The following is a 114,095-nucleotide window of genomic DNA, read 5'->3' as shown; positions in this document are numbered from 1 at the left end:
GCCGCCCGCCTTGAGGACGGCGAGCAGGCCGACCACGAGGTCGATCCCGGCGGGGAGGCACACGGCCACGGGGACGTCGGGGCCCACGCCGTGCGCGAGCAGCAGGTTCGCGAGCCGGTCGGACCGCTCGTCGAGTTCGGCGTAGGTCATCCGCCGGCTGCCGTGCACGAGGGCGAGACGGCCGGGTTCACGGCGCGCCCACGCGCGGACGGCCCGCCGGCGGTCGAGCGGCACGTCCGTGGCGCCGCGCCCGGCGGCCCGGCGCCACTCGTCGGGCGGAGCGGTCCGTTCACCGGTGAACGCGCGCAGGGTGTCGAGCGGTGCCGACGGCTCCGCGTCGAGGCGGCCGGCGGTGCGCGCCAGCAGGGCCGCCAACAGCTCCCCCTGTACGGGGTCGACGGACGACGTCCGCCAGCTCAGCGCCGCCCCGGCCGGGCCCAGCAGCACGGTGAACGGGTCGAGCGGCCCGTCCTGCGCGGTGTCCGGGTCGGACAGCCGCTTCGCGCAGGCGGCCAGCAGATCGGCGCCGGTGGTGAGCGCGTCCAGGTCGACCGTCACCACGCCGGTGCGGTCACCGACGCTCAGCGGGACGGTGACCGTGCCGGTGCGCAGGGCCGCGGCGCGGACGATCGCCCAGGCTGCCAGGACGGTCGCGTCGTCGGCGGCGCCGCCGGGCGCCGGGGGCAGGGGCACGGGGACGGTGGTCCGCGCGGTCATCGGCGAATCCTCACTTCATCATCCTGGGCGTCGTCGGCTCGGTCGATGCGGCGCGTCCTGAACGTCAGCGCCGCTGCGGGGATCAGCAGGATCGCGCCGGTCACGACGATCGACTCGGCGATGCCGCCCCAGTTGGCGAAGGCGCCGCCGAGCAGCACACCGACGATCGTGAAATTGACCATGAGTGCGTTGAGCAGCGCGATCCCCCGCCCCCGCAGGTCCTCCGGCAGATCGCGCAGCAGGATGTTCGCGACGGGGACCTGGACCAGGCTCATGCCGAGGCCGGCCAGCGCGCACCAGGCGCAGATCACGGCGAGCCAGGACACCCCGTACCGGTCGATCGGCCACAGGACCAGCAGGGACACGGCGAAGAGGCCCACCGCCCCGGCCAGCAGTTCCGCCAGCGCGAACCGCTTGACGAGCATGGGGCCGAAGAACGCCCCGAGGATCGCGCCCGCGCCGAGCATGGCCTGGGCCAGGCCGAAGTCGAAGGCGGAGAGGTCGAAGGAGACGAGGAGCTGGGTGTTCACGTTCGTCGTGAACACACCGATCGCGATCATGACCGGCACCATCATCCACGCCACGGTCCGCAGCGTCGGGATGCTGAGGGCGCCGGTGACGCCGCTGCGCAGGGAGCTCCAGTACTGGCCGGGCGAGGTGGCCGTGACCGAGGCGTCCTTGAGGACCGCGAGGTTGCCGAGGAGCAGGGCGCTGACGACGAAGGTGATGGCGTCGATGACGAACGAGAGGCGGACCCCCGCCGTCGCGATCAGCACGCCGCCGATCAGCGGCCCGACCAGGTTCAGGGTCTGCACCGTGCTCTGGAACAGGCCGATCGCCGCGGGGAGGCTGTGCGTGCCGACGACCTTCGGGATGGCCGCCATCCGGGCCGTCTCGAAGACGGACTTCCCGAGGCCCTCCAGGAAGATCAGGGCGAGCAGCAGTCCGGCGTTGTGCACGGCGGGGATCATCGCCAGCACGGTGACGACGCGGGCCAGGTCGGCGCCGACCAGCAGGACGCGCGGTGACATGCGGTCGACGAGCGGCCCGATGAAGGTGCCCAGGACTCCGGAGGGGACCAGCTGGGCGATGACCACGGCGGCGATGAACAGGGCCGGGGCATCGGTGAGAGTGGCCGCCACGTACACCACGGTGACCTTCGCGATGCCGTCTCCCAGGAAGGAGACGACCACCGCCAGCCAGTACCGGATGTAGACCTTGTCGCGCAGCAGTTCTCTCACGTTTCTGACTCCAGGGCGGTGCTCGGGAACGGGTGGGGCCAAGCAGGGGTCATGCCGGTCGTCCCTCGGCCTGTTCGGCGAGCAGACCGACGGTCGGGGCGTCGAAGAGGGTGCGCAGCGAGAGGGTGATTCCGTGCCGTTCCTGGGCGAGTGCGATGACCCGGACGGCGAGCATCGAGTGGCCGCCGAGGTCGAAGAAGTCGTCGTCCAGGCCGACTTCGGCCACGCCGAGCACCTCGGCCCAGACCGCGGCCAGTTGCTCCTGGAGCGGGGTGCGCGGCCGCACCAGGGGTGAGGAGAGGGCGGGGCGCTGCGACCCGGGATCCGGCAGCGCGGCCCGGTCCACCTTGCCGTTGACCGTCAGCGGCAGCCTGTCCAGCGTGACGAACACGGCCGGCAGCATGTAATCGGGCAGGGTGCGGCCCAGGTGCGCGCGCAGGGTGTCCGGTGCGGTCTCGGCCGCGTCCGTGGTCACCACGTACGCGACCAGCCGGCCTTCGGAGCCGTCGGGCCGGTCGAGGACCACCACCGCCTCCCGGACGGCGGGGTGCCCGCAGAGCGCGGCGTCGATCTCGCCGGGTTCGATGCGGTAGCCCCGGAGCTTCACCTGGTGGTCGAGGCGGCCCAGGTACTGCAGTTCGCCGTCGGGGCGGACCAGGCAGCCGTCTCCGGAGCGGTAGAGCCGCCCGTCGGACGGCGAGGGGCCGGGCACGAACCGGGCCGCGGTGAGTTCGGGCCGTCCGGCGTATCCGCGGGCGACGCCCGCCCCGCCGACGTACAGCTCGCCGGGCGTGCCCGCGGGGACGGGCCGGCCCTGCTCGTCGAGGACGTGTGCCGTCCAGTTCGCGAGCGGGACGCCGATCGGGCCGGCCTCGGGTTCGGCGAGGTCGGCCGTGGTCATCCGGCGCCAGGTGGAGTGCACCGTCGTCTCGGTGATGCCGTACATGTTGACCAGCGCGGGCCGCTCGTCGCCGTGCCGCAGCAGCCAGGGCCGCAGCATGGCGGGCGTGAGCGGTTCTCCGGCGAGGACGACCCAGCGCAGGTCGGGCAGCGCGGCCGCGTCGGTGTCCTCCTCGTGGCGTGACAACTGGCGGAACACCGCGGGCGTCAGGTTCAGGACGGTGACGTTCTCGTCGCGCAGCAGTGCGTGCAGGCCCGACGGCGACCGGCGGGTGTCCTCGTCGACGACGACGAGCCGGGCGCCGTGCAGCAGCGCGCCCCACATCTCCCACACCGACACGTCGAAGGCGAGGGAGGCGAACAGCGTCCACACGTCGTCGGCGGTGAAGTCGAACCGGTCGGTGGTCGCGTCCAGCAGGGCCGCGACGTTGGTGTGCTCGACCTGGACACCCTTGGGCACTCCGGTCGAGCCGCTGGTGTAGATCACGTACGCGAGGTGGTCGGGCCGTACGCCGGTGTCGGGCACCGGTGTCTCCTGCCCGGCGGTGCCGGCCTCCAGGACGGGCAGCGCGGCGAGCGGCCGCGCGGGTTCGTCGGTGACGAGCAGGCGCGCCCCGGAGTCGGCGCAGACGAACGCGAGCCGCTCGGCGGGGTGGGCGGGGTCGAGCGGCACATAGGCACCGCCCGCCTTGAGCACGCCCAGCATGGCGACGACCGCTTCCGGTGAGCGGTGGAAGCGGACGGCGACGGGGACGTCGGGGCCGACGCCCGCCGCGCGCAGCCGATGGGCCAGGGCGTTGGCCCGCCGGTCCAGCTCCCGGTAGGTGACGTGGTGCCCGTCGTGCGTCACGGCGACGGCGTGCGGGCGGGCCTGTGCCTGCTGTGCGAACAGGTCGTGCAGACACGCCTTGGGCCCGGGGTTCCTCCGCGCGGTCACGATGCCACCCTTTCGATGCCGCCGGTGCGCTCGCGGGTGCGGCGTGCGGCTGACTCGAAGCCGCTCGTCGCCGACCGGTCCACCGGGGCGTCCGGGTCCCCGACGAGCGAGCGCAGCACGTCGACGTAGGCGCGCAGCACGGCCGCGGCGGTGTCCGGTGCGTAGACGTCGGTGTCGTACTCGACCTCCAGCCGCAGCTCGGCGCCGCGGCCGATGACGTACAGGCTGAGGTCGTACTTGGCCGTTCCGGGCGGGCTGAAGAAGGCCGGTGCGGTGTCCGCCAGGTGCTCGAACGGTACGAGCGGTGCGTTCGGCTGGTAGGAGAAGAGGACGTCGACCAGCGGTGCGGCGCGGCGGCCCAGGGCGCGGGCGAGGCGGTCGAAGGGGACGTCCTGCGCGTCCAGCGCCTGCCAGGCCGCCTCGCTGACGCGTGCGACGAGGTCGGCGCCCGACGGGGATCCGTCGAGGCGGGCGACGACCGGGACGACGTTCACGAAGCAGCCGGCGGTGTCCTGCCATTCGGCGCGGACGCGGCCCGACGCGGGGGTGCCGATGAGGAACTCCCGCTGCCGGTCGGCCCGGCCGAGCACGGTCACGAAGGCCGCCATCAGGACGGCGAACGGCGTCGCCCCGACCCGTCGGGCCAGCCGTCGCACGGCGGCGACGTCGGCCGCTTCGAGGCCGCCGTGCACGGCGGCGCCCTCGAAGCGTGGGGAGCGCGGGCGCGGCAGGTCCGTGGGCAGGGCGAGAGGTGGGATGCCGGCCAGGGCGGCGCTCCGGTCGGAGACGGCCCGGTCGACGGCCGCCGACGTCTGCGGGGAGGCCTCCCGGCGCGCCACGTCGGTGTACGCCCACTCCGGTGGGACGGGCGCTTCGGGTACGCCCCGCACGTGTGCGGTGTAGCGCTCGCCGAGGTCGCGGACGAGGAGATTGACCGTGACCCAGTCGACGGCGATGTGGTGGAACGTGCCGAGCAGCGTGAGGCGATCGGGGCCGAGGCGCGCCATCAGCAGGTGGACGGGCGGATCACGGTCGAGGAGCAAGGGGCGCGCCGCCTGGCGCGCGGCGAGGCGGTCGAGCGCGGCGGCCGGGTCGGCGGCGCGGGTCAGATCGACGACGGGGACCGGTGGTAACGCGGTCGCCGCGCCGACCCGCGCGAACGGGACGCCGGAGGCGACGGGGTAGACGGTGCGCAGGATCTCGTGCGTGGCCCACACGTCGGCGAGCGCGGCGCGCAGGGCGTTCTCGTCGAGGGGGCCGGTCAGCTCCAGCCGGGTCGGCACGTTGTAGAGCACGGAATCGCCCGCGAACTGCTGCATGAACCAGATCCGCTGTTGCGCCGACGAGAGCGGGGCGCGGCCGGTGCCGTCCGGCGGTGGCGCGCCCGCCGGGCCCGACAGGGCGGCCTGGACGAGAGCGGAGAGTTCGAGGACGGAGCGCGTGCCGCTGACGTCTCGCGAGGTGATCCGCAGGCCGAAGAGGGCGTTGATCTCGTCTGCTATCCGGGCGCAGTCGCCGGGAACGGCGTCCCCCGACCGTCCTCGGCAGATGGCCCCGACCTCCTCCAGCAGGTAGCCGGAGACAGCAGGCGTCGATCGGTCCATTGCGTATCCCCCCGTCCTGGACGGGCCGAACTTTTGCACACCCACGAGGGAAGGGTCAAGGGACAAATACCCGGAAAGGAATGACTCCCGCAAGCCCTCGCCCGGATAATTCGGGTTCGACGATGTCCGCGCGAAGGCAGTGCACGTCGGCGTTGCCGAACGGCCCAACGGGACGCCGCACCTGTGACTATGCTGAGCGCTGCTCCGAGTCAGAGATCGACCCTTACGCGAACACCCGAGCCGTTTACGGGAGCAAAGACGCAAGGGTCCGTGAAGCGAATTGGTCCGCTCGTTTCCACGTCTGTCACGCACATTCTCGGCAGCCTTTTCCGTGACGCCTTCGGCACCGATACGGGGGATTTCCTTGACGATGAACGACGACGCAGGAACGACGCGAGTACTGATCATCGGCCTCGGTGATCTGGGCCAACGCCTGCTGCACATGCTGGTCGGCGAGCACGGTTCCCCGTACGAGGTCGTCGTCGCGGCCCGTTCCGGGGAACGCGCCCTGCGGTTCGCCAACCTGGGCCGGTACACGGCCGCGAATCTGGGCCGCGTCACCTCCGTGGGCAGCGCGGAGATCGATCTCGAGGACGTGGACCGCACCGCGGAGACCCTCGCCGGGATCCGGCCGGACATCGTCGTCAACGCGGCTTCCCTCCAGGCCGCCCGCGCGATCCTGGACCTCCCGGACAAGACCTTCCGGGAACTCGACGAGGCCCAGCTCGGCCCGTGGCTGCCGATGCACCTGGCACTGAACCACCGGCTGATGCTGGCACTGCGCCGGGCCGGCTCCGCCGCGCTCGCCGTCAACACCGCCTACCCCGACGCGGTCGGTCCCGCCCTGGCCTCGATCGGTCTGGCGCCGCACATCGGCATCGGGAACGTCGGCAACATCGTCCCCGCACTCACCTTCGCGGCCGCCCTCGAACTCGACCGCGATCCGGCGAGCGTGCGGGTGCGGGTGGTGGCCCACCACTACTTCAGCCACCACGTGCACCGGTACGGCGAGGCGGACGGCGTCCCGTACGTGATCGAGGTGTCGGACGCGGTCACCGGAGAGATCCTGCGCCCACGGCCGGAGCGCATGTTCGCCCACCTGACGGGGCCGTTGAAGCGGCAGGGCGGCACGAAGGGCCAGCAGCTGACCTCGGCCTCGGCACTCCAGGTCGTCCGGGCTCTGACGTCCAACGAGGAACGCCGGCTGCACGCGCCGGCCCCGCACGGCCGCGTCGGCGGCTATCCCGTCGCCGTGTCCGCGGCCGGCATCCGGCTCGACCTGCCGGCCGGGCTGACCGAGCAGGCGGCCGTCGCCGTGAACGAGGAGTGCCAGCGCATCGACGGCATCGACGCCGTCCATCCGGGCGGGCGGATCGTCTTCGCCAAGGAGAGCATGTCCGTCATGCAGCGCCTCCTCGGCTACGACTGCCCGGAGATGCTCGTCGAGGATGCACTGCCGCTCGCACGTGAACTCTCCGACAAGTACACGGAGTTCGCCGAGCGTCAGGCGCGGGCGGACGTGGTGGCCCGATGACCCCGACCGTCGTCTTCTTCGACCTCGACGGGGTCCTCGTCGACAGCCAGGACGCCGAGAACGACGCCCTGCTCGACCTGGCCCGTCTCGTCGGCGCCCCCGTGACGGCGGCCGACGTGGAACGGCTGTTCAACGGACGCCGCGTCCAGGAGAGCATCGACATCCTGGCCCGCCTCGCGACGAAACCGATGCCGCCGGACCCGGTCGGGGTGCTGCGCGCCCGGGGCGAGGAGCTGATCGCCGGGCGCCTGACGGCCGTGCCCGGAGTCGAGGAAGCGCTGCGCGCGATCACCCTTCCCACGTACGTGGTGTCGAACTCGCCGCTCCAGATGATCCGCGACCGGCTGCGGACGACCGGGCTCGACGGCTACTTCGGGGACACGCACTTCTCCGCCTACGAGCTGAAGGTGTGGAAGCCCGACCCGGGCCTGTACGCGGCCGCCGCCGAGGCGGTGTCGGTCGATCCCGCGGACGTGCTGGTGATCGAGGACAGCCGGGTCGGCGTGGAGGCCGCCGCGGCCGCGGGCATGCCGGTCCTCTGGTACCGGCCGGGTCAGCGGCCCGACGAGGCGGGCGTCCCGGGTACCCGCCCCCTCAGCGACATGCTCGACCTCGCGAAACTGGCGGCGACCTGGACCGGCCTCGGGGACACGCGCCGTCAGGAGCCTGTCGCCGGGTTCGCGGCCGCCACGGGGCGCTGGGTCCGGCGTGAGGAGCAGGAAGGACGATAGGCACGCATCCATGAAAAGCCCCGGGACACGGGACTCCTGTCCTTTGTCCTGCCGAGCAACTCGGCAGAGACGTACACACAACGACTCTTCCGAGAGGGAACCAAGTTGGTTCCGAACCTGAATCCGGAGAAGAAGGATTTCTGCCCGGCGCGACGCGCATCCACGTCCGGTCGACCATCGAGCCGTCCGTGACGCCGCCACCGCCGACGGGCGCGGAGCAGTAGGCGGGATGCTCCGGACTCCCCCGGCGCGCGTCGCCACGAGCCCTTCCGTGGCGTCCGGCCGGGCGGCGAGCGACGCGGGTCCGGTCGTCGAGGACCCGTCGCCGCAGGTGCCATAGGAATTCCCTATGGCACCTGCTCATTTTTCGTCTTTGCCTCTCGTTCTTTCCCGCTCGTACCGTGAAACAGCTCGCTGAGGTGCCCGCCGCGATTCCTGCTCGAATTCGCACTCCGGGCGCTTCGGCTCTTCTTATGTCGAGCGGATGAATACGCGATCGAGAGGACCTGTGGCATGACCACAATCGGAAACGGAACGGGAACGCGAGAGCTCGCGGGAAAGCGGGCCCTGGTCACAGGAGGTACGCGCGGTATCGGAGCGGCCGTCGTGCGCCAGCTCCTGGACGCGGGCGCCGAAGTGCTCACGACCGCCAGGTCGGCGGCCGCCACGGTGCCGGACGGGGCAGTCTTCGTGGAGGCCGACGTACGGACACGGGCCGGCGCGGAGGCGCTCGCCGCGGCCGCGCGGGAGAAGCTCGGCGGGGTGGACATCCTGGTCCACAACGCGGGCGGGGGCCGGCCTCACGCAGGCGCTCTGGCCATCCCCGACGAGGAGTGGCAGGACGCTCTGGACCTGAACTTCCTTGCGTCGGTGCGGCTGGACTCGCTACTGGCCCCCGGGATGCGGGAGCGGCGTTCAGGGGCGATCGTGCACGTCTCCTCGGCGGCGGTCCCCACCGTCGCACCCCCGTTCCTGCACTACGTCACGGCGAAGGCGGCGCTGGAGGCCTACAGCCGGGGGCTGGCCTCCGAGCTGGCCCCGGCCGGGGTCCGGGTCAACACCGTGTCCCCCGGCAGAACCGCCACACCCGGCGGCGAGGCGACGCGGGAACAGTGGGCGCGCCTGGACGCGGCACCGGGCGTGACCAACGCCGACGACACCGCGCCGCTGGGGCGCGAGGGGCAGCCCGACGACATCGCCCACGCGGTGCTGTTCCTTGTGACGCACCGGGCGAGCTGGCTGACCGGGAGCAATGTCGTCGTGGACGGCGGTGAGTTCACCAGGGGCTGACGCCGGCGAGGGCCCACGGAGGGCCGGTGCCGACGGAGCGAGCTCCGTGGCGCCCGCCTCCTCCCCGGCCCTCAGGTCACCGGTGAGGAGGAAGCCGGCTCGGACCAGCTCTCCTTGCGCAGGAGTTCGAGCAGGGCCGTCTCGGCCGGGCCCGCGGCGGGCCGCATCACGGCGATGACGGGCTGGGACACGGCCGGCGACACCGGGCGAACGAGGTGCTCGTAACCGTGGGGCACCGCGGAGGCCGGGACGAGTGCCACCCCCAGCCCCTGGGCGGCCCAGCGCACGGCCGTCGCCGTCTGGGAGACACGCGCCGCGGTGGCCGGGGTCGGATCGTCGTCCCGCACCACGTTCAGCAGCACGGCGTCGAGCGCGCTGTCGCGGTCGAACCGCACCCACGGCTCCCCCGCCAGTTCCCGCAGCTCGACCCGGTCCGAGGCGAGTTGCCCGTGCCCGGCGCCCAGCACCACGACGAGCTCCTCGTCGCCGAGGTGGTGGGCGTCGGCGGGGCTCCGCTCGCACGCCGCCATCAGGGTGAGGTCCAGCACCCCCCGGCGGCACAGCCGGTCCAGTTCGGCGGAGCTCGGCTCCTCGAAGACGGTGACCTCCAGCCGCGGGTAGCGACGGCGCAGCGCGCCGAGGGCGCCGGGCAGTTGCCGCGTGCCGAATCCCATCTGCACCGCGACCACCAGCTCGCCCACCAGCTCGTCGGCACCCGCGCGCGCCGTCGCCCTGGCCCGCCGCGACGCGTTCACGGCGACCTCCGCCTCCCGCAGGAACGCACGGCCGACCACGGTGGGCACCAGCCCGGTCGGCGTACGGGCGAACAGTTCCACGCCGAGTTCCCGTTCCAGGCCGCGGATCTGCTGGGACACCGACGGCTGAGCCACGTGCAGCAGCTCCGCCGCCGCTGTCACCGAGCCCTCCTCGGCAACGGCCAGGGCGTACTCGTACTGACGAAGGCTCATCGGCTCCCGTCCCCTCCTGAGGGCTGTCCCGTAGTGACGCGTTCTGCAACACGGAAGGCGAGGCGTTTACTCCGGTCCCGCGTGGCCGTCCGGTCCGGCTGCCTGCCGGGACGCCCTGTCCACGGAACGAGATCCCCGCTTTCCCGTCATTGCCGGTGTGTATAGTCCCGGCCCATGGGAACCGCCGTCGTGCTTGTGAAGCGCGCGCACATCGACCTGCTGAGGGTCGCCACCGCGCTGTGTAGCTGAACCACAACTCCCTTCTCCCGGCCTTCCCTTCTTCTTCCCGGATCTGTCGGCGCCGGTGACGTCCGTATGGCTCGTGCTCCCGGCTCCGCCGACTGATTCAACGTTGAATCCACCTGTCCGGGACCCCGCCGGCGCCTCCCCGCACGTACGGGGCACCGGGGTGCCCCCGAGCCGGCCGCACCCCAGTGCCCCACCCACCCCGCACCGAACAGAAGGGCCCTGCCATGCCTTCCCTCCCCACCCCCTCCCTCGACAGGAGGTCGGTGTTCCGCCTGTTCGGCGCGGCCGGCCTCGGCCTCGCCGCCGCCGCGTGCGCGGGCCCCGGCGGAACCGCCTCGTCGGGTGCGAGCGGCTCTCCCTCGGCCCTCGCCACCTCGGGGCCCGTGAAGGGCGAAGTCTCCTTCGCCCACTGGCGGGCCGAGGACAAGGCGGTGCTCGCCGAGCTCGTCAAGGCGTTCGTGAAGAAGCACCCCGACGCCTCGGTGACACAGGACATATCACCGTCCGCCGACTACCAGTCCACCGCTCTGCGCCGTATCCGGGGTTCGAAGACCGGCGACCTGTTCACCGCCTTCCGGGGGGCGCAGTTCGAGCAGATCGTCAAGGCGGGCGTGTACGCGCCGCTGACCGGCACCGATGTCGTCGGCGCGTACCAGGCGGACCTCATAGGGCCCGGGGCGTCCGGGGGCGTCCAGTACGGGCTGCCGTACCAGCTCGTCTTCAACATGCCGCTCGCCAACACCGACGCCCTCGACAAGGCGGGGCACACGGGCGCGCCCGGGGACTGGGACGGGTTCCTGCAGCTGCTGGACGATCTGAAGGCCAAGGGGTACACGCCCCTGGCCTGGCCCGGCGGGGACACCGCGAACGCGGGCCAGCTGCTCAACGCCATGGTGATGAACAACGCGCCGAGCGACGACATGTTCACGAAGATCGAGTCAGGCGCGTACAAGGTGACGGACGACTGGTTCCTCACCACGCTGAAGCAGTACGCCGAGCTGACGCCCTATCTCCAGGCCCGTGCCACCGGCTCCACCACCGACGCCGTCACCCAGCTGTTCGCCCAGGGGAAGGCCGGGCTGCTGGCCACCGGCTCGTTCCAGATGGCCGGGGTGCGGGCGCTCGGCGCGAAGTTCCCCTTCGACCTGGTCGCGCCCGTCACCACCACCGCCGCGAAGGCGAAGTACGAGGGCGTCTTCAACACCACGTTCATCCTGGGCGTCAACAGCGCCTCGAAGGCGCAGCCGGCCGCGCTGGCCTTCCTGGAGTTCCTCAGCGACCCCGCCAACGCCGGTGCGTATGCCGACGGCACCGGCCAGCACGTCACCGTCGAGGGCGTCGACTACACCAACGCCGACCTCAAGGCGGTCTCTCCCTGGCTGAAGCGGAAGACGGTCCTGGCGCCGAGGTTCCAGTTCCTGAACCTCGACATCCGCTCCGCGGTGGAGAACGCCACGGTCGCCGTGGTCGGCGGCAAGAAGCCGGAGCAGGCGGCCGAGGAGGCCCAGCGTGTCATCGACCAGAAGCGCGCGTAGCCGTCGCGCGTGGCGGGCACTGTGGTGGTTCCCGGTGCCCGCCCTGGCCCTCTACCTGTTCTTCTTCGCCTATCCGACCGTGCAGGCGGTGCAGTACGCCCTGACGGACTGGGACGGGTACAGCGCGGGCTACAACTCGGTGGGCCTGGGCAACTTCGGTGAGATCGCCACTTCCGACGACGTCTTCGCGAACGCGGCCGGCAACAACCTGAAGCTGACGGTCACCGTCGTCCTGGCGCAGACGGCCCTCGCCCTCCTGCTCGCCCTCTATCTGGTGCGGACCACGAGGAGTTCGACGCTGCTGCGCGCACTGTTCTTCCTCCCCACGGTCCTGTCGTCGGTGTCCGTCGCGTTCGTGTGGCGGTTCGTGTACGACCCGGACGGCGGGCTGTTCAACTCCGCGCTGCGGGGGGTGGGGCTGGACTCGTTCCAGTCGGTGTACCTCGGCGACCCGGACAAGGCCGTGTTCTGGCTGGCCCTGACCCAGGTGTGGTTCCACGCCGGGCAGATGATGGTCGTCTTTATCGCCGGACTCCAGGCGATACCAAGGGAGTTGTACGAGTCCGCCGAGCTGGACGGCGCCGGGCGGTGGGCGCGGTTCCGCCACATCACCTGGCCGCTGGTCGCACCCGCCACGGGCATCGTGCTCGCGTACACGACCATCCAGTCGTTCAAGGCGTTCGACCTGGTGCTCGGACTCGGCGGCAACCCGCCCGGTCCGGCGCTCGACATCCTGTCCACCCGCGTCTACACGACCTTCTCCAACAACGAGTTCGGCTACGCGGCAGCCCAGTCCCTGGTGTTCATGGTGATGATCGCACTCCTGACCTGGGTACAACGGCGCGCGTTGCGGAGGGCGGCCTGACATGCTCCACAAGACCGTACGGGTCCTCATACTCTCGCTCGGCGCGCTGGCCGTCGTCCTGCCGCTGCTCGTGGTCCTCCTCGGAACCTTCAAGAGCCTGCCCGAGCTGTTCGACTCACCGCTGGGGCCGCCGGGTTCGCCGACGCTGGACAACTACCGCCGGGCGGTCGACGAAGGCGGCATCGGCGGGGCGTTCCGCAACAGCCTCGTCGTCACCGTCGGCGCGGTGCTGCTCACCCTCGTCCTCGCCGGTCTGGCGGCGTTCTTCTGCGCAAGGGTGCCGGGGCGCGTGAGCTGGATCGTCTTCGGGGTGCTGGTCGCCGGACTCGCCGTACCGGCGCAGGCGGCGATCGTCCCGCAGTACGTCCTGTTCGACCGGCTCGGGCTCACGGACAGCCTGCTCGGGCTGGTCATCGTGGACACGACGATGGCGCTGCCGACCGCCGTGTTCATCCTCGGCAGCTTCCTGCGCACCGTCCCCGAGGAGCTGTACGAGGCCGCCGAGCTGGACGGCGCGGGGCCGCTGCGGAGCTTCCGTTCCATCGCCGTACCGCTGACGAAGCCCGCCGTCGCCACCACGGGCATCTTCCTCTTCGTCATGGACTGGAACGACCTGCTCTACCCCCTGCTGTTCATCCGCTCCCACGAGCAGCGGACGCTGCCGCTGGCCCTGCTGGACTTCCAGGGCGAGTTCCTCACCCAGTACCCGCTGCTGTTCGCGGGGGTCGTCATCGCGTCGGCGCCGGTGGTCGTGGTGTACGTCCTGCTCCAGCGGTACTTCGTGTCGGGGCTCACGGCCGGCGCCGTACGCGGCTGATCCGGCGGGGGCCGCTCCCGGGCTGTGCCGCGCCCCGGCGCTCACGCACTGGCGCGTACGACGAGTTCGTGCCCGGCGACCAGGACCGTCGGGGCACCCGGCACGTCGTGCGGACGCGCGATCCGGTCGAGCAGCGAGGTCACGGCGAGCCGCGCCAGCTCCGCCTTGTCCGGAGCGACCGTGGTGAGCGGGGGCGCGGCGAAGCGGGCTTCCTCGACGTCGTCGAAACCGACCACCGCCATGTCGTCGGGTGCCCTCAGGCCACGCTCGCGCAGCGCGTGCAGCGCGCCCTCCGCCAGCGTGTCGGCGAAGCAGAACACTCCGGCGGGGGGCTGCGGCAGGTCGAGCAGCGTCCGCATGGCCTGTGCGCCGTCCGCCCGGTGGTACGCGGCGACCGGCGGCGCGAGCCGCTCGTCGTAGGCGATTCCGGCGTCGGCCAGGGCCTGCCGGTATCCGGCCAGACGGGTGTCGGAGGTGACCGCGTAGGGGACGGTCTGACGGCCGATCACGGCTGTGCCGCGCCCGCCGCGCGCCAGCAGGTGCCTGGTCGCCTCGCGGGCGGCGGCCGTGTTGTCGATCGTCACGTGCGGGCACGGCAGATCGTGGACGCGCTCGCCCAGCAGCACCAGCGGGACACGGGCGGCGGGAGCCGCTGCGACGTCGTCCAGAGCCAGTGGGCTGAGGATCACCCCGTCGACCAGCGGATCGGTCCTGCCGAGCACGATGTCCAGTTCGGCGTCGGGCCGTCCGCCGGTGGCCTCCACCAGCAGCGTGCAGCCCTGCGCGGCGGCCTGGTCGAGGAGGTGTCCGGCCAGTTCCGCGAAGTACGGCATCGCCAGGTCGGGAACGGCCAGCAGCAGCACTCCGCTGCGGCCGGTGCGCAGCCGGCGGGCCGCCGTGTTCGGGCGATAGCCGAGCTCTTCCACGGCCAGCATGACCCGTACGCGCGTGGCCTCGGAGAAACGCCCCGTACCGCGTACGACGTTCGACACCGTGCGCATGGACACACCCGCACGCAGCGCCACCTCTTTGAGCCCGACGGCAGCGTCCATCGTCCCACTCTAAGCGGTTCCGAGCTGCGCCCCGGCGGCCTGCGAGAAGGCGTGCACCTGTCGGTCGTGACCGGCTCGGACCGTTCCTCGACCATTTGAGTGCGCACAACTTTTGAACATGTACCTGTCCGTAACTACGTCCTACCGCATAGGATCATGCCGCGTCACAGGGCCCCCTTCTCCCCCACCCGCCCCGTCTGTCCCATACACAGCGGTGCAGACGATGTGCCGATGTTGCCCTCACCCCCCACAACCCGTTGACAGGTATCTGCGTGTTACCGATCCTCAGCGCCGCCTCCGACGACGGAGCCGCGCAGTGAAAATCAACCACCGTCTCGTCCTCCTCGTCACCGCGCCTCTCACGGTGGCCGTCACCTTCGCGGTGCTGGCCCTCGCCCCCGCCACCGACCAGGCGCTCCAGGCCGGCCGGCTGACCGCGATGGTCGAAGCCGCGGGCAGCGCGGGCGAGTTGACCCACCAGTTACAACGTGAGCGGGCGGCCGCCACCGCCTTCGTCTCCCAACAGACGGACGCGGACACGTTCCGCTCACGCTCCGACGCGACCGACCGGAGCATCGCGGACTTCCGCGACCGGATCGGGCACCTCTCCGAGGTCCCCGGCACCGCACGGAACGCTCTGGACCGCATCGAGCGCTTCATCGACGAGATGCCCGCGCTGCGCGCGCAGGTACGGTCGGGCAGCAGCACCATCTCCGCGCTCGCCTTCGGCTACCGGATCGTGATCGCCGACCTCAACGGCTACCGCGACGGGATCGCGCAGGCGGACGGTGTCGACGCCGACATCGCCGACCGGATCCGCGCCGCCGCCGCCCTGTCGGAGGCATCCGAGCACACGGCTCAGCAGCAGGTCACGGTGATGAGGGCGCAGGCCGCGGGCGGCTTCACGACCGCCTCGCAGCGGACGTTCGACGCCACCCGGCTGGGCTACACCGAGTCGATCGGCGTCATGTTCGACCTGGGCCCCGGCGAATGGCGGACCTGGCTGGAGCGCACCCTCTCCGGGGACAAGGCGCTGGAGGCCAGACAGCTCGAGGACGAGATCGGCCGTACGGGCGCCGGCAAGGACCTCGCCGTGACCCCGGAGGAGTGGCGGACCGCCTCCGACAACCGTCAGGCGCTGCTGCGTTCGGTGGGTGAACGCGTCGACGCGGCCGTCCTGGCCATGGTCTCCGACGCGCGCACCACCCTCATGTGGACCGCGGGGGCCGAGGTCGCCCTGGTGGTGCTGACGCTGGTCGGCGCCGTCGTCGTCGCGATCCGCCTGGGGCGCGTCATGATCCGGCGGCTTCGTGACCTGCGCAACGCCGCGCACACCGTCGCCCACACGGGTCTCCCCGCCGTGATGAGCGAGCTGTCCAGGCCCGGCGCGCTGCGCGGTGCGACGCCCGAGCAGGTGGCCCTGCGGACGGGCGACCCGGTCGGGACGACGGGCCAGGACGAGATCGGCGAGGTCGGTGAGGCGTTCAACGCCGTCCACCACGAGGCCGTCCGGCTCGCTGCCCAACAGGCGTACGTGCACGAGCAGTTCGCCGAGACCCTGGTCGGTGTCGCCCGCCGGGGCGCCCGGCTGACCGCGGTCATGGTCTCCGAGCTCGACGCCGTACAGCGGGACGAGGCCGACCCGGCGCGGATGAAGACCCTGTTCGCTCTGGACCATCTCGCCGTCCGCATGGAGCGCAACACCAACAACCTTCTGGTGCTGGGCGGTTACGGGAACGCCCGGGTGCGCGCGGCCGATGTCGCCTGTTCCACCGTCATCGTGGCGGCGGCCCAGCAGATCGAGCGCTTCGACCGCGTGTCCCTCGGCGTCATCGAGTCCGGGATCGGCATCACCGCCCGCGCGGTGCACGACGTGGCGCACATCCTGGCAGAACTCCTCGACAACGCGACCAGGTACTCGCCGCCCGACAAGCAGGTCGGGGTCGCGGTGTGGCGGTTGTGGGACCGGGCCGTCGTGCAGATCGTCGACGAGGGAGTGGGCATCCCCGCGGAGCGCCGCGCCGTCCAGAACGCCGCGCTGCTCGAACCTCGGACCGGCATCGGCGACGTACGGTCCATGGGCCTGCACGTGGTGGCACGGCTCGCCGCGCGCCACGGCATCGTCGTCGAGCTCCGCGACTCGTCCGGCCCCGGCACCATCGCCGAGGTCACGCTGCCCGCGAAGGTGCTGGCCCTGGCCCCGCGGGAGGACACACCGCGACCGCAGGACACGCCCGGCGAGACCCACGGCAGGGGTGCCCGCTACGAGGTGCCCGGCCCGGTGGCACGGCCGGGACAGCCCCTCCGGCGGCTGCCGGCCGAAGCGGGCGGGCGCCAGGGCCGGGCCGGTGCGGGCGGTGCCCGGGCCGGCGACTACCGGCCGGGCCTGCCCGACGTGACCGGCCCGGACCGGCGCGAAGGCGACCGCGACTCGCGGCCCGGTGAGCACGGATCCGGCCCCGACACACGTGGAGGGGAGCACGGCGCCACGCCCGCGCCGCACCCCGTGCACGACGAGCCGGCATCCCGAATCGCCGGGGTCAGCTCCGCCGGACTGCCGCTGCGGCAGCGCGGCACGCCCCAGCGGTGGCCCACGGCGGGCCGACGGGACGGCGGCGAACGCCGCCCCGGCACCACCGCGCCGAGGCCCTCGCCCCGCCGCCGGGACTCCCGGCAGGTCTCCGACGTCCTGGCCGCCTACGCCCAGGGGATCAACAGGAGCACGAACCACCGTGGCCGCTCCACCACAGACGACGACACCGAACGGACCGAGAAATGACCTCTCCCACCGACCTGAGCTGGATCCTGAGCGACTTCGCCGGGCGCGTCCCGGAAGTCACCCAGGCGATAGCCGTGTCCGTGGACGGGCTCGCGCTGGCCTTCACCGGTGTGGAGCGTGACGACGCCGAGCGGCTGGCCGCCATCGCCTCCGGCGTCGTCAATCTGCTCTCCGCAGCGGCCCAGTTGACGAACACCGATCCCGTCGAGCACAGCCTCACCGCGATGGAGGGCGGCTACATGTTCTCGATGGCCGTCTCCAGCGGTGCCTCGCTCCTGGTGACGACCACCAGGGACGCGGACATCGGCGAGGTCAGCTACATGATGTCCGAACTGATCAACCAGGTCGGTGACGCGCTGTCCCCCCAGGTCCGCGACGCCGGCCTGCCGTCCGCCTGACCGCGGGGCCGGCCCGCCACTCTCTGCCCCTGACCGACACCCGACACTCCTGATGAGAGCCCTCATGTTCTTCGACATACCCAGTCCCCGCCGCCGGTTCCGCCCGGTCGGCGCCGCCGCCCTCGCCCTCGGTCTGGCCGCCGTCACCGGCTGCAGCAGCGACAGCGGTGCCGGCGACGACACCGTGAAGATCGGCCTGGTCGCCTCCCTCTCGGGCACGTACGAGCCGGTCGGCACCGAGCTGCGCGCCGGCTTCGAGCTGTACCTGGACACCCACGGCGGCAAGCTCGGCGGGCGCAAGGCCGAGCTCGTCGTCGCGGACGAGGGCGACGGCCCGCCGACCGCTCTGCCCGCGGCTACCAAGCTGGTCAAGAAGGACAAGGTCGACGTGCTGACGGGCCTCGTCAGCGGTGGCTCGGTCAACGCGGTGCTCCCGCTGGTCGACCAGGCCAAGATCCCGTTCCTGGGGTCGAACGCCCGGCCGCCCGTGAAGGACATCGAGTACGTGTGGACGACGAGCTTCCTGTCCGACGAACCGGGCAGGGCCATCGCCCCGTACGTCAAGGAGCAGGTCGACGGGCCGGTCTACGCCATCGGCCCCGACTACCAGGGCGGTTACGACGAACTGCGCGGCTTCACCGAGGAGTTCAAGAGGGTCAAGGGCAAGCTGGCCAACCCCGGCGGCAAGACGACCTGGACGCCGTTCCCGAAGACCACCAACTTCATGCCGTACTTCGCCGAGATCGCCAAGACGGACGCCAAGGCGGTGTACTGCTTCTACGCCGGCAAGGCCGCGATCGACTTCGCCAAGCAGTACGCCCAGTCCGACATCGCCGATCTGCCGCTGTACACGGCGTTCGTCACCGAGGGCAGCGTGCTCCAGGCGCAGGGCGACGCGGCGAAGGGCATCTACTCGGTCCTGAACTACGCGGCCGACCTCGACAACGAGGCCAACCGCACGTTCGCCGCCGACTGGACCGCCGAGCACGACACCCAGCCCACCACGTACGCGATGGCGTCGTACGACGCGGCCGCCGTGCTGGACAAGGCGATCGCCGACGCGGCGAAGAAGGGCGACGTGACCCCGCAGACCATCAACAAGGCCATCGCCGGGCTGGGGCAGATCGACAGCCCGCGCGGCGCCTGGGAGTTCAGCGACAAGGCGCACGCGCCGGTGCAGACCTGGTACCTGCGCCAGGTGCGGCCGGACGGGGCTCAGCTGGCCAACGTCATGGTCCAGGACCTGGCGACGCTCGGCAGCTGACATGGATCTCCTCGACGCCCACCTCGTACCGGCGGTGGACGGGGTGGCCTTCGGGCTGCTGCTGTTCGTGGTCGCCGCCGGTCTGAGCCTCGCCTTCGGCACCGCGGGCGTGCTGAACCTGTCGCACGGCATGCTGTACGCGATCGGCGCCTACACGGGAGCCGCGCTGAGCGACGGGACCTGGGGCGGCCTCGCCCTCGGCCTGGCCGCCGGTACCGCCGCGGCGTGCGCCGCCGGGGCGGGGCTGTCCGCGGCGACGGCTCCCCTCGCGCGGCGCGGGCATCTCGCCCAGGCACTGCTGACGTTCGGGCTCGCCCTGGTCGGCGGCGATCTGCTCATCCAGCTCTTCGGCGCGGACGAGCTTCCCGTACGCGTCCCGGAGGCGCTGGACTCCTCGGTGACACTGCTGGGCCACCGCTACCCCGCGTACCGGCTGTGCTTCATCGTGATGGCCGTTCTGCTCGCCGCCTTCGGGACCTGGGTGCTGACCCGTACCCGTATGGGCGCGGCGGTACGGGCCGCCGCCGACGATCCGCAGATGCTCGCGACCACCGGCCACAGCCCCCGGGCCGTGCACACCGGCGTACTCGCGGCGGCGGGCGCGCTGGCCGGGGCGGCGGGGGTGCTGGGGGCGCCGATCATCGGGCCGGGGCCGGGCACGTCCGAGAACGTGCTGATGCTGTCCCTCGTGGTGGTCGTCCTGGGCGGGCTGCGCTCTTTGTGGGCGACGCTGGCGGCGGCGGTCGCCGTGGGCGAGGTGCAGACGCTGGGCGTCTCGGTGGTGCCGGACCTGGCGCCGTACCTGCTCTTCGCCGCGATGGCGGCGGTGCTGGTCCTGCGCTCCCGCTTCGCGGAACCGGCGGCGTCGGTTACCGCAGGCGATTCGGCAGGGACTTCGGCACTTCTCCGGGCCAGGAACAGGCGTGAGGGGGCCGGGTACCTGCCGATCTCCCTTCCGTTTTCGCTTCCCCATACGCACGGAGCCGCCCGGCGGGCCGCTCCCCTGCTCGTGCTGCTCGCGGTGCTGGCCGCGCTGCCGTGGGTGCTCGACGCGTACACGCTCTCGCTGGCCGGTTCCGCCCTGGCGCTGGGGCTGCTCGCCGTCAGCGTCACCGTCCTCACCGGCTACGCGGGGCTGCCGACCCTGGGGCAGACCGCGCCGTTCGCGGTCGGCGCGTATGCCACGGCCAATCTCGCGGAGGCCGGGTGGACCATGGGCCCGGTCCAGGTCGTCCTCTCGGCACTCGCGGCCGCCCTCTTCTCCGCCCTCACCGGGCCGGCCGTGGTCCGGGCCCGGGGCACCACCGTGCTGATGATCACGCTCGCCGTCGGGGAGCTGACCGGCGCGGTCGTCAACCGGCTGAAGTCCGTCACCGGAGGCGCCGACGGCCTCGTGGGCTTCCCGGCCACGCAGGCCCTGTGGGGCGGGGAGGGGATGTTCGAGGAGAGCGAGCTCTACACCTACGCGCTCGTCGTCGCCGCCGTCGCCGTCGCCGTCACCCTGCTCGTGCTGCGCTCCCCGGCGGGCAAGCTGCTGACCGGCACCCGGGGTGCCGAGGCGCGGATGCGTGCCTCCGGGCACCCGGTGGGGCGCTATCTGCTGGTGGCGCACATCTGCGCCGGTGCGCTGGCCGGCGTGGGCGGCTCGCTGATGGTCACCGTCCAGCAGTACCTCTCCCCCGCCGACGTCGGCTTCGAGATCGCGGCGTTCGCGCTGCTGGCGGCCGTCATCGGCGGCACCACGTCCGTGATCGGCGCCCTGATGGGTGCCGGGCTCATCGTCGTCACCCGGGACTGGGTCGCCGGATCGTGGCCCGGCCACGGGCCGCTGCTGCTCGGGGTGCTGTTCGTGGCCGCCGTGTACCTGCTGCCCCGGGGTCTGGCCGGCCTGCGCGGCGGCTCCGGCCGGAGCGGGCCGGAGCCCGGTCCGCCACGGTCCGGCGAGCAGCACCCGTCCGTGCCCGACCCGACCCCCGCCGGGAAGGTTTCCCCTTGACGCCCGCACCGACGCCCGCACCGAACGCCGCCTCGGCGCCCCCTCTGCTGAACCTCACCGGCCTCACCCGCAGGTACGGCAGTCTCACGGCCGTCGACGACGTCGGCCTGCGGCTCCCGCCCGGCGCCCGGCACGCGGTCATCGGCCCCAACGGGGCCGGCAAGACCACCCTGCTCAACCTCATCGCGGGCACCGACCGGCCCGACCACGGGACGATCGCACTGGACGGCGTGGACATCACCCGTACGGCGACGGCCAGGCGCAGCCGGCTCGGTATCGCGCGGAGCTTCCAACAGCCGTCGGCAATTACCGAGTTGACGGTCCTGGACAACGTCGTCCTGGCGGGCTGGCCGCACCATCCGAAGCGCCGTGGCGCCTGGCGCCGTCCGTCCCGCTACCGGCTGCACGCCGAGTCCGCGCAGGGCCACCTGGAGACCGTCGGCCTCGCCGACCTGGCCCACCGGGCGGCCTCCACGCTCTCCCACGGGCAGCGCCGCATGCTCGACCTCGCCGCCGCGCTGGCGGGGAACCCGCGCCTGCTGCTCCTGGACGAGCCGGCGGCCGGTCTGACCGACGGCGACATCGGCCGGCTGCTCGGAATTCTCGGCGGGCTGCCGGACAGCGTCGCGATCATCCTGGTCGAGCACCATGTCGAGGTGGTCGCCGAACTCGCCACCACCGTGACGGTGCTGGCAGCGGGACGGGTGCTCGTCACCGCCCCGACGCGGGAGGCCCTCGCCCACCCCGACGTCCGCGACGCGTACCACGACCCGGGCACGACGGCGCGGGGCGCCTCCTCGGACCGGCCCACTCCCGAGGCGACCGAAGCGTCCGAAGCGTCCGAAGCGAGAGGATGACAGGCCACCGATGCTCGAACTCACCGGCCTGACCGCGGGCTACCACGGCGGCACCGCGCTCCACGCCCTCGACCTGGAGGTGTCCGCCGGCACGGTCCACGCCGTCGTCGGCCACAACGGCGCGGGCAAGACCACCCTCGTCCACACCGTCGCCGGGCTGATGCGCCCGAGCGCCGGCACCGTACGCCTCGACGGCCGGGATGTGACGGGGCTGCCCGCGCACCGCATCGCCCGCGCCGGGATCGGCCTCGTGCCGCAGGGCCGCCGGGTCTTCGCCGGGCTCACCGTCGCCGAACACCTGCGGCTGTCCCACCGTCCGCCACGGCGCGGCGGGCCCGCGCGGCCCAGCGTGTGGACCCCCGCGCGGGTCCTGGAGCTGCTGCCCCGGCTGGGCGAGCGCCGCGACAACCGGGGTACGGACCTGTCCGGCGGCGAACAGCAGATGCTGGCCCTGGCCCGCGCGCTGCTCGGCTCACCGCGTGTGCTGCTGCTCGACGAGCCGTCCGAGGGCCTCGCGCCCGTACTCGTCCGGCAGGTCCACGAGCTGGTGACCACGCTGGCGGACGAGGGCATCGCCGTACTCCTGGTGTCCCCCAGCCCGGCCCGGGCCGTCGAGTGCGCCCGCACGCTGACGGTGCTGACCTCGGGCCGGATGACGCTCCGCATACCCGGCGAGGAGGCCCGCGCCGACGCGTCGGCCCTGCACGCCGCGCTGGAACTGGCGCCGGGCACGGCCTGAAGCGGGGCGGGCCCCGTCGCCTAGCCGACCTTGATGCTGTGGCCGCCGAAGCCGCTGCGCTTGTCCGAGCCGCTGTTCTGGTCCTGCCACCACGTGTCGAACTCCGGCCGGCCCATGGCCGACCAGTCGGGTGTGTTCTCGACCTGTGCACTGCCCATCCTGCGGGCGAGGGCGACCATGGCCGCGCCGACGGGTCCCCGGCCCGCGTCGTAACTCTCCAGGACCTCCTTCCAGCTGTCCCCGGCCCGCCACGCGGCCTCCAGGGCGTTGGCGTCCTGGAGCGCCTTCACGCTGCCTCCGCCGATGTGCGGCCGGGCGACGCTCGCGGCGTCGCCGACGAGCGCCATGCGGCCCGAGGTGTAGTGCGGCACCTCCAGGTCGTAGATGGGCTGGATGAACGTGGTCTCGGCGGGGGTACGGAGCACCCTGGCCGCCCAGTACGGCGGGAAGGTGTCGGCGACCAGGGCGCGCAGGTACGCGGTGAGCACCGAGTTGAGCCGGCCCGGCGGCAGCGAGGTCGGGCGCGTCAGGTCGGGGTGGAGGCCGTCGGTCTGCGGGGGCGCGGTGTAGAGGACCCAGTTGAGCAGCTCCCCGCCGACGCCGTCCGGGATCCGGTAGAGCATGCAGTGGCCGCCGGGGAAGACGATGTTGTGCGCGTCGCGTCCGTCCGAGGGGAGGCCGGCCACGTCCGACGACGTGCCGCGCCAGCCGATGTAGCCGGCGTACGTCGCGTCGGTGCCCGGGAACATGGCCTCGCGGACGACGGAGCGGTATCCGTCCGCCCCGATCACCACGTCGAAGTGCTCCTGGTGCCCGTCCGCGAGCCGCAGCGTCACCCCGTCGTCGTCCGGCTCCACTCCGGTGACCACGGCACCCGACCGGTAGGTGACCTCCTGGGGCACCCTGCGGCGCAGTTCGCTCCACAGCGAGCCCCAGCTGTAGGCGCGGAAGGGGAACGGCTGCTCGCCGACGGCCCGGCCGTGCTCCGCCTCGCCGTCCCGCACGCTCCATACCCGCCGGGTCAGGGGCGCCCAGGGCATCTCGGGGGCCACATACCCGGCGTCCCTCAGTTCGTCGTAGCGGTCGCTGTGCAGGGCGATTCCCACCCCCCTGTCGCGGAGCCGGGCATCGGCGCGCTCGAAGACGGTGATCCTCTCGGCTCCGCCCCGCGACGCGGCCAGAGCTGCGGCGCACCCCGCTATGCTGCCGCCGACCACGGCGATGCTGCCTCCACGCATGACTGGCACTCCACTCACTCGGTGTTACGGTCGCCTTCCGGGTCCGCTCCCCGGCGACCTGCCCTGGTGTAACTCTCCTGTTTTCGGCCGCTGTTGACCCGTTCGGCGCGTTCAGGACCCGCACGGGATCCTACCGAGGAGCAGCCGGCCGACGAGCGGCGCACGTACGGCGGCTGCACGGACCTCCACACCTGTCGACGGTATGTCAGAGCATGAACGGTGTGTCAGAGCATGATCAGCAGCCGGGTGTTCGCCTTGAGCTTCCGGTTCACCGAACGGCTCTGCACGTACACCTCCAGCTTCGGGTTGTTCCCCGCCTTCACGGAGACGGTCCCGTGGATACCCGTGCCGAACAGAAGGCTGCGCGCCGCGTCGCCCGTGTACGCGCGGTCGGTGTCCTTCTCGACCACGATGACGTCCTTGTCGGGCTGGACCTGAACCCGGGTTCCCAGCTGGTAGTAGCACGAACCGCGCTGGTACGACACACCCGGATGCGAGTCGACGAAGGCGCGGATCTCGGCCTCCTTGTCGACCTTCAGGAGCCGGTACCTGTCGGCCGCCACCGGTTCGAGGTTCGCCCGGACCTCGTCGACCGATATGTCCTGGCCGACGGCGAAGAGGTTCTTCGTGCCGCGCACTCCCTGCTCGCGTCCCCGCAGGAAGCTGGTGGCGGCGGCCCGCACCGTCCCGATCGCGTCCTCGACGCCCTTCTGGGAGTCCGCGTCCCAGATGGCGATGTTTCCCGCCGGGAAGCCGTAGTTCTGAGCGGTGCGCTTCGCCAGGGAGTTGGGGACGAGGATCGCGGACGTCCAGTGGCCGGGCAGCGCGCCCATCCTCGCCGCGATCCTGTCGAGCCAGGGGCCGAGGATGGTCATGTCGCCGTCGTGCCGCCGGTCGCCGCCGGAGGCGTTCTCCTCGCCGTCCGTCACGACGATCTGGAGGAAGCTGTGCTCGCCGTACTCCTCCCAGATGTGGCCCAGGTCGTCCAGCGACTTGAGCGAGGCCTCGATGAGGGCGGTGGCACCGTTGTTGACCTTGTACAGGCCGCGCATGGACGGCAGGTGCTTCACATCCATGTCCCAGACCAGGTTCTCCACCCTGTGGTCGAAGGAGTAGAGGCTGATCCGGGTCTCATGGCCGAGGTTGTCCGACTCGGCCTTGAGGCCGGCCACGAACTCGTCCACGACGCGGATCAGCTGACCCTGGTGCTGGTACATGGAACCCGAACAGTCCACGACCAGCGCGACGTGATTCACCTTGTGCTGGATCTTGTTGGCGGACATGGCTGTGCTCCTTCGCCGAGGCTCCCCGAGTGATGAGTTCACCCTAGGAGGAGCCACTGACAACGGATCATGACGACGGATCACCGGCGCTCACCTGCGCCGTCGGAGCACTCCCCCGTCCGCCGTCAGACCCCTGCCAGCAGCGCCTCCAGTGCCGTGGCCGTCTCCGGGTGACGGCCGACGAGTACCGCGCCCGAGGGCGTCGGCGCCTCCGTCTCCGTCTCCCAGGTGCCCTCGCAGCCCAGCAGCTCCGCCAGGCCGTCGCACGTCTCCGGGTACGCGGTCAGCAGTGCGGCACGGCCTGCCGCGCCACCACCGGGCACCGCCGGGGCGGCCGGTGTTTCCGGGGCGGTCCGCCACGGTGGGACCCAGGTGTCCAGCGCCGCGAGGCGGCCGGGGAAGACGCGTCCGGCCTCGCGGATCAGCAGCGGGGCCAGGTCGGCGCCCTCGGCACGCAGGGTGGTGATCAGCGTCGGCAGCCAGGGCAGCAGCACCGGGTCCGGCAGCCGTGCGAAGGCGTTGGAGACCGCCTCGACGACGAAGTCGGCGAGCTGCGGCACCGGCTCCAGGGCGTGCAGGAACCCGCTGAGGTAACGCGGATAAGCCTGCACCACCAGGGGGTTGTCCAGCAGCGCGTCGCAGCGCTCCCTCAGCTCCGCGCGGGTGAGCTGCCCGAGGTGGACCTGGGCCGCCCACAGCAGTGCCACCCTGGAGGGCTCCTGCGGGTGCGACTGCGCGAAGGCCAATTCCAGCTGGGTCCGGTCGCAGCCGAGCGACAGGGCCAGGCTCTCCATGCTGAAGAGGAATCCCAGCATCGCGGCGACCTGGCGGACGGTCGCGTCCTCGTCGGTGAACGCCGTCGGCAGCAGCGTGCAGTAGTGCGCGTACCCCGTCTTGGCGAAGGACTCGATCCAGGCCGGCAGCTCCGGCCGGCTGATCCGGTAGTACGCCAGGAGCCGGCGCACCCTGCGCAGGACCTCCGGCGCCCCGTCGACGCTGCGCTCGGTGGCCAGCACCTCCAGGGCGCGGGTGCCCAGCTCGTCGGCGAGCCGGCCGCTGCGCAGATGCAGTACGGCGTCCTCGACCGCGCCGAGGACCTGCGCCGTGGTGGCGTTCGGGGCGTACGCGGCGCGGCGCAGGCGCTGTTCCAGGACCTGCTCGATGCTGACGCCCTCGTAACCGAGCTCGATGAGCGCCCGCTGGTGGGTGCCGAGCGCCAGGTCCCAGGACTCCTGCACCGACTGCTTGCCGAGCTCCCGCTCACCCATGATCGGCCGTGCGGCGCCATGGGGCATGAGGTGGCGCAGCATCCACAGCACGTCGGAGCACTGCCGCAGCTCCGGCTGGGAGTTCATGTCCAGCAGGGCCCGCCGCACTCCGCGCTGCTGGAGCTTGAGGTTCAGCGGGGCGAGCCGGTCGTGCACGTCCCGGGCCAGGGGCGGCAGCGCGTCGTAGCCGACCTGGCCGATCCGGTCGCCGCCCATCAGGATCTCCACGAGGCGGCGGACGTCGCGCCTGCCCGGCACGGTCTCCTTCTCTATGCAGGTGACCGCCGCGTCCTGGAAGTCGTACGGGGTGGGCCTGGCCCGGTCCCGCATGCCGGCCAGCAGGATCGACGTCTCGAACACGGCGATGGCGTCGGCGGTGGAGGCGAGGTAGCCGTTGCGCCGGGCGGAGCGCACGATCTCCACCGACCAGCCGAGGAGTTCGGCCTCGTCGAGCCGGTCGAGGGCGGGCGGGCTCTGCAGGAAGCCGGAGAGCTTGTCGGAGGGCGTCTCCGGCGTCACGGGGGCGGCCGGCGCGAGCGCCTTCGTCTTTCCGGCGGCCTTTTTGGCGCCCGCCTGACCCGCGAGCCGGAACGGCTGCACCTTGGTCCGTCTGAGGTTCTTCGTCCACTGGGTGGCGGCTATGGAGACGGACCCGGCGGCGAGGCCGAACTGTGCCTCGATCGCCGCGTGGCTGGACGGGATCAGGCCGTGCTGCCACGTGCTCTCGCTCGGTGGGGTGATCTCGAAGGTGTCGCTGCCGTGGACGCCGAACTCCTCGACCCGACTGGACGCGTGGAAGGCGCCGCAGACGTAGAGGCAGTCCTCGGGGTCCGTACCGGTCGCGGCGAGGTGTCGGCGCATCCGCGTCCACATGTACCGCTCACGGTCCTCGTCGACCCTGACCCGGTCGGCGTCCCCGGGGGCCAGACGGCGGAAGAGGCTGCCGATGAGGAGCATGACCTGGCGGTAGGTGTCGTGGTCGCCGTCGCCGAGCGGCAGTTCGACGTACTGGTGCCACCACTCCGACCAGTGCCGCACACGACCGTGGTGCAGGAGGTGCTCCTCCAGCTCGGCGAAGCGGGGGCGCAGGTCGCCGATCTCCACCCCGACCGCGTCGCCGTGCAGCGCCGCCTCCTCCTCGGCGGGCGGAGCGTCGGGGTCCGTGGGCTCCGCCGCGCCGGCCTGCCACTGGAACACATGGTCCGAGGAGCGGTCGACGAGGACCAGCTCGACGCCCGGGGTGTCCAGTGCGTAGGCGATGGCCTGGTACTCGGCGGACGCCTCGGTGATCGGGGCGACGACCGAGAGCGGTGCCCATTCGGCGGGGAAGCCCTTGACCTCGCTCGCGAACGCCTGGACGGCCACCGGGAGCCGGCAGTTCCTCAGCTCGGACAGGAGCGGCGCCATGTCCTCGCACAGCTCCAGATACACCACCTTCGGCTGCTTCTCCCGCAGCCGCCGTGCCATCGCGACCGCCGAGGCGGGCGAGTGGTGGCAGACGGGGAAGATCTCCAGCGGCTCGCGCACGGCGCGGTCGACGTCGTCGACGATGCCCAGGAGGATGCCCTGCAGCGCGTCCGGTCCGTCGGCGAACTCCGTCGCGGCGTCCTGGAGTTGCCCGCGCAGCGCCTCGAAGGGCGTCCCCTCGCTCAGGGCGCTCATGACAGGGTGGCGATCGCGTCGCGGCCACCCTCCAGGAACTCCGGCCAGGAGCCCCCTTCCTCCTTGCTGCGCGGCTCGACGACGCCGTGGAGGTACTTGTTGAGGATGGCCAGGTCCTCGGGTTCGCGCCGCGCCAGCGATCCGACGAGCGAGGAGGCGAGGGTGCGGGCGGTCAGCGCGCGTTCGCCGAAGAAGTTGCTGTGCAGGATGGCGTCCTCCAGTACGCCGATCTGCTCGGCGCTCGACAGTGCGGACTCCAGCTTCTCGTCGTCGCTGCCGGCCGCGGCCGCGGAGGCCCGCAGGTCGGCGAAGCTCTGCAGCAGTACGTCGAGGAGGGTGGGCGGGACGTCCAGCTCGATCTGATGGCGGCGGAGCAGCTCCTCGGTGCGGAAGCGGACGATCTCCGCCTCGCTCTTCTTGTTCGTCACCACCGGGATGCGGACGAAGTTGAAGCGGCGCTTCAGCGCGGAGGACAGGTCGTTGACGCCGCGGTCGCGGCTGTTGGCGGTGGCGATGACGGAGAAGCCCGGCTTGGCGAAGACGATGTTGTCGCTGTCCATCTCCGGGACCGAGATGTACTTCTCCGACAGGATCGAGATCAGTGCGTCCTGGACGTCGCTGGTGGAGCGGGTGAGCTCCTCGAAGCGGCCGATCGCCCCGGTCTCCATGGCGGTCATGATCGGTGAGGGGATCATCGACTCCCGCGACTGGCCCTTGGAGATCACCATGGACACGTTCCAGGAGTACTTGATGTGGTCCTCGGTGGTGCCGGCCGTGCCTTGGACCACGAGGGTGGAGTTACGGGAGATGGCGGCGGACAGCAGCTCGGCCAGCCAGCTCTTGCCCGTGCCGGGGTCGCCGATGAGCAGCAGGCCCCGGTCGGAGGCCAGGGTGACGATGGAGCGCTCGACGAAGCTGCGGTCGCCGTACCACTTCTGGGAGATCTCCCGGTCGAGGCCGTCGGAGCGCTCGGATCCCAGGATGAAGAGGCGGACCATCTTGGGCGACAGACGCCAGGAGAACGGCTTGGGGCCGTCGTCGACCGACTCCAGCCAGTCCAGCTCCTCGGCGTACTTGATCTCGGCGGGGGCGCGCAACAGTTCGGACATGGGTGTGCCTTTCCAAGATTTCGGGTTCAACTGCACCGGGGGCCCGGGGGGCTCGACCGGTCTCAGGTCAGGAAGGTCTTGAGCTCGTGCACGAGCTTGCGTATGTGGCCGGAGAGGACCGGTGTCCCCTGGTCCTTGAACCGCTCGCGGAACCACGGGTTGACGCTGGCGCGGCCGGAGCTGGTCACGGAGCCGACCGGGATGAACTTGGCCCCGGAGCGGTGGATGGCGGCCATGCTCTCGAACAGCGGCTCGGTCTGCCATTCGTAGAAGTCGGAGATCCACACCACGACGGTGTTGCGGGGTTCGGCGATCTTCGGCTGGGCCAGTGCCATGGCGACCGTGCCGTCGGTGCCGCCGCCGAGGTTGGTGCGCAGCAGGGTCTCGAACGGGTCGTGCACCCACGGGGTGAGGTCGAGCGCCTGGGTGTCGTACGCGATGAGGTGGACGTCCACCTTGGGCAGGCCCGCGAAGATCGAGGCCAGGATGGTGCAGTTGACCATGGAGTCCACCATCGAGCCCGACTGGTCGACGACCACGATCAGCCGCTGGGGTGTGGTCCTGCGCGCGGTGTGGCGGTAGAAGAGGCGGTCGACGTAGAGCCGTTCCTCCTCGGGGCTCCAGTTGGTGAGGTTCTTCCAGATCGTGCGGTCCAGGTCGAGGTTGCGGAACACCCGCTTGGGCGGGACCGAGCGGTCCAGGGCGCCGACGGTCGACTTCTCGACCTGTGTACGCAGTACCTCGGCGACCTCGTCGACGAAGCGGCGGATCAGCGCCTTGGCGTTGGCGAGAGCCACTCCGGAGAGGTTGTCCTTGTCGCGCAGCAGCTGCTCGATCAGCGACATGCTGGGCGTCAGCTGCCCGGCCAGCTGGGGGTCGGCGAGGACCTCACGCAGTCGCATGCGTTTGACGAGTCCGGCCTCGATGGAGCCGAGCTCCGGGCCGATCTCCGGGATGAGACGGCTGAGGTCGGGGGTCCGGCCGCCGCCGCCCGTGCCCGTCGGGCCGGCGCCTGTTCCTCCGGCGCGTCCGCCGCGCAGTTCGCCGGGCTTGCAGCCGAGGGCGCGCTCCAGCCAGCCCGCGTCGGACTGCCAGCGGGACAGCTGTCCCGCGGTGACGGTCCCGGGCGGGGTGTGGAAGACGTTCAGCAGGACCTTGGAGACGAGGGCGGCGCGCCGCACCTCGGCGGCCCGGTCGCGGGCCCCGTCGGCCGTTCCGTCTTCCCCGGTGTCGTCCTGTGGCACCATCAGGCCGTCGAATTCGGCGGCCAGTCCGGGATGGCGCTGCACCACGGAGTCGACCGATGCGCGCGGGTCGAGCAGCTTGGCCGGCAGCCCGATGTCCTCCACCACGGCGAGGCTCGCGGATTCCAGTGACGCCTGTTCCTCGTGGTCGAAGAGCTGGGCGAGGAGTCGCCAGTACATGACCTGGCGGCGGTTGTCGTGCGAGGCGTCCCCGGTGGTCTCGGGGCTCTGCTGTCCGGTCATTTCCGCAGCAGCCTTCCCGCGCGCTCGCTCAGCACCTTCGCGGCGTCGGTGGCCGCCTTCTCCGCCCTGGCCCCGGCCTTGTCGGCCGTCCCGCCGGCCCACGCCCCCGCGTGCACCGGGGCCGCCTTCTTCCGCACCGTGGTCTCGACGGCGAGGGGCTGCAGGACAAACGCGCCGGCGTCCCAGCGGATCAGCGCGATGCACGCGCCGGACCTGGCGACGGCCTCGGGTGTCAGCGGTCCGGCGACGGGGATCCGGTCGGTGTCCACGGCCAGTCCGGTCCCGGCGACGGTGAAGGTCAGGTGTCCGTCGTCATCCGTCCGGGCGGTGTAGCCCTCCAGGAAGACGGGGACGGCGATGCGCGCCGGGTGCCGGTCCAGGGGCGCGGTCACCGGGGCGGTGGCGGTGGGCAGGGCCACGCGGGCGGTGGCGAACGCCTCGGCGGGCTCACCGGCGCGGGCGTGCTCGTCGCTCCAGAGGAGGTCTCCCTCCGCGGTGACGGGCATACCGGTGAGGTCCATCGAACGGCCCTCGCCGACGGCAGCGAGGAGCGACATGTGCGGGCGCAGCAGCTGCCAGATCCCGGCTCCCAGGACCGTGTCCGGCTTCGGCACCGACACACTGGCGCGCACGAGTCGGGGCGCGGAGCCGTCCACGGGCTCGAACACGGCGTGCACCTGTGCCTGCGCGGCGGTCGCGTGCTCCTGTACGTCGATCCCCAGGGGCAGCAGGCGTCCGTCGGCGGTCCCTACGGCGGGCGTGCCTGCGGCTCCGGGCACCGTCAGCAGCATCCCGCGCGACCAGAGGTCGGCCCAGCGGCGTACCGGAAAGCGCTCCGCCGACGCACCGGGGCAGGACGCGGCGAGTTCGGCGGCGAATCCGTCGATGAGGGTCGCGAGGCGGCGCAGGGAGGGATCGGGAAGCATCGCGGACACGACGTCGGCCGCTCCGGACACCACCTCGTGGTCGAGGCCCTGCCACCCGCAGCGCGCCAGGTCGGAGAGCCAGGCGCGGGCGGCCGTCAGCAGGTTCGTCGTCGGCTGCGCGGAGACCGCCGGTGCGGTCCCCGCGCCGCGTGCACGGCCGGCGGCCTCCTCGACGCGGGCCAGCAGTGCGTCGTGGACGGAGCCGAGCAGCGCGGTCCGGGCGGCGGCCAGGGCCAGGAAGTGGTCCTCCCCCGCTGCTCCGGCCGCCGCCTTCGCGGCCGCCTCGGCGACCCTGGCGGCCAGCGGCGTCCCCGCCACGGCGTCGGCGAGCCGCGTCGGGCCGGCGGCTTCGGCTGCCTGGGAACGGAGCAGGCCGGCGACGAGAGCCCCGTCGAAGGCGTCGACGGCCTCCAGGGCTTCGTCCAGTCCGTCGACGGGATCGGTGAGCAGTCCGGCGCGCATCAGGCCACCGCCCTGGTCGGCGGGAAGAACTGCATCTCGGGCAACGGCGCCGTGACCGGGGCGTGTTCGAGGTAGGCCAGGTGGCGCAGGAAGCGGCTGAAGACGGAGGCGGCGGCCTTCGTCACGTCCGCCGTCGGGCGGGTGCTCCTCATGGCCGAGGCCAGCACGGCCCCGTCCACATCGCCCTCCGGGACCTCGGCCTTGAGATACCGGACCACGCGCTCGGCGCCGTACTGCAGGACCGCCTCGCTGATCAGGGCGCCGATGTGGTTGCAGAACGATCCGCGCGCCCCGCCGCAGGGCCGGTTGTTGTTGGTGCTGCAGGCGAACGCGTAGCTCCCCGTGGCGACGGACGAGACGTAGACCCGCCCGATGTCCGAGCCGCTGGACACCACGCCCTGCAGGCGTCCGTCGGCCAGCTCGACGAACGGAACCTTGGCGAGCTTGCGCGGCCTCGCGGGTGGTATCACCCGTGCCGTGCTCGACCTCTCCCAATCCGACAACGCGCCATCTCCAATGCACAGCTGAGGGGTTGTTCCCGCCGGATCGGCGGAACACAACTGAACCTACCGGCGCCCACTGACAACGCGGTTCGGAGAGATCGGGGCGGGGCCGGAGCGGCCGACGTCAGGGCTGGGCGGAGGGCCGCGGGGCGAGCTGCAGGGCCGGGGTGAGGACGGGTTCGAGGAGCTGGGCGAGCTGCTGACGCTGCGCCGGATCGAGCCGGCCCGTCGCCGGGGCCAGGGTGTCCCGGATCTCCTGGTTCAGCCGTTCGGTGAGTTCGCGGCCCGCGTCGGTGATGAGGACGTCGACGACGCGCTTGTCGTCAGGGTTGGCCGCGCGCGCCAGCAGTCCCCGGCGTTCGGCGCGGTCGATGAGGCCGGAGAGGGTCGACTTGTCCAGCCCCAGGAAGGCCGCCAGGTCGCCCATGCGGGGGCGCCGGTCGCGGACGATGCCGAGCACGCGCAGCTGAGTGAGGGACAGGTCGTGCTCGGCGCCGATGCGGGTGAGCACCCCCATGATCTGGAAGGCGCTGCGGACGAGGCCGTCCAGCAGGGCGTCCGTGGAGTCGTCGGTGGTCATGAGCACCACCCTACTTGACATTGTTTGTGTTACCAACCATTCTGAATTCACTTGGTAATGCAAACAAACTCGTCGGGAGTTCCCCATGCATGCTGCGGTCATCACCTCGTTCGACGCCCCGCCGGCCTACGGCGAGCACCCCGATCCCGTCGCCACGGGCGAGCACGACATGGTGGTGGAGGTCCTCGCGGCGGGCCTGCACCACCTGACCCGGGCGAAGGCGAACGGCACGCACTACTCCAGCACCGGCGACTTCCCGCTGGTGCCCGGCGCGGACGGTGTCGTGCGCGACGCGTCGGGCCGCCTTCGCTACGCGGTCCTGGACGACACACAACTCGGCACGTTCGCCGAGCGCACGGTGATCGACGTGCGCCGCAGCGTGCTCCTGCCGGACGACGCCGACCCGGTCCGCATCGCCGCGGCGATGAACCCGGGCCTGTCCTCCTGGGTCGCGCTGCGCCGCCGCATCACCTTCCAGGAAGGTCAGCACGTCCTCATCCTCGGCGCCACCGGCAACGCCGGCCGGATGGCGATCCAGATCGCGAAGCGGTTCGGCGCCGCGCAGGTCATCGCCGCAGGCCGCGACACCACCCGCTTCGAAGCCCTGGAGACCCTCGGCGCGGACCGGACGATCACCTTCGACGAGGCCGGGGCCGCGGCCGACGTCGATGTCGTCCTCGACTTCGTGTGGGGCGAGCCCGCCGCCGGCGCCATGCTCCCGATCCTGACCGCCCGGGCCGACCGCTCCGCCCCGCTGACCTGGATCCAGATCGGGTCCATGGCCGGCGCGACCGCCCCGGTGCCCTCCGTGGCGCTGCGCGCGGCTCAGCTGCAGATCCTGGGCAGCGGCATCGGCTCGGTCTCGCCCCGTGACTTCATCGCGGAGCTGCCGGAGCTGGCCGCGGCCGTCACCGAGGGCGCCCTCGACGTCCAGGCCCGGGCCGTACCGCTGGCCGAGGTCGCACGGACGTGGACCGAGCAGACCGGCGAGCGCCTCGTCTTCGTCCCGTAGTGCTTCCGCCCCGGCCCTGTTCAGACCGCCCGGTGGTGGCCCTCCAGGTCCAGGAGCCGCCTCTTGCGGTCGAGGCCGCCCGAATAGCCGGTCAGGGCGCCGCTCGCGCCGATCACCCGGTGGCAGGGGCGCACGACCAGCAGCGGGTTGGCGCCGATCGCGGTGCCGACCGAACGGACCGCCGCGCGCGGCGCGCCGATCCGCGCGGCGATCTCGCCGTAGCTGAGCGTCGTGCCGTACGGGATGTCCTCAAGGGCGCTCCAGACGCGCCGCTGGAAGTCGGTGCCACGGCCGGCGGCGTACTCGATTCCGAAGCGGGTCCGGCTGCCCTCGAAGTACGCACGGAGTTCGGCGGCGATCACGGTGAAGGCCTCCGCGCTCTCCGTCCAGCCGTCCTGGACCACGGCCCCGCCCTTCTGGCCCGGCACGGAGAGCGAGGCGAGGGCGGTGCCGCCCCGCGCGGTGGCCGACTTCTCGCCCACCAGCAGCAGCTCGCCGAGCGGGCTGTCGATCGTGGTGTAGAGCGTCATGGTCGTGGTCCTTCCGGGTTCTGCGTCGTATACGTCAACTGTGCGGCGGCCGCAGGGACTCGGCTCGCGGGATTCGGACGTCACGCCGCCACCGGGCGGTGCCGCTCGGCGGTGGCGTTCCAGAGGTGGTGCATGGCGTACGTGCGCCAGGGGCGCCAGGCCCCGGCGTCCACGGCGTCGGCACCCGTGTGCCGCATGCCCGCCCGGGCCACCGCGTCGCCGGTCAGCAGCACGTCGGGGTCGCCGAGCGCCCGCATGCGGATGTAGCCGGCCGTCCAGGGGCCGACACCCCGCAGGCTCAGGAGCTCCGCCTCGGCCCGGTCGCGGTCGGCGCCCGGGTCGAGCCCGATCCGCCCGCCGGCCAGCGCGGCGGCGACGGCGCGCAGGATGACCCGCCGGGACGCGGGCGTTCCCAGCTCCTCCAGGCCGGCTTCCGCCAGGTCGCCGGGGTCGGGGAACGTACGGGTGAGGGCGCCGCTGGGGACCTGGAGGGGCGCGCCGTACGCCGTCACCAGCGCGCTGCCGAGCCGGCGCCCCGCGGCCACGGAGACCTGCTGGCCGAGGACCGCGCGGACGGCCAGTTCATGGACGTCGGCGGTCCCGGGGGCCCGCAGTCCGGGCGTACGGGCGACGAGCGGGGCCAGCGCGGGATCCGCGCCGAGGCGTTCGGCGACCGCGTGGGGGTCGGCGTCCAGGTCGAAGAGCCGGCGCATCCGCTGGGTGGCGGTCGTCAGGTCACGCAGGTCGCCCAGGTGCAGCCGGCACTCCAGCCAGCCGTCGCCGGTCCGCTCGCGGACCTCGGCGATGCCGGTGCCGTGCGGCAGGCGCAGGGTGCGCCGGTAGGTGCGGTCGCCCCGCTCGCCGGCCATCTCCTCGATGCCGGTGAGGGCGCGGGCCGCGAGGTGGTCGAAGATCTCGGCCGCCGCGTACGGTCCCCGGTGGGCGAGCCGCAGCGGTACTCCCCCGGCACCGTCGGCGGCGCCGACGGAACCGAAGCGCGAGGAGCGGCCGGGCCGGGCGGTGCGCAGCTCTCCGGGGGTGAGCGCGTAGATCTCCCGGACCGTGTCGTTGAACTGCCGCACGCTGGCGAAACCGGAGGCGAACGCGATCTCGGCGGCCTGCAGGGCCGTGGTCTGCAGCAGGACCCGCGCGGTGTGGGCCCGCTGGGCGCGGGCGAGCGCGATGGGCCCGGCGCCGACCTCGGCGTTCAGCTGGCGCTGCACCTGGCGGGCGCTGTAGCCGAGGCGCGCGGCCAGCCCGGCCACGCCCTCGCGGTCGACGACTCCGTCGCCGATCAGCCGCATCGCCCGGCCCACCAGGTCGGCGCGCGCGTTCCAGTCCGCCGAGCCGGGCACCGCGTCCGGGCGGCAGCGCCGGCAGGCACGGAACCCACCGTTCTGGGCGGCGGCCGCGGTGGGGAAGAACGACACGTTCCGGCGCTTGGGCGTCGTGGCCGGACAGCTCGGGCGGCAGTAGATCCCCGTCGTGGACACGGCGAAGAAGAACTCGCCGTCGAACCGGGCGTCGCGGCTCGTCACCGCCTCGTACCTGCTGTCGTCGCTGGTCATGCCTCAAGGGTGCGGCATCGCGCAGACCGGTGCTGGCGGGAATCGGACATGGCACTCGCCCCCCGACGGATACGCGGTTCAGTTCTCTTGCGTGTCCATGATTGGAATCATTCCAGAAAAGTGGTTCACTGCGTAGGTGATCGAAACCGAGGCCAGGACTCTCCTGCGCGGAGCGTCATTGCGGGTGACCCGCCCCAGGGTCGCCGTACTCTCGGCGGTCCACGAGGCCCCGCACTCCGATGTCAGTACCCTCCTCACCCTGGTACGCACACGCATCGGCGCGGTCTCGACCCAAGCCGTCTACGACGTACTCAAGACGCTCGTCGATGCCGGACTGGCGCGGCGGATCGACCTGCCGAACTCTCCGGCACGGTACGAGGGACAGTCCTGGGACAACCATCAGCACGTCGTCTGCCGCTCGTGCGGCACGATCGCCGACGTCGATGCCCCCCAGGGCTCTCCGCGCCTCGAGGCGCCCCAGGACCACGGGTTCGCCATCGACCACGTGGAGGTCACGTACTGGGGCCTGTGCCCCGGCTGTCGGACCGCGCGTGGCCGGCAGGACCCGGAGTCGGTGCATTGAAGTCTTCACACGGAGGAGCAGGAAAATTTCTGACAACACGAAGCCGCTGACCACTGCCGCCGGCGCACCGGTCGCGAACAACGAGAACGCCGTCACCGCCGGTCCGCGTGGCCCGATGCTGCTCCAGGACGTCTGGTTCCTGGAGAAACTCGCCCACTTCAGCCGTGAGGTCATCCCGGAGCGTCGTATGCACGCCAAGGGATCCGGCGCCTTCGGCACCTTCAAGGTGACGCAGGACATCACCCGTTACTCCAGGGCCGCCCTCTTCTCCGAGGTCGGCAAGGAGACGGAGCTCTTCGCCCGCTTCTCGACCGTCGCCGGTGAGCGCGGCGCGGCCGACGCGGAGCGGGACATCCGTGGTTTCGCCCTTCGCTTCTACACGGAGGAGGGCAACTGGGACGTCGTCGGCAACAACACGCCGGTCTTCTTCCACCGCGACCCCCACCACTTCCCCGACCTGAACCGCGCCGTGAAGCGCGACCCGCGCACCAACCTGCGCTCGGCGGAGAACAACTGGGACTTCTGGACCAACCTTCCCGAGGCCCTGCACCAGGTCACCATCGTGATGTCGGACCGTGGCATCCCCGACGGTTACCGCCACATGCACGGCTTCGGATCCCACACGTACTCGTTCATCAACGAGAGCAACGAGCGCTTCTGGGTGAAGTTCCACTTCCGCACGCAGCAGGGCATCAAGAACCTGACCGACGAGGAGGCCGCCGCGGTCGTCGCCGACGACCGCGAGTCCTCGCAGGCGGACCTCTTCGACGCCATCGAGCGCGGTGACCACCCGAAGTGGACCTTCTACATCCAGGTCATGCCGGAGGCGGACGCCGCGACGTACCGCTACCACCCGTTCGACCTGACCAAGGTCTGGTCCAAGAAGGACTACCCGCTCATCGAGGTCGGCGAGTTCGAGCTCAACCGCAACCCGGAGAACTACTTCGCCGACGTGGAGCAGGCCGCCTTCACCCCGGCCAACCTCGTTCCCGGCGTGGGTGCGTCGCCCGACCGTATGCTGCAGGGCCGGCTGTTCTCGTACGGTGACGCGGCCCGCTACCGCGTCGGGGTCAACCACCACCAGATCCCGGTGAACCAGCCCCGCGGCGCGAAGAACGTCAACACCTACCACCGCGACGGCCAGCTGCGCGTGGACGGCAACCAGGGCGCGGTCCCCGGTTACACCCCGAACAGCTACGGCCGCTGGGCGGAACAGCCGCAGTTCGCCGAGCCGGGTCTGGCGCTCGACGGCGCCGCGGCCGACCGGTTCGACTACCGCGAGGACGACGACAACTACTTCGAGCAGCCGGGCAATCTCTTCCGGGCGATGACCCCGGAGGAGCAGGACGCCCTCTTCGGCAACACCGCGCGGGCCATCGACGGTGCCTCCCAGGCCACCGTCGAGCGTCACATCAGCCACTGCACGCAGGCCGACCCGGCCTACGGCGAGGGTGTGCGCAAGGCCATCGAGGCCCTGAAGGCCTCCAAGCAGGCCTGAACCACCGGCTGTACGTGGGGCCCGGGGCAGCGGTTCGCCGCCCCGGGCCCTCCCCCGTGCGGTGGCTACTTCAGCAGTGCCGTCCGCCCGAACATCTCCGCCGCGGCCCGCGCGCTGGGGGTCCCGGCGTCCAGGTCGGCGCCCGCCGCGACCAGTGCGGCGACGATCGCGTCCTCGCCCTTGAACAGGGCGCCCGCCACCGGTGACTGGTCCCTGGCGTTACGCAGATCGACGTCGGCGCCGCGCCCGACGAGCGCCTCGACCGTCTCCGTGTGCCCGTGGTACGCGGCGAGCATGAGCGCCGTGTTGCCCTCCTGGTCCTGTACGTCCACGGGCAGCCCGTGGTCGAAGAACTCCAGGAGCTCCTCCGTACGGCCCTGCCTGGCCTGATCCATCACGATCGCGACGAGCCGGCCGGTCTGTTCCTCGGAAAGCGGTTCCATGTCCCCATTTTAGGTGCTCCCCGTGGGAGCACGGCGGAAACCACCGGCCGACGCGACATGCGTCACAGTGTCCGCCCTGTCTGAACTTCACGAGAACTCCAGCGAAATGGCACGTGTGTGGATATCGTGCACCGAGCGAGGGCGCATCCGTCAGTCCATGGGATCGGCGGATGCGCCCCGTTTGTGGGGATGCAACTGTGGCTGGGGGGTTCATGGGGCATGTCGAAATACCTGAATCGGATATATCCGGGCCTGTCGGGCTCGCGGGGGCACCACGACCGCGTACCGCCGCTGCCCGGAATCGCACGGTGGCTCCCGAGCAGTTATGGAGAGCCCCGACGACCGTCGAGCGCGATCACGCGGAGAGACCGCGGGCGAAGAAGCCGCCCGGTCCGCGTGTGCCCTTCCTCGTCCTGACCGACCTGCTGGGCCTGGGAGTTCCCGCCTGGCTCGTGCTGCGGGCCGGCGATCAGCCGGGGCCGCTGGCCGCCGCGACGTCGGCCGCGCTCGTGTGGACCGGGGTGCGCGCGGCGCGCGGCCGGTACGAGCGGCGGCCGGAAGCGCCGGGGGCGGCCCGCGCCTCCTCGGGCGACTGGCTGGTGCTCGTCGGGTTGCTGGCGGTGCTGCTGGCCGTGACGGGCGGCGGCCTCGACCCGGCGACCGCCGTCGCGGCGCTGGTGCCCGGTCTGGCCGTGGCCGTCCTCGCCGGGGCCACGGGCGGGTTACGCAGGTCCGCGGGGCGGCGGGGAGCGCGCCGGGTCCTGGTGGTCGGTGAGGCGGCGGGCCTGGACCGGGCGGTGCGTCTGCTCAACTCCCGTGAGGATCACCCGTACACGGCGGTGGCCGTGGTCCCGGTGGGCCCGGCCGCGCCGGACTGCGGGGCGCCGGTGACGGGGCGGCTGACGCCCCGGCCGGCCGACGACGACGTGTCCACGGTGCTGGGGGGCGCCTTCGCCCACGACGCGGATCTGGTGCTCGTCGCGCCCGGTCCCCGGCTCGACGACGACCGGCTGCGCCGGCTGGCGTGGGGGCTGCACGACGGCGGGCTCGCCCTCTGCGTGCTCTCGGACCTGTCGGGGGTCGCCGCGGCCAGGGTGCGGCCCGCCTCCGCCGCCGGACTGACCCTGCTGCATGTCGCGCCACCGCTGCGGCGCGGCCCGCAGGCCGTGCTCAAGACCGTCGTGGACCGGGCGGGCGCCGCGCTCGGACTGCTGGTGCTCGCTCCCCTGTTCCTCGCGGTGGCTCTGGCCGTGCGGCTCTCGTCGCCCGGTCCGGTCTTCCACCGTCAGACGCGTCACGGCCGGCACAACAGGCCGTTCACCATGTGGAAGTTCCGCACGATGGTGGCGGACGCGGAGTCCCGCAGGGAGCAGCTCTCGGCGGCGAACGAGAGCGAGGGCCCGATGTTCAAGATGCGCCGTGACCCCCGGGTGACCCGCATCGGCCACGCCCTGCGCCGTACGTCCGTGGACGAGCTGCCTCAGCTCCTCAACGTGCTGCGGGGTGACATGTCCCTGGTAGGCCCGCGTCCGCCGCTGCCGGAGGAGGTGTCGCGCTACGACGAGCGGGAGCTGCGGCGGCTGGCGGTACGGCCGGGCCTGACCGGTCTGTGGCAGGTCAGCGGGCGGTCGGACCTCTCCTGGCAGGAGACGGTCTCGCTGGACCTCTGGTACGTCGACAACTGGTCGGTGGCCACGGACATGGGGCTCCTGGCCCGTACGGTGCGCGCCGTCACCGACGGCCGCGGGGCGTACTGAGACGTGGTGGGGGGACACGGGGGTACCGGCGTGCACGGGTTCAGGACGTACCGCGGCCGTCCGGCCGAGGCGTCAGCCCCGGGGGGCGTGCCGGCCGAGCCACCACGCGTAGGTGCGGGCGATGCCGTCCCGCAGCGGGATCTGCGGTTTGAAGCCGAGGGAGGAGAGCCGGGAGACGTCGAGGAGCTTGCGCGGGGTGCCGTCGGGCTTCGAGGTGTCCCAGACGATGCTTCCCTGGTACTCCGTCACATCCCGTACGGTCTCGGCGAGTTCGCGGATGGTGAGGTCCTCGCCGCAGCCGACGTTGACCGGCTCGGCACCGTCGTACACCTCCAGCAGCCGCACGCAGGCGGCGGCGAGGTCGTCGACGTGGAGGAACTCGCGGCGGGGGCTGCCGGATCCCCACAGGGTGACCTCGTCCGCGCCGTCCCGCTTCGCCTCGTGGAAGCGGCGGATCAGGGCGGGCAGCACGTGCGAGGTCTCCAGGTCGAAGTTGTCCCCGGGACCGTAGAGATTGGTGGGCATGGCGCTGATGTACGAGGCGCCGTACTGCCGGCGGTAGGACTGGACCTGCACGATGCCGGCGATCTTGGCCAGTGCGTAGGCCTCGTTGGTCGGCTCCAGCGGGCCCGTGAGCAGCGCGTCCTCGGGGATCGGCTGGGGGGCGTGCTTGGGATAGATGCACGACGAGCCGAGGAAGAGCAGCCGCTGGATCCCTGCGGCGTGCGCGCCCGCGATCACGGCGAGCTGGATCCGGAGGTTGTCCTCCAGGAACTGCACCGGACGCGTGCTGTTGGCCATGATCCCGCCCACCTTGGCGGCGGCCAGCACCACGGCGTCCGGGCGGGTGTCACGCAGGAACGCCTCGGTCGGCGCGGCCTCGCGCAGATCGAGTTCGTCCCGGCCGCGGGTGATCACGTCGTGGCCGTCGGCGGTGAGGCGGCGCACCAGCGCCGAACCGACGAGGCCGCGGTGTCCCGCGACGAATATGCGGGCGCCGGGGCGCAGCAGGGGGCGGACGGATTCCCGGGAAGGTCCGGGGAGGTCGGTCGTCATGGCTCGGATTCTGCCAGCAGCCCGGCATCCGGGTGACCCTTTGCCGCATTCCGCTCAGATACAGATATTTCGGTGATCCGAACCGCCCGAAGGGCGGCCACAGAAGGGGGGAGTCATGGCAAAAACCGCACTCATCACCGGCGTGACCGGGCAGGACGGTTCGTACCTGGCGGAGCTGCTGCTCGAGAAGGGGTACACGGTCCACGGCCTGATACGCCGCTCGTCGACCTTCAACACGGAGCGGATCGACCACATCTATCAGGGCCCCGAGGAAGCGAATCGTTCCTTCGTGCTCCATCACGCCGATCTCTCCGACGGGGTCGCGCTGGTGAACCTGCTGCGGGACGTCCGGCCCGACGAGGTCTACAACCTCGGCGCGCAGTCCCACGTCCGGGTCTCCTTCGACGCGCCGCTGTACACCGGTGACGTCACGGGGCTCGGGACGGTCCGGCTGCTGGAGGCGATCCGGGCCAGCCGCATCGAGACCCGGGTCTACCAGGCGTCCTCCTCCGAGATGTTCGGCGCGAGCCCGCCCCCGCAGAACGAGGGGACGCCGTTCCACCCGCGCAGCCCGTACAGCGTGGCCAAGGTGTACTCGTACTGGGCGACGGTCAACTACCGCGAGGCGTACGGGATGTTCGCCACCAACGGGATCCTGTTCAACCACGAGTCCCCGCGCCGCGGCGAGACCTTCGTGACCCGCAAGATCACCCGCGGGGTGGCCAGGATCAAGGCGGGGCTGCAGGACCGGCTGCATCTGGGCAACCTCGACGCCGTACGCGACTGGGGGTACGCCCCCGAGTACGTGGAGGCGATGTGGCGGATGCTCCAGTGCGACACCCCCGACGACTACGTGGTGGCCGGCGAGGGGGTCAGCGTCCGGCAGTTCCTGGAGTACGCCTTCGAGCACGCGGGCCTCGACTGGGCCGAGCATGTGCGCTACGACCCGAAGTACGAGCGTCCCAGCGAGGTCGACGCGCTGATCGGTGACGCGTCCAAGGCGGAGGAACTCCTCGGCTGGAAGCCGGAGGTGAAGTCGCGCGAGCTGGCCAGGATCATGGTGGACGCCGACATCCGGCTGCTGAGGGACCAGCTCACGGGGTCCGCGGTGCGGGTGGACCGATGAGCGGACCGAGAGGCGCCGGACGCCTCGGACTCACCCTCGGGCGCACCCGGGGCGGGGTGTTCGCCGCCGTGCTGGGCCTCGCCGCGGGCACGCTCACGGCGCTCTCCGCCGCCCCGGCCGCCGCGCTCACCCCGCCGGTCGGCTTCACCGCCGACGCCCTGTCCACGTACCAGACCAACGGAATCGTCTGGTCGCTGGCCGAGGCGGACGGGGTGGTCTACGCGGGCGGCACCTTCTCCGGTGTCCGGCCGGCCGGTTCCCCGGCCGGGAGCAACACGACGCCCGCCGTGAACTTCGCCGCGTTCGACGCGGCGACGGGCGCTCCCACCGGCTGCTCGCTCTCCTTCACCCGCACGAGCGGCACGGCCACGGTCCGGGCGCTGGCCGTCTCACCCGACAGGTCCACGCTGTACGCGGGCGGATACTTCAACGCGGTGAACGGCGCGGCCGCCAACGGGCTGGCCGCGATCGACACCGCCACCTGCCGGCCGCGCACGGGCTTCGCGCCGCAGTTCGGGGCGACGGTGCGCGCCCTCGACGTCGCGGCGGACGGCACGGTCTACGCGGGCGGCGACTTCCAGACCGTCGACGGGACGGCCCGGCGCTTCTTCGCCGCCGTCACCGCGGCGGGGGCGCTGACCGGATGGAACCCGAACGCGGACGAGCCCGGCCGCACCCTGCGGGTGACCCCGGACGGGGGCAGCGTCCTCATCGGCGGTGACTTCTTCACCGTCGGTTCCACCGCCTCGCACGCGCTCGCGGTGACCAGCGCCGCCACGGGCGCCGTCACCCGCGCCTACGGCTCCGGCTTCATCCCGTCGTCCGCCGTCATCAAGGACATCGTCACGGACGAGGCGTCCGACGGCTGGTACGCGGCGGGCGAGGGCGCGGGCGGCTCGTCCTTCGACGGCCGGCTCGCCATGGGCCTGGACGACTTCGACCAGCGCTGGCGGGACACCTGCCAGGGTGCGACGCAGGCCCTCCGGGTGTACCAGGGGGTGCTGTACGCGGGCAGCCATGTGCACGACTGCTCGACCATGGGCGGCTTCCCCAACCAGGTCCGCAAGCATCTGACCGCCCAGTCCGTCGACCGTCCGGATCTGCTGGGCTGGCTCCCGGACACCAACGACGGCATCGGTGAGCCGGTCGGTCCGCGGGCACTGACCGTGTCCTCGAAGGGCGGCCGGGACTTCCTCTGGGTGGGCGGTGAGTTCACCACGGTCAACGGGACCGGCCAGCAGGCGCTGACCCGGTTCGCGAACACCCCGGACACCGGGGCGCCCCCCGTGCCGGCGGTGAGCGTGTCCGCGCCGCGGGCCGGTGAGGTCAGGGTCAGCTGGCGCAGCAGCCTGGACCTGGACGACAGTCTGCTGACGTACCGGGTGTACCGCGACGGCGGCTCGACGCCGGTGTACACGACGACGGGTTCCTCGCTGTTCTTCAGCAGGCCGCAGCTGACCTTCACCGACCGGAACGTGGTGGCGGGCCGGTCGTACAGCTACCGGGTCACGGCGAGCGACGGCACGAACACCGGCGCGCTGTCCGCCGCCGTGTCGGTGACCGCCGCGTCGTCGGCGTCCCCGTACCAGGAGAAGGTCCTCGCGGACGGGGCCGGCCTGTACTGGCGCTACGACGAGGCCGGGGGCGCCTTCGCCGCGGACGCGTCGGCGGGCGAGGACGGCGGGGTGTACGTGAACGCGCCGTCCTACCGGTCCACGCCGTCCGCGGTGGCCGGTTCCGCCGCGCTCTCCCTCAACGGCACGGACGAGTACGTCTACAGCGACCGGCTGCACCACCACACCTCGCCCTCGCCGTACTCGGTCGAGACCTGGTTCCGCACCACGTCGACGCGGGGCGGGCGGATCGTCGGCTACGGCAACAACATCGGTACGGCGGCCGGCCACACGAGCAGCATCTCCGACAAGCTGGTCTATCTGACGGACGACGGCCGGCTGGCGTTCGGCGTCCAGAGCGGCAACACCCGGCCCACCATCACCTCGGCCGGCTCCTACAACGACGGCGCCTGGCACCACGCGGTCGCCACACAGGGGCCGGCGGGCATGGTGCTGTACATCGACGGGGCGGCGGTCGGCACGAACGCGGCGACCGGCAACCGCTCGTACGACGGCTACTGGCGGGTGGGCGGCGACGCCATGAACAACGCCTGGCCGAACCGCCCCACGAGCAGCTACTTCGCCGGGCAGGTCGACGAGACCGCGGTCTACCCGTCGGCGCTGACCGCCGCCCAGGTCGCCGCCCACCACGAGCTGGCCGGCACCCCGCCGGGTCCGGACGACAGCACCGTCGCCCTCACCCCGGACGAGGACGCGTACGTCAACGGCGTCGCGGCGAACACGAACTACAACGACAGCCAGCTGGCCTCTCGGGGCACCACGCCCTATCTGAGCTATCTGCGGTTCACCCTGCCGTCCGCCCCGGCGGGCCAGGTGCTCAAGAGCGCGCGGCTCACCTTCCGTACCTCGTCGGACTCGACGGCGGGGACGGCCGAGAGCCACAGCATCGTGCCGGTCACCGGTGCGTGGACCGAATCGGCGGTCACCTACAACACCCGGCCGGCGCTCTCCACGTCCGTGCTGGGGACCATCAGCGGCGCGGCCTCGGTCTCCACCGACTACTCGGCGGAACTGGACGCGTCCGCACTGGGCGGGGCCCTGGGCTCCGTCACCTCACTCGCCCTGACCGGCAGCGGGACGGACAGTCTCCGCATCTGGTCGAGCGAGGCAACCGCGGCCTACCGGCCGCAGCTCGTTCTCACCTTCGGAGTTGAATGATGAACGGAAGCTCGGGGCGGAGACCCGGGGGAAGCGGCCGTGTGCGGGCCGCATCCGCCGCGCTCTGCCTGTTCGCCGGAGCCCTGACCGCGACAGCGGCCGGGGCCTCCCCGGCGGCGGCGCTGACACCGCCGGTGTCCCTCACCGCGGACGACCTGACCACCTGGCAGACCAACGGCATCGTCTGGTCGATGGCCGCGACGGACGGGGTCGTCTACGCCGGCGGCACGTTCTCCACCGTCCGGCCGCCCGGCGCGGCGGCGGGCACCTCGGAGGAGCCCGCGGTCAACTTCGCGGCGTTCGACGCGGCGACGGGAGCGCCGACAGGCTGCGCCCTGTCGTTCACCCTGTCCTCGGGGACCGCCACGGTGCGGGCGCTCGCGCTCTCGCCCGACGGTGGAACCCTGTATGCGGGCGGCCAGTTCGGCGCGGTGAACGGGGTGGGCGTCAGCAACATCGCGGCGATCGACACCGCGACCTGCACGCCCCGGCAGAACTTCAAGATCTCGGTCTCGGCGACCATACGGGCCCTGGACGTCACCGCGGACACGGTCTATCTGGCCGGTGACTTCAACAGTGTGGGCGGGCAGACGAGGAACAAGTTCGCCGCGGTCACCACGGGCGCGGGTCTGCTGCCGTGGACGGCCAACGCCGACGAGGTGGCGCGGGCCGTGCAGGTGACCCCCGACGGGCAGCACGTGGCGCTCGGCGGTGACTTCTTCACCGTCAACGGCACCACCTCGCACGCGCTGGCCGTGGTCGACGCCACCACGGGCGCGCTCACCAAGAGCTACCCGGGCTTCATCCCCAACACCTCGACGGTGCAGGACCTCACCACGGACGCGACCGGGCTGTACACCGCCAACGAGGGTACGGGCGGCGGGGTGTTCGACGGCCGGATCGCCATCGACCTCGACGACTACCAGCAGCGCTGGCGGGACACCTGCCTGGGCGCCACCCAGGCCGTCCTGGTCCATTCGGGCGTGCTGTACAGCGGGAGCCACGCCCACGACTGCGCCAGCATGGGCGAGTTCCCCGACCAGCCGCGCAAGCACCTGCTGGCCCAGTCCGTCGACGACCCGACGCTGCTGCCCTGGTTCCCGGACACCAACGACGGCATCGGTGAGCCGGTCGGGCCCCGGGTGATGGCGCAGACCGACAAGGGCGGCCGCCACTACCTGTGGGTCGGCGGGGAGTTCACCACCGTCAACGGCGCCGGCCAGCAGGGGCTGACGCGCTTCGCGGACGGCCCGGACACCGGGGCTCCCTGGGTGCCCAACGTCAGCCTGTCCACGGTCACGCCGGGGCGGATCGACGTCCAGTGGCAGACCAGCTTCGACACCGACGACGGGGAGCTGACCTACCGGATCTACAAGGACGGCGCGAGCACACCCGTGCACACCGTCACGGGCTACTCGCTCTTCTGGGACCGTCCGCAGCTGAAGTGGACCGACACCGACGTGGCGGTGGGCGAGACCCACTCGTACCGCGTCACGGCGAGCGACGGCACGAACACCAGCGCCAAGTCCCCCGCGCAGTCGGCGACCGTCGCCGCCTCCACCCAGCCCTATCCGGCGCGGGTGCTGTCCGACGGCGCCTCGCTCTACTGGCGCTACGACGAGGGCACCTCGACGTTCGCGGCGGACACCACGGGCGGCCTGAACAACGGCTTCCTGCGCAACGCGCCCGCCTACCGGCAGACCCCGGCGGCGATCGCGGGCAGCTCGACCGCCATCGGCTTCGACGGCTCCAGTGAGTACGCGTACAGCAACAAGCTCCACGCACAGCCGGCCCGCTTCTCCGTGGAGACCTGGATCAGGACCACCACCGTCAAGGGCGGCAAGATCATCGGGTTCGGCAATCTGACCATGCAGAACAGCACCCGGTACGACAAGCAGGTCTACATGGCCAACAACGGGCGGCTGGTCTTCGGGGTCTACAGCGGCGGCTACCGCACCGTCACCACGACCGGGGCCTTCAACGACGGCAACTGGCACCATGTCGTCGCCACCCAGGGCACCGGTGGCATGGCGCTCTACGTCGACGGGCAGCTGCGCGCCTCCAACCTCCTCTACACCGGCAACGAGAACTACCCCGGGTACTGGAGGGTCGGCGGCGACAACCTGGCCAACTGGCCGAACCGGCCCACCAGCAACTTCTTCGCCGGCCAGATCGACGAGACCGCCGTCTACCCGACCGCGCTGAGCGCATCCCAGGTCAGCGCGCACTACGCACTGAGGAACGCTGAATGAGACACCCGTTCCTGGCCGGTGCCGCCGTCGCCCTCGCGACGGCGGTACTGGCCGCCTGCGGTTCGTCCGGCTCGTCCGGCGGGTCCGGTGACGGGGGCAGGGCGGCCGCGGCGGGCAGTACGCCGTCCGCGGCGGCCTCCCCCACGCCGTCCGCGGTCCCGACGACGGCGGCGGGACCGCAAAAGCCCAGCAGCACGCCGAAGGCTCCCGCCGGGGAACTCACCCCGGCCACGGGCACCTTCACGAAGAAGCAGAAGGAGTACCTGACCGACCGCGTGCCGAAGGGGATGGACCCGGCCGCGGTGCTCCAGACCGGCCAGGAGACCTGCGACCGGCTCCGCTACCTGGTCAAGGCCGACCGGGACATCGCCGTCGCCTCGATCGTCTCCGGCGAGGTCACGGACGCGGAGCCGGCCGTGACCCACCTCTGCCCCCAGCACCAGGACCTCGTCGACGAGGCCGCCCTCGGTTACGCCGACGGCACGCACACCGGCAAGGAGCTCAGGGCCGGCCGCTACCGCGCCCCCTCCCCCACCGAGGCCTGCAGCTGGCAGCTGACCGGGGCGAAGGGCAAGGAGCTGGCATCGGGCTCGTCCGGCACCGGTGAGCAGGTTGCCGTCACCGTCCCCGGGTCCGCCCGCACCTTCACCTCCACAGGCTGCTACGCCTGGCTGCCGCAAGGAGACAACGCATGAGCAAGCTGCCGATCGCCGTGGCGATCCCCACGAAGAACGAGGGCCTGAACATCGCCGAGGCGGTGAAGTCGGTCCTGGGCCACTTCGAGGCGGTCGTCGTGGTGGACTCCCACAGCACCGACGGGACGGCGAAGATCGCCGAGGAGTGCGGCGCCGAAGTGGTCACGTACACCTGGGACGGAGGCCATCCCCGTAAGAAGCAGTGGTGCCTGGAGAACGTCCGCACCGATCTGGACTGGATCCTGCTGCTCGACGGTGACGAGCGGCTGAGCCCCGGCCTGCTGGCGGAGCTCCGGAGGATCTTCGCCGACCCGGACAGCCCGAAGCCGGCGGCGTACGACATACCGCTGGGGTACTGGTTCTCGGGGAAGCGGCTGCGGCACGGCTACACGATCCGCAAGCGGTCCCTGACCGACCGGACCAGGTGCCACTACCCGGAGGTCGGCGACCTCGCGGCACCCGGCATCGGGGAGGTCGAGGGCCACTACCAGCCGGTCGCCGCGACGGCCGAGGCGCTGGGCAGCCCCATCGAGCACCAGGACCTGGACCCCGTGACCGCCTGGTTCGAGCGGCACAACCGCTACTCGGACTGGGAGGCGTGGCTGGAGCACCACCCCGACGTCAAGGAGCAGGTGCGGAAGGTGAAGTCCCGTCAGGGGCAGCTCTTCCACAAGGCGCCGTTCAAGCCGCTGGTGTCCTTCGCCTACATGTACGTCTACCGGCGGGGCTTCCTCGACGGGCGCGCCGGCCTGGACTTCGCGCTGGCGATGAGCTTCTACCGCTGGCAGATCGCACTCAAGTCCCGTGAGGGGAAGACGGGTTGAGGTAGGGACGGCTCACACCCTCCGGCTGACCACGTCCTCGTAGGTCTCCCGGAGGGTCCGTGTCACGGCCTCGATGGTGAAGTGCTCGTTGACGAGGTTCCACGCGGCCTTGCCCGCACGGTCGTTGGCCTCGGGCTCCAGCAGTTCCAGGACCGCCTCGGCGACCTTGCGGGCGTTCTCCGCGTCCTCGCCGACACGGCTGTCGATCACCCGTCCCGCCCCTGACTCCGCCACGTCGGGGCCGAGTCCGCAGGTCCGGGTGATGACGGCGGGCGTGCCGACGGACATGGCCTCCAGGACGGAGACGCCGAGCGGCTCCTCGATGGACGGCAGGACGTACACATCGGCCTGCCGCCCGGCGGCGAGCACCTCCTCGTGGCCGAGGGGGCCCACATGGTCCAGGGAGTCCAGGACGCCGAGCCCGCGGGCGAGTGCCAGGGTGCCGGGCAGGGCGCCGGTGTCGGGTCCCGCGAGGACGAAGCGTGCGTCGGGGTGGCGGGCCAGGACGGCCGGCATCGCCGCGACGAAGTCCTCGGGCCGCTTGCGCTCCTGGACGCGCGCCAGGAAGAGCACGGTCGGCGGACGGCCCTCGTCCCGGGCGGGCTTGCGCTCCTGCGGGCGTACGCCGTTGACGAGCCTGACGGTGTTGGTGAGGGCGACCGGTGCGGCGACCGCGTTCACGTCGAGGCGCTCGGCCTCGGTGAGGTGGAGCACGGCGTCGGCGCGGCGCAGCACCGTGCGGACGCCCAGCAGGTCGGTGAGCTGGGCGACCCGTTTCTCGGTCGGGTCGACCATGCCGTGCGTCTGGACGACGAGGGGGGTGCGGGTGGCCAGGGCGAGGAGTGCGGCGGGCAGGGTCACGAGGTCGCGCATCAGATGGACGTGGACGAGGTCGGCTCCGCGCATCATGCGGCGCGCGGTGCGCAGCAGGGCGCCGGAGGTGATGCCGCTGACCTCGAACATCGGGAGCAGGTGCCGCGCCTGGAAGAGGTGTACGGGCACGCCTTCGACCTCGCTCGGCAGAGTGCCGTCGAAGCCGTCGCCCAGCGCCATGATGCGGGCGTCGTCGCCGTCGGCGCGCTGCACCTTGGAGAGGTTCAGCGCGACCCGGGTCGGACCGCCGAACGCGTGGTCCGGGGTGTGCAGCGTGACGATGTGCAGGACCTTCACCAGGGTTCCCCCCAACCTCGGTTATTTGTTCACAGACTAGCCATCACATCACCCCAAGTGGGCGTGTTCGTTAAGGTGTTCGTGGGCCAGGGGGGCTCTCGGGGCCGGTGATCGGGGGGTCGATGACGTCCGTGCACGAGTCGGTGGGGGCCGTCGCCGCCCCGGGGAGTGCTCCGCGCCCGCCGGCCGAGCCGCCCGCGAGGCCGCTGACGTGGGCGATGCTCTCGCGGGCCCTGTCCGTGCCGCTCATCCTGGGCCTGGTCGTCTTCCTGCCCGCGGTGATCGCCGCCCAGCCCGGTTCGGGGGTCAGGGACACCGCCTACTGGCTGCAGCTCGTCCTGACGTGTTACGCGGGCGCCCGGCTCGCCACGATGATCCTCTCCACGCGCCGGCGGCTGCTCCAGGGCGTCTTCTGGATGTTCGTGTACATCGCCATGGGGGTCGCGCCGTTCGCGCAGGTGGTGATCGGGCAGACCCCGACCCCGATGGTGGGACCGCGCTCGGACCTGGTGACGGCGATCGCGATGATCCTGGTGGGGTGCGCGGCCTTCGACCTGGGGGCGCTGCTGGCCTCGCGCCGCCCGCTGCGGCGGCGCGCCCCCTCACGTGCCGCGGGAGGCCCCGCCGTGGCCCACCCGGTCAGGCTGCGGCTGCTGGTGCTGCTCGCGCTGCTGGCGAGCGCGTACTACGTACTGAGGCTCGGGGGGCCGGCCGTCTTCTTCTCCAGTCGGCAGGAGATCAGCGACACGGTGGCGCAGAGCGGGGTGGCCTCGGCGGAGTCGAATGTCGGCTCCGCGTTCCTGAAGGGCTTCGGCACCGTCCCCGCGCTGCTGGCGCTCCTCTTCTTCACCCGGCGTCTGGTGACCTCGCGCCGGGCGCGGCGTTCCCCTTCGACGGTGCTGGTGTGGGTGGTGCTCGCGGCGGTCAACCTGGTCGTGAACAACCCGGTGTCCAACGCGCGTTACTGGTTCCTGACGGTGCTGGTGTCGCTGCTCTTCACCGCGTTCCCGAGCAGCGCGGCGATGTACCGGTCGGTGCTGGCCATGGGTGTGGTAGGCGCCCTGGTGCTGTTCCCGTACGCCGACCGCTTCCGTTACGACGACGAGGGGTACCGGCCCGTGCAGTCGGCCTCCGTCTTCGAGCCGCTGGCCACCAAGGACTACGACCAGACGGTGATGTTCGCCAACACCGTCTCCTGGGTGGACACCCGGGGCCACACCTACGGCCGTCAACTCGCGGGCTCCGCACTCTTCTTCGTACCCAGGGCCGTGTGGAGCGGGAAGCCGGAGGACACCGGGGTCAGGGTCGGCGAGTGGATGGGGATGAACATGACCAACCTGTCCGCTCCGCTGTGGACCGAGTTCTGGGTCGACTTCGGCGCGTCCGGCATGATCGGCGGCCTGGCGCTGATCGGCTACGCGGCGGCCCGTACCGACCGGCGGTACGCCCTGGCGGTCACGCGGGCGGGTCCGGGGCCGGGCAGTGTGCTGGCGATCGCGGCGCCGCTGATCGCCGGCTACACCTTCATCCTGCTGCGGGGTCCGCTGCTCCAGGCCGCGGGGAAGCTGGCGATCGGCGCGCTGTGTCTGGTGCTGGTCACGACGTTCAGGGAGCAGCGGGCAGCGCGTCGGCGCTGACGGTCCCCGCCGGGCTCCGGCGGCGCAGCCGGGCGACCCGGGTCCAGGTGGCGGCGGCCTTGCAGAGCGATCCGAGGCACAGCCCCCAGGCGGCCCCGGGGATGCCGCCGAGGGCGTAACCCCCGGCCATGAGGGCCACGGCGGTGAGCGAGAAGACGACCTGGATGCTGAGGGTCGTACGCGGGTCGAGCATGCGCAGGGCGAGCAGTCCGCAGGTGCCCACGGCCATCGCCGCGTACTGGCTGCCGGTCGCCGGGAGCAGGGCGGCGGCCGTGGGCCAGGTGTCGCCGAGGAGCTGTCGCCCCGCACGCTCCGGCAGCAGGGCCAGGGCGACGGCCCAGAGTGCGGCGGTGGCGGCGAGGACGCCGGCGAGTCCCGCGGTGGCCCGCACGCGGCGCCGCTCGTCGCCGATCCGGCCGAGCAGCGGCGGGCCGAAGGACGTGGCGGAGGTGAAGAGCACGTTGAGCGGCCCGAACAGTGTGGTCGACCCGCGCAGGGCGCCGACGAGGAGCGGGTTGCCGACGGCGCCGAGGCCGAGGACGGAGAGCTGGCTGGTCGCGTTGCCGACGCCGAACTCGACCGTGAAGCGCTGCCCGAGGTGGCCGCGCCGCAGCATCGGGCGCAGCAGCAGCGGCGCCCCGGCGGTCGAGCGGTGCAGCAGCACGGCGGACAGCAGGAGGGCCGGCAGGGCGGACAGCCCCCAGGCCGCGATCAGCCGGGCGGGCGTGGCCCCGTACTCCTGGGCGGCCAGGGCGCCGAGCACGCAGCCCAGCCTCAGCAGGTCGGAGGTCAGGGCGAGATGGGGCTTCTGGAGGGTGGAGAAGGCGTAGCGCAGGGAGTCCTGTCCCAGCACCACCGGCAGGACGAGGCCGAGCGCCAGCAGGGCGCGGGCGGTGTCCCCCGGGACGAACAGGCAGACGGCGGCCAGCAGGACGCCGAGGCCCGCCGAGGCCCCCAGGGTGAACACGACGGCCGAGCGGCAGGCGCCCCGGGTGTCCGCGCCCCCGCCGCGCCGGAGGACCAGCGGCTGCCCGGTGTAGGCGCCGGAGACGCCCAGCAGCACCGTGAAGACGAGGTAGACCGCGGAGAAGCGGGCGAAGTCGGCCACGGTGGAGAGCCGGGCGGCGGCCACCAGCACCAGGATGTTGGTGAGCGCCGCCACGCCCTGGTCCGCGACCGAGCAGAGGATCGCGGTGCGGGCTCTCACCGGCGCGCCCCCGGGAGGGTGAAGGAGCGCAGCCCCATCGTCTCGTCGGGGTTCCCGGTGACCTCCGGCGCGTCGGCGTCGGCGGCCGGGCCACCGGGGCCTCCGGTGCGGTGCCGGGACGACTTGGGCCGGCGGTCCGCGCGGCGCAGCCGGCCCCGGCCGGGGTGGAGCAGGGCGCCGAGCACCGAGCCGCCGGAGGCGCCGATGATCTCGCGGATGCGTTCCAGGTCGCTGCGGTGCACCTCGCGCGGGTCGCAGACCACCATGACGCCCTCGACCCGGTCGACGAGGGCGACCGCGTCGGCGTACGACAGCACCGGCGGGGCGAGGACGAGGACGACGGCGCCGGGGCGGTCGGCCTCGGCGACGATCCGGCCGACGGACGCGGAGGTCAGGGCGCGCGGCACGTTGTCCGCGGTGACCCCGGCCACCAGGGCGAACGCCCCGGAGCCGGGCACGTCCACGTGGGAGCGGCCGCCTGCGGGCCAGCCCCGGTCGCCGTCGTCGGCGGCCCAGCGCGGCGGCCGGACCTCGTGGGCGGACGGCCCCAGGTCGTGGGCGAGGGACGGGGCGCGCAGATCGGCTTCGACGAGCAGGACGTCGCGGCCCATCTCGGCGAAGGCGGCCGCCAGGTTGACCGCGGCGGCCTTCGCGGCCGCGTTGTCGCCGCGCGGGGCGGTGACCAGGAGACGGCGCCGCTCCGCGAACGACGGGTCGTAGGCGAGCCGGAAGGCGACCGCACGGTACTCCTCGGCGAGCCTCGAACCGCTGCGCCCGATCGCGAGCAGGGTGCCCGCGGCCGCGCGTTCCCTGGGCAGCGTGCCGAGCAGCGGGGCCCCGAGCGAGCGGACCAGCTCACGGGGGGAGCGTACGGCGGGGTCGAAGACGAGGCGGACCCAGGACAGCAGCAGTCCGAGGGCGAGTCCGACGACCGCGCCGAGCCCGAGGAGCAGCGGCAGGCCGGCCCCGGCGGGCTCGGTGGGGGCGACGGGCTTCTTGTTGAGGTAGCCGGGGGTGGTGTCGAGCGCCTTGAGCTCGGAGATCTTCCGGCTCAGCTCGGAGATGGAGACGATGATGTTGGCGCGGGCGCTGCTGACGTCGTCCGCCGCGTCGACCCCGGTCCGCTCCTCCAGCAGGTCGCGCTTCTCCTCCAGCGGTTCGAGCTGGGCGCGGTAGCCCTCGGCCATGTTGTCGATGCTTTCCTCGGTACGCGCCTTGCGGTGCGCGAGGTAGGCGTTGGCCAGGGCTTCGGCGCGGGAGCGGGCCTGCTCGGGGGTGGCGCCGGTGTAGGAGAAGCGGAGGGTGAGGGTGTTGGGCGGGTTGGTGACCTGGAGGCCGGCCAGCAGCTTCCGGGCGGTGACGTCGTCGCCCTTCTTCAGCAGGGTCCCGGCGGCCAGGTCGCCCACGGTGTCGCTGACCGCGGTCTGCCGTTCGGAGCCGATGTTGATGCCCTTGTCGGCGGAGGCGCCGGTGGCGAAGGGGTCGGCGGTCGCGGAGCGCACCTGCACCTCACCGGCGGCCGTGTAGGTGTCGTCGCCGCTCAGGGCGAGGAATCCCCCGCCGAGGAGGCCCACGACGACGCCCCCGGCGAGCAGGGCTCGGTAGCGCAGGAGCTGGCGGAACTGGTCCCGCAGCAGCGCCGGTTCGTCCTGGTCGTCCAGGGGACGGATCTGGTGCGTCATCGGCTTGCTCCCCCTTGTGATTCCCCGGTACGCGTGGCGCCGGCCGGTGCTTCCCCGAGTGCCTCGGCAAGCAGGGCGTCGAAGCGGGCGAGCCCCGCCTCCTTGCTCAGGTGCTGTGCGACGTACCGCGGCCCGTGCGCTCCCAGCGCGTCCGCCGCCGCCGGATCGGCCGCCAGCCGGCGTACGGCGGCGAGGAGCGCGGCCGGGTCCTCGGGCGCCACGAGGACGCCCGCGCCCGAACGGCGCACCTCGTCGGCCGTACCGCCCTCGTCGGCCACGGAGGCGACGACCGGGCGTCCGGAGACGAAGTACGAGGTGAGCTTGGACGGCACGCTCATGTCGAGCACGGAGGCCCGTTGGGTCACCGCGAGCACATCGGCGGCGGCGAGCACATCGGTGAAGTCGTCCGCGCCCGCGGGCGGGAGGAAGTCGAGGTTGGGCAGGCCCGCGGCCCGCTCGCGCAGCCCGTCGCGCTGGTTGCCGTCGCCCATCAGGACGACCCGGATGTCCGGGGCCAGCCGCGCCAGGCCGACCAGGACGTCGAGCCCCTGCTTGAGGCCCATGTTCCCGGAGTGCAGCAGTACGGGCGTGTCCTCGGCCCAGCCGAGGCGGGCCCGGGTGGCGGCACGGTCCGCCGAAGGGCTCTGCACATGGGTCCAGTTGGGGACCACCCTGATCCGGCCGGGGTCCACCCCGAGGGCGGTGACCCCCTCCACGAAGCTCTCGTGGATGACACCGACGAGGGCCGCGCCGCGCAGCGCGTAACGCTCGGCCTTCGCGGCTACCTCCGCCGCCCTGTCTCCGCCGCGGATGCCGCTCTGCGCGGCGGCGGCGCCCATCAGGTCCTGGACGACGGGTATGTGGGGGACGCGGTGGCGGCGTGCCAGCCGGGCGGCGAGTACACCGCCCGCGAGGCTCGGCATCTGGGAGACCACCGCGTCAAAGCGGCCGGGCGGCGGGGCGAGTATCCCGTGGAGGAGCACGGACGCCTCGAACGCGCCACGTCTGAGCGCAGTCTGACGGGGCGGCACATAGTGGCGCCGCCGGTGCACCCGCACCCCCTCGCGGCTCTCCTCCCTCCGCCACACGCCCCGGTACCGCTCGTCCACGCGCCAGGCGGGGTAGTGCGGCATGCCGGCCAGCACCTCGGTCCTGGCCCCGGACGCCGCCCAGTGCTCGGCGAGCTGCGTGGCGTACGGGCCGATGCCCGTCAGCTCGGGGGCGTAGTTGGTGGAGACCACGAGAAGTCTGCGGTTTTTGAACGGTCTCAGATGCTCAGCAGCGGACAACGGATGATCGCCTTCCCCCCGGAACAGCCCTTCCTCCGAGCTTATCCGTTCACGGGATGCACAAGTGTTCTTCACAGTAAGGTCGTTGAACCAGTTCCACCGTGGGGGGAGAGAACGGATGGTGCAGCACAGAGTCGGTTACGCGCCGGGGGTGTACGACCTGTTCCACGTCGGCCACCTCAACATCCTGCGGCACGCCCGCAGCCAGTGCGACTACCTGGTGGCCGGAGTCGTCTCCGACGAGATGGCGGAGCTGGCCAAGGGCCACCGGCCGGTGATCCCGCTGCGCGAGCGGCTGGAGATCGTGCGCAGTGTGCGCCATGTGGACGCGGCGTTCGTGGAGACCGTTCCGGACAAGGTCGAGACCTGGCAGCAGGTCCGCTTCGACGTCATCTTCAAGGGCGACGACTGGCGGGGCACGGAGAAGGGCGAACGCCTGGAGCGCGACTTCGCCGAGGTCGGGGTGGAGGTCGTCTACTTTCCGTACACGGTGCACACGTCCAGCACCCAGCTGCGCCGGGCACTGGACGTGCTCGTCAGCCCGCCCGGAGCGCTTTCAGCTCCCTGAACCACTTGGCGAGGAACGCGACGAGGAACAGGGCGTGCACGGCCGCGAGGACGGCGTACCCGGCCCGGAACGCGCCGGGTGCGCCGAGCAGCAGGAAGACCAGGCAGAAGATCCCGTAGTCCGCGGGCAGCAGCGCGACGGCCCGGATCGGGGACACCGGGGCGCCGGGGGCCCCGGGCACCGGCGCGGTGCCGGCCGCCGCCTTGCCGAGCTGTTCCCGCAGCAGCCCCGCGCAGAACGTGAGCACCGCGACGAAGAGGAAACCGAGCGGCAGCAGGAGCCAGGCCTCACCGGGCAGGCCCCCGAAGCGGTGGAACGCGATCAGTACGGCGCTGTGGACCAGGATCATCTTCGCGCAGTCCACGACATGGTCGAGCCACTCGCCGTCCGGCCCGCCCCGCCCGGTCAGCCGCGCGAGCTGCCCGTCGGCCGAGTCGAAGGCGAATCCGACGGCCAGGCCGGCGTGGACGAGGACCCCGAGCCACCAGGACGGTTCCACAAGCGCCACGGCCGCGATGGCCGTGAAGGTGAACGCCGCACTGATCAAAGTGACTTGATTGGGCGTCAATCCGGCGCGGAAGGCGCCCGCGGCGAGCAGCCGCCCGGCCGGGCGGTTCACGTACCGCGAGTAGAGCGAGACACCCTTGGACGACTTCTGTGCGCCGCGCAATTCGCGCAGCACCGTACCCGTGCTTCCCATACGCCCCCCAGCGCCCGGCATTCCCGCCGCATCATCGCAGAAAATGTGTGCGAAGAGTGGAGATACCGAGAGGCGGGCCGGCTACCCCTGGTCGCGCTCGGGCCCGGTGCCCGGTTCCGGCTCGGTGCCGGGTTCCGTCTCCGGCTCCGGCTCGGTGAGCTGCGCGTCCAGGTCGTCGAACAGGAGCTCACCGCGCTCGATCTGCCCCGTCCGGTACGCCGACCGCGCGACCAGGTGGGCCGCCACCGGGCCCGTCATCAGCTGGAAGAAGCCGATGAGGGCCAGCGTCGCCAGGTCCGTGGCGCTGTGCAGCCTCAGCCCGACCCCGGCCAGCACGAGCAGCAGCCCGAGGGTCTGCGGCTTGGTCGCCGCATGGCTGCGGGAGAGGACGTCGGGCAGCTTGAGCATGCCGACGACACCGAGGAGCGAGATCGCCGCGCCGAGGAACACGAGCACCGCCCCGGCCGTGTCCGCGACCTGGAGCCAGACGTTCACCGCTGCCCCTCCTTCCCGCCGGCCCGCTGCCGTGACAGCGGTTTGTCGCGTACGGCGATGAAGCGGGCGATGCCCACGGACCCGGTGAAGCCGAGGAACGCGAGCACCAGCATGATCGGGAAGTAGAACGAGTCCAGGGCGAACGCGGACTTGGCACCCAGGCCCGCGATGACCACCGCCGCGAAGACGTCGAGGGAGATGGCCCGGTCCAGCATGGAGGGCCCGCGGCTGATCCGGAACAGCAGCAGCGCGCCCGCCACGACGACGAACACGACGGCGCAGGTCATCAGCACGCGGTCGACGGTCTCGGGGCCGCTCATGACGTCTCCTCCCCGGTGTCGGAGCCGGCGACCGCAGGCGGGGGCTCGGACACCCGGGCGATCTCGTCGCGGGTGCCGAACGCCCTGACCGTCAGCTTCTCCAGCTTCCAGACGGAGCGCCGGGCCGCCTCCAGCTCGGCCGGGTCGTCCGCGTCCAGCACGTGCAGGAAGAGCGTGGCCGTGGCCCTGCGCACCTCGACGACGGAGCCGCCCGGCGTGTTCGACACGGAGACGGCCGTCGCCGCGAGCATCAGGTCGCTGCGGCACCGCAGTGGTACACCGATGACGGCGGGCCGGTGCGGGCGGCCGGCGAAGATCTGCCGGGTGACCTTCACCCCCGAGGTGTACATGTCGTAGAGCAGATAGCCGGCGAGCAGCAGGATGCCCCAGGGGTGCAGCCGGAGCCCCAGGTCGACCTGGGGCAGCGGGAACGCCAGGCAGACGGCCACCGCCACGACCGCGCCGGTGACGACGTTGGCCCAGGTCAGGGTGGACCACAGCAGGACCCAGATCAGCGTGAGCCAGGCGATCAGCGGAAGGTCGAGCACCCGCCGCCGGCGCCCCGCGAACTCGACGCTGAACGGGGGCAGATCGGGGTTGTGGTACGACAGGGTGATCAGGCGCCTCACCGGCCGAGCACCTCCTCCACATAGGGACTGCGGGCGATGAGTTCGGCGGCCGAGCGGTCGGTGAAGGCCGCCAGCGGGCCGGCCAGGACGGTGAAGGCGAGGCCGAGGAGGACGGCCCCCGCGGTGGCCGCCGTCATGGCCGTGGGCGGGCGGACCGTGGTGGTGACGGCCCGCCCCTGCAGGGTGGCGGCCAGGGTCTGACCGGCCGGTGCGGGCCCGATCCCTTCGTCGCCCGTGCCGGGGATGCGGTCCGGGCCGGTGTCGGGATCGTCGTCGTCGGTGTCGTCGGCGGCCTCCAGGACGGTGCCGTAGGCGGCCTGTCCCGGTGGCTCGGTGCGCCAGAACGCCAGATTCCAGATCTTGGCCATCACGTACAGGGTGAGCAGGCTCGTCACGGTCGCGCCGGTGACGAGGATCCAGGCCCACACACTGCCGTCGGCCACCCCGGCCCGCATGAGTCCGAGCTTCCCGATGAAGCCGGAGAGCGGGGGGATCCCGGCGAAGTTCATCGCCGGCACGAAGAAGAGGACCGCGAGCAGCGGAGCCGATCTGGCCAGTCCGCCGAGTCGGGTGAGCTCGTTGGTGCCGCCCCGGCGTTCGATGAGTCCGGCCACGAGGAAGAGGGAGGTCTGGACGGTGATGTGGTGGGCGACGTAGAAGATCGCGCCGCCGTACGCCTCGCGGGTGGCGAGGCCGATCCCGAAGACCATGTAGCCGATGTGGCTGATCAGGGTGAAGGAGAACAGCCGCTTCAGGTCGGTCTGGGCGACCGCCCCGAGGATGCCCACGATCATCGAGGCCAGGGCGACGGCCATGAGCAGGTCGCCGAGCCGGTTGCCGGGGAAGAGCAGGGTCTCGGTCCGCAGCATGCAGTAGATGCCGACCTTCGTCAGCAGGCCGGCGAAGACTGCGGTGACGGGCGCGGGCGCGGTCGGGTAGGAGTCGGGGAGCCAGGCGGCAAGGGGGAAGACGGCGGCCTTGATGGCGAAGACGGTGAGCAGCATTGCCTGGACCAGGGTCTGCACACCGAGGGGGAGTTCGGGCAGCCGGACCGCCAGCTGGGCCAGGTTGGCGGTGCCGGTGGCGGCGTACGTCATGGCGATGGCCGTGAGGAACAGCATCGAGGAGAACAGCGAGATGATCACGTAGGTGGAGCCGGCCCGGATCCGGGGGCCGGTGCCGCCGAGCGTGAGCAGGACGAAGCTGGCGAGCAGCATGATCTCGAAGCCGACGTAGAGGTTGACGAGGTCGCCCGCGATGAAGGTGAGGGAGACCCCGGCGACCAGGATGAGGTAGGCGGGGTGGAAGACGGCGACGGGCGTCTCCTTGTCCCGGTCCGCCATGCCCTGGCCGAGCGAGTAGACCAGGACGGCGAGGGTGACCGCGGAGGAGACGGTCAGCATCAGCCCGGACAGCCGGTCGGCGACCAGGGTGATGCCGAGCGGCGGGGCGAAGTCGCCGAGGTGGACGGAGAGGGGGCCCTGCCGGTCGGCGGCGATCATCAGCGCCACCGAGAGCCCGAGGACGGCGGTGAGCACGGCGACGCTGATGAAGCGCTGGAAGCGCGCGAGCCTGGTGCCGAAGGCGAGGCTCACCCCGGTGGCGCAGAGCGGCAGCAGGACCGGCAGCGGGACGAGTGCGTTCATCCGGTGGCTCCTCGGTCGTCGTCCTTGTCCTTCACGTAGTCCTCCGGATCGGCTCCCAGCACGTCGTGCCACAGGTCCCCGCCCGCGTCCCGGCCACGTGCCTGGAGGGCGCGGTCGGCGCGGAGTCTGGCCCGCAGCCTGCGGTGTTCCTCGCGGTAGTGCGCGCGTTCCTCCCGGGTACGGCTGGGTCCCGACCGGTACTCCTCACGGAGTTCGGCCCGCTCCCCCAGCACCTCGGCGCGCAGGAAGATGCGCCGGTCCTCCAGGTCGTCGTGGACCTCGTCCGTGCCGGTCAGCTGGTAGCTGCGGTAGGCCATGGCGAGCAGGAAGGCCGTGGTCCCGAGGGTGATGACGATGGCGGTGAGGGCGATGGCCTGGGGCAGCGGGTCGGTGACCCGGCGCAGCGGCACGCCGTAGAGCAGGGGCGCCGCGCCCGCCGAGCCGGTCGACGAGAGGACCAGCAGGTTGATGCCGTTGCTCGCGATCACCGCGCCGAGCAGGATGCGGGTGAGCGGCCGGGTGAGCATGAGGGTGCCGCCGACCGCGCAGAGGACGACGGCTGTGGCGAGGAGCGCGGCACTCATGATCATCGCTGCGGCTCCCCGTTCCCGGTGTCCGCCGCGGGGGTCAGTGCGCCCGCCGCCCGTTCGATCTGCCGGTCGACCTTGGCGCCCAGCGCCCGCACGATGTCCAGGACCACGCCGAGGACCAGCAGATAGACACCGAAGTCGAAGAGGACCGAGGTGCTCAGGTGGAAGTCGCCGAACAGCGGCAGATGCCCGTGGTAGGTCCAGGCGTGCAGCACGGTCCCCTCGGCGAGGCCGCCCAGGGCGACCCCGGTGGACACGAACAGTCCGAGCCCGGTGAAGAGTCCGGGCTGCAGCGGCGCGGCCTCCGCGAGTTCGAATCTGCCGCCCGCCAGATAGCGGGTGATGAGACCGAGCCCCGCCACGAGTCCGGCGACGAAGCCGCCGCCCGGCATGTTCTCCGCGCAGAACAGCAGGTACAGGGAGAGCACCAGGATGGGGTGGAAGAGCAGCCGGCCCACCACCTCGAAGACGATGGACCGGTGCTCGGGCGCGAGGGTGGATCCGGCTGCCAGCCAGCTGCGTTCGGGTGCGGTGTCGTCGCCCCGCGGGAGGCCGGTCAGCTGTCGGCCGGACATCGCCCAGGCGGTCTCCCCCTGAAGCTCCTCCCTGCTCATGGACGCTTCGCCGCGGCGGTGCAGATAGATGAGGCTGGTCACGCCGATCGCCGCCGCGGCGAGTACGGCGGACTCCCCCATCGTGTCCCAGGCCCGCAGGTCGACCAGGATGGTGGCCACCACGTCCTTGAGCCCGTGATGGGCGACCTCCTCGACCATGGCCGCGCCCGCGGGCTCGGCGACCCGCGCGGCACCCGACACCCAGACGGCCAGGCCGACCGTCGCCGCCGCGCCCAGGGCCACCGGGATCCGCATCGCCCGCCGCCAGGTGCCGATCGACTCCTCGAAACGCACCGGCAGCCGGCGCAGGACCAGCACGAACACGATCATCGAGACGGTCTCGACGCAGAACTGGGTGAGCGCCAGGTCGGGCGCGCCCTGGACGACGAAGAGCAGCGCCGCCCCGTAACCGGTCAGTCCCGCCAGGACGACGGCCTTCATCCGGCGGCTGACGGTCAGACAGGAGAGGGCGGCGGCGCAGGTCAGCACGGCCACCGCACCCTGGAGCGGGGTGTCCCACACGCGGGGTGCGACCGCTCCCTCCCAGGGGCGGTCGGCGACCAGGACCGCCAGCTGGCCGGAGAGCATCACCATCAGGGTGATCGCCAGGTAGCCGGAGAGGGAGCCGCGCTGGACGAAGCCGGTGATCTGGAGGGCGACGCGTTCCAGGCCGAGCAGGAGGTGCCCGAAGACGCTGTCCGCGGTCGGCCAGGCGACGCGCCGGGAGATGCGGGTGACCGTCGCGCGCCCCGCGAAGAGCACGGCGCCGCCCGCCCAGGTGAGGGCGGACAGCAGCAGGACCGTCCCGAAGCCGTGCCAGAGCGCGAGGTGGTACGGGTGCGCGGGGGCGGGGAAGGTGTCGGCGTACGCCGCGAACAGACGGTCGGTCCATCCGACACCGGGGCCGAGCACCAGCCCGGCGACGGCGAGCACGGCGGGCGGCGCCAGGAGGGCGGCGCCGACGTGGTGGGCGGGGGTGTCGGCGACACCCGGCTTACGGGCGAACGCCCCCCAGACGAAGCGCAGGGTGTATGCGACGGTCAGCACCGAGCCGGCGACGGCGACGGCCAGCAGCCAGCGGTCGGCGGTGTCGCCGTGCAGCAGCGCGTCGAAGGCGGCTTCCTTGGCGGCGAATCCGAGGAGGGGCGGCAGGGCGGCCATGGAGGCGGCGGCGAGCACCGCGACGGCGCAGACGTACGGCATGGTGCGGGCGAGGCCGGAGAGCCTGCGCAGGTCACGGGTGCCCGTGGCGTGGTCCACGATGCCGATGACGAGGAACAGCGCGGCCTTGAACAGGGCGTGACCCAGGATCAGCGCGGCGGCGGCGAGTGCGGCGTTCCGGTTCCCCGCCCCAGCGAGCACGGTGAGGAAGCCGAGCTGGCTGACGGTTCCGTAGGCGAGGACGAGCTTCAGGTCGTGGAGGCGCAGGGCGCGCCAGCCGCCCAGGAGCATCGTCGCTCCCCCGAGCACCAGGACGACGGGCCGCCAGACGGGGACGTCGGCGAAGGCGGGGGCGAGCCGTGCCACCAGGTAGACACCGGCCTTGACCATGGCCGCGGCGTGCAGGTAGGCGCTGACGGGAGTGGGCGCGGCCATGGCGTTCGGCAGCCAGAGGCTGAACGGCCAGATCGCCGACTTCGACAGGGCGCCGCACAGCACGAGGACGACGGCCACGGACACGGCGACGGTCGGCTCCGGCGGGTCGGCGACGATCGCGGAGATCCGGTAGGTGCCCGCCGCCTCGCCGAGGATCAGGAAGCCGACCAGCATGGCGAGGCCGCCCATGGTGGTGACCGTCAGCGCCTGGAGGGCGGAGCGCCGGTTCTGTTTGCGTTCGCTGGTGTGACCGATCAGCAGGTACGAGAAGACGGTGGTCAGTTCCCAGAACACGTAGAGGGTGATGAGGTCGTCCGCGAGGACGAGGGCGAGCATGGCGCCGGCGAAGGCCAGCAGGTTTCCGGCGAAGGAGGCCAGCTGGGGCGAGTCGTCGGTGAAGTACGACGCGCAGTAGAGCAGGACGAGAGTGCCGACCCCGGCCGCGAGCAGCACCATCAGCTCGGCCAGCGCGTCCAGGCGCAGGGCGACCGACACGTCGTACGTGCTGATCCACTCCCACGACCAGGAGACCGCCCGGCCCGCTTCGGTGCCGCCCCATTCGGTGGCGGCCCACACCGTGGCGGCCGCAGGAGGCAGTGCGAGCACGACGAATGCGTACCGGCCGAGCCGTCGCACGAGCGGCGCCGAGCACGCCGCCAGTACGAAATGGCTGAGGATGAGTGCGATCACGACAGGTGGTCCGGAACAAAGGGCACCGAATACAGATATATCCCCTGGCCCGGTTCACCCGTCCGGCGCGCCGCGCGGCGCCCGGCCCGCTGCTTACGGTCGGCGTCGGCGGTGGTCGGTCCTCGTCCCGCTGTGCTCACAGGACGGCGCCTGCCCTGTTCGTCCACGGTCACACGGCATGACGTGCGGCCGTTCCGGCACGGCCGCCCCCGCTCCCCTCCCCGGCCGGAGCACCCGGTCGGCGTCCAGGGCCAGATGCGCGGGTTCGTCGGGGACCTCGTCGGGCATCCCCCGCACCCGCCCGGTGATGCGCAGATGACCGGGCGCGTCGTCACACACCGTGAGGCCGTCGCCCTCGGGCGACCTGTTCACGGTGTGCGGGAACGCTCCGCCGGCCACGCCCGTCGCCTCCCTGTGTGCCGCCGAACGTATACGTGCACCTTCAGCCTCGCTCCGGAGCTCCCGTGCCGCTACCTGGGCACGACGGGCATCTCCGACACTTCGACGGGATGAGGTGTGCATGGCGTGCGCATCGCGTGTTGCACATGTGAGGCCACTTTTTCTTCTCTTTTGCACTGTGGCTAATATCCATGTGTCCAAGTTCTCAACGTATTTGACCAGTCACCGGCTGGCATCATCGTCAAGGAGCATCCCCTGCGCACGCGCGCGTCACGGCGGACCGACTCGGCACCCATGTCGTTGCGGACGGCCCTTCTCGTACTGGCGATCGTCCCCGGAGTCGCACTGGCAGCCCTGTGGGCCGTGACCAGTGGTCAGACCTTCCTGGACTTCCAACGCCAGGCAGCCCAGGGACTCTTGGCCGAGAAGGCAGGCCAACCGTCCAACATCGTGTACTACAACCTGCAGGAGGAGCGCCGGCTCAGCGCGGAGGCGCTGGCCCGCCCCGGTGACTCCCGTACGGCGCTGAAGCAGCAGCGCACGCTCACCGACGAGGCGGTCACGGCCTTCGAGACCCTCTCGGACGTGGACGCGGACGAGGCACCCGAAGAGGTGCTGGACGCGGTCGGCAGGGCCCGGGCGGCCATCGACCAGCTGCCGGCCCAGCGCGCCCTCGTCGACGAGGGCGACAGCGACCGGCAGAAGGTCGTCTACGGCTACTACACCGACCTGATCGCCGTGGACCTGGAGCTGTTCTCGGCCCTCAGCCATGTGGACAACGGCGAGGTGACCACCCTGAGCCAGCCGCTCGTGGACCTGTTCTGGACCAAGGAGATGATCTCCCGCTCGGACGCGATCCTGGCCCGTGGCTGGCCCTCCGGCGAACTCGGCACGGAAGACCTCCAGGAGCTCCGGAGCGCCGTCTCCGGTCAGTCGTTCCAGGCCGGGACGAAGGTGGTCCCCTATCTCCCCGACGACGACCTGGACCGGTGGCAGGAGCTGACCGCGAGCTCCGCCTGGAAGGCCAAGACGAAGGTCGAGGAGCAGATCCTGCGTCCCGCTCCGGCCGACCGGACCGGCTCCGTCGCGCTGAAGGCCGACGAGAAGACCTGGCGCAAGGCCATGGACGGTGTGACCCCGCAGCTCGTCGAGCTGCTGGAGAAGCGCACCGACGCGGTCATGGTGACCGGCAAGGACACGGTCATGTCCCTGCTCCTCAAGATGGTCCTCACCTCGGTGATCGGCCTGCTCGCGGTCGTCGCCGTCGTCTGGACCACCTGGCGCCTCACCCGTAACCTGCGGCGGCGCATCTCCGGTCTCCAGGAACGGGCCGAGGAGCTGGAGAAGGCCCTGCCGGACGTCGTCGAACGGCTGGCCGAGGGGGAGAAGATCGATGTCGAGGCCGAGGCCCGCGCGATCGACGAACCGGGTGAGGGCGGCGACGAGCTCACCCGGCTCGGCGGCGCGCTCAACCAGGCCCGCACCAGCGCCCTGCAGGCCGCCGTCCGGCAGGCGGACCAGCACCGCGGATTCGAGCGGCTGCTCCAGCGCATCGCGCGCCGTACCCAGCAGCTGATCGGCCAGCAGCTCAAGAAGCTGGACGAGCTGGAGCGCAAGCACGAGGACCCCGAGGTGCTCGACGGCCTCTTCGACCTCGACCACCTGACGGCCCGTCTGCGCCGGTACGAGGAGAACCTCGTGATCCTCGCGGGCGGCTCGCCGCACCGGCGCTGGCGCAAGCCCGTACCGCTGCTGGACGTCATGCGTTCCGCCCAGGGCGAGGTGCAGGACTACCGCCGGGTGGTGCTGGACCTCGACGGTGCCCCGTGGCTGGCGGAGCGGGCCGTCGGCCCGGTCTCCCACGTCCTCGCGGAGCTGATCGAGAACGCGCTGACCTTCTCCCGGCCGCCGAGCCCCGTCGAGGTCCGCGCGGCGAAGGTGAGCCGGGGCCTGGCCATCGAGGTCGAGGACCGCGGTCTGGGCATGGACGAGGACCAGCTCGACGAGGCCAACGAACTGATGAGCCGTCCGCCCCGGATGGACGTGCTCGCCCACGCGGAGGACATCCGGCTCGGCCTCTACGTGATCGCCCGCCTCGCGGACCAGCACGGGCTGAGGGTCGAGTTCCGGCCCTCCGCCTTCGGTGGCACCCGCGTGGTCGTCCTGGTCCCGGACGAGCTGACCGTCCCCGAGCCCGGCACCGGCCCCGTCGGCGTACCCTCCGCCGCCCCGGTGCCGGAGACGGCCGCCGTGCCCGCGGCTCCGGGCGCGCTGCCGACCCGGGTGCAGGGGCGGGCCATGGCCGGGGTCACGGCCCTGTCCGGCCGCACCGCCAGGTCACGGCCCGCCGGGGAGGAACCGCCCGCCCCGGAGCAGCCGTACGCCGGAGCCGGGGAACCCTTCCCGGTGCCCGGACAGCCCTTCCCGCCGGACGGGCAGCACTTCCCGCCGGACGGACAGCCCCACACCCCGGGCGACGCCCCGTATCCCGGCGCGGACCAGCCGTACACCACCGGCGACGCGTCGTACCGGGATCCCGGACAGCCGTACGCCGACGAGCCGTACGCCGGGGGCTCGTACCCCGAGCCCGGACAGCCGCCGTACGCCGGGGCCGACGGCCCGTACACCGGCGCCGAACAGCCCTACCCGGGCCAGGAGCAGCCGTACATGACGGCCGCCGGCCAGTACCCCGTACCCGGTCATGCGTACGCGGATCCGGCCGAGGACCCGTATCCGGTGCCCGAGCCGTCCTACCCGCAGCAGTATCCGGCCGGGGACGGCGCCGCCGGCCCGCACGCCCACGGCGGGCCCGTACGCCCCGGGCCGCAGGCCCTTCCGGCCCAGGCCCTCCCCGCCGCCCCGGCCGGGCAGCCGGCCGCGGTGCCGGCGGGCGGGGAGCCCCCGCTCCCCCGCCGCGTCCGCCAGGCCAGCCTGGTGGACGAGCTCCGGGTGGACCCTGCCGCCCGGACGGCCACGCCCAAGCCCCCGAGCTGGGACGAGAACCCGCTGCTCCGCCCCGTCCCCCGGCGGGCGGGTGCCGCGATCGGGGCATTCCAGCGGCGCTCGCGCGCGGCACGTGCGGCGGAGGAGCCGCCGGGCCCCGCCCCCGCCGCACCCTCCCCTACGAGAGAAGAACGGTCATGACACGCACAACGGCCACCCTCCAGGATCTGGACTGGCTGCTCGACGGTCTGGTGGACTCGGTCGCCGAGACACTGAACGCCGTGCTGCTGTCCGACGACGGACTGGTGGTGAGCCACTCCCGCACCATCGAGCGCGCGGACGCCGAGCGCCTGGCCGCGATATGCACGGGCCAGCAGAGTCTCGCCCGTGGGGTCGGCCAGCTGTTCGACGGCGGTTCGGTCCACCAGGTGATCGTCGAGCTGGCGGACCTCTGGCTCTTCATCATCGCCGCGGGCCAGGGCACCCACCTCGCCGTCGTCGCCTCCCAGGAGGTGGACGCCGAGGTGATGTCGCTGGCGATGCACAACCTGGTGCAGCAGGTCGGCCAGAAGCTCACCGCACCGGTCCGCGGCGACTTCGACGCCTTCGGCACCGGCGACGGGCAGCGGGTGTGACCTCCTACCGGTACGAGGAGGACGAGGAGGAGACCGAGGACGGCGCGGGCACCATGGTGCGCCCCTACACGATCACCCGTGGCCGGACCGCCCCCGAACGGGACGACTTCAGCCTCATCACCGTGCTCACGACCGCGGAACAGGCGGTGGACCAGCACGGGACCCCCCTGCGAGCGGGCCGGCTCCAGCCCGAGCACCGCATGATCCTGGAGCGCTGCCGCCGGCCGGCGGCGGTCGCCGAGGTCTCCGCCGGGCTCGATCTGCCGGTCTCGGTGACCAAGATCCTGCTGGCCGATCTGGTCGCCCAGGGCCTGCTGCTGGCCCGCGCCCCCCTGATGGTGGCGCGGGCGTCCGGCGGGGCCGACATGGGCCTGCTCGCCGCCGTACGAGACGGACTCCGGAGACTCTGAACCGATATGACAACCAGTCCGACGGCGCCCTCCGCCGTCAAGATCCTCATAGCCGGTGGCTTCGGCGTCGGAAAGACCACCCTGGTGGGCGCCGTCAGCGAGGTGACGCCCCTGCGCACCGAGGAGTACCTCACCCAGGCGAGCGTCGGCGTCGACAGCCTCGCCGGTGTGGACCGGAAGAACACCACCACCGTGGCCCTGGACTTCGGCCGCATCACGGTCAGCCCGGAGCTGGTGGTCTACCTCTTCGGCACACCCGGCCAGGAACGCTTCTGGTTCATGTGGAACGACCTGGTCAACGGCGCGCTCGGCGGCGTCGTGATCGCCGACACCCGCCGGCTCGAGACGAGTTTCGCCTCGATCGACTTCTTCGAGAGCAGGGACATCCCCTTCGTGGTGGCGATCAACTGCTTCCACGGGCACAACACCCGTACCACCGAGGAGATCAGGGCCGCCCTGGACCTGGATCCGCACGTCCCGCTGCTGGTCGGGGACGTCCGGGAGCGGTCCTTCGGCCGCGATGTGCTGCTCGCCCTGGTCGACCACCTGATGAGCCTGCCCGCGGCCGTCGGCTGACGGCCGCCCTTTTCCCCTCCTGCCTTCCCCCTGGAGAGATCCGATATGACAACACCCCTGCGTGTACTGGTACATGGCGGCGGCATCGGCGGGCTCACCCTCGCCGTCGCGCTCGCCCGGAGCGGGCACACGGTCGAGGTCGTCGAGCTCCGTGACGAGCTGGACGCACTCGGCGTCGGCATCATCCAGCCGTCGAACGCCCTGCACGTCATGCGTGAGATCGGTGTGCTCGACGCGTGCACCGCGGCCGGCTACCCGTGGGAGGTGCTGACCATATGTGACCCGACCGGCGCCACGCTCGCCAAGATCCCGCAGCCCCAGCTGGACGGCGCGCCCTCCGCCAACGGCATCCCGCGCCCCGAGCTGGCCAGGATCCTCGCCGAGGCGGTCACCGCCGCCGGCGTCCCGATCCGCTTCGGTACCACGATCAGCGACCTGAGCGACGACGGCTCGGGGGTGGACGTGACCCTGTCCGACGGTTCGTCGGCCCGCTGGGACCTGGTCGTCGGTTTCGACGGCATCGGCTCGCCGCTGCGCACGCTCCTCCACGGTGACCGGTTCACCCCCGAGTACACCGGCTTCGCGAACTGGCGGGTCACCGTGCCCCGGCTGCCCGAGGTCCAGGGCGTCGTGATCAGCGTGGGCAGGTCGTCCACCAAGGCGCTGCTCACCCCGATCACCGAGGACTCGATGTATCTGGCCGCGGTCACCGCCGAGGAGCCGGGCTTCCGCGCGGACCCCGCGACGGCGCACGAGCAGCTGAGGGAGCGCCTCGCCGCGTTCGGCGGCCCCGTCGCCCAGGCACTGGCCGGCGTCACCGGTCCGGAGGGGATCGTGTACTCGCGCATCTCCCAGATCACGGTGGACGAGCCCTGGCACGTCGGCCGGGTCGTCCTCGCCGGTGACGCCGCGCACGCGAGCACCCCGAACCTCGCGCAGGGTGCGGCGATGGCGGTCGAGGACGCGCTGGTCCTGGCCCGGTCGCTGGACGCGGAGGACGAGGTCGCGGCGGCGCTCACCGCGTGGGAGGACCGCCGTCGTCCCCGTGCGATGTTCGTGCAGAACCTCTCGCGCGCGCTCCTGAAGGAGGAGACGGGCGGCGCGACGACGCCGGAGGAGGACGAGCTCCTGAAGATCGGCATGCCGGGCGCCGCCCATGTGCTGGTCAAGCCGTACTGACCGGCGTCGCGAAGTGACGGGGGCGGTGCGGCGGGCCGCACCGCCCCTGGTTCCTTCTCAGTCCAGCACGGCGATGCCGTCGATCTCGACCATCGCCTGCTCGTCCCAGAGCCGGGCCGCTCCGATGACGGCCATCGCCGGGTACTCACGCCCCGCCAGCCGCCGCCAGATCCGGCCCAGTTCGGGTGCGTGGGCGCGGTAGTCCGCCACATCGGTGGCGTAGACGGTGACCCTGGCCAGGGCGGACGGGGCGCCGCCCGCCGCGCGCAGGGCGGTGAGCAGATTCCCCAGGGCCGTCTCGAATTGTTCCGGCAGGGTGGCGCCGACGACCTTCCCGTCGCCGTCGAGCGCCGTCTGGCCGGCCAGGAAGACCAGCCGGCCTCCGGTGGCGGTGACGGCGTGCGAGAAGCCGGTGGGCGGGGCGAGTTCGGCGGGGTTGATCCGGGTGATCGGATTCATGCGGGCGTCTCCTGGGTGGCGTACAGCTCCTTGGCGATGATGGTGCGCTGTACCTCGGTGGCGCCCTCGTAGATCCGGGGCGCGCGGACCTCCCGGTAGAGGTGTTCGAGCAGATGGCCCCGGCGCAGCGCGCGGGCGCCGTGCAGCTGGACGGCCGCGTCGACGACGTACTGCGCGGTCTCGGTGGCGTACAGCTTGGCCATGGCGGCGCGCCGGGGCACGCCCGGCTCGCCCGCGTCGTGGGCGGCGGCCGCCGCGTAGACGAGGAGGCGGGCGGCCTCGGTGCGGGTGGCCATCTCGGCGACCTGGTGCGACACCGCCTGCAGGTCCTTGAGCGGGGCCCCGAAGGCGGTGCGGTCCGCCGTGTGCTCCAGGGTGGCGTCGAGCGCGGCGCGCGCCATGCCCACGGCGAACGCGCCGACGCTGGGCCGGAAGAGGTTGAGGGTGTCCATGGCGACCCGGAACCCGCGGCCGGGCTCGCCGAGCACATCGTCGGCGGTCACCGGTACGCCGTCGAAGTCCAGCGCCCCGATGGGGTGCGGGGAGAGCATGTCCAGGGGCGTCCCGGTGAGCCCGGGGCGGTCGGCGGGGACGAGGAACGCGGTGACGCCACGGGCTCCGGCGCCCTCGCCCGTCCGGGCGAAGACGGTGTAGAAGTCGGCCTCGGGGGCGTTGGAGATCCAGCACTTCTCGCCGGTGAGCCGCCAGCCGGCCCCGTCCGGGGCGGGCCGTGCGGCGAGGGCGAGGGCCGCCGCGTCGGATCCGGCGCCCGGCTCGCTGAGCGCGAAGGCGGCGACGGCGCGGCCGGCGCGCACCTCGGGGAGCCATCGTGCGCGCTGGGCCTCGGTGCCCGCGCTGCGGACCGGACCGGCTCCGAGGCCCTGGAGTGCGAGCGCGGTCTCCGCCTCGGTGCAGCCGCGCGCCAGCGACTCGCGCAGCAGACAGAGGTCGAGCGCGCCCGAGCCGAGGAGCCGGTCGAGGAGCCCCAGCCCGCCGAGGGCCGCGACGAGCGGGCGGTTGACGTGGCCGGGCTCGCCCTTCTCCGCGAGGGGGCGCAGCTCGTCGCGGGCGAGGGTGTACAGCTCGTCGCACCAGGCGGTTCGACCGGGATCGAGGGAGAATGCCGTCATACCGGCGCCTCTCTTGTCACGACTTATCGCGGACCGTTGACTACCGTCACCCAAACGATACGCTCCAAGGGCGACCAGGGTCTTCCGTTCGGAGCACGCGAGCCCCGCCTGATCCGGACGAGAGGCCCTGGGGTCCTTCGTCTGGATCAGGCTGGATCAGGGAGCGATGCTTCATGAAGCCGTCAGGTACCGCGAGCGCGCACACCGACACCTTCGCGCGCGACCACCTCCCACCCGCCGAGGACTGGCCGGAGCTGGTCTTCGACCTCCCCGAACTGGCCTACCCGGACCGGCTGAACTGCGGGTACGAGCTGCTCGACCGCACCGCCGCCCGCTTCGGCCCCGGCCGCCCCGCCTTCCGTACCGCCGACGGATCCGTCTGGAGCTACGGCGAGCTGCGGGACCGGGTGGACCGGATCGCGCAGGTCCTGACGCACGATCTGGGCGTCGTCCCCGGCAACCGGGTGCTGCTGCGCGGTCCCACCACGCCCTGGCTCGCGGCCTGCTGGCTCGCCGTGATGAAGGCCGGCGCGGTCGCCGTGACGGTGCTGGACCGGCAGCGCGCCCCGGAGCTCGCCACCATCTGTTCCCTCGCCCGCGTCGGCCACGCCCTGTGCGACGTCAGATCGGTCGACGACCTGGCCGCGGCACAGGTGCCCGGACTGAGCGTCACGGCGTACGGGGGCGACTCCCCCGACGATCTGACCGCGCTCGCGGCGGCCCGGCCGGGGCCCTTCCGGGCGGTGGACACCGCCGCCGACGACATCGCGCTCATCGCCTTCACCTCGGGCACCACCGGACGCCCCAAGGGCTGTATGCACGGCCACCGCGATGTACTGGCCGTGGCCGACACGTTCGCCCGCCACGTCCTGCGGCCGGGCCCCGACGACGTGTTCACCGGCAGCCCTCCGCTCGGCTTCACCTTCGGACTCGGCGGGCTGGTCATCTTCCCCCTGCGGGCCGGTGCCTCCGCCCTGCTGCTCGAACAGGCGGGCCCCAAGCAGCTGCTGCCGGCACTCGCCGCCCACCGCGTCTCCGTCCTGTTCACCGCGCCGACCGCGTACCGCGTGATGCTCGACGCGCTCGACGGCCACGACCTGTCCGCGCTGCGCCGCTGCGTCTCGGCCGGGGAGAACCTCCCCGCCGCGACCTGGCGGTCCTGGTACGAGCGGACGGGGCTGCGCATCATCAACGGCATCGGGGCCACCGAGCTGCTGCACATCTTCATCTCCGCCGCCGACGGGGCGATCCGTCCCGGCACCACCGGTGTTCCCGTGCCCGGCTGGCAGGCGCGCGTGGTGGACGAGGACGGCGAGGAGCTGCCCGACGGCGAACCCGGTCTGCTGGCCGTGCGCGGGCCTGTCGGCTGCCGGTATCTCGCCGACGAACGCCAGCGGGTGTACGTACGCCACGGCTGGAACATCACCGGCGACACGTACATCCGTGAACCCGACGGCTACTTCCGCTACGTCGCCCGCGCCGACGACATGATCATCTCCGCCGGGTACAACATCGCCGGCCCCGAGGTCGAGGAGGCGCTCCTGCGCCACCCCGACGTCGCCGAGGCGGCGGTGGTGGGCCGGGCGGACGAACTGCGCGGGCAGATCGTGGCCGCGTACGTCGTGCCACGCGAGGGTGCGCCGCTGTCGGACGACGCTCTGCGGACGCACATGAAGGCCGAGCTGGCACCGCACAAGTGCCCGCGCGCCTTCGTGTTCCTGCCCGAGCTCCCGAGGACCGCGACGGGAAAGCTCCAGCGCTTCCTGCTGCGTGACACCGCCCCTCTAGAGTGATCACGTGGCCGAGCACACTCCCCGTTCCCTGATCGTCAGCCTCTACGGCGCCTACGGCCGTCGCCCCGGCAACGCGCCGCTGGCCGTGTCCGAGCTGATCCGGCTGCTGCACGCGGTCGGTGTCGACGCCCCGTCGGTGCGCTCCTCCGTCTCCCGCCTCAAGCGCCGCGGGCTGCTCACCCCCGCCCGTACCGCGGACGGGGCCGCCGGATACGCCCTGTCGGCGGACGCCCGCCAGCTGCTGGACGACGGCGACCGGCGGATCTACCGGGGCCCCGCGCCCCTGCCCGGGGACGGCTGGGTGCTCGCCGTCTTCTCCGTACCGGAGGCCGAGCGCCACAAGCGCCACCTGCTGCGCTCCCGTCTCGGCCGGCTCGGCTTCGGCACGGCGGCGCCCGGGGTGTGGATCGCACCCGCCGGGCTGTACGAGGAGACGCGGCACACGCTGGAGCGCCTCGGACTCGCCCCGTACGTCGACCTGTTCCGCGGGGAGCACCTCGGGTTCGCCGCCACGGGGGAGGCGGTGGCGCGCTGGTGGGACCTGGACGCGATCGCCCGGCTCCACCTCGATTTCCTGGAGCAGCAGGAACCGGTCCTGCGGTCCTGGGAGGCACGCGAGGGCGCGCCCGGTCCGGAGGAGGCCTACCGGGACTACCTCCGCGCGCTGGACTCCTGGCGGCAGCTCCCGTACGCGGACCCGGGGCTGCCCGGGGAGCTGCTGCCGAAGGACTGGCCGGGCGGGCGCTCGGCGGAGGTGTTCGGGCTGCTGCACGGCCGACTGCGGGACGCGGGAGCCCTGTTCGTCGGGGAGGGCTCCTGATCCTCCTGCCGAAATCGGGATGACCCGGGGCCGTGCGACCCGACAGGATGAAGCATGACCTGGACCTTCACCGATGACGTCGGGCGCTTCCTGGACGCGGCGGGAGCGTCCCTGGCCGCCCGGCCCGCCGAGAACACCCTGCTGCTGACCGTGACCGCCACCCTGCGGGAGAGCGGGCCGCACGCCTACGGTGCGGAGCCGCCGGTGCTGGGCTGGTGGCGTGGGGCGGACGGCGAGGTGGCCGGTGCGCTGGTGCGGACACCGCCCTTCGTGCCGATCCTGGGCACGGTGGATCCGGAGGCGCTCGGCCCGCTGGTGGACGCGCTGGCGCTGCCCGGTGTCAACGCGGACCGCGACACCGCCCGGGCCCTGGCGGCCCGCTGGCCGCGCCACCGGGTCGACGAGGAGCACCGGCTGTACCGGCTGGGCACGTTGGTGCCGCCCTCCCCCGCTCCTGCGGGTGTGCCCCGGACCGCGACCGCCGCCGACCGGGAGCTGCTGGTCGGCTGGATCCGCGCGTTCGGCGGGGAGACCGGCCAGTCGGGCGACCGGGCTGAGCGGATCGTCGACGAGCGTACGGCGCACGGCGGGTTCACGCTCTGGGAGGCGGACGGAGTTCCCGTGTCGATGGCGGGCGTCTCGCGCAGGATCGCGGGGACGGTACGGGTGTCGGCCGTCTACACCCCGCCGGAGCACCGGGCCCGGGGTTACGCGGCGGCGGTGACGGCGGAGGTCAGCCGGGTGGCACGGGAGGAGGGTGCCCGGGAGGTGCTGCTCTTCACCGACCTCGCGAACCCGACGAGCAACGGCGTGTACCGGCGCGTCGGTTACGAGGCCGTCTCCGACCGTCTGCTGATCACCGCGGAGCCCGGGTGACGGCCGGGGGCGGGGGGACACCGGACGGGCAGGTGTGGCTGATCGCCGCGAACGTCGTGCGGTGGCGGCGCTACGGGGAGGGCGGCCAGGAGCTGCGTCCCGGTACCAAGTCCTACCGGGGCGGCTCCAAGGTGTACGTGGTGGAGACCTACGCGGGGACGGGCCATGAGCAGCTGACCACGATCGGGCGCGGACGCCACACCGGCACGTACATCACGATCGACATACCGACGCGCAATCTGCACACCTTCCGGGCCGTGCCGGTCCACAGCCCGACCGTGCTGCGGCTGTGCGAGGAGGCGGGCACGGGCGGCCGCCGGCCGGGCCGCCAGGACGCGGAGGAGCTCGCCGCGCTCCTCGGCCGGCTGTCCGTCGAGTACCGCACCTCGCACTGGGCCATGCCGCATCCCTGCCCGTGCCGCTGCCACGAGTGTCTGACGCTCAGTCGAGCGTGAGCCGGGGCCTGGGGCCGTCGGTGCGGCCCGTCGGCGGGGTCCGGCTGCCCGCGCCGTACGGGAGCGGCCAGGAGACGCCCGGCCCCGTGTAGCCCTGCTCGGCCGCCGCGTGCAGGGTCCAGTGCGGGTCGTACAGATGGGGGCGGGCCAGGGCGCAGAGAACGGCCCGGCCGGCGAGCAGCAGCGAGTTGACGTCGTCCCAGGAGGAGATGGCGCCCACCGCGATGACGGGCACGTCCAGGGCGTTGCGGATCCGGTCGGCGTACGGGGTCTGGTAGGAGCGGCCGTACTCGGGGCGTTCCTCCGGGACGACCTGGCCGGTGGAGACGTCGATTGCGTCCGCGCCGTGGGCGGCGAAGGCGCGGGCGGTCGCCACGGCGTCCTCGTCGCTCGTACCGCCCTGGGCCCAGTCCGTGGCGGAGATGCGTACGGTCATCGGCCGGTCGTCGGGCCAGACGGCGCGGACCGCGTCGAAGACCTCCAGGGGGAAGCGGAGCCGGTTCTCCAGGGGGCCGCCGTAGGCGTCGGTGCGGAGGTTGGTCAGCGGGGAAAGAAAGCCGGAGAGCAGATAGCCGTGGGCGCAGTGCAGTTCGAGGAGGTCGAATCCGCAGCGGGCTGCCCGCCGGGCCGCCTCGGTGAACCGGTCCCTGACCGTGTCCATCCCGGCGCGGTCCAGCGCCTGCGGGATCTGGTTGACGCCTTGCGCGTACGGGAGGGGTGAGGCGGCGCTGACCGGCCAGTTGCCCTCCTCCAGCGGCTGGTCGATCCCCTCCCACATCAGCCGGGTGGAGCCCTTGCGGCCGGAGTGGCCCAGCTGGACGCCGATCGCGGCGCCGGGGGCGGCGTCGTGGACGAAGCGCGTGATCCGGCTCCAGGCGTCGGCCTGGCCGTCGGTCCACAGGCCGGCGCAGCCGGGCGTGATGCGGCCCTCGGGGCTGACGCAGACCATCTCGGTCATGACGAGACCGGCGCCGCCGAGCGCACGGGCGCCGAGGTGCACGAGGTGGAAGTCGCCGGGTGTCCCGTCGACGGCGGAGTACATGTCCATGGGCGAGACGACGACGCGGTTACGGAGTTCGAGGCCGCGCAGCCGCAGCGGGGTGAACATCGGCGGGGTGCCCGGCGGGCAGCCGAACTCCGCCTCGACCGCGTCCGTGAAGCCGGGGTCGCGCAGCCGCAGGTTGTCGTGGGTGACGCGGCGGCTGCGGGTGAGGAGGTTGAAGGCGAACCGCAGGGGCGGCTGGTCCACGTACTGCGGGAGTTCCTCGAACCAGCGCAGGCTGGCCGCGGCGGCGCGCTGGGTGGACAGGACGACGGGGCGGCGCTCGGCCTCGTACGCGGCGAGGGCGGTGGGCAGGTCCGGCTGTTCCTCGACGCAGGCGGCGAGGGCGAGGGCGTCCTCGACGGCGAGCTTGGTTCCGGAGCCGATGGAGAAGTGGGCGGTGTGGGCGGCGTCCCCGATGAGGACCGTGTTGCCGTGCGACCAGTGCGCGTTGCTGACGGTGGCGAAGGTGAGCCAGGCGGACCTGTTGGAGCGCAGCGGCCGGCCGCCGAGGGCCTCGGCGAAGACCTTGGCGCAGTGTTCGGCCGACCGGGCGGTGTCACAGGTGTCGAGGCCGGCGGCCCGCCAGACCTCTTCGCGCATCTCGACGATGACGGTGGAGGCATCGGCGGAGTAGGGATAGGCGTGCAGCTGCATCACGCCGTACTCGGTCTCGGCGATCTCGAAGCGGAAGGCGTCGAACGCGAAGTCGGCGGCGAGCCAGATGTAGCGGTTGCGGTGGCCGGTGACCGTGGGGCGGAAGTGACGGGCATGGGCCTCGCGGGTGGCGCTGTGCACCCCGTCGGCGGCGATGACCAGGTCGTGGTGTGCGGCCAGCTCGGCGGCGGGCGGCGCCCCGGTCCGGAAGCGGAGCCGTACGCCGAGGGACGCGCAGCGCTCGTGCAGGATCCGCAGCAGCGTACGGCGGCCCAGCGCGGCGAAGCCGTGGCCGTCGGAGGTCAGGGTGGTGCCCCGGTGCACGACGTCGATGGTGTCCCAGCGGACGAACGCGTCACTCAGTGCGCGGTACACGACGGGGTCGGCGTGCTCGATGCCGCCGAGCGTCTCGTCGGAGAGGACCACACCGAAGCCGAAGGTGTCGTCGGGGGCGTTGCGCTCCCACACGGTGATCTCGCGGCCCGGGTCCAGCCGCTTCAGGAGGGCGGCGGCGTAGAGCCCGCCGGGTCCGCCGCCGATGACCGCGATGCGCTCCGTGCCGGTGGGGGGCATCGCGCTACCTGCCCCGCCACTTCGGGGGCCGCTTCTCGGTGAAGGCGGCGTGGAACTCGGCGTAGTCCTCGCCGTGCATCAGGAGGGCCTGGGTGGCGGCGTCCATCTCCACCGAGGCGGCGAGCGGCATGTCGAGCTCGGCGGTGAGCAGCGCCTTCGTCTGGGCGAGGGCCAGGGCGGGGCCGTCGGCGAGTCTCCTGGCCAGAGCGGCGGCGCGGGTGCCGGTCTCTCCCTCGCCGGTCAGCTCGCTGATCAGCCCGATGCGCTCGGCCTCGGGGGCGCGGACGGGTTCGCCGAGCATGAGGATCCGGGTGGCGTGGCCGAGGCCGACGACGCGGGGCAGGAGGTAGGCGGCGCCCATGTCGCCGCCGGACAGGCCGACGGCGGTGAAGAGGAAGGCGAAGCGGGCGGACGGGGCGGCGACCCGGAAGTCGGCGGCCAGGGCGAGGACCGCGCCCGCGCCCGCGGCCACTCCGTGGACGGCGGCGACGACGGGGAAGGGGCACTCCCGCAGGGCGCGGACGACCTGGCCGGTCATCCGGTTGAAGTCCAGGAGCTGGGCGGTGTCCATGGCGAGGGTGGCGCCGATGATCTCGTCGACATCACCTCCCGAGCAGAAACCGCGCCCCTCGCCGGCGAGCACGAGGGCCCGCACGGAGCGTTCGCGGGAGAGCTCGGCGAGGAGGTCGCGCAGGTCGGCGTAGGCGCCGAAGGTGAGCGCGTTGAGCTTCTCGGGGCGGGCGAGCGTCACGGTCGCCACGCCGTCGTCCGTCGTCAGGCGCAGATGCTTCCAGCGCTCCGTGCGCGGGGCGGAGCCGGTGAACGGGCTCATGGGAGGGTCCCCTCCAGCCGTCGGGCCGATGCTGATGCGCTTCGAAGCTATCACTCATCTGTGACTTCCGTCATGAGTACGCGATAGTCGCCACTGTGGCGAACGTCCCTTTTGCACCGGTCGGCCGCCTCTATGTCTGCGGCGTCGTGCTTCGTATGGTGGGACCCAGGAAGTCCTGGTACAGACCCCGTACCCTCCGGTGCCGGAGGACGCCGTCCCGGAGACAGCAGCCCCGGAACGGAGGTCCCGCCGGATGTCCCGCTCCCGAACGGAAACCCCCGACGTGCCTCCCGACGTCCCCGCGCCGCCCCCGGCCCGCTCCTGGCGCATCGCCCTGCCGCACTCCACGGCCGCCGTGCCGATCGCCCGCGCCCTCATCCGTACGGCGCTGGCGGACCTCGACGCGCCCGCGGACAGCGACACCGCCGAGCTGCTGACCGCCGAGCTGGTCGCCAACGCCGTGGAGCACACCGACGGCTCGGGGCCCATCGAGCTGGTGGTCGAGCTCCTGGCGTCCGGCTGCCAGGTGGAGGTCCACGACCACGACCCGGGGCCGCCCGGCGACCTCTCCCGTCTGCTGCCCGGCAGTACACCGGACCCGTGGCAGGAGCACGGCCGGGGGCTGATCCTGATCCGCGCCCTCAGCTCCGCCTGCGGTCACCGCCCCACCGAGCACGGCAAGGCGGTCTGGTTCACCCTGCCGCCGGGCCCGAGGCCGCCCGGTCCTGCGGCTCCCCGGGACTGACGAGCCGGGAGCGGCTGCGGCTGTATCCCGCGTACACCAGGGCTCCCACCGCCAGGAAGACCATGAACTGCAGCCAGGTCGTCCAGCCCGTCCCGTACATCAGGTACAGACAGAAGCCGACGCCCAGGATCGGGCTGACGGGGTAGAGCGGCACCCGGAAGGAACGCTTCAGCTCGGGGTTGCGGCGGCGCAGCGTGATGACCGCGATGTTGACCACCGCCATGGTGGCGAGCGTGCCGATGGTCGTCAGGTTCACGACGACGTCGAGGGACGAGAACGCGGCGGGGACGGCGAAGACGACCGCCACGATCCAGGTGTTGGCGACCGGCGTACGGGTCTTGGGCGACACCCGCTCGAAGACCCGGGGGATCAGTCCGTCGCGGGACATCGACATCAGGATCCGCGTCTGGCCGTACATCACCGCGAGGACGACGGAGGCGATGGCGACGACCGCGCCGAAGGCGATGATCCCTCCGCCGACACTCGACTCGGTGACCTTGTCCACGACCAGCGAGAGCGCGGCCGGCTTGTCGCCCACGGCGTCCGCGCCCAGCGCGCCGATGGCGCCGAGGGCGACCGCGCAGTAGAGCAGGGTGACCAGGCCGATGCAGATCATGATCGCGATCGGAATGTTCCGGCGGGGGTTCCTGACCTCTTCCCCGGCGGTGGTGATGGCGTCGAAGCCGATGTACGAGAAGAACGCCACCGATGCCCCGGCGGTGATCCCGGCCATGCCCTGGGGGGCGAACGGCGAGAGGTGCCCGTCCTGGAACGCGGTGAACGCGATCGCGCAGAACGCGATGAGGATGCCGATCTTCAGCACCGCCATCGCCGCGGTGGCGCCCGCGCTCTCCCTGATGCCGCGCACCAGCAGGGTGGCCGCCATCATGACCACGACGACCGCCGGCAGGTTGACCACGCCGCCGTCGCCGGGACCGGAGGAGAGCGCCGCCGGGAGGTTCCAGCCGATGAGGCTGTCCAGCAGCTCGTTGACGTACTGGCTCCAGCCGACCGCCACGGCGGAGACCGAGACGCCGTACTCCAGCAGCAGGCACCAGCCGACGAGGAACGCGACCCGTTCCCCGAGCGTGGCGTAGGCGAAGGAGTAGGAGCTGCCGGAGACCGGGATGGCGCCACCGAGCTCGGCGAAGGAGAAGGCGGTGAAGATGCAGGTGACGGCGGCCAGGACGAACGAGACCACCACGGCGGGGCCCGCCTCGGCGACGCTGTCGGACAGCCCGACGAAGATCCCGGTGCCGACGATCGCCCCGACGCCGAAGCACACGAGCTGGAACAGCCCCATGGTGCGGCGCAGGCCGTGGCCCTCCAGGTCGGCTCCGGACTCGGCGAGCAGCAGATCGGGGCTCTTGATGCGGGCCCCGGTCCGGCGCGGGGGGCTCTGCGGGGTGGGGGAAGCGGGACTCATGGGGGGACGGGTCTCTTCTCTGGCGGTGCGGGGGACCGAGCCTGTGGGGTGGGCTCGCACCTGGCGGTGCGCTCCGGGCCGGGCGTACGAAGGCCTCGCGCGTGAGGGCATCGCGCTCCGGGCCGGGCACATGAAAAGGGGCTCGGGCGTGCGAGCCCGAACCCCACCAAGTAGCACCATCGTAGCCACTTGCACGCATGTTCACCCAATCGGGTGCATGTTCATGCGGGCTGCGCGCCGTCTGCCAGCGTCGCGACCAGCACTGCCTTGATCGTGTGCATCCGGTTCTCGGCCTCGTCGAAGACGACCGAGTGCGCGGACTCGAAGACCTCGTCGGTGACCTCCAGCTCGGTCAGGCCGTGGCGCTCGTTCACCTCCCGGGCCACCTTCGTACCGAGGTCGTGGTAGGCGGGGAGGCAGTGCATGAACTTCACGTCGTCGTTGCCCGTGGCGCGCAGGACGTCCATGGTCACGGAGTACGGCGCGAGGGCGGAGATGCGCTCGTCCCAGACCTCCTTGGGCTCCCCCATGGAGACCCAGACGTCGGTGACGACGAAGTCGGCGCCCCGGACACCTTCCGTGACCTCCTCGGTGAGGGTGATCCGCGCACCGCTGGACTCCGCGAGCTCGTGGGCCCGGTCCACGACCTCCTGCACCGGCCAGTAGGCGGTGGGCGCGACGATCCGGACGTCCATACCGAGCAGGGCTCCGGTGATCAGGTAGGAGTTGCCCATGTTGAATCGGGCGTCGCCCAGGTAGGCGAAGGTGATCTCCTCCAGGGGCTTCGCGCTGTGCTCGGTCATCGTGAGGACGTCGGCGAGCATCTGGGTGGGGTGCCAGTCATCGGTGAGCCCGTTGAAGACGGGAACGCCGCCGTACGCCGCGAGCTCCTCGACGGCCTGCTGGCTGTCACCCCGGTACTCGATGCCGTCGAACATCCGGCCGAGCACCCGGGCGGTGTCCCTCACCGACTCCTTGTGCCCCATCTGGGAGCCGGAGGGGTCGAGGTACGTCGTGGACGCACCCTGGTCGGCGGCGGCCACCTCGAACGCGCAGCGGGTGCGCGTCGAGGTCTTCTCGAAGATCAGCGCGATGTTCTTCCCGCACAGCCGCCGCACCTCACCGCCCGCCTTCTTGGCGGCCTTCAGCTCGGCGGACAGAGCGATCAGGCCGCGGAACTCCTCGGCCGTGAAGTCCAGCTCCTTGAGGAAATGGCGGCCTGTGAGGTCTATGGCCATGGTGACTGCTCCTGGGTCGGGCTGAGGGCGTACGGACGCTTATCCTGGAAGTCTATACGAGGCACCGTATTGCTATACAGGAGCCGTCCGGGCCCGTCTCACACGGGGTCACGCACCACGGGGCAGCTCATGCAGCGGGGACCGCCCCGGCCCCGGCCGAGCTCACTGCCCCGGATCTCGATGACCTCGATGCCCTCCTTGCGCAGATAGGTGTTGGTGGTGGCGTTGCGCTCGTACGCGACGACGACCCCGGGCTCCACGGCCAGCACGTTGCAGCCGTCGTCCCACTGCTCCCGCTCGGCGGCGTGCACGTCCTGGGTGGCGGTGAGGACCCGGATCGTGTCGAGGCCGAGCGCGGCGGAGATCGCCCGGTGCATGTGCTCGGGCGGGTGGTCGGTGACCCTCAGCTCACGCGGGCCGAGGCCGGGCTCGATCGTGTAGGAGCGCAGCATGCCGAGTCCGGCGTACTTGGTGAACGTGTCCCCGTCGACCATCGTCATCACCGTGTCCAGGTGCATGAACGCGCGGCGCTTGGGCATGTCGAGCGCCACGATCGTCCGGGCGGACCCGGCGTCGAAGAGCCCCCTGGCCAGCATCTCCACGGCCTGGGGGGTGGTGCGTTCACTCATCCCGATCAGGACGGCGCCCCGGCCGATGACGAGGACGTCGCCGCCCTCGATGGTGGACGGATAGTCGTCCTGGCCCTCCGACCAGTGGTGGAAGACACCCGCCTCGGGGCCGGTGAAGAGGGGGTGGTGCCGGTAGATCGCCTCGAAGTGCACGGTCTCGCGCTGTCTCGCCGGCCAGCGCATCGCGTTGATGGACACCCCGTCGTAGATCCAGGCGGAGGTGTCGCGGGTGAAGATGTGGTTGGGCAGGGGGCTGAGCAGGAAGTCGTCCAGGTCCATGACGTGGAAGCGGACCGAGGTCGGCTCGCTGTGCCGTTCCAGGAACTCCCGCTTCGTCATCCCCCCGACCAGGGCCTCGGCCAGCTCGGCGGCGGGCAGCTCCTCGAAGGCGGCGCGCAGATGCTCGGTGGCGAGCGGGCCGTACTCCTTCTCCGCGAAGACCCGGTCGAGGACGAGCCGCCTCGCCACCGGGATGTCGAGGGACTCCCGCAGCAGGTCGCCGAAGAGGTGCACCTCCACGCCCCGGTCACGCAGCACGTCGGCGAAGCCGTCGTGCTCCTCCCTGGCACGGCGCACCCACAGCACGTCGTCGAAGAGGAGCGCGTCCTTGTTGCTGGGGGTGAGCCGCTTCAGCTCCAGATCGGGGCGGTGCAGGATGACGCGGCGCAGCCGCCCGGCCTCGGAATCGACATGGAATCCCATGCCCTCATCCTCACCGCGCGGGGCGCCGTTCACCCTGCGAACCGCCACCCGATTCCGGCCGGACCGGGCGACAGACCTACAGCCGCGGGTCGACGGGCTCCGACTCCAGGGCCAGGACCGCGAAGACCGCCTCGTGGATCCGCCACAGCGGCTCCCCGTCGGCGAGCCGGTCGAGCGCCTCCAGACCGAGGGCGTACTCCCGCAGGGCCAGCGAGCGCTTGTGGCCGAGGAACCGGGAGCGCAGCCGCTCCAGATTCTCCGGCCGCGTGTACTCGGGGCCGTAGATGATCCGCAGGTACTCCCGGCCGCGCACCTTGATGCCCGGCTGGACGAGCCTGTCCTTCCCGTCCCGGACGAGGGCGCCCAGCGGCTTGACCACCATGCCCTCGCCGCCGCGGCCGGTCATCTCCAGCCACCAGTCGATGCCCGAGCGCACGGAGGCCTCGTCACCCGTGTCGACGACGAGGCGCCGGGTGACCTGGAGCAGACCGGTCGGGTCGTGCTCGACGAGCCGGTCCAGCCACGCCAGCTGCTCGTCGTGGGGCACGGAGGCGAGCGAGCGGCCCTGCACCGCGAGGATCTGGAACGGCGCGAGCCGGACGCCGTCCAGCCCTTCGGTGCTCCAGCAGTAGCGGCGGTAGGCCTCCGTGAAGGCGGCGGCGTCCTCGGCGCGCTCCCGCTGGCGGCGGGCCAGGGCTCCGACGTCGACGCCGCGGGCGGCCGCCGCGGTCAGGGCCTGGTCCGCCACGGGCAGGACCGCGCCTGCGGCCGCGCCCACCGCGGCGTACTGCGAGCGCAGCAGCCCCGCCGCCTTGAGGGACCAGGGCATCAACTCGGCGTCGAGCACCACCCAGTCGGTGTTCCACTCCTCCCAGAGTCCGGCGGCGGTGACGGCGGCGCGCAGCCGCCCGAGGACGACCTCGGTGAGCGCCGTGTCGTCCAGGAACGGCCGTCCGGTGCGGGTGTGCAGGGCACCGGTGGGGCCGCCGGCGCCGAAACGCTCGCGGGCGGCGTCGGCGTCGCGGCAGACCAGCGCCACGGCGCGCGAACCCATGTGCTTCTCCTCGCAGACGACCTTGGTGACGCCGTCCGCGCGGTACTGCGCGAACGCCTCGGCCGGATGCTCCAGGAAGCCCTCCTCGTGGGAGGTCGCGGTCGGCGCCATGGTCGGCGGAAGGTACGTCAGCAGCCTGGGGTCGACGGCGAAGCGGCTCATGACTTCGAGCGCCGCCGCCGCGTTCTCCTCGCGCACCGCGACCCTGCCCATGTGCCGGGTCTCCACGATGCGGCGGCCCTGCACGTCGGCGAGGTCCAGCGGCCGCCCCTCCCGGCCCCCGGGGGCCTCGGTGGTCAGCGGCTTCACCGGCTCGTACCAGACGCGCTCGGCCGGTACGTCGACGATCTCCCGCTCCGGCCAGCGCAGTGCGGTCATCTTTCCGCCGAAGACCGCCCCGGTGTCCAGGCAGAGGGTGTTGTTGACCCAGGAGGCGTTGGGCACCGGGGTGTGGCCGTAGACCACGGCGGCGCTGCCCCGGTAGTCCTCGGCCCAGGGGTAGCGCACGGGCAGGCCGAACTCGTCCGTCTCGCCCGTCGTCTCCCCGTACAGCGCGTGCGAACGCACCCGCCCCGACGTGCGCCCGTGGTACTTCTCGGGCAGCCCCGCGTGGCAGACGACCAGCTTGCCGTCGTCCAGGACGTAGTGGCTGACCAGTCCGTCGATGAACTCCGCGACCTGCTTGCGGAACTCGGGGTGCTCGGTGTCCTCCCGCTCCAGCTGCTCGACGGTCTCGGCGAGGCCGTGGCTGTGCTGGACCTTGCGCCCCTTGAGGTAACGGCCGAGCTTGTTCTCGTGGTTGCCCGGCACGCACAGCGCGTCGCCCGACGCCACCATCGACATGACGCGGCGCAGCACGCCGGGGCTGTCGGGGCCCCGGTCGACGAGGTCGCCCACGAACACGGCGGTACGACCCTCGGGGTGCGTGCCGTCCTTGTATCCCAGCTTGCCGAGCAGGGTGTCCAGCTCGGAGCTGCAGCCGTGGATGTCGCCGATGATGTCGAAGGGGCCTGTGAGGTGCCGGAGGTCGTTGTAGCGGCGCTCCAGGACGACTTCGGCGGTGTCGGCCTCCTCCTCGGTGCGCAGGATGTGGACCTTGCGGAAGCCTTCGCGCTCCAGGCCGCGCAGCGAGCGGCGCAGCTCGCGGCGGTGGCGCTGCACGACATGGCGGGGCATGGAGGCACGGTCGGGCCGGGTGGCGTTGCGGGCCTGGCAGAGTTCCTCGGGCAGGTCCAGCACGATGGCGATGGGCAGCACGTCGTACTGCCGGGCCAGCTGGACGAGCTGCTTACGGCTCTCCGGCTGCACGTTGGTGGCGTCGACGACGGTGAGCCGGCCCGCGGCGAGGCGCTTGCCCGCGATGTAGTGGAGGACGTCGAAGGCGTCGCGGCTGGCGCTCTGGTCGTTCTCGTCGTCGGCGACGAGCCCCCGGCAGAAGTCCGAGGAGACGATCTCGGTCGGCTTGAAGTGCTTGCGGGCGAAGGTGGACTTGCCCGACCCGGTGGCGCCGATGAGGACGACGAGGGACAGGTCGGTCACCGGCAGCGTGCGAGAGGTACTGGTCATGCGGCCTTCGCCTCCTTCGTCGTCCTGCGGGCGGCCGCCTCGTGGGCGGTCGTGCCCTGGTCGGTCGTGTCCTGGGTGGTCGTGTCGTGGGCGGTCGTGCCCTGGGCCGTGGTCATCGTGAACACGGCCATCTGTGTGGGAGGGCCCACCTCGGGGTCGTCCGGGCCCACGGCCACGAACGTCACCGTGTAGCCGTGGCGCCCGGCCACCTGCTCCGCCCAGTCCCGGAACTCCTCCCTGGTCCACTCGAAGCGGTGGTCGCCATGGCGCACGTGCCCGGCGGGAAGCGTCTCCCAGCGAACGTTGTACTCGACGTTGGGCGTCGTCACCAGCACGGTCCGCGGTCGCGCGGAGCCGAACACCGCGTACTCCAGGGCGGGGAGCCGAGGCAGGTCGAGGTGCTCGATCACCTCGCTCAGCACCGCGGCGTCGTACCCCTTCAGCTGCTTGTCGGTGTAGGTGAGCGCGCCCTGCCGGAGGGTGACCCGCCCGGCCTGCCGCTCGCCCATGCGGTCCAGCTTCAGCCGGCGCGCGGCGACGGTCAGGGCGCGCATCGACACGTCGACCCCGACGATCTCGGTGAAGCGCACGTCCTTGAGCAGCGCCTGCACCAGCTGGCCCTGCCCGCAGCCCAGGTCGAGCACCCGGGCCGCCCCGGCGGCGCGCAGCGCCTCCAGGATCGCCGTACGGCGCTGCTCGGCGAGCGGCACCGGCTTCTCCTCCGTGTCGGTGGTCTCGTCGACCGCGTTGTCGACGCTCTCCACCTCCAGGTCGTCCGACTCCGCGAGCCGAACCAGCTCGAGCCGCTCCATCGCCTGCCGGGTGAGCCCCCAGCGCCGGGAGAGATAGCGGCTGGTGATCAGCTTCTGCTCGGGGTGGCCGGCCAGCCAGCCCTCGCCGGCCCGGAGCAGCTTGTCCACCTCGTCGGGTGCGACCCAGTAGTGCTTGGCGTCGTCGAGCACCGGGAGCAGCACGTACAGCTGGCGGAGGGCGTCCGCGAGCCGCAACTCCCCCTCCAGCACCAGCCGTACGTAGCGCGAGTCGCCCCACTCCGGGAACTGCTCGTCCAGCGGTACGGCCACGGCGTCCACCCGTGTCCAGCCGAGCGGCGCGAAGAGCTTGTGCACCAGCTCCGGGCCGCCGCGTGCGGGCAGGGCGGGCACCTCGATCCGCAACGGCAGCGGTTCCTCGGCCCGTTCGGGCATCGCCCGGCACACCCCGTTCAGCGCGGACTTGAACACCGTCGTCATCGCGACCGAGAGCAACGAGGACGCCGCGTACGGCCGGTCGTTGACGTACTGCGCGAGCGCCGCGTCGGGGGCTCCGCCCCGGCCCTTGCCCTTGCCGCGCCTCACCAGCGCCACCGGATCCACCTCGAGGAGCAGGGCCGCCGTACAGCGTTCCGCTGACGCCTCGGGGTAGAAGACCTGCGCGGTCCCGTGCGAGGTGGAGAACGTCTGCGCCTTGTCGGGATGCTTGTGCAGCAGATAACCGAGATCGGTGGCGGGACGCTCAGGGGTGCCGGTCGTGCTGATAGTCAGGAACACGTGTCCGAGTATGGTCCGGTGATCTGTCTCCCACCAGGCAATTTCACACCTCCGACGACGCCAGTCGGTCCGCCAGCGCCGCGATCTCGGACGGGCCGACCCGGCAGCACCCGCCGACCAGCCGCGCGCCCGCCCGCTGCCAGTCCCGCACCCTGCCCGGTTCGAACGTGCCTCTCCCGGTCCAGCCCCGGCCGTCGGCGTCCCACTCCTCCCCGCTGTTCGGATAGACGACCACCGGTTTGCCCGTGGCGGCCGCCGCCTCGACCGCACGGTCGGCGTCGGCGGGGTCGCAGCAGTTGACCCCGACGGCCACCACCTGGTCCACGCCGGAGACCAGCGCGAACGCCTCCTCCAGAGGCTGTCCGGCCCTGGTCAGGTCCCCCGCCACGCTGTAGGAGAGCCAGACCGGCACCCCGAGCCCCTCGACCGCCCGCAGCAGGGCCTCGGCCTCATCGATGTCCGGCACCGTCTCCAGCGCCATCACATCGGGACCCGCCTCGGCCAGGGTCTCTGCCCGGGGCCGGTGGAAGCGCTCCAGCTCCCGGACGGTGAGCCCGTACCGGCCGCGGTACTCGCTGCCGTCCGCGAGCATCGCCCCGTACGGTCCGACGGAGGCGGCGACCCAGTGCTCACGGCCCGTCACCACGCCGGCCCGGCGCGCCGACTCCACACTGCCGGCCATCAGCTCCGCCGCCCCGGCCCGGCCGATCCCTCGCCGCGCGAACCCTTCGAAGGTCGCCTGGTAGCTGGCGGTGATGAGCACCTGCGCGCCCGCCCGCGCATAGGCCGTGTGGGCGGCCTCGATCTGCTGGGGCGCGTCGCTCAGCAGCCGGGCCGACCACAGGGCGTCGGACAGATCGCAGCCCTGCGCCTCCAGCTGGTTGGAGAGCCCGCCGTCCAGCAGGACCGTCCCCTCGGCGAGCGCGTCGCCGAGCGTCCGGCCGGGCAGGGTGTCCGGTGTCCGGGCGGAGTCCACAACTGCTCCTCGCTGTCGGCCGGTCCTGTCGGTCCGGCGGTCGTGCGGGTCCCGTCCCTCGGCGGGCCGGGACCCTCCCGTCAGCTGTCGGCTGTCAGCTGGCGGCTGGCGGCTGGCGGCTGGCGGCTGTCAGCCCAGCTGCGACTGGACCTGCGACGAGATCAGTTCCAGATGGTCCAGGTCGTGCAGGTCCAGAACCTGGAGGTAGATCCGCGAGGAGCCGATGGCGGCGAACCGGCCGATCTTCTCGACCACCTCGTCGGGCGAGCCCGCCAGCCCGTTCGCCTTGAGCTCCTCGACGTCCCTTCCGATGACCGCCGCGCGCCGCGCCACCTCCGCGTCGTTCTTCCCGACGCAGACCACCAGGGCGTTGGAGTACACCAGGTCGTCGGGGGCCCGCCCCGCCACCACGGCCGCGTCCTTGACCCGGCCGAACTGCTTCTCGGTGTCCTCGAGGGAGGCGAAGGGGATGTTGAACTCGTCCGCGTACCGCGCGGCCAGCCGCGGGGTACGGACCGCGCCGTGGCCGCCGATCAGGACCGGCACCTTCGCCTGGGCAGGCTTCGGCAGCGCCGGCGAGTCGGTGAGCTGGTAGTACGTACCGTCGTAGCTGAACGTCTTGCCGGTCTCGGTCTCCCACAGGCCGGTGATGATCGCCAGCTGCTCCTCCAGCCGGCCGAACTTCTCCTTCGGGAACGGGATGCCGTACGCCTTGTGCTCCTCCTCGAACCAGCCGGCGCCCAGGCCCAACTCGACCCGGCCGCCGGACATCTGGTCGACCTGGGCGACCTGGATCGCCAGCACTCCGGGCAGGCGGAAGGTGCCCGCGGTCATCAGCGTGCCGAGGCGGATCCGCTTGGTCTCGCGGGCCAGTCCGGCCAGAGTGATCCATGCGTCGGTCGGGCCGGGCAGGCCGTCGCCGGAGCCCATGCGCAGATAGTGGTCCGACCGGTAGAAGGCATCGAAGCCGAGGTCCTCGGTGGCCTTGGCGGCGGTGAGCAGGGTGTCGTAGCTCGCCCCTTGCTGGGGCTCGGTGAAGATTCGAAGATCCATGCCTCCATCCTGCACCTTCGAACCAGCCGCGCCCCCTCCCTCTTCCTTCTTCCCCCGCGACCACCACTTCCCGGCCGCCCGGCCGTCCGGCTCACGGCTGGCCGGCGACGAAGCCGGCCGGCCCGTGGATCACCCCGGAAGGGCCGTCGCGCTCCCGCTCCAGCTGCTGCTCGTGCTCCTGCTCGGCAAGCCGTCTCAGCATGCCGTGAACCCGGTCCACGGACTCGTCGACGGCGTCTATCGCCTCGATGCACTGCCAGTAGAGCCCCTCCTCCTCCGTGCCGCAGGCCACCCCCACCAGCGCGATGCCCGCCTCACCGAGGAGCAGCGCGAGAGCGGCCAACGTTCTCGGCACGTGATCCACTTCGGTGAGCTGCGAGGCCCGCACGCCTCCCGCCGGAACCATCGGGTGGTCGAGCACGGCACTGCCCAGGGCGCAGGTCTCGCTGAGCCCGCGCGCCTCCGTCCGTAACTCCGCCGGTCCGTACCTCGCCAGCTGTCCGCCGACCGCCCGGGCGAGTGCCTGTGCCTGCCAGGCCTCCGCCATGACGGCCGGCACCCCCCGGCTCCCCGCCAGCGCGCTCCGGCCCGCTGCGATCAGTCGCTCCGCCTCCATGCCACTCCCCCGTCGCCGAGACCACTCGTACAGAAGAACCCGCTCATCTCTTCATTACCCACAGTGAGGGTCTCGGCACACGAAAGCCAGAGGAAATCGGAAATCTGTGGACAGGAAGCCGATTGTGGATAAGTCGATCACTCCGAAGAGTGACGTTCGGTCACCTCGGCGCCTTCCGGCACCGGAAAGCGCGCCTCGTTGCGGTCGATCTTGGCGGCCAGCGCCGCCAGGGGGTCGATGCCCAGCACCGCGCAGAACTGCAGCAGATAGGCCAGGACGTCCGCGACCTCGTCCGTCACACGGAACGCCGTACCGGCGTCGTCCATCACTGCCGCCGACTGCTCCGGCGTCAGCCACTGGAAGATCTCCAGGAGTTCGGAGGCCTCCACGCTCAGCGCGGCGCTGAGGTTCTTGGGGGTGTGGTACGGCTCCCAGGCCCGGGCCTCCGCGAAGTCGGTCAGCCGCCGCTGCAGTTGTGCTACATCAAGTTCCGTCACCGCCCCAGGTCTACCACTGTCGCACCGGCCGTCCCCCGGGCGGCTGCGGCGGCCGCCTCACCGACCGTCCCCAGCAGGCGCATGTGCCCGTCCGCGCAGATCGACGCGGCCAGGGCCAGCAGCTCCGCCGTCTGCCGCGCGTCCAGGTCCCGGTCGAGTCCGTCGGCCAGGACGGTGAGGGCCTGCATCGCCGACGGCACCTCCGCAGCCGGATCCACCACCAGGACGTGGGGGCCCGTCAGCAGCACCAGCGCGAAGGCCAGATACCTGAGCTCGCCGTCGCCGAGACGGCCGAGGGGTGTGCTGCGGCCCGGGCCCCGCCCGGCCAGGGCCCGCACGGTCCCGTCCTCCAGGAGCGCGGCGGTCAGCCCCGTCACCTGCCCCGCGCATCCGGCGTCCGCGCAGGCGACCAGCCGGGCGTGCCGCTGCGCGCACTGGCTGTGGGTGCGGTGCAGCACATCGGCGAGGTTGTCGCAGCAGGAGGTCAGCCGTCCCTCCCCGGCCGGCACCGGCGCGCGCATCAGCCGCGGCTGGGGATCGCAGACGAAGGCCGACCGCAGGGCCACCACCACCTGTTCGGCGGCGGCCAGCACCCTGAGCTGCCCGTCCGTCGTCCCCGCGACCCGCAACGGCAGCAGTGCCGTGCCGAGCCGGTCGTCGGGGAAGGGGGCACGCGTCACCGGCACCGCCCCCGCCGTGTACCAGGCGGCCTGGACGAAGGAGCGCCCGGGATCCCGAAGCGCCGTGCTCAGCAGGGTCTCGTCGCCGTCCGTCAGCCGCTCGCCGACGATGCGGAGCGCGGGTTCGGCCTGCACGGCGAGATCCAGTCTCACCGGGCCGGCCGGGCCCTCCACCGTGCAGCCGAGCCTGAATCCGCGCCGCCCCTGCCCGTCGGCGCCGGCCCCGTCGGGCACCCAGGCCGCCGGATCGGGGAAGACGTCCTCCAGCGGATCACCGGCTGCCAGCCGCGCGAGCGCCTCGTACCCGCGCAGGGCGGTCGACTTGCCGCTGCCGCTGCCCCCGGCGAGCAGCGTGAACGGCCCGAGCGGGATGACGGTACGGCGGTGCGAGGCGAAGGAGTCGAGCCGGAGTTCACCGACGAAGGGACGGGCGGGACGGGCGGAACGGTCCGCGCCGGACGGCGCCGGGGCCGTCGTCCCCGTGGAGATCACAGTCATGAACGGACCGTACGCACGCCCCCGAGCGGCGAACCGTTCCGCCCGCACCACCTTCCTACGATTGAGGTACGCCCGCCGCGGTGACCCCCTCGACCTCCATGCCGACCGGCGCGAGCAGGAAGACGTTGCGGTCCACCCGGTGCATCCCGCTGCCGAGTCCGAAGACCACACCGCTGCTGAAGTCCAGGATGCGCTTGGCCACATCGGTCTCGGCGCCGGTCAGGTCCAGCAGGACCGGGATCTGGGCCACCAGATACTCGGCCACCTCACGGGCGTCCGCGAAGACCTGGACCCGCAGGACGACCAGGCGCCGCTGCTCGGCCGCCTCCTGGTCCGGGACCGTCCTGTGGTCGACCCGGGAGGGCCATTCGTTACGGCCCCTCAGGGGTACGACCTGGGCGAGCCCTTCCCACTGTTCGTCGGTGGCGTCGTACCTGTCGTACCTGTCGTACCTGCTCACAGAACCACCCCGTCCGTATGCCGGTTGGCTGTGCGCCGGCTGCGCTCGCTGTTCATCGGGCAATTCTCTCGCCCCTCACCCGTTCGGCGTACCACCGACACGGTTCGGAACGTGATCGGCGGTGTCCGGGGCGCCCGTGCCGCCGGGTTCGGGGAGCGTGTCGAGCGGTGTGAAGCGGACCGGGAGATGGGCCGGGGCACGGTGGAAGGGCCCCGGCCGCCAGACGAGCGCGCCGGGTTCGACGGCCAGTTCCAGGTCGCAGAGCTGACTGGTGAGCTGTTCGATCGCGGTCATCGCCATCAGCAGGGCGGGCTGCTTGGCGGGGCAGCGGTGCGGCCCCGCCGACCAGGCCAGGTGGGCACCGTCGCCGGAGCGCCCCGCGGGGCCCGAACCGGTGGGCGGTGACTGGGTGTTGGCGGCGGCGAAGGAGACCAGCACCAGCTGCCCGGCGCGCAGCGGCACCCCGTGGAACTCGGTGTCGTGGCGCGGGAAGTGCGCGCCCATGTTGGCGATCGGCGGGTCGCGCCAGAGCACGTCGTCGACCGCCTCCCGCGCGGTCATGGCGCCGCCGTGCAGGGAGCCGCCGTACCCGGTGTCACTGAGCATGCGCAGCAGCGCGTTGCCGATGAGATTGGTCGTGGGGTCGTGGCCCGCGCTCATGATGAGCGTGATCTGGCGCACGGCCTCGTTGTCGTCGAGACCGGCCGGATGCTCCAGCAGGTAGGTGGTGAGATCGCGGCCCGGGCGGCGCCGCCGCGCGGAGACGAGAGCGGTGACGACACCCACGAGATCGTCGTACGCCGCTTTCGCGCCCTCCGCGGAGTCCATCATTCCGGCGGTGCCGCGGACCACCCGCTCGGTGTCCTGGGGGTCCACGCCGAAGGCGGCGGTGAAGACGTGCAGGGGGAGCCTGCGGGCGTACTGGGCGATGAGGTCACCTGTGCCGGTGGCCGAGAACGCGGCGATGAGCCGCTGCGCGACCCGGGCGACCTCGGCGCGCAGCAGGTGGGGTTCGATCAGCGCGAGGGTGTCGTTGATGGCGTCGCGGTAGCGGGCGTGGACGGTCCCGTCGGTGAAGAGCGCGGTGGGGCGGTAGCCGAGCACGGGCAGGAGCGGCGAGTCGGCCGGCATGCCCGCCTGCCAGGCTCGCGGGTCCTTGGTGAAGGTCTCGGTGTCCCGCAGCAGGTCGACGGCCGCGTGGTAGTCGGTGACCAGCAGCGCGTCGACGTCCGGCGCGATGCGCACCCTGGCCAGCGGCCCCTGGGCGCGCAGCCTGCGGTAGTGGCCGTGCGGATCGGCGGCGAAGCCGGCCCCGTACAGCGCGAGGGGTCCGAGGAGCGAGGGGGCGGAGCCGGGCGAAGTGCCGGTCACGGGAGGGGTCATGAGGATTCCTGGGGCGCGGGCAGGCGGGTCAGCGCGTGCTCGGCGAGGGCGATCAGGGCGTCGATGCTGCCCCGGCGCTCGCGGGCGTCGCACTGCACCAGCGGGGTGCGGGGGTCGAGGTCGAGGTGCTTGCGCAGGACCTCGTCCGCGTGGGCGGGGGCGTCGGGGAAGCGGTTCACGGCGACGGCGTACGGCAGCCCCTGCTCCTCCACCATGTCCATGACGGCGAAGGAGTCCTCAAGCCGGCGGGTGTCGACGATGACCAGGGCGCCGAGCGCGCCGCGTGCGATGTCCTCCCACAGCGGGAGGAAGCGCTCCTGGCCCGGTGTGCCGAACATGTAGAGCACCAGGTCGTCCTGGACGGTCAGCCGGCCGAAGTCGACGGCGACGGTGGTCGTGGTCTTCTCCGGAAGCCCGGCGGTGTCGTCGAGTCCCGTACTGGACTGCGTCATCGCCTCTTCCGTGTGCAGGGTCGGGATCTCCGACAGCGTGCGGATCAGGGTCGTCTTGCCCACGCCGAAGGGACCCGTGACGACGAGTTTCATCAGGGTCTCGGCGGCGCTCGGCAGATAGCCGATGCCGCCCCGGTCAGTGGAGGGAACGGAGTCCAACGAGCAGCCTCTCGACGAGCGACCGGTCGATCTCACCGGCGCTGGGGATCGGTGGTCGAGCGTGCAGATGTCCTGCGGCCACGAGGTCCGTGGCCAGGAAGACCGTGGCGCTGACCGGCAGTTCCAGATGGGCGGCGCACTCGACGACGGTGAGGGCTCCCGGATCCAGGAGCTCACACAGCCTGCGCTGCTCCGAACCGGTTTCCGGCGGCACGGCCGAGTCCGTACGGAGGAGCACGGCGAGCCGGTCGAGTGCGGGACCGGTGGGTGCGGAGCGGCCACCGGTGACCAGGTAGGCGGGAATCAGGCGGCGGCCCGGTCCGGGGGTCATGGCCGGGTGGCAGCGTCCGGTTGGCGGGTGGGGGCGTGCATGGCCCTGGTGAGCGCGGTGACCTGCACCTGCATCTGGTAGGCGATGTTCCCCAGATGCGCGTCCGGGGCCGCGAACAGGGCCAGAGTGGTGTTCTTGCCCGCCGGTACGACGACGGCGAAACCCAGGTCGGACTCCACGACCGTCTGGGCGAGGCGCGGCGACTCGGCCTCGGTGAACGCGGTGGTGAAGGCGCGGGCAGCGGCGTGCAGGGTGGCCGTCATCGCGGCGACGCGCTCGGCGGACGCACGGTCCAGGCCGGGCGAGGCGCCCTCGACGAGTCCGTCGCCGGTGGCGACCACGGCGTGCTGTACGCCGGGCAGCTCCAGCAGGGGGGTCAGCACCCAGGCGAGATCACCGGCGGTGGGGGTGGTGCTCACGTCTCGTCGTCTCCTTGGTCGTCCGATGGGGATGCCGGGGGCGCCGGCGGGGTCGCGGGCGCCTTCCGGCCGCTGAGGGTGCCCTCCTGGAGCGCGGCCCAGGCGGCACCGGCCTGCTCCGGCGTACGGGGCGCGGGCTCCTCGGCCGCCTGCTGCCGGGCCGCCGACGCCTCCGGGGAGGCCGTCCGGCGGGATCTGCGCCGCCGGGTGGGCAGCCCTGCGGGAGGCGCCGCTTCCTCGGCGGGTTCCGCGGGCGCGGACACGACGGACTCGGCGGGTACGGACGCGACGGGCTCCGGGGGCTCGGCGGACTCCGCCGGCTCGGCGGGCACCGGCCCGGGTGCGGCGGGCTCCGTGGCGAGGACCTCGGGGCCTTCGGCAGCCGCCCCGGCCGGCCGCGCCCGCACCGGCTTCGGGGCGAGCACCGACAGGGTGCGGTCGTCGTCGATCACGGTCAGCAGATGGGCCGGAATACGCAGCATCGCGCGCATCCCCCCGTACGGCGACGACTCGATGTGGCAGCTGAAGCCGTACCGCGCGATGAGCCGCCCCACCACGGCGAACCCGGTCTGCGGCGGGTCCCCCAGCTCGGTGAGCAGCACCTCGGAGGGGCCCGACAGCAGGGCGCGGGCCCGTTCCAGCGCGTCTTCGTCCATGCCGATCCCGGCGTCGTCGACGAGGATCAGGGCGCCGCGCCCCGGGGTCTGCTGGACCGTCACCGGCACCTCGGTGTCCGGGTGCGAGTACGCCGTCGCATTGGCCAGCAGCTCGGCGAGCGCGATCGCGAGGGGTTCGGCGGCGCGGGCGACCAGCGCGAGCCGCTCCTGGCGCAGATGGTTGGCGACCTTGATCCGCTCGTACCCGGGGACCCGTGACTGGGCCCCGAGCACGACCTCGACGAGCGAGGAGTTCTGCCGGGCGAGTCCGGGCCAGGCGTCGCAGAGGACGGCCGTGGCCTGGGTGCGGCGGAGCGCCAGTTCGTTACGGAAGTCGAGCTGCAGGATCCGCGGGTCGTCGTACTCGTGCTGGAGCTCGTGGAGCAGGTGCTGGGACTGGTTGAGCAGCGACTGGATCTTGGCGGAGGTACCGCGCATGGCCGACCGCGCAGCCGCGTCGACGCGTACACGCTCCTCCAGGACCGCCGTGCGCGCGGCCTGTACGGCCTCGGTCAGCAGCCGCGCGGCATCGCCCTCGATACCGGCGGCCTCCCGGAGCCCGGGGACGGCAGCGGTCCGGTGGGAGAGCGCGGTGGCCGCGGCGGGTATCCGCTTCCGGGCCAGCTGACGGATCTCCTCGGTGAGGGCGAGGGTGCGGGCCTCGGCCGCCTTGGCCTGACGTTCGGTCAGTTCTACGCGCGCCGAGGCGCCGTAGGCTTCGCGTCTGGCCTGATACGTGCGAGTGGCCGACCATATCGCCACCGTCACGGCGATCAGTGCCACGATCCATGCCACCACGGCGTCACCGCGTCTCTGTTGTCGGGGACGGTCGACAGCCCGCGCGTCGGCGGGGTGTCCGGGCGGCGTGCCGGCGGGCCGTCACGCCGGCTCCCCGGCGGAGCCCGCGTCGGTCCCGTGAGCGACGGCGGCCACGTCGGCCATCACCTGGAGGACGCCGGGGAGCTCGGATCCGTCCAGGTGGCGGTACTCGCTCCCGATGGTCACCACGAGCCGCTCGGGCAGACCGAGCGCCGGGTAGCGGCCCTCCGCGATGACCCGGCGGGCCGCCTCGACCGCGGGCACGCCCGCCGCGTGGAGGGCGTGAGCCCGGTCGCGTACGTACGCGAGATAGGCCATGTGCTCCCGCACTCCGGCGGGGTCGAGCACCGGGCCGTGCCCCGGCACGATCACCTCGGCGCCGGTGGCCAGGACTCGTTCACAGGCGTCGATCACGTTGTCCAGGGGTCCCGCCCAGTGCACCGGGTGGTCACCGGGCTGCTGCGGGGTGGAGGAGAAGATGACGTCTCCGCTGAACACCGTGCGCTGCGCGGGCAGATGGACGATCAGGTCACCCGCCGTGTGCGCGGGCGGCAGGGAGGACACCTGGACGGTGTACTCCCCCAGGGTCAGTTCGAGCTCTCCGGTGAAGTAGGTCGTCGGCCGAACCGCTTCGGTGCCCGACCAGTCGAAGACTCCGAAGTGACGGCCGAGGTACGCGCCGAGGGGTGTGGAGGGATCACTTCCGGCCACCAGGGCGTGCTGCTGCTGCGGGGTGGGGTCGTAGTGGATGTGCTCCCGGGCCTCGCGGGTCGCGATGATCTCCGCGTCCGGCAGCACCCCGGCACCCCAGAAGTGGTCCCCGTTGGCATGGGTGACGATCACACGGTCGACGCTCACCCCGTCGGGCAGCCGCTTCTGGCTCTCCACCAGGAACTGACCGGCCAGAACCGTGTCGTACGGGGTGTCGATCCACAACGCACCGCGCGGCGACACGAGGAGACCGCAGTTGGCCAGCCCCCAGCCCCGCTTCGGCGGCAGCCAGGCGTACAGCCCGCTGCCGAGGTCAACGACGTCCCCACCCGTGATCGACATGGGCTGATTATGCCGACCACGATCCGGCCGCGCGTTCGAACTCGGCCAACATGCAGTCCTGATGGCTTGAAATCACCCCTTGACCTGGCCGCCCGCCGTCGGCCGGTGACCGTCCGGGGTTGCCGCGGATCGGCCGCATGAGCGATTTTCCGCCTGATGTACGGGATGTCGTCCGCCGGGTCCGCGCCGCGCGACGGATACCCACCCAGCCGCGGCAGAACCGGATCGGGTCGGCTACCCACCGAGCATGGCTGAAAACCGACGCCGCATGGATGACGGGCACGTAAACACTTTGCTTGTTCTTGCTCGATTGACCCGGCTAACATGCAGAATTGAACACGCGGGCGTCGGTTCCATCCAGCCCCGCCCCACCAGATGCGAGCAGCAGCGGAAGCGGAGTGCGGACATGTCGCATGTCGAGACCGAGACAGCCGGCCAGCCGGAGTGCTGGCGCCGCGCCGAGGAAGTGGCTGCCGACCGGAGGACGGCCCTGCCCGCCGCCGGTGAGCGCATCGCCGTCGTCGGCTGCGGAACGTCGTACTACATGGCACAGGCGTACGCCTCGCTCCGCGAGGACTCCGGCCAGGGCGAGTCGGACGCGTACGCCGCCTCGGAGTTCCCCGTCGGGCGCGCGTACGACCGGGTCGTCGCGCTGACGCGGTCGGGCACGACGACGGAGGTGCTCGGCCTGCTGTCCGGGCTGCGGGGCTCCACCCGGACCGTCGCCGTGACCGCAGACCCGCGGACCCCGGTGATGGCCGCGGCCGACGACGTGGTCGTCCTCGACTTCGCCGACGAACGGTCAGTGGTCCAGACGAGGTTCGCGACCACCGCGCTGACCCTGTTCCGCGCCCATCTCGGGCTGCACACCGAGGACGTCGTCCGGGACGCGGAGACCGCACTGGCGGAGCCGCTGCCGGAGGGGCTCCTGGACTGCACCCAGTTCAGCTTCCTGGGGCGCGGCTGGACGGTCGGGCTCGCCAACGAGGCGGCGCTGAAGATGAAGGAGGCGTCCCTGTCCTGGACGGAGTCCTATCCGGCGATGGAGTACCGCCACGGCCCCATCAGCATCGCCACGGCCGGAACGGCGACCTGGATGTTCGGCACCGCTCCGGAAGGGCTGCGGGAGCAGGTGCAGGCGACCGGGGCGCGCTGGGTGGAGAGCGGACTGGACCCGCTGGCCGACCTGGTGCGGGTCCAGCGGCTGGCGATCGCCCGCGCGGCGGCCCGTGGCCTCGATCCCGACCAGCCGCGCCATCTGACGCGGTCGGTGGTGCTCGGTACGGCCGCCGGGGCCTGACGCCGTCACGGCATGCCGCGCACCGGGCCGGCGGACGGCCCGGTGCGCGGCGGCGACCGTGAGGTCAGGCCTCTTCGAAGTGGGCGTCCAGCGCCTCGTCGAGCTCCGCGGTCCACGTCTTGAGGTCGCTGCGGGCCCCTGCCTCGACCTCGGCGTTGAACCACCGGCGGCTCGACAGGTGGACGGTCACGGTGAACCGGCGGCCGAAGCGGCCGGTCCTGACCTCGACCGCGCCGATCTCGGACCAGTCGAACTCGGCCTCCTGGTCGTCGAGCGTGAAGCGGACGCCCTCGGCGTCCACCCTGATGGACCCGCGCCGGTCGCTGACCTCGAAGACGGGGCCGTCCTCGGCGTCGGCGCTCCCGCCCACGGCTCCGGGGGCCGCTCCGTCGTCCGGGGCCGTGTCGTCGCCCCCGGCCGCCGTGGAACCGTCCACGGGCCCCTCGGCCGCCTCCTCGGCGGGCGCGTCCGTGACGTCGGCCTCCGGGACCGCATCGGCCACCTCGGGCTCCTGTGGCTCCAGGGACCCCTGGGGCGCCGCCTCCTCCGCCTCCGTCCGCGCGGGGGCAGGGGCCGTCAGGCCGGGGATGTACGCCGGGTCTGTCCCCGCGGCGAACTCGGGCTTGGTGTTCGAATCTATGCGCTGCTCCACGGCGGGCAGTATGGACGACGAACCTGTACGAGACCAGTCAACCGGTCTCCGCCCCGCCTGTCGGCGGCCGTGACAGCGCGGTCCGGGGCCTCCGGACACGGGTGGCTCCGGACATGGGGACCCAGGACACGGGTGGCTCCGGAAAACGGACGACGGGTGGTGCGGGTTCCGCCGAACCCGCACCACCCGTCACTTCTGTCCCTCTGTCACACACACCCGTGTGTCAGTGGTCCCGCCTCGGCAGGACTCAGTAGGCGCCGAAGACATTGTCGATGGAGCCGTACTTGTCCGCGGCGTAGTTGCACGCGGCCGTGATGTTGGCGACCGGGTCGTAGCTGTCCATCGACGTACCGGGCACGTGGTAGGCCTGGAAGGTCGGGTCGATGACCTGCAGGAGGCCCTTCGACGGGACGCCGTTGATCGCGTTGATGTCCCAGTTGTTGATGGCCTGCGGGTCACCCGCGGACTCGCGGATGATGTTGCGGTGGATGCCCTCGTAGCTGCCGGGGATGCCGTGCTCGGCCATGACGGCGAGCGACTCCTTGATCCAGCCGTCGAGGTCGTTCGTGTACGAGACCGGCTCGGCCGCGGGAGCGGCTTCGGCGGCGGGCGCACCCTCAGCGGCGACGGTGGTGCTCGTGCGCTCCGAGCGGTCGGCGCGGTCGGCGCTCTGCTCGGCACGGTCGGAGGAGGCCTTGGATTCGGCCTTGTCCGCGGACTTGTTCTCGGCCTTGCCGCCAAGGGTCAGCTTGAGACCGGGGTGAATCAGGTCGGGGTTTCCACCGACGACCTTCTCGTTGCCCTCGTACAGCGCCTTCCAGCCACCGCTCACGGAATGCTCCCGCGCGATCTTCGCGAGGGTGTCACCCACGACCACGGAATACGTGGCGGACTTCGACTTCTGCGCGGCAATTCCCTTGCCGGGCACGGCAGTCGACGTTGCGGCCTTTTCGACGGCGACCGGCTGGGCCGGGGCGGCGAAGGCACTGGTGGCGCCGATCACGGGGAGGGCCAGGGCGGCTCCGCCCGTGCTCACGGCGATGATGCCGCGGGTCAGCGAACTGGTCCTGAAACGACGGTGCTTACCATTCTCGGGCATGCTGAATTCCTCTCCGTCGCCTGCGAAGTGAGCTGTCGGGTTCGGGCTGGAGATGCCCGGCCGCATGCGAATGCGACTTCACCCCGAGCCGCTCCGGAAACCGGATCGGCGCTTACTTGGGTCCCCCGCTCCTGCCGTACGAGAACTGGTCGGTGAGGTCACCGGACGGCGGCAGGATTCGGCGTTCCGCCCGGAGTGATGGTGACCGTAGGCGAGAAATAGGGAAAGGAACAAGCCTGGTTCGTTGATCACAATTCATTCGCAAGATCAATTCTTTGGAATTCATGTAATCCACCCCACATCGCGCCCGCCACTCCTCTTGGCACAGAAGGGAACCGACTGCCGCACCCCCGCGTCTGGGGCGCATAAGGTGACGCTGGTCACGGAGTCCGATTCGGGCGATTTGCTCCCGAGCGAAGGCCCCAGGTCACATGAAATGGCCTTTTATGGATTACGGGATTAATTTAATAAAAGCACCGCAAACCGGGCATACGACTCACAGATCATGCCGCCTGGCATACCGAGGGCATCCGCGTGGAACCGATCCGCCCATGACTGAAAGCCCTCACGCCTCGGCCCCCCGGATCACCGTCCTGCCCGTTCAGCCCGGGGACCCGCCCTTCCGCATCGTGGAGATCGACGGAGCGGTGATCGGAGGCGCGACCGACATGACGGACGTCCTGATCGCCGCCGCGGCGGCCGGCATTCGGGTCCACGACCTCGACGACCCGGCCGTCATCCGATGGGTGGGAGGCGGCAAGCTCACCTGGAGGCCGCGCTGAGCGGACCAGGAGGACATCAGGACGGTCGCCGCCCCGCACGGCGGCGACCAGGGCGGCCGCCGTGCGTTCCGCGTCCGGCCGGGGATCGGCCTCATCCCGGAGTGGAACGCCGCCACCCCTCCAGGGGTTCGCACATGCGAGGAATTCTGCGAGTAAACCTTGCATATGCAAGAGCAGCCTCTAGCATGGGACGCATGCAGACCTACACCATCGGGCAGGCCGCGCGCCTCCTCGGAGTCAGCCCTGACACCGCCCGGCGCTGGGCGGACGCCGGCCGGGTCGCGACCCATCGCGACGAGGGCGGACGCCGCCTCATCGACGGCCGCGATCTGGCGGCGTTCTCGATCGAGGTGGGCCAGAGCGGGCCCGGCGACGAGGAGGTCTCCTACACCTCGGCGCGCAACGCCTTCCCGGGCATCGTCACCGCGGTGAAGCTCGGTGACGTAGCGGCCCAGGTCGACATCCAGGCCGGCCCGCACCGCCTCGTCTCGCTCCTGACCCGGGAAGCCGTGGAGGAGCTGGGGCTGGAGGTCGGCATGCAGGCCACGGCCCGCGTGAAGTCGACCAGCGTGCACATCGACCGCGCCTGACGCGGCACCCACCGCCGGGCATCCGGGCGCGCCGTGCCGGGGCTGCCGTGCGGGCGGTGCCGGGGCTGCCGGGCGCGCCTCGTTCCGGCTGCCTGGCGGGTCGTCACTCCATCAGTCCGGCGGCGAGGGTCGCCCCCAGCTCCCAGCACGCCTCGGTATCCGCCTTGCCCGGCTCACCGGTGACGGTCACGGCGTCGGCCGCACGGCGCCATCCGAGGCCCGTCGTGATCGTCTCGATGCCCCGTACGGCGCCGGTGACGTCGTTGCCGCCGTGCACGTAGTAGCCGAAGGGCCGGCCCTTCGTCCCGTCCAGGCACGGGTAGTAGACCTGGTCGAAGAAGTGCTTCAGGGCGCCGGACATGTATCCGAGGTTCGCCGGTGTGCCGAGCAGATAGCCGTCGGCCGCCAGTACGTCGGACGCCGTGGCGGAGAGGGCTGCCCGCCGCACGACCCGTACGCCTTCGATGTCCTCCGTCGTCGCGCCGGAGAGCACCGCTTCGAACAGCGCCTGGCAGTTGGGCGAGGGCGTGTGATGCACGATCAGCAGAGTGGCCACGCCACCGAACCTACCCGCTCACCGGAGCCCTCGCCCTGCCGGGGAACCCGGGCTCCCCGGCAGGCGCGCAGGCTCACTCGACGGCCCGGAAACCGCGCAGACGGAGGCTGTTGCCGACGACGAAGACCGACGAGAAGGCCATCGCCGCTCCCGCGATCATGGGGTTGAGCAGGCCTGCCGCGGCGAGCGGGAGGGCCGCCACGTTGTAGGCGAAGGCCCAGAAGAGGTTCGAGCGGATCGTGCCCAGCGTCCTGCGGGAGAGGCGGATCGCGTCGGCGGCCACCCTCAGGTCCCCCCGTACGAGCGTCAGGTCACCGGCCTCGATCGCGGCGTCCGTGCCCGTCCCCATGGACAGTCCCAGGTCGGCCTGGGCGAGCGCCGCGGCGTCGTTGACCCCGTCGCCGACCATGGCGACGGTGCGCCCCTCCGCCTGGAGCTTCCTGACGACCTCGGCCTTGTCCTGCGGCATGACCTCGGCGATGACCTGGTCGATGCCGACCTCGGCCGCGACGGACTCGGCGACCGCCTTGTTGTCGCCGGTCAGCAGGACGGGCGTCAGTCCGAGGGCACGCAGCCGCCGGACCGCTTCGGCGCTGGTCTCCTTGACCGCGTCGGCGACCTCCAGGACCGCGCGTGCCTCGCCGTCCCAGGCGACCGCGATCACGGTGCGCCCGCTCCTCTCGGCCAGGTCCTTCGCCTCCCTGAGCTCGTCGGGGAGCCCGATGGCCCACTCGGCCAGCAGCTTCTCGCGGCCGACGAGCACCGCGTGGCCCTCGACGATGCCCTGGACACCGAGCCCGGGGACGTTGGCGAAGTCCTCGGGCGCGGGCAGCGCGCCCACCTTCGCGGCGGCCCCCTCGGCCACGGCCCGGGCGATCGGGTGTTCGGAGGAGTGCTCCAACGCGCCTGCCAGCCTCAGCACTTCGGCCTCATCCGTGGTCCCGGAGGCGTGGACCTTCAGCAGGGTCATCCGGCCCGTGGTGACGGTGCCCGTCTTGTCGAGGAGGATCGTGTCGGCCCTGCGGGTGTTCTCCAGGACCTCAGGACCCTTGATCAGGATGCCGAGCTGGGCCCCGCGTCCGGTGCCGACCAGCAGGGCGGTGGGCGTGGCCAGCCCCAGCGCGCAGGGGCAGGCGATGATCAGTACGGCGACGGCGGCGGTGAAGGCCGCGGTGAGTCCGGCGCCCGAACCGAGCCAGAAGCCGAGTGTGGCGAGCGCCAGGCCGATGACGACCGGGACGAACACCGCGGAGATCCTGTCGGCCAGGCGCTGGACGGCGGCCTTGCCGCTCTGGGCCTCTTCCACGAGCGCGGCCATCCGGGCCAGCTGGGTGTCGGCGCCGACCCTGGTGGCCTCGACGACCAGGCGGCCGCCGGCGTTGAGGGTCGCCCCGGTGACGGAGTCCCCGGCGGAGACCTCGACGGGCACGGACTCGCCGGTGAGCATCGAGACGTCGACGGCGGAGGAGCCCTCGATCACGGTCCCGTCCGTGGCGATCTTCTCGCCGGGGCGGACCAGGAAGCGGTCCCCCACGCGCAGACCTGACGTGGGCAGGGTGACCTCACGGCCCTCGCGCACCACGGTGACCTCCTTGGCGCCCAGCTCCATGAGCGCCTTGAGGGCCGCGCCGGCCTTGCGCTTGGAACGGACCTCGAAGTACCGGCCGGCCAGGATGAAGGCCGTGACTCCGGCGGCGGCCTCCAGGTAGATGTTCCCCGCCCCGTCGCCCCGGCTGATCGTGAACTCGAAGGGATGCGTCATGCCCGGCATCCCCGCCGTCCCGAAGAAGAGCGCCCACAGCGACCAGAGGAACGCGGCGGACGTGCCGACCGAGATCAGGGTGTCCATCGTGGCCGCGCCGTGCCGGGCGTTGGTCCAGGCGGCACGGTGGAACGGCCAGGCCGCGTACGTGACGACCGGGGCGGCCAGCGTGAGGGAGAGCCACTGCCAGTACTCGAACTGGAGGGCCGGGATCATCGCCATCGCGACGACCGGCGCGGCGAGCAGGGCCGCGGTGACGAGGCGCTGGCGCAGGGACCGCAGCTCGCCGTCGGCACGCTCGTCCTCACCCTCGCTCCGGCCGCCGTCGGGCGTCCCGGTCCCGGCGGGCTCCGGCAGGGGCGGGGCGGGCGGCCGGGCCGTGTAGCCAGTGGCCTCGACCGTGGCGATCAGGTCGTCGACCGAGATGTCCTCAGCGAAAGCGACCCTGGCCTTCTCCGTGGCGTAGTTGACGGTGGCCTCGACCCCCTCCATGCGGTTGAGCTTCTTCTCGATCCGCGCCGCGCACGACGCGCAGGTCATGCCGCCGATGGCGAGCTCGACCCGGGCGGCGCCGGGGGTGGTTGGCGTCATTGCCTGCTCCTCGTCCGAACGGGACCCAGTATACCCCTCACGGGTATCTATCTCTTGATCCAGGTATACCCCCCACCCGTATACATTTCAAGCCTCCACCCTCTCCCTTGCATATACCCCCGCAGGGTATACGTTGGAAGGTGTCGGACCGTCGCGAGCCTCCCCGCAGGAATCAACAGGAGCAGTCATGAACCCCGCCGCGAAGATCACCGCGTTCACCGCCGCACTCGCGGCGTCCTTCGGCGCCGCCTACGGCATCGGAGCCATCGCCGACCCCGGGACCGGGAGCACGGAGCGCTCGGGGCACACGGAGAGTTCCGCGCCGCACGCCGAGGACGGCCGCACCGCATCTCCGGCCGGGGGGCTCCAGATCTCCGAGGACGGCTACACCCTCGACCTCAGGACCCCGCGCGTGAAGGCGGAGCAGCGGAGCGAACTGCGCTTCGCCGTCCTCGACCGGGCGGGCCGGCCGGTCACCGCCTTCCAGCGCGAGCACGACAAGGAGCTGCATCTGATCCTCGCCTCACACGACCTGGCCACCTACCGCCATCTGCATCCCGTCCGGGCGGCCGACGGCACGTGGAGCGTCCCCGTCGAGCTGCCCGCGGCGGGTGACTACCGGGTCTTCGCCGATTTCACGCCCGCCGGCAGGAACGCGCCGGACCTGACCCTGGGCGCCGATCTGGCCGTGTCGGGGCCGTACAAGGCCGCGGAGCTCCCGAAGCCGGCCCGGACGGCCGAGGTCGACGGGTACACGGTCACCCTGAACGGCACGCTGCGTCCCGACGTGCCGGAGCGCCTCATGTTCACCGTGCGGAAGGACGGCCGGCCCGTCACCGACCTGCAGCCCTATCTGGGCGCGTACGGACACCTCGTGGCCCTGCGCGCCGGCGACCTCGCCTATCTGCACGTACACCCCGACGGGGCACCGGGCGACGGCTCCACGGAGCCCGGGCCGGGCGTCTCGTTCACCGCGACGGCGCCCAGCCCCGCCTCCTACCGGCTGTTCCTGGACTTCAAGCACAACGGCACCGTCCGCACGGCGGCCTTCACCGTCCCGTCCGGGGCGGCTGCGGACGCGCCCGGCACGACATCACCGTCGGACGGACACGAGGACGGGGGCCACGGGCACTGACGCGGCCCGGCCCGGTTCGGGGCCCTCGCGCCGGTCCCCTCGGCGACCTCGCGCAGGCCGGCGTACGACAGCTCCGCGACCGCACGGCGGCGGAGCACCTGGGCGGCTACAGCGAAGTGAGCCGGGCGAGTGTCTGTTCCAGTTCCACGCGGAGCGTGCGGGCGGCCGCGTCCCCGTCCCCCCGCGCGACGGCTTCCACCAGGGACGCGTGGCCTTCGTCGCCGTGGTTCGGGTCCCCGGAGCGCAGGTCGAGCAGTTCGAGCATGTCGATCAGTCCCGTGCGCAGCGTGGGGACGAACTCGGTGAACAGGGCCGAGAGCACGGGGTTGTGTGCGGCCGCGACCACGGCGGTGTGCAGGGCGATGTCCGCGTCGACGAACGTGGCGTCGCCCGCGTCAGCGGCGGCGCGGCGTCCGGCCAGCGCCGCGGTGAGGGCGGCGAGGTCGTCGTCCGTCCGGCGCCGCGCGGCCAGTCGCGCGGCCTCGACCTCGATGCTGATGCGGACCTCGTAGACGTCGGTGACGGCCGCGCGGCGCAGCCGCGTCGCCCAGTCCTCCTCGGGCTCGGCCGCGATGACGAAGACGCCCGCCCCCTGCCTCGCCTGCACCAGCCCCGCCCCGGCGAGTGCCCGCAGCGCCTCGCGGACCGTGGAGCGCCCGACGCCGAGGGACGCGGCCAGCGTCGTCTCGCCGGGGAGCTTCGTCCCCACGGGCCAGGATCCTCCGGTGATCTGCTCGCGCAGCTGCTCGGTGGCCTGCTCGACCAGGGGCGAGGGTCTCAGGGGTCCCAGCGGCATACAAGTCACTTCCCGAGTCACTTCGCGATTCACCCCTCAGGTTGTCTGAGGAGTTGGTTCGGGGCTACTGTACCCGGCATGCCGCTGTACGAGCTCCTTCTCCTCGTCCGCCGCTGCGGGGCCTGACACGACTGACCGGCCCCCCGCAGCGGGGGTCGGGCTGTGCCGGTCATTCCACGGCCGAAGAAAGCAGTTCTCCCGCGATGACCGACTCCTCCGCCCCACCGGTTCCCTCCGGGGCCACCGCGTTCCCCACCCTCCGCACCCCCTCCGGCGCCCTCCCGGCGGACGCACCGGCCTGGAACCCCCAGCGCCCGGGCTCCATGCCCCACCACCGCTACCGCCCCGCCCACGACCGGGTGGCGCTGCCCCTGGCGGACCGCACCTGGCCCGCGCGCCGGCTGGAACGGGCCCCGCTGTGGGTCCCCGTCGACCTGCGGGACGGCAACCAGGCGCTGGCCGAGCCCATGGACACCGAGCGCAAGCGCCGCTTCTTCGACCTGCTGGTCGCCATGGGCTACAAGGAGATCGAGGTCGGCTACCCGTCCGCCAGCCGGACGGACTTCGACTTCGTACGCCACCTCGCGGAGAGCGGCGCGGTGCCCGACGACGTGACGGTCTCCGTGTTCACACCGGCCCGCAAGGACCTGATCGACCGGACCGTCGACTCCGTCGAGGGGCTCCCCCGCACCCTGGTCCACCTCTACACGGCCACCGCGCCCGTGTGGCGGGACGTCGTCCTGGGACGGTCCCGCGCCGAGGTCCACGCGCTGATCAGGGAGGCCGCCAGGCATCTGATGCGGCGTGCCGGGGAACGGCCGGGTGCGGACATCCGGTTCGAGTTCTCCCCCGAGGTCTTCAACCTCACCGAGCCGGACTTCGTCCTGGAGATCTGCGACGGCCTCACCGAGCTGTGGGAGGCGAGCCCGGACCGGCCGGTGATCCACAACCTGCCGGCCACGGTGGAGATCGCGACCCCCACCGTGTACGCCGACCAGATCGAGTACATGCACCGCCATCTGGCGCGCCGCGACTCCGTGATCCTCTCCGTGCACCCGCACAACGACCGGGGCACGGGCGTGGCCTGCGCCGAACTCGCCGTGATGGCGGGCGCCCAGCGGGTGGAGGGCTGCCTGTTCGGCAACGGCGAGCGCACGGGCAACGTCGACCTGGTGACGCTGGCCCTCAACCTGTACGCGCAGGGCGTCGACCCGATGATCGACTTCTCGGACATCGACGCGGTCCGCGACGTGGTGGAGCACTGCAACCGGCTGCCGGTCCACCCCCGGCACCCGTACGGCGGCGAGCTCGTACACACCGCGTTCTCCGGCACCCACCAGGACGCCATCGCCAAGGGCATGGCCCACCACGCGAAGCGGGCCGCCGAGTCCGGGACGAGCGCCGAGGAGGCCCCCTGGGAGGTGCCGTACCTGCCCATCGACCCGGGTGACATCGGCCGTACGTACGAAGAGGTCATCCGCATCAACTCCCAGTCGGGGAAGGGCGGCATCGCCCATCTGCTCCGCACCCACCACGGGCTGGACCTGCCGCAGGCGATGCGCCCGGACTTCTCTCGCACCGTGCAGCACGTCACGGACAGCACCGGGCGGGAGCTCTCGCACGAGGAGCTGTGGGACCTCTTCCGGGCCACGTACATCACCCCCGCCCATCACGGCACGCTCACGCTGGAGTCCTGGTCCACCTCGGAGACCGCGCCCGGTGAGCACGAGTTCACCTGTGAGCTGCGCGCCGGCGGGCAGGTCCGCTCCCGCCGGGGCACCGGGAACGGCCCGCTGTCCGCGCTGGCGGACGCCCTGCGTTCTGCCGGGGTCACGGTCGATGTCCTGGGCCACGCCGAACACTCCACCACCACCGGGACCGGCAGCCCCGCCGTCGCCTACGCCGAGTGCCGTGCGGATGGGGTCACCCGCTGGGGTGCCGGCTGGGACACCTCGGTCCTGGCCGCCTCCGTCCACGCCGTCATGGCCGCCGTCAACCGTGCAGGAGCACAGACCCGATGACAGAAACACCCCCGGTACTCCGTGTCCACGACGTGGACCTGGTGCGCGACGGGAACCACATCCTGAGCGAGGTGTCGCTGACCGTGCGGGCCGGCGAGCACTGGGCCCTGCTCGGTGCGAACGGCGCCGGGAAGAGCACGCTGCTCAGCCTCCTCGGAGCGCTCTCGCACCCCACCCGCGGCACGGTCGAGGTACTCGGACACGAGCTGGGCCGGGTCGATCTGCGCCACCTGCGCACGTACGTCGGCCATGTCGACCCGCGCCATGCGCTGCGCTCACCGCTGAAGGTCCGGGACGTCGTCCTGACGGGCCTGACGAACAGCATCGAGCCCGTGCCGCGCTGGAGGCCGACGCCGGATCAGGTGGCCCTGGCCGACAGCCTCACCGGCCTGCTGGGCCTCGCGGAACGGCGTGAGGCACGGTGGCCGACGCTGTCCCAGGGCGAGCGGGGGCGGGCCCTGATCGCACGGGCCCTCATGCCGCGGCCGCGGCTGCTGCTCCTGGACGAACCGGCGACGGGTCTGGACGTCGCGGGCCGCGAGCAGCTGATCGAGCGGATCGACACCCTTCAGCAGAGCTCGCCGGAGCTGGCGTCGGTCCTGGTCACGCACCATCTGGAGGAGCTGCCTCCGGGCACGACCCATGTGATGCTGCTGCGTGACGGGCGGTGCCTGGCATCGGGGCCCGCCGACGAGGTGCTGACCAGCGATCAGGTCAGCAAGTGCTTCGACCACCCGGTCCACCTCAGCCGCTTCGAGGGCCGGTGGAGCGTACGGACGAGCCGTCGGCCCCGCTGAGCCGGGAACGCCTCGCTCCGGACGGCTCAGTCTGCCGGAACCGCGGGTCAGCCTCCGCGGACCGGGCGGGCTGAGCCGCGGCGCCCCGGACCGGCACCCGGAACGATGTGACGGCGTGTCCGACGAAGCGCCGGATGCCCGGCGTCGTCCGCTCCTTCGGCCAGACCAGCCGCAGGGGCACCGCGGGCCCGTCCTCCAGGCGGAGGCTGACGGTCCCCTCGGGCGCACCGGCGCCGTCCGACGGCTGGGCGGCGAGCGCGACCGCCTGCCCGAGCCGGACGACCGCCAGCATCTGCAGGCCGTCGCTCACCTGGGGGCCCGGCGTCCCCGGCAGCCCGTCCGGCCAGAGGCCCGGGTCGTCGAGCTGGGCACCCGGGCCCACCCAGCGGAGCAGCGGTTCACCGGCGAGGTCGTCGACCTTCAGGGTCTCCCTGCCGGCCAGCCGGTGCCGGGCGCTCACCAGCACGCAGACGGGTTCGTGGCGCAGCACCACGCTGTTCAGTCCGTGGTCGCGCAGGGGTGCACGCCAGAGGGCGAGGTCGGCCTGCCCCGACCGCAGCCGGCCGAGCTGGTCGTCGATCGTGCCGACGGCCATCCGGGCCGGGTGCGCGGGGCCGGCCTCGTTGTACGACCGGATCATGCCGTCCAGGAGGGCCGCGTCGCAGCCGGGCCCGGTCACCGTCACCGAGGCGTGCTGCTCGGCCGCCCGGCGTACCCGCGACGTCACGTTCCCTGCCTGTGCCAGCAGGGACCTGCCCTCTTCGAGCATCGCGTGGCCGGCGGCGGTGAGCGTGACGCCCTTCGGGGTACGCAGCAGCAGAGTGGTGCCCATGGTCCTCTCCAGGGCCAGGACCGCCCGGGAGAGTGCGGGCTGGGTCATCGCCAGCCGTTGCGCGGCGCGGGTGAAATTGCCCTCCTCCGCCACGGCGATGAAGTAGTGGACCTGCCGGATCTCCACATCACCCATGCGGACATCCTCCCACCTGAGGGCATGCCGGAGGGGCATCGGGCCATGCCGGATCGGAACTTCCATGATCGGGTCCCGGCCTGTCTGCTGGGTCCACGGACGGAGGGCGACCGCCCCCGGACGAGGCATCGGAACGGGAGCACGGGATGACTGAGCACACTCCGAAGGCAGTGGTGACGGCCGGCACCGGCGGCATAGGTCTGGAGACGGCCCTCGGGCTGGCGCGTCAGGGGTGGGACGTCACCCTCGTCGCCCGCGACCCGGCCCGGGGGGAGGCGGCGGTGGCCCGTGTCGACGAGGCCGCCGGGCGCCCCGCGGGCCGTTTCGTCCGGGCGGAGTTGTCGTCCCTCGCCGAGACCGGGCGGCTGGGGGAGCGGCTCGCCGCCGAAGGCCCGCTGGACCTGCTGGTGAACAACGTGGGCGGCATGTGGACCGAGCGGTGGGAGGGTCCGGAGGGCATCGAGGCGAGCATCGCCCTCAACCACCTGTCGCCCTACGTCCTGACCGAAGCGCTTCTCGACGCGCTCGCCGCAGCGGCCCCGAGCCGCATCGTGAACGTCACGTCGTCCGCCATCACCGCTGCCCAGGCCGTGTTCGAGGACGCGGAACCGCCGGGTCCCCACTACGGTCTGGCCGCCACGGGACGGGCCAAGCTGGCCCATCTCGCGCACTCGACGGAGCTCGCCGTGCGTCTCGCGCCCAGAGGCATCTCGGTGATCGCCGCCGACCCCGGGGCCGCCGCGACGGGCAACGCGGCGCTCATGACCATCGACATCCTGCCGCCGGCCATGCGGCCCTACTGGGAGCAGATCCAGAAGGGTGTCTCGGCGCCCGTCGCCGCCGCCGCGACGGGCCCCCTGGCGGCAGCTCTCGACCCGGCGCTGGAAGGGCGCACCGGTCTGGTCGTGGGGCCCGACGGGACGGTGGATGACACGCTCCTCGGCTTCGTCACACCCGAGGTCACCGAGGCCGTGCGCCGGTGGACCGCGGAGCTCATGGCGACGGCGGCACAGGCGTCCTGACGGGGCGGCGGACGGGGGCCGGGGCCGGGGGCCGGGGGCTACCGCACCAGGCAGGGCCGCTTGGCGTCGAACGTCCAGCCGGGCACGAGGTACTGCATGGCCTCGGCGTCGTCCCGCGCCCCCAGCGCCTCCTTGCGGTAGAGCTCGTGGGCGGCGAGGAGGCGGTCCATGTCGAGTTCGACGCCCAGCCCGGGGGCGTCGGGCACGGCGATCTCACCGCCGACGATGCGCGGCGGGTCGACGGTGAGCCGCTCCAGGCCCTCCTGCCAGATCCAGTGCGTGTCCAGGGCGTTGTACTCGCCCGGGGCGGCGGCACCGCAGTGCGTGATCATGGCCAGGGAGATGTCGAAGTGGTTGTTGGAGTGGCAGCCCCAGGTCAGGCCCATCGCGTTGCAGAGCTGGGCCACGCGCACGGAGCCCTGCATGGTCCAGAAGTGCGGGTCTGCCAGCGGGATGGACACCGACTGGAGGGCCAGGGCGTGGGTCAGCTGGCGCCAGTCGGTGGCGATCATGTTGGTCGCGGTCGGCAGGCCGGTGGCGCGGCGGAACTCGGCGAGGACCTCGCGTCCCGAGTAGCCGTCCTCCGCCCCGCAGGGGTCCTCGGCGTAGGCGAGCGTGCCCACCAGCGGGGAGCACAGCTCGACCGCCTCGCGCAGGGACCAGGCGCTGTTCGGGTCCAGGGTGATTCGCGCCTCGGGGAAGCGTTCCTTGAGGGCGCGTACGGACCGGACCTCCTCCGCGCCCGCGAGAACCCCGCCCTTGAGCTTGAAGTCCCGGAAGCCGTACAGCTCGTGGGCCGCCTCGGCCTGGCGGACGATCGCCTCGGGGGTGAGGGCCTCCTCGTGCCGGACGCGGTACCAGTCGACGTCGGCGTCCGGTTCCCGGACGTAGTCCAGGTCCGTGCGGTCGGGGTCGCCGACGTGGAAGAGGTAGCCCAGCACCCGTACGGAGTCCCGCTGCTGCCCGTCGCCGAGCAGCGCCGCGACCGGTACGCCGAGGTGCCGGCCCAGCAGGTCGAGCAGCGCCGACTCGACGGCGGTGACGGCGTGCACGGTGGTCCGCAGGTCGAAGGTCTGGGCCCCGCGTCCGCCCGTGTCCCGGCCCGCGAACCGGCTCCCGATCTCGCGCAGGACCCGCTTGTAGTCGCCCAGCTTCGCGCCGACGACCAGCGGCTCGGCGTCGCGCAGGGTCCGGGTGATCTTCTCGCCGCCGGGCACCTCCCCCAGTCCCGTACGGCCTTCGGAGTCCTTGAGGACGACGATGTTGCGGGTGAAGAAGGGGCCGTGCGCGCCGGAGAGGTTCAGCTCCATGCAGTCGCGCCCCGCGACGGGATAGACGGCGAAGTGGGTGATGGTCGGCTGGTTCATGCTGGTCGGGTTCCTTGGGTGCGAGAGGGACGCCGGACGGGGAGCGGGAGGTTCGGACGCCGAGGACGCCGAGGTCCGCCGCGCTGGACCGCCCCCACAGCTCTCATCTTCATACGCAGATGACATACATGTATGAGAACTGAGGTTAGGCGTGTGAACGCGACCCGGTCAATGGCCGCGGCACGGACGGCGCCGGCCGGCGCACACCCCTGCCGCGGCCGGACAGCCGAGGAGTCCCCGTCAGCGGCGGGGTACGTCGAGCGCCTCCAGGAGCCGGTCCACGTCGTCGTCGCACGTGTAGGGCGCGAGACCGACGCGTACGCCGCCCTCCTCGCCCAGTCCGAGCCGGCGGGACGCCTCCAGGGCGTAGAAGGATCCGGCCGGTGCGTCCACGCCGCGCTCGGCCAGCTGCCGGGAGACGTCCTCCGGGGTCCTGTCCACCACGGTGAACAGGGTGGTCGGGGTGCGCCGTTGCGCGCGGGAGTACACCGTGACGCCGTCCAGCGTGGCCAGGCCGTCCTCGATGCGTCCGCGCAGCCGGTCCTCGTGCGAGGCGAGCGCCGTGAAGGCGCGGACCAGCCCTTCCCGACGGCTGCCCGCGCCGGGGACGAGGCCGGCGAGGAAGTCCACGGCCGCCGTCGCGCCCGCCAGCAGTTCGTAGGGCAGCGTGCCCAGTTCGAAGCGCTCGGGCACGGCGTCGCTGGAGGGCAGCAGCTTGTCCGGCCGCAGGCTGTGGAGCAGTTCCCGCCGTCCGGTCAGTACGCCGAGATGCGGTCCGAGGAATTTGTACGGCGAGCAGACCAGGGTGTCCGCGCCGAGTGCGGCCAGGTCGACGGTCGCGTGCGAGGCGTAGTGCACCGCGTCGACGTGGAGGAGCGCGCCGGCTCCGTGCGCCAGCGCCGCGAGGGCCGGGACGTCGGGGCAGGTGCCGATAAGGTTGGAGGCGGCGGTGACGGCGAC

Annotated in this window: 99 protein-coding genes and 1 riboswitch (2 of these 100 cut by a window edge); of the genes, 41 read left to right on the top strand and 58 right to left on the bottom strand. The window is 72.2% G+C overall.

Annotated elements, in window-relative coordinates:
- The 4 genes in view from ACIRD8_RS29355 to ACIRD8_RS29340 are tightly spaced (at most 49 nt apart) and all read right to left on the bottom strand, a layout consistent with a single transcriptional unit that may run on beyond the window.
- Positions 1 to 717, bottom strand: the 5' end (the start) of a protein-coding gene (locus ACIRD8_RS29355) for a non-ribosomal peptide synthetase (RefSeq protein ID WP_403997980.1). It extends 1,644 nt beyond the left edge of the window; the window shows 717 of its 2,361 coding nt (coding positions 1–717); it begins with the start codon at positions 715 to 717; the stop codon falls past the left edge of the window.
- A complete protein-coding gene (locus ACIRD8_RS29350) occupies positions 714 to 1,958 on the bottom strand; it encodes an MFS transporter (protein WP_403997977.1) in 1,245 nt (414 codons plus the stop codon). Before ACIRD8_RS29350 ends, ACIRD8_RS29355 begins: the two co-directional genes overlap by 4 nt.
- A gap of 49 nt (positions 1,959 to 2,007) precedes the next feature.
- Positions 2,008 to 3,795 (bottom strand): amino acid adenylation domain-containing protein, encoded by a 1,788-nt coding sequence (locus ACIRD8_RS29345; RefSeq protein WP_403997974.1) that lies wholly within the window; start codon positions 3,793 to 3,795, stop codon positions 2,008 to 2,010.
- Positions 3,792 to 5,399 (bottom strand): condensation domain-containing protein, encoded by a 1,608-nt coding sequence (locus ACIRD8_RS29340; protein WP_403997971.1) that lies wholly within the window; start codon positions 5,397 to 5,399, stop codon positions 3,792 to 3,794. Before ACIRD8_RS29340 ends, ACIRD8_RS29345 begins: the two co-directional genes overlap by 4 nt.
- 370 nt (positions 5,400 to 5,769) lie before the next feature.
- Between ACIRD8_RS29340 and ACIRD8_RS29335 the strand changes: the two genes are divergently transcribed.
- The 3 genes from ACIRD8_RS29335 (at position 5,770) to ACIRD8_RS29325 (ending at position 8,954) form a co-directional block, all read left to right on the top strand.
- A complete protein-coding gene (locus ACIRD8_RS29335; RefSeq protein ID WP_403997968.1) occupies positions 5,770 to 6,933 on the top strand; it encodes a saccharopine dehydrogenase NADP-binding domain-containing protein in 1,164 nt (387 codons plus the stop codon).
- Positions 6,930 to 7,664, top strand: coding sequence for an HAD family hydrolase (locus tag ACIRD8_RS29330; RefSeq protein ID WP_403997965.1), 735 nt, complete (start codon positions 6,930 to 6,932; stop codon positions 7,662 to 7,664). The genes ACIRD8_RS29335 and ACIRD8_RS29330 overlap by 4 nt, the downstream gene beginning before the upstream one ends.
- A 513-nt stretch (positions 7,665 to 8,177) precedes the next feature.
- Positions 8,178 to 8,954 (top strand): oxidoreductase, encoded by a 777-nt coding sequence (locus tag ACIRD8_RS29325; protein WP_403997962.1) that lies wholly within the window; start codon positions 8,178 to 8,180, stop codon positions 8,952 to 8,954.
- 71 nt (positions 8,955 to 9,025) lie between these two features.
- Here the strand turns inward: ACIRD8_RS29325 and ACIRD8_RS29320 are convergent, their stop codons facing one another.
- Positions 9,026 to 9,922, bottom strand: coding sequence for a LysR family transcriptional regulator (locus tag ACIRD8_RS29320; RefSeq protein ID WP_403997959.1), 897 nt, complete (start codon positions 9,920 to 9,922; stop codon positions 9,026 to 9,028).
- A 174-nt stretch (positions 9,923 to 10,096) separates the two neighbouring features.
- Between ACIRD8_RS29320 and ACIRD8_RS29315 the strand changes: the two genes are divergently transcribed.
- From ACIRD8_RS29315 to ACIRD8_RS29300, 4 genes are all read left to right on the top strand, one after another.
- Positions 10,097 to 10,171 carry a putative leader peptide gene (locus ACIRD8_RS29315; RefSeq protein WP_403998057.1) on the top strand — a complete coding sequence of 25 codons (75 nt, stop codon included), beginning with the start codon at positions 10,097 to 10,099 and terminating at the stop codon, positions 10,169 to 10,171.
- 224 nt (positions 10,172 to 10,395) lie between these two features.
- Positions 10,396 to 11,706 (top strand): ABC transporter substrate-binding protein, encoded by a 1,311-nt coding sequence (locus ACIRD8_RS29310; protein WP_403997956.1) that lies wholly within the window; start codon positions 10,396 to 10,398, stop codon positions 11,704 to 11,706.
- Positions 11,681 to 12,571 carry a carbohydrate ABC transporter permease gene (locus tag ACIRD8_RS29305; RefSeq protein ID WP_403997953.1) on the top strand — a complete coding sequence of 297 codons (891 nt, stop codon included), beginning with the start codon at positions 11,681 to 11,683 and terminating at the stop codon, positions 12,569 to 12,571. Before ACIRD8_RS29310 ends, ACIRD8_RS29305 begins: the two co-directional genes overlap by 26 nt.
- Position 12,572: 1 nt before the next feature.
- Positions 12,573 to 13,388 (top strand): carbohydrate ABC transporter permease, encoded by an 816-nt coding sequence (locus ACIRD8_RS29300; RefSeq protein WP_360366910.1) that lies wholly within the window; start codon positions 12,573 to 12,575, stop codon positions 13,386 to 13,388.
- A gap of 41 nt (positions 13,389 to 13,429) precedes the next feature.
- On the opposite strand, the gene ACIRD8_RS29295 is transcribed toward ACIRD8_RS29300, so the two are convergent.
- Positions 13,430 to 14,440, bottom strand: coding sequence for a LacI family DNA-binding transcriptional regulator (locus ACIRD8_RS29295; protein WP_403997950.1), 1,011 nt, complete (start codon positions 14,438 to 14,440; stop codon positions 13,430 to 13,432).
- Between the two features lie 316 nt (positions 14,441 to 14,756).
- Between ACIRD8_RS29295 and ACIRD8_RS29290 the strand changes: the two genes are divergently transcribed.
- From ACIRD8_RS29290 to ACIRD8_RS29265, 6 genes are all read left to right on the top strand, one after another.
- Positions 14,757 to 17,219, top strand: a complete 2,463-nt coding sequence (locus ACIRD8_RS29290; protein WP_403997947.1) for a nitrate- and nitrite sensing domain-containing protein — start codon at positions 14,757 to 14,759, stop codon at positions 17,217 to 17,219.
- Positions 17,216 to 17,617: a roadblock/LC7 domain-containing protein gene (locus tag ACIRD8_RS29285; protein WP_403997945.1), complete on the top strand. Its 402-nt coding sequence runs from the start codon at positions 17,216 to 17,218 to the stop codon at positions 17,615 to 17,617. Before ACIRD8_RS29290 ends, ACIRD8_RS29285 begins: the two co-directional genes overlap by 4 nt.
- 64 nt (positions 17,618 to 17,681) lie before the next feature.
- Positions 17,682 to 18,881, top strand: coding sequence for an ABC transporter substrate-binding protein (locus ACIRD8_RS29280; RefSeq protein WP_403997942.1), 1,200 nt, complete (start codon positions 17,682 to 17,684; stop codon positions 18,879 to 18,881).
- 1 nt (position 18,882) lies between these two features.
- Positions 18,883 to 20,877, top strand: a complete 1,995-nt coding sequence (locus ACIRD8_RS29275; RefSeq protein ID WP_403997939.1) for a branched-chain amino acid ABC transporter permease — start codon at positions 18,883 to 18,885, stop codon at positions 20,875 to 20,877.
- Complete coding sequence (locus tag ACIRD8_RS29270; RefSeq protein WP_403997936.1) at positions 20,874 to 21,734, top strand: ABC transporter ATP-binding protein; 861 nt, start codon at positions 20,874 to 20,876, stop codon at positions 21,732 to 21,734. The genes ACIRD8_RS29275 and ACIRD8_RS29270 overlap by 4 nt, the downstream gene beginning before the upstream one ends.
- A 10-nt stretch (positions 21,735 to 21,744) precedes the next feature.
- Positions 21,745 to 22,473, top strand: coding sequence for an ABC transporter ATP-binding protein (locus ACIRD8_RS29265; protein WP_403997933.1), 729 nt, complete (start codon positions 21,745 to 21,747; stop codon positions 22,471 to 22,473).
- Positions 22,474 to 22,493: 20 nt separating this feature from the next.
- On the opposite strand, the gene ACIRD8_RS29260 is transcribed toward ACIRD8_RS29265, so the two are convergent.
- From ACIRD8_RS29260 to ACIRD8_RS29225, 8 genes are all read right to left on the bottom strand, one after another.
- Entirely contained in the window at positions 22,494 to 23,711 is a 1,218-nt protein-coding gene (locus ACIRD8_RS29260; protein ID WP_403997930.1) for an FAD-dependent monooxygenase, read from the bottom strand.
- A 224-nt stretch (positions 23,712 to 23,935) separates the two neighbouring features.
- Positions 23,936 to 24,994, bottom strand: coding sequence for a VWA domain-containing protein (locus ACIRD8_RS29255; protein ID WP_403997927.1), 1,059 nt, complete (start codon positions 24,992 to 24,994; stop codon positions 23,936 to 23,938).
- A 125-nt stretch (positions 24,995 to 25,119) separates the two neighbouring features.
- A complete protein-coding gene (locus tag ACIRD8_RS29250) occupies positions 25,120 to 27,924 on the bottom strand; it encodes a hypothetical protein (protein WP_403997925.1) in 2,805 nt (934 codons plus the stop codon).
- Positions 27,921 to 29,033, bottom strand: a complete 1,113-nt coding sequence (locus tag ACIRD8_RS29245) for an AAA family ATPase (protein WP_403997922.1) — start codon at positions 29,031 to 29,033, stop codon at positions 27,921 to 27,923. The genes ACIRD8_RS29250 and ACIRD8_RS29245 overlap by 4 nt, the downstream gene beginning before the upstream one ends.
- A 62-nt stretch (positions 29,034 to 29,095) precedes the next feature.
- Entirely contained in the window at positions 29,096 to 30,520 is a 1,425-nt protein-coding gene (locus ACIRD8_RS29240) for a VWA domain-containing protein (protein WP_403997919.1), read from the bottom strand.
- The gene (locus ACIRD8_RS29235) at positions 30,517 to 31,908 is read right to left on the bottom strand and encodes a hypothetical protein (protein WP_403997916.1); all 1,392 of its coding nucleotides are present in this window, start codon (positions 31,906 to 31,908) and stop codon (positions 30,517 to 30,519) included. Before ACIRD8_RS29235 ends, ACIRD8_RS29240 begins: the two co-directional genes overlap by 4 nt.
- On the bottom strand, positions 31,908 to 32,411 hold the full coding sequence (locus ACIRD8_RS29230; RefSeq protein WP_403997914.1) for a hypothetical protein: 504 nt from the start codon (positions 32,409 to 32,411) through the stop codon (positions 31,908 to 31,910). The genes ACIRD8_RS29235 and ACIRD8_RS29230 overlap by 1 nt, the downstream gene beginning before the upstream one ends.
- 124 nt (positions 32,412 to 32,535) lie before the next feature.
- Positions 32,536 to 32,991, bottom strand: a complete 456-nt coding sequence (locus ACIRD8_RS29225) for a MarR family winged helix-turn-helix transcriptional regulator (protein WP_403997911.1) — start codon at positions 32,989 to 32,991, stop codon at positions 32,536 to 32,538.
- An 85-nt stretch (positions 32,992 to 33,076) separates the two neighbouring features.
- Between ACIRD8_RS29225 and ACIRD8_RS29220 the strand changes: the two genes are divergently transcribed.
- Complete coding sequence (locus tag ACIRD8_RS29220; RefSeq protein ID WP_403997909.1) at positions 33,077 to 34,003, top strand: zinc-binding alcohol dehydrogenase family protein; 927 nt, start codon at positions 33,077 to 33,079, stop codon at positions 34,001 to 34,003.
- Positions 34,004 to 34,023: 20 nt separating this feature from the next.
- Here ACIRD8_RS29220 and ACIRD8_RS29215 read toward each other — a convergent pair whose 3' ends face one another.
- Both ACIRD8_RS29215 and ACIRD8_RS29210 read right to left on the bottom strand, forming a co-directional pair.
- Complete coding sequence (locus ACIRD8_RS29215) at positions 34,024 to 34,533, bottom strand: methylated-DNA--[protein]-cysteine S-methyltransferase (RefSeq protein WP_403997906.1); 510 nt, start codon at positions 34,531 to 34,533, stop codon at positions 34,024 to 34,026.
- 80 nt (positions 34,534 to 34,613) lie between these two features.
- Entirely contained in the window at positions 34,614 to 36,101 is a 1,488-nt protein-coding gene (locus ACIRD8_RS29210) for an AlkA N-terminal domain-containing protein (RefSeq protein ID WP_403997903.1), read from the bottom strand.
- 136 nt (positions 36,102 to 36,237) lie between these two features.
- On the opposite strand from ACIRD8_RS29210, the gene ACIRD8_RS29205 reads away from it, so the two are divergent.
- Positions 36,238 to 36,684, top strand: coding sequence for a Fur family transcriptional regulator (locus ACIRD8_RS29205; protein WP_403997900.1), 447 nt, complete (start codon positions 36,238 to 36,240; stop codon positions 36,682 to 36,684).
- A 25-nt stretch (positions 36,685 to 36,709) separates the two neighbouring features.
- Positions 36,710 to 38,182, top strand: a complete 1,473-nt coding sequence (locus ACIRD8_RS29200; protein ID WP_403998054.1) for a catalase — start codon at positions 36,710 to 36,712, stop codon at positions 38,180 to 38,182.
- Positions 38,183 to 38,247: 65 nt separating this feature from the next.
- Here ACIRD8_RS29200 and ACIRD8_RS29195 read toward each other — a convergent pair whose 3' ends face one another.
- Entirely contained in the window at positions 38,248 to 38,625 is a 378-nt protein-coding gene (locus ACIRD8_RS29195; protein WP_403997897.1) for an ankyrin repeat domain-containing protein, read from the bottom strand.
- A gap of 212 nt (positions 38,626 to 38,837) precedes the next feature.
- Between ACIRD8_RS29195 and ACIRD8_RS29190 the strand changes: the two genes are divergently transcribed.
- A complete protein-coding gene (locus ACIRD8_RS29190) occupies positions 38,838 to 40,382 on the top strand; it encodes a sugar transferase (protein ID WP_403997894.1) in 1,545 nt (514 codons plus the stop codon).
- 72 nt (positions 40,383 to 40,454) lie between these two features.
- Here the strand turns inward: ACIRD8_RS29190 and ACIRD8_RS29185 are convergent, their stop codons facing one another.
- Positions 40,455 to 41,438, bottom strand: a complete 984-nt coding sequence (locus ACIRD8_RS29185; protein ID WP_403997891.1) for a GDP-L-fucose synthase family protein — start codon at positions 41,436 to 41,438, stop codon at positions 40,455 to 40,457.
- A 115-nt stretch (positions 41,439 to 41,553) separates the two neighbouring features.
- Here ACIRD8_RS29185 and gmd point away from each other — a divergent pair, with 115 nt between their 5' ends.
- Genes gmd through ACIRD8_RS29160 form a run of 5 tightly spaced genes read left to right on the top strand, consistent with a single transcriptional unit; the run spans position 41,554 to position 49,127 of the window.
- Positions 41,554 to 42,564 (top strand): GDP-mannose 4,6-dehydratase, encoded by a 1,011-nt coding sequence (gmd, locus tag ACIRD8_RS29180; protein WP_403997888.1) that lies wholly within the window; start codon positions 41,554 to 41,556, stop codon positions 42,562 to 42,564.
- Positions 42,561 to 45,356, top strand: a complete 2,796-nt coding sequence (locus ACIRD8_RS29175; protein WP_403997885.1) for a DNRLRE domain-containing protein — start codon at positions 42,561 to 42,563, stop codon at positions 45,354 to 45,356. Before gmd ends, ACIRD8_RS29175 begins: the two co-directional genes overlap by 4 nt.
- Positions 45,353 to 47,608: a LamG-like jellyroll fold domain-containing protein gene (locus ACIRD8_RS29170; RefSeq protein ID WP_403997882.1), complete on the top strand. Its 2,256-nt coding sequence runs from the start codon at positions 45,353 to 45,355 to the stop codon at positions 47,606 to 47,608. The genes ACIRD8_RS29175 and ACIRD8_RS29170 overlap by 4 nt, the downstream gene beginning before the upstream one ends.
- Positions 47,605 to 48,303, top strand: a complete 699-nt coding sequence (locus ACIRD8_RS29165; RefSeq protein WP_403997879.1) for a hypothetical protein — start codon at positions 47,605 to 47,607, stop codon at positions 48,301 to 48,303. Before ACIRD8_RS29170 ends, ACIRD8_RS29165 begins: the two co-directional genes overlap by 4 nt.
- Positions 48,300 to 49,127 carry a glycosyltransferase family 2 protein gene (locus ACIRD8_RS29160; protein ID WP_403997876.1) on the top strand — a complete coding sequence of 276 codons (828 nt, stop codon included), beginning with the start codon at positions 48,300 to 48,302 and terminating at the stop codon, positions 49,125 to 49,127. Before ACIRD8_RS29165 ends, ACIRD8_RS29160 begins: the two co-directional genes overlap by 4 nt.
- 12 nt (positions 49,128 to 49,139) lie before the next feature.
- Here the strand turns inward: ACIRD8_RS29160 and ACIRD8_RS29155 are convergent, their stop codons facing one another.
- Complete coding sequence (locus ACIRD8_RS29155) at positions 49,140 to 50,297, bottom strand: glycosyltransferase (RefSeq protein WP_403997873.1); 1,158 nt, start codon at positions 50,295 to 50,297, stop codon at positions 49,140 to 49,142.
- Positions 50,298 to 50,419: 122 nt separating this feature from the next.
- Between ACIRD8_RS29155 and ACIRD8_RS29150 the strand changes: the two genes are divergently transcribed.
- Positions 50,420 to 51,934: a hypothetical protein gene (locus ACIRD8_RS29150; protein ID WP_403997870.1), complete on the top strand. Its 1,515-nt coding sequence runs from the start codon at positions 50,420 to 50,422 to the stop codon at positions 51,932 to 51,934.
- Here the strand turns inward: ACIRD8_RS29150 and ACIRD8_RS29145 are convergent.
- The 3 genes from ACIRD8_RS29145 to ACIRD8_RS29135 are packed head-to-tail and all read right to left on the bottom strand — an operon-like array spanning position 51,903 to position 56,064.
- On the bottom strand, positions 51,903 to 53,141 hold the full coding sequence (locus ACIRD8_RS29145) for a hypothetical protein (RefSeq protein WP_403997867.1): 1,239 nt from the start codon (positions 53,139 to 53,141) through the stop codon (positions 51,903 to 51,905). The genes ACIRD8_RS29150 and ACIRD8_RS29145 overlap by 32 nt on opposite strands.
- Complete coding sequence (locus tag ACIRD8_RS29140) at positions 53,138 to 54,823, bottom strand: lipopolysaccharide biosynthesis protein (RefSeq protein ID WP_403997864.1); 1,686 nt, start codon at positions 54,821 to 54,823, stop codon at positions 53,138 to 53,140. Before ACIRD8_RS29140 ends, ACIRD8_RS29145 begins: the two co-directional genes overlap by 4 nt.
- Positions 54,820 to 56,064 (bottom strand): glycosyltransferase, encoded by a 1,245-nt coding sequence (locus ACIRD8_RS29135; RefSeq protein WP_403997862.1) that lies wholly within the window; start codon positions 56,062 to 56,064, stop codon positions 54,820 to 54,822. Before ACIRD8_RS29135 ends, ACIRD8_RS29140 begins: the two co-directional genes overlap by 4 nt.
- A 166-nt stretch (positions 56,065 to 56,230) precedes the next feature.
- Here ACIRD8_RS29135 and ACIRD8_RS29130 point away from each other — a divergent pair, with 166 nt between their 5' ends.
- Complete coding sequence (locus ACIRD8_RS29130; RefSeq protein ID WP_403997859.1) at positions 56,231 to 56,680, top strand: adenylyltransferase/cytidyltransferase family protein; 450 nt, start codon at positions 56,231 to 56,233, stop codon at positions 56,678 to 56,680.
- On the opposite strand, the gene ACIRD8_RS29125 is transcribed toward ACIRD8_RS29130, so the two are convergent.
- The 7 genes from ACIRD8_RS29125 to ACIRD8_RS29095 form a co-directional block, all read right to left on the bottom strand.
- Positions 56,649 to 57,380, bottom strand: coding sequence for a CDP-alcohol phosphatidyltransferase family protein (locus tag ACIRD8_RS29125; protein ID WP_403997856.1), 732 nt, complete (start codon positions 57,378 to 57,380; stop codon positions 56,649 to 56,651). The genes ACIRD8_RS29130 and ACIRD8_RS29125 overlap by 32 nt on opposite strands.
- 81 nt (positions 57,381 to 57,461) lie before the next feature.
- Positions 57,462 to 57,875 carry a monovalent cation/H(+) antiporter subunit G gene (gene mnhG / locus ACIRD8_RS29120; RefSeq protein WP_403997853.1) on the bottom strand — a complete coding sequence of 138 codons (414 nt, stop codon included), beginning with the start codon at positions 57,873 to 57,875 and terminating at the stop codon, positions 57,462 to 57,464.
- A complete protein-coding gene (locus tag ACIRD8_RS29115) occupies positions 57,872 to 58,195 on the bottom strand; it encodes a monovalent cation/H+ antiporter complex subunit F (protein ID WP_403997850.1) in 324 nt (107 codons plus the stop codon). The genes mnhG and ACIRD8_RS29115 overlap by 4 nt, the downstream gene beginning before the upstream one ends.
- A complete protein-coding gene (locus tag ACIRD8_RS29110) occupies positions 58,192 to 58,824 on the bottom strand; it encodes a Na+/H+ antiporter subunit E (RefSeq protein ID WP_403997847.1) in 633 nt (210 codons plus the stop codon). The genes ACIRD8_RS29115 and ACIRD8_RS29110 overlap by 4 nt, the downstream gene beginning before the upstream one ends.
- The gene (locus ACIRD8_RS29105; RefSeq protein WP_403997844.1) at positions 58,821 to 60,470 is read right to left on the bottom strand and encodes a Na+/H+ antiporter subunit D; all 1,650 of its coding nucleotides are present in this window, start codon (positions 60,468 to 60,470) and stop codon (positions 58,821 to 58,823) included. Before ACIRD8_RS29105 ends, ACIRD8_RS29110 begins: the two co-directional genes overlap by 4 nt.
- Positions 60,467 to 61,060 carry a Na(+)/H(+) antiporter subunit C gene (locus ACIRD8_RS29100; RefSeq protein WP_403997841.1) on the bottom strand — a complete coding sequence of 198 codons (594 nt, stop codon included), beginning with the start codon at positions 61,058 to 61,060 and terminating at the stop codon, positions 60,467 to 60,469. Before ACIRD8_RS29100 ends, ACIRD8_RS29105 begins: the two co-directional genes overlap by 4 nt.
- The gene (locus ACIRD8_RS29095; protein ID WP_403997838.1) at positions 61,057 to 63,960 is read right to left on the bottom strand and encodes a Na+/H+ antiporter subunit A; all 2,904 of its coding nucleotides are present in this window, start codon (positions 63,958 to 63,960) and stop codon (positions 61,057 to 61,059) included. Before ACIRD8_RS29095 ends, ACIRD8_RS29100 begins: the two co-directional genes overlap by 4 nt.
- Positions 63,961 to 64,653: 693 nt before the next feature.
- On the opposite strand from ACIRD8_RS29095, the gene ACIRD8_RS29090 reads away from it, so the two are divergent.
- Genes ACIRD8_RS29090 through ACIRD8_RS29070 form a run of 5 tightly spaced genes read left to right on the top strand, consistent with a single transcriptional unit; the run spans position 64,654 to position 70,102 of the window.
- Complete coding sequence (locus tag ACIRD8_RS29090) at positions 64,654 to 67,503, top strand: nitrate- and nitrite sensing domain-containing protein (protein WP_403997835.1); 2,850 nt, start codon at positions 64,654 to 64,656, stop codon at positions 67,501 to 67,503.
- Positions 67,500 to 67,937 carry a roadblock/LC7 domain-containing protein gene (locus ACIRD8_RS29085; protein WP_403997832.1) on the top strand — a complete coding sequence of 146 codons (438 nt, stop codon included), beginning with the start codon at positions 67,500 to 67,502 and terminating at the stop codon, positions 67,935 to 67,937. Before ACIRD8_RS29090 ends, ACIRD8_RS29085 begins: the two co-directional genes overlap by 4 nt.
- Entirely contained in the window at positions 67,934 to 68,347 is a 414-nt protein-coding gene (locus ACIRD8_RS29080; RefSeq protein WP_403997829.1) for a DUF742 domain-containing protein, read from the top strand. The genes ACIRD8_RS29085 and ACIRD8_RS29080 overlap by 4 nt, the downstream gene beginning before the upstream one ends.
- Positions 68,348 to 68,353: 6 nt before the next feature.
- The gene (locus tag ACIRD8_RS29075; protein WP_403997826.1) at positions 68,354 to 68,923 is read left to right on the top strand and encodes a GTP-binding protein; all 570 of its coding nucleotides are present in this window, start codon (positions 68,354 to 68,356) and stop codon (positions 68,921 to 68,923) included.
- 45 nt (positions 68,924 to 68,968) lie between these two features.
- Positions 68,969 to 70,102, top strand: coding sequence for an FAD-dependent monooxygenase (locus ACIRD8_RS29070; protein WP_403997823.1), 1,134 nt, complete (start codon positions 68,969 to 68,971; stop codon positions 70,100 to 70,102).
- Positions 70,103 to 70,159: 57 nt separating this feature from the next.
- Here the strand turns inward: ACIRD8_RS29070 and ACIRD8_RS29065 are convergent, their stop codons facing one another.
- Positions 70,160 to 70,561 carry a RidA family protein gene (locus ACIRD8_RS29065; RefSeq protein WP_403997820.1) on the bottom strand — a complete coding sequence of 134 codons (402 nt, stop codon included), beginning with the start codon at positions 70,559 to 70,561 and terminating at the stop codon, positions 70,160 to 70,162.
- On the bottom strand, positions 70,558 to 71,691 hold the full coding sequence (locus ACIRD8_RS29060; RefSeq protein ID WP_403997817.1) for an acyl-CoA dehydrogenase family protein: 1,134 nt from the start codon (positions 71,689 to 71,691) through the stop codon (positions 70,558 to 70,560). The genes ACIRD8_RS29065 and ACIRD8_RS29060 overlap by 4 nt, the downstream gene beginning before the upstream one ends.
- Positions 71,692 to 71,864: 173 nt before the next feature.
- Between ACIRD8_RS29060 and ACIRD8_RS29055 the strand changes: the two genes are divergently transcribed.
- The 4 genes from ACIRD8_RS29055 to ACIRD8_RS29040 are packed head-to-tail and all read left to right on the top strand — an operon-like array spanning position 71,865 to position 75,635.
- Entirely contained in the window at positions 71,865 to 73,484 is a 1,620-nt protein-coding gene (locus ACIRD8_RS29055; RefSeq protein WP_403997814.1) for an AMP-binding protein, read from the top strand.
- A 4-nt stretch (positions 73,485 to 73,488) separates the two neighbouring features.
- Positions 73,489 to 74,304 carry a PaaX family transcriptional regulator C-terminal domain-containing protein gene (locus ACIRD8_RS29050; protein ID WP_403997811.1) on the top strand — a complete coding sequence of 272 codons (816 nt, stop codon included), beginning with the start codon at positions 73,489 to 73,491 and terminating at the stop codon, positions 74,302 to 74,304.
- 54 nt (positions 74,305 to 74,358) lie between these two features.
- Positions 74,359 to 75,180, top strand: coding sequence for a GNAT family N-acetyltransferase (locus ACIRD8_RS29045; protein ID WP_403997808.1), 822 nt, complete (start codon positions 74,359 to 74,361; stop codon positions 75,178 to 75,180).
- The gene (locus ACIRD8_RS29040) at positions 75,177 to 75,635 is read left to right on the top strand and encodes a hypothetical protein (RefSeq protein ID WP_403997805.1); all 459 of its coding nucleotides are present in this window, start codon (positions 75,177 to 75,179) and stop codon (positions 75,633 to 75,635) included. The genes ACIRD8_RS29045 and ACIRD8_RS29040 overlap by 4 nt, the downstream gene beginning before the upstream one ends.
- Here the strand turns inward: ACIRD8_RS29040 and ACIRD8_RS29035 are convergent.
- Entirely contained in the window at positions 75,622 to 77,907 is a 2,286-nt protein-coding gene (locus ACIRD8_RS29035; protein WP_403997802.1) for a bifunctional salicylyl-CoA 5-hydroxylase/oxidoreductase, read from the bottom strand. The genes ACIRD8_RS29040 and ACIRD8_RS29035 overlap by 14 nt on opposite strands.
- Positions 77,908 to 77,911: 4 nt before the next feature.
- Entirely contained in the window at positions 77,912 to 78,739 is an 828-nt protein-coding gene (locus ACIRD8_RS29030) for an enoyl-CoA hydratase family protein (protein ID WP_403997799.1), read from the bottom strand.
- A gap of 283 nt (positions 78,740 to 79,022) precedes the next feature.
- Here ACIRD8_RS29030 and ACIRD8_RS29025 point away from each other — a divergent pair, with 283 nt between their 5' ends.
- Positions 79,023 to 79,484, top strand: coding sequence for an ATP-binding protein (locus tag ACIRD8_RS29025; protein WP_403998051.1), 462 nt, complete (start codon positions 79,023 to 79,025; stop codon positions 79,482 to 79,484).
- Here the strand turns inward: ACIRD8_RS29025 and ACIRD8_RS29020 are convergent.
- From ACIRD8_RS29020 to ACIRD8_RS28940, 17 genes are all read right to left on the bottom strand, one after another.
- A complete protein-coding gene (locus ACIRD8_RS29020; protein WP_403997796.1) occupies positions 79,432 to 80,910 on the bottom strand; it encodes an amino acid permease in 1,479 nt (492 codons plus the stop codon). The genes ACIRD8_RS29025 and ACIRD8_RS29020 overlap by 53 nt on opposite strands.
- Before the next feature lie 221 nt (positions 80,911 to 81,131).
- Positions 81,132 to 82,148 (bottom strand): ornithine carbamoyltransferase, encoded by a 1,017-nt coding sequence (argF, locus tag ACIRD8_RS29015; protein WP_403997793.1) that lies wholly within the window; start codon positions 82,146 to 82,148, stop codon positions 81,132 to 81,134.
- A 98-nt stretch (positions 82,149 to 82,246) separates the two neighbouring features.
- Positions 82,247 to 83,479, bottom strand: coding sequence for an arginine deiminase (locus ACIRD8_RS29010; protein ID WP_403997791.1), 1,233 nt, complete (start codon positions 83,477 to 83,479; stop codon positions 82,247 to 82,249).
- A 76-nt stretch (positions 83,480 to 83,555) separates the two neighbouring features.
- Positions 83,556 to 86,099, bottom strand: a complete 2,544-nt coding sequence (locus ACIRD8_RS29005; protein ID WP_403997788.1) for a polynucleotide kinase-phosphatase — start codon at positions 86,097 to 86,099, stop codon at positions 83,556 to 83,558.
- Positions 86,096 to 87,646, bottom strand: coding sequence for a 3' terminal RNA ribose 2'-O-methyltransferase Hen1 (locus tag ACIRD8_RS29000; RefSeq protein ID WP_403997785.1), 1,551 nt, complete (start codon positions 87,644 to 87,646; stop codon positions 86,096 to 86,098). Before ACIRD8_RS29000 ends, ACIRD8_RS29005 begins: the two co-directional genes overlap by 4 nt.
- Positions 87,647 to 87,689: 43 nt before the next feature.
- Positions 87,690 to 88,622 carry a homocysteine S-methyltransferase gene (mmuM, locus tag ACIRD8_RS28995; protein ID WP_403997782.1) on the bottom strand — a complete coding sequence of 311 codons (933 nt, stop codon included), beginning with the start codon at positions 88,620 to 88,622 and terminating at the stop codon, positions 87,690 to 87,692.
- A gap of 129 nt (positions 88,623 to 88,751) precedes the next feature.
- Positions 88,752 to 89,675 carry an LLM class F420-dependent oxidoreductase gene (locus ACIRD8_RS28990; RefSeq protein WP_403997779.1) on the bottom strand — a complete coding sequence of 308 codons (924 nt, stop codon included), beginning with the start codon at positions 89,673 to 89,675 and terminating at the stop codon, positions 88,752 to 88,754.
- Between the two features lie 91 nt (positions 89,676 to 89,766).
- Positions 89,767 to 90,291, bottom strand: a complete 525-nt coding sequence (locus tag ACIRD8_RS28985) for a DUF6099 family protein (protein WP_403997776.1) — start codon at positions 90,289 to 90,291, stop codon at positions 89,767 to 89,769.
- Between the two features lie 137 nt (positions 90,292 to 90,428).
- Positions 90,429 to 90,788, bottom strand: a complete 360-nt coding sequence (locus tag ACIRD8_RS28980) for a nucleotide pyrophosphohydrolase (RefSeq protein ID WP_403997773.1) — start codon at positions 90,786 to 90,788, stop codon at positions 90,429 to 90,431.
- On the bottom strand, positions 90,785 to 92,014 hold the full coding sequence (locus tag ACIRD8_RS28975; protein WP_403998048.1) for an ATP-binding protein: 1,230 nt from the start codon (positions 92,012 to 92,014) through the stop codon (positions 90,785 to 90,787). The genes ACIRD8_RS28980 and ACIRD8_RS28975 overlap by 4 nt, the downstream gene beginning before the upstream one ends.
- A gap of 7 nt (positions 92,015 to 92,021) precedes the next feature.
- Positions 92,022 to 92,426, bottom strand: coding sequence for a cell division protein SepF (locus tag ACIRD8_RS28970; protein ID WP_403997770.1), 405 nt, complete (start codon positions 92,424 to 92,426; stop codon positions 92,022 to 92,024).
- Between the two features lie 75 nt (positions 92,427 to 92,501).
- Positions 92,502 to 93,809 (bottom strand): cytochrome P450, encoded by a 1,308-nt coding sequence (locus ACIRD8_RS28965; protein ID WP_403997767.1) that lies wholly within the window; start codon positions 93,807 to 93,809, stop codon positions 92,502 to 92,504.
- Complete coding sequence (locus ACIRD8_RS28960) at positions 93,806 to 94,420, bottom strand: GTP-binding protein (RefSeq protein ID WP_403997764.1); 615 nt, start codon at positions 94,418 to 94,420, stop codon at positions 93,806 to 93,808. The genes ACIRD8_RS28965 and ACIRD8_RS28960 overlap by 4 nt, the downstream gene beginning before the upstream one ends.
- Positions 94,398 to 94,751: a DUF742 domain-containing protein gene (locus ACIRD8_RS28955; RefSeq protein WP_403997761.1), complete on the bottom strand. Its 354-nt coding sequence runs from the start codon at positions 94,749 to 94,751 to the stop codon at positions 94,398 to 94,400. Before ACIRD8_RS28955 ends, ACIRD8_RS28960 begins: the two co-directional genes overlap by 23 nt.
- Positions 94,748 to 95,170 carry a roadblock/LC7 domain-containing protein gene (locus tag ACIRD8_RS28950; protein WP_389196566.1) on the bottom strand — a complete coding sequence of 141 codons (423 nt, stop codon included), beginning with the start codon at positions 95,168 to 95,170 and terminating at the stop codon, positions 94,748 to 94,750. Before ACIRD8_RS28950 ends, ACIRD8_RS28955 begins: the two co-directional genes overlap by 4 nt.
- Positions 95,167 to 96,624 (bottom strand): ATP-binding protein, encoded by a 1,458-nt coding sequence (locus ACIRD8_RS28945; RefSeq protein WP_403997758.1) that lies wholly within the window; start codon positions 96,622 to 96,624, stop codon positions 95,167 to 95,169. Before ACIRD8_RS28945 ends, ACIRD8_RS28950 begins: the two co-directional genes overlap by 4 nt.
- An 81-nt stretch (positions 96,625 to 96,705) precedes the next feature.
- A complete protein-coding gene (locus ACIRD8_RS28940) occupies positions 96,706 to 97,698 on the bottom strand; it encodes an MBL fold metallo-hydrolase (protein ID WP_403997756.1) in 993 nt (330 codons plus the stop codon).
- 406 nt (positions 97,699 to 98,104) lie between these two features.
- Here ACIRD8_RS28940 and ACIRD8_RS28935 point away from each other — a divergent pair, with 406 nt between their 5' ends.
- Positions 98,105 to 98,998, top strand: a complete 894-nt coding sequence (locus ACIRD8_RS28935; protein ID WP_403997754.1) for an SIS domain-containing protein — start codon at positions 98,105 to 98,107, stop codon at positions 98,996 to 98,998.
- Positions 98,999 to 99,062: 64 nt separating this feature from the next.
- Here the strand turns inward: ACIRD8_RS28935 and ACIRD8_RS28930 are convergent, their stop codons facing one another.
- Both ACIRD8_RS28930 and ACIRD8_RS28925 read right to left on the bottom strand, forming a co-directional pair.
- On the bottom strand, positions 99,063 to 99,650 hold the full coding sequence (locus tag ACIRD8_RS28930; RefSeq protein WP_403997751.1) for a hypothetical protein: 588 nt from the start codon (positions 99,648 to 99,650) through the stop codon (positions 99,063 to 99,065).
- A 247-nt stretch (positions 99,651 to 99,897) separates the two neighbouring features.
- A complete protein-coding gene (locus ACIRD8_RS28925) occupies positions 99,898 to 100,749 on the bottom strand; it encodes a transglycosylase SLT domain-containing protein (RefSeq protein ID WP_403997748.1) in 852 nt (283 codons plus the stop codon).
- Positions 100,750 to 100,753: 4 nt separating this feature from the next.
- A riboswitch (cyclic di-AMP (ydaO/yuaA leader) is annotated at positions 100,754 to 100,943 on the bottom strand.
- 357 nt (positions 100,944 to 101,300) lie between these two features.
- Between ACIRD8_RS28925 and ACIRD8_RS28920 the strand changes: the two genes are divergently transcribed.
- On the top strand, positions 101,301 to 101,531 hold the full coding sequence (locus ACIRD8_RS28920; protein WP_403997745.1) for a hypothetical protein: 231 nt from the start codon (positions 101,301 to 101,303) through the stop codon (positions 101,529 to 101,531).
- Between the two features lie 194 nt (positions 101,532 to 101,725).
- Entirely contained in the window at positions 101,726 to 102,121 is a 396-nt protein-coding gene (locus ACIRD8_RS28915) for a molybdopterin-binding protein (protein WP_403997744.1), read from the top strand.
- 103 nt (positions 102,122 to 102,224) lie between these two features.
- On the opposite strand, the gene ACIRD8_RS28910 is transcribed toward ACIRD8_RS28915, so the two are convergent.
- Positions 102,225 to 102,677: a flavodoxin family protein gene (locus tag ACIRD8_RS28910; RefSeq protein WP_403997741.1), complete on the bottom strand. Its 453-nt coding sequence runs from the start codon at positions 102,675 to 102,677 to the stop codon at positions 102,225 to 102,227.
- 73 nt (positions 102,678 to 102,750) lie between these two features.
- Positions 102,751 to 105,030 (bottom strand): heavy metal translocating P-type ATPase, encoded by a 2,280-nt coding sequence (locus ACIRD8_RS28905; RefSeq protein ID WP_403997738.1) that lies wholly within the window; start codon positions 105,028 to 105,030, stop codon positions 102,751 to 102,753.
- 187 nt (positions 105,031 to 105,217) lie between these two features.
- On the opposite strand from ACIRD8_RS28905, the gene ACIRD8_RS28900 reads away from it, so the two are divergent.
- On the top strand, positions 105,218 to 106,165 hold the full coding sequence (locus ACIRD8_RS28900) for a hypothetical protein (RefSeq protein WP_403997735.1): 948 nt from the start codon (positions 105,218 to 105,220) through the stop codon (positions 106,163 to 106,165).
- 106 nt (positions 106,166 to 106,271) lie between these two features.
- Here ACIRD8_RS28900 and ACIRD8_RS28895 read toward each other — a convergent pair whose 3' ends face one another.
- Positions 106,272 to 106,961 (bottom strand): FadR/GntR family transcriptional regulator, encoded by a 690-nt coding sequence (locus ACIRD8_RS28895; protein ID WP_403997732.1) that lies wholly within the window; start codon positions 106,959 to 106,961, stop codon positions 106,272 to 106,274.
- 203 nt (positions 106,962 to 107,164) lie between these two features.
- Between ACIRD8_RS28895 and leuA the strand changes: the two genes are divergently transcribed.
- Both leuA and ACIRD8_RS28885 read left to right on the top strand, forming a co-directional pair.
- The gene (leuA, locus tag ACIRD8_RS28890; RefSeq protein ID WP_403997729.1) at positions 107,165 to 108,982 is read left to right on the top strand and encodes a 2-isopropylmalate synthase; all 1,818 of its coding nucleotides are present in this window, start codon (positions 107,165 to 107,167) and stop codon (positions 108,980 to 108,982) included.
- Complete coding sequence (locus tag ACIRD8_RS28885) at positions 108,979 to 109,779, top strand: ABC transporter ATP-binding protein (RefSeq protein ID WP_403997726.1); 801 nt, start codon at positions 108,979 to 108,981, stop codon at positions 109,777 to 109,779. Before leuA ends, ACIRD8_RS28885 begins: the two co-directional genes overlap by 4 nt.
- Here the strand turns inward: ACIRD8_RS28885 and ACIRD8_RS28880 are convergent.
- Positions 109,727 to 110,746: a LysR family transcriptional regulator gene (locus ACIRD8_RS28880; protein ID WP_403997723.1), complete on the bottom strand. Its 1,020-nt coding sequence runs from the start codon at positions 110,744 to 110,746 to the stop codon at positions 109,727 to 109,729. The two genes, ACIRD8_RS28885 and ACIRD8_RS28880, sit on opposite strands and share 53 nt — an antisense overlap.
- A gap of 146 nt (positions 110,747 to 110,892) precedes the next feature.
- On the opposite strand from ACIRD8_RS28880, the gene ACIRD8_RS28875 reads away from it, so the two are divergent.
- Positions 110,893 to 111,768, top strand: coding sequence for an SDR family NAD(P)-dependent oxidoreductase (locus ACIRD8_RS28875; RefSeq protein ID WP_403997720.1), 876 nt, complete (start codon positions 110,893 to 110,895; stop codon positions 111,766 to 111,768).
- A 38-nt stretch (positions 111,769 to 111,806) separates the two neighbouring features.
- Here ACIRD8_RS28875 and ACIRD8_RS28870 read toward each other — a convergent pair whose 3' ends face one another.
- Both ACIRD8_RS28870 and ACIRD8_RS28865 read right to left on the bottom strand, forming a co-directional pair.
- Positions 111,807 to 113,135, bottom strand: coding sequence for an enolase C-terminal domain-like protein (locus ACIRD8_RS28870; RefSeq protein ID WP_403997718.1), 1,329 nt, complete (start codon positions 113,133 to 113,135; stop codon positions 111,807 to 111,809).
- A gap of 240 nt (positions 113,136 to 113,375) precedes the next feature.
- Positions 113,376 to 114,095: the 3' portion of a cysteine desulfurase-like protein gene (locus ACIRD8_RS28865; RefSeq protein WP_403997715.1), read on the bottom strand. 498 nt of this gene lie beyond the right edge of the window; only the last 720 of its 1,218 coding nucleotides appear in the window; its start codon lies beyond the right edge, outside the window; the stop codon is at positions 113,376 to 113,378.

This window comes from Streptomyces sp. NPDC102451, assembly GCF_044765485.1.
In the GTDB taxonomy this organism is placed as follows: domain Bacteria; phylum Actinomycetota; class Actinomycetes; order Streptomycetales; family Streptomycetaceae; genus Streptomyces.
This window is presented reverse-complemented; position numbering and strand designations above follow the sequence as displayed.

Coding starts and splice junctions, on each gene's coding strand:
- ACIRD8_RS29295 (WP_403997950.1), bottom strand. CDS start 14,440: ATGGACGCTGCCGTCGGGCTCAAAGAGGTGGCGCTGCGTGCGGGTGTG.
- gmd (WP_403997888.1), top strand. CDS start 41,554: ATGGCAAAAACCGCACTCATCACCGGCGTGACCGGGCAGGACGGTTCG.
- ACIRD8_RS29265 (WP_403997933.1), top strand. CDS start 21,745: ATGCTCGAACTCACCGGCCTGACCGCGGGCTACCACGGCGGCACCGCG.
- ACIRD8_RS29185 (WP_403997891.1), bottom strand. CDS start 41,438: ATGACGACCGACCTCCCCGGACCTTCCCGGGAATCCGTCCGCCCCCTG.
- ACIRD8_RS29330 (WP_403997965.1), top strand. CDS start 6,930: ATGACCCCGACCGTCGTCTTCTTCGACCTCGACGGGGTCCTCGTCGAC.
- leuA (WP_403997729.1), top strand. CDS start 107,165: ATGACCGACTCCTCCGCCCCACCGGTTCCCTCCGGGGCCACCGCGTTC.
- ACIRD8_RS29065 (WP_403997820.1), bottom strand. CDS start 70,561: ATGAATCCGATCACCCGGATCAACCCCGCCGAACTCGCCCCGCCCACC.
- ACIRD8_RS29210 (WP_403997903.1), bottom strand. CDS start 36,101: ATGACCAGCGACGACAGCAGGTACGAGGCGGTGACGAGCCGCGACGCC.
- ACIRD8_RS29075 (WP_403997826.1), top strand. CDS start 68,354: ATGACAACCAGTCCGACGGCGCCCTCCGCCGTCAAGATCCTCATAGCC.
- ACIRD8_RS29235 (WP_403997916.1), bottom strand. CDS start 31,908: ATGCGCGCCGGACTGCTCACCGATCCCGTCGACGGACTGGACGAAGCC.
- ACIRD8_RS29140 (WP_403997864.1), bottom strand. CDS start 54,823: ATGACGCACCAGATCCGTCCCCTGGACGACCAGGACGAACCGGCGCTG.
- ACIRD8_RS28900 (WP_403997735.1), top strand. CDS start 105,218: ATGAACCCCGCCGCGAAGATCACCGCGTTCACCGCCGCACTCGCGGCG.
- ACIRD8_RS29170 (WP_403997882.1), top strand. CDS start 45,353: ATGATGAACGGAAGCTCGGGGCGGAGACCCGGGGGAAGCGGCCGTGTG.
- ACIRD8_RS28985 (WP_403997776.1), bottom strand. CDS start 90,291: ATGGAGGCGGAGCGACTGATCGCAGCGGGCCGGAGCGCGCTGGCGGGG.
- ACIRD8_RS29325 (WP_403997962.1), top strand. CDS start 8,178: ATGACCACAATCGGAAACGGAACGGGAACGCGAGAGCTCGCGGGAAAG.
- ACIRD8_RS29195 (WP_403997897.1), bottom strand. CDS start 38,625: ATGGAACCGCTTTCCGAGGAACAGACCGGCCGGCTCGTCGCGATCGTG.
- ACIRD8_RS29085 (WP_403997832.1), top strand. CDS start 67,500: ATGACACGCACAACGGCCACCCTCCAGGATCTGGACTGGCTGCTCGAC.
- ACIRD8_RS29150 (WP_403997870.1), top strand. CDS start 50,420: ATGACGTCCGTGCACGAGTCGGTGGGGGCCGTCGCCGCCCCGGGGAGT.
- ACIRD8_RS28920 (WP_403997745.1), top strand. CDS start 101,301: ATGACTGAAAGCCCTCACGCCTCGGCCCCCCGGATCACCGTCCTGCCC.
- ACIRD8_RS29310 (WP_403997956.1), top strand. CDS start 10,396: ATGCCTTCCCTCCCCACCCCCTCCCTCGACAGGAGGTCGGTGTTCCGC.
- ACIRD8_RS29250 (WP_403997925.1), bottom strand. CDS start 27,924: ATGAGCGCCCTGAGCGAGGGGACGCCCTTCGAGGCGCTGCGCGGGCAA.
- ACIRD8_RS29220 (WP_403997909.1), top strand. CDS start 33,077: ATGCATGCTGCGGTCATCACCTCGTTCGACGCCCCGCCGGCCTACGGC.
- ACIRD8_RS29130 (WP_403997859.1), top strand. CDS start 56,231: ATGGTGCAGCACAGAGTCGGTTACGCGCCGGGGGTGTACGACCTGTTC.
- ACIRD8_RS29335 (WP_403997968.1), top strand. CDS start 5,770: ATGAACGACGACGCAGGAACGACGCGAGTACTGATCATCGGCCTCGGT.
- ACIRD8_RS29100 (WP_403997841.1), bottom strand. CDS start 61,060: ATGATCATGAGTGCCGCGCTCCTCGCCACAGCCGTCGTCCTCTGCGCG.
- ACIRD8_RS29005 (WP_403997788.1), bottom strand. CDS start 86,099: ATGACCAGTACCTCTCGCACGCTGCCGGTGACCGACCTGTCCCTCGTC.
- ACIRD8_RS28870 (WP_403997718.1), bottom strand. CDS start 113,135: ATGAACCAGCCGACCATCACCCACTTCGCCGTCTATCCCGTCGCGGGG.
- ACIRD8_RS29225 (WP_403997911.1), bottom strand. CDS start 32,991: ATGACCACCGACGACTCCACGGACGCCCTGCTGGACGGCCTCGTCCGC.
- ACIRD8_RS29010 (WP_403997791.1), bottom strand. CDS start 83,479: ATGGGATTCCATGTCGATTCCGAGGCCGGGCGGCTGCGCCGCGTCATC.
- ACIRD8_RS29030 (WP_403997799.1), bottom strand. CDS start 78,739: ATGAGCCCGTTCACCGGCTCCGCCCCGCGCACGGAGCGCTGGAAGCAT.
- ACIRD8_RS28915 (WP_403997744.1), top strand. CDS start 101,726: ATGCAGACCTACACCATCGGGCAGGCCGCGCGCCTCCTCGGAGTCAGC.
- ACIRD8_RS29105 (WP_403997844.1), bottom strand. CDS start 60,470: ATGAACGCACTCGTCCCGCTGCCGGTCCTGCTGCCGCTCTGCGCCACC.
- ACIRD8_RS29240 (WP_403997919.1), bottom strand. CDS start 30,520: ATGACCGGACAGCAGAGCCCCGAGACCACCGGGGACGCCTCGCACGAC.
- ACIRD8_RS29125 (WP_403997856.1), bottom strand. CDS start 57,380: ATGGGAAGCACGGGTACGGTGCTGCGCGAATTGCGCGGCGCACAGAAG.
- ACIRD8_RS29340 (WP_403997971.1), bottom strand. CDS start 5,399: ATGGACCGATCGACGCCTGCTGTCTCCGGCTACCTGCTGGAGGAGGTC.
- ACIRD8_RS29260 (WP_403997930.1), bottom strand. CDS start 23,711: ATGCGTGGAGGCAGCATCGCCGTGGTCGGCGGCAGCATAGCGGGGTGC.
- ACIRD8_RS29165 (WP_403997879.1), top strand. CDS start 47,605: ATGAGACACCCGTTCCTGGCCGGTGCCGCCGTCGCCCTCGCGACGGCG.
- ACIRD8_RS28905 (WP_403997738.1), bottom strand. CDS start 105,030: ATGACGCCAACCACCCCCGGCGCCGCCCGGGTCGAGCTCGCCATCGGC.
- ACIRD8_RS28885 (WP_403997726.1), top strand. CDS start 108,979: ATGACAGAAACACCCCCGGTACTCCGTGTCCACGACGTGGACCTGGTG.
- argF (WP_403997793.1), bottom strand. CDS start 82,148: ATGGCCATAGACCTCACAGGCCGCCATTTCCTCAAGGAGCTGGACTTC.
- ACIRD8_RS29070 (WP_403997823.1), top strand. CDS start 68,969: ATGACAACACCCCTGCGTGTACTGGTACATGGCGGCGGCATCGGCGGG.
- ACIRD8_RS29090 (WP_403997835.1), top strand. CDS start 64,654: ATGTCGTTGCGGACGGCCCTTCTCGTACTGGCGATCGTCCCCGGAGTC.
- ACIRD8_RS29320 (WP_403997959.1), bottom strand. CDS start 9,922: ATGAGCCTTCGTCAGTACGAGTACGCCCTGGCCGTTGCCGAGGAGGGC.
- ACIRD8_RS29020 (WP_403997796.1), bottom strand. CDS start 80,910: ATGAGTCCCGCTTCCCCCACCCCGCAGAGCCCCCCGCGCCGGACCGGG.
- ACIRD8_RS28880 (WP_403997723.1), bottom strand. CDS start 110,746: ATGGGTGATGTGGAGATCCGGCAGGTCCACTACTTCATCGCCGTGGCG.
- ACIRD8_RS28955 (WP_403997761.1), bottom strand. CDS start 94,751: ATGACCCCCGGACCGGGCCGCCGCCTGATTCCCGCCTACCTGGTCACC.
- ACIRD8_RS28940 (WP_403997756.1), bottom strand. CDS start 97,698: ATGTCGATCACGGGTGGGGACGTCGTTGACCTCGGCAGCGGGCTGTAC.
- ACIRD8_RS29060 (WP_403997817.1), bottom strand. CDS start 71,691: ATGACGGCATTCTCCCTCGATCCCGGTCGAACCGCCTGGTGCGACGAG.
- ACIRD8_RS29190 (WP_403997894.1), top strand. CDS start 38,838: ATGGGGCATGTCGAAATACCTGAATCGGATATATCCGGGCCTGTCGGG.
- ACIRD8_RS28935 (WP_403997754.1), top strand. CDS start 98,105: ATGTCGCATGTCGAGACCGAGACAGCCGGCCAGCCGGAGTGCTGGCGC.
- ACIRD8_RS29245 (WP_403997922.1), bottom strand. CDS start 29,033: ATGTCCGAACTGTTGCGCGCCCCCGCCGAGATCAAGTACGCCGAGGAG.
- ACIRD8_RS28875 (WP_403997720.1), top strand. CDS start 110,893: ATGACTGAGCACACTCCGAAGGCAGTGGTGACGGCCGGCACCGGCGGC.
- ACIRD8_RS29045 (WP_403997808.1), top strand. CDS start 74,359: ATGACCTGGACCTTCACCGATGACGTCGGGCGCTTCCTGGACGCGGCG.
- ACIRD8_RS29175 (WP_403997885.1), top strand. CDS start 42,561: ATGAGCGGACCGAGAGGCGCCGGACGCCTCGGACTCACCCTCGGGCGC.
- ACIRD8_RS28965 (WP_403997767.1), bottom strand. CDS start 93,809: ATGACCCCTCCCGTGACCGGCACTTCGCCCGGCTCCGCCCCCTCGCTC.
- ACIRD8_RS29280 (WP_403997942.1), top strand. CDS start 17,682: ATGTTCTTCGACATACCCAGTCCCCGCCGCCGGTTCCGCCCGGTCGGC.
- ACIRD8_RS29275 (WP_403997939.1), top strand. CDS start 18,883: ATGGATCTCCTCGACGCCCACCTCGTACCGGCGGTGGACGGGGTGGCC.
- ACIRD8_RS29160 (WP_403997876.1), top strand. CDS start 48,300: ATGAGCAAGCTGCCGATCGCCGTGGCGATCCCCACGAAGAACGAGGGC.
- ACIRD8_RS29215 (WP_403997906.1), bottom strand. CDS start 34,533: ATGACGCTCTACACCACGATCGACAGCCCGCTCGGCGAGCTGCTGCTG.
- ACIRD8_RS28925 (WP_403997748.1), bottom strand. CDS start 100,749: ATGCCCGAGAATGGTAAGCACCGTCGTTTCAGGACCAGTTCGCTGACC.
- ACIRD8_RS29115 (WP_403997850.1), bottom strand. CDS start 58,195: ATGAGCGGCCCCGAGACCGTCGACCGCGTGCTGATGACCTGCGCCGTC.
- ACIRD8_RS29285 (WP_403997945.1), top strand. CDS start 17,216: ATGACCTCTCCCACCGACCTGAGCTGGATCCTGAGCGACTTCGCCGGG.
- ACIRD8_RS28990 (WP_403997779.1), bottom strand. CDS start 89,675: ATGGATCTTCGAATCTTCACCGAGCCCCAGCAAGGGGCGAGCTACGAC.
- ACIRD8_RS29035 (WP_403997802.1), bottom strand. CDS start 77,907: ATGCCCCCCACCGGCACGGAGCGCATCGCGGTCATCGGCGGCGGACCC.
- ACIRD8_RS28895 (WP_403997732.1), bottom strand. CDS start 106,961: ATGCCGCTGGGACCCCTGAGACCCTCGCCCCTGGTCGAGCAGGCCACC.
- ACIRD8_RS29300 (WP_360366910.1), top strand. CDS start 12,573: ATGCTCCACAAGACCGTACGGGTCCTCATACTCTCGCTCGGCGCGCTG.
- ACIRD8_RS29055 (WP_403997814.1), top strand. CDS start 71,865: ATGAAGCCGTCAGGTACCGCGAGCGCGCACACCGACACCTTCGCGCGC.
- ACIRD8_RS29255 (WP_403997927.1), bottom strand. CDS start 24,994: ATGTCCGCCAACAAGATCCAGCACAAGGTGAATCACGTCGCGCTGGTC.